The organism is Streptomyces sp. NPDC003943, from assembly GCF_053605265.1.
This window is the reverse complement of sequence record NZ_JBSGIW010000005.1, coordinates 57,672-152,780: the sequence shown is the minus strand read 5'-3', so window position 1 is coordinate 152,780 and position 95,109 is coordinate 57,672. Positions and strand designations below refer to the sequence as shown.

The window sequence follows — 95,109 nt, the reverse complement described above, 5'->3', positions numbered from 1 at the left end:
GGGGCCAGCCGAGGCCCCCCCCCCCCCCCCCCCCGGCCAACACCACCGCGCCCCCCCCCCCCGCTCCCCTTCTTGTCCTACCTCGACTCCAGGAGCCACAGAGTGTCGTCTCCCAGCGACTCCCCGGTCGTTCGTACCGTCCTCGAGCAATCGGATCGCGTGCTGCAGACCTACGCGGTCGACCCCGGCCTCGTTCCGGAGCATGCCAACAGCGAACGACGGATCACCCAAGGCGGATACGGCGACCGTCAGTTGTTCGAGCTCGTCCAGAACGCGGCCGACGAGATCGCCTCCGAACCGGGCGGCACCGTCCACGTCGTCCTCACCGCGACGCACCTCTACTGCGCCAACGAGGGCACACCGGTGACCCCCGAGGGCGCGGAGACGATCCTCCGGATGAGCATGTCGCGCAAGCGCGGCGGTCAGATCGGCCGCTTCGGCGTCGGCGTGAAGTCAGTCCTCGTGGTGACCGACACTCCGCAGTTCTTCAGCCGCAGCGGCTCCTTCGGATTCGATCGCGAGTGGGCGTCGCAGAGGATCCGTTCCGTGCCCGGAGTGACCGAACGGCTGGGCCCGACGTTCGCGGCGCCGGTGCTTCGCATGGCACGCCCCCTCGACATGGACGCCGAACGTGCGCACGATCCCGTACTCGACGAGCTGCTGGGGTGGGCCACCACGGTCGTGCGCCTCCCTCTGCTCGACGGTACCGTGGAGCGACTCGCCCAGGACATGCACGGCGGGCGGACGAGCGCCGGCTCCTCGCGCGAGGAGTTCCCCGTCGGTTTCCAACTCCTGTCCCCCCACGTGGCGAAGGTCGTGCTCGAGGACCGGCGGCCTCGTCCCGTCATTCGACGGGTGCTGACCACGGAGCAGTCCGGTGATCTCCACACCGTCGTCGAGGAGCGAACGGGCAGGCCGGCCGCGTCCGCCCGCTGGCGCGTCTTCTCCGTCACCCACGAACCCGGACCGGCGGCCCGGCGCGACGCGGGCGAACTGCACGACCGTCTGACCCTCGACCTCGCCTGGGCCGTGCCGGCTCTGGAGAAGGACGCGGAGAGCGGGCTGTACGTCTCCCCGAGGTCCCGCGGTCGAGGACGCTTCTGGTCGTTCTTCCCGACCAAGTACGAGATGTCCCTCAGCGGCATCCTCAACGGCGCCTGGAAGACGAACGAGGACCGACAGAACCTTCTCGACTCCTCTGCGTTCAACGAGGAGATGATCAAAGTCTCGGCAGCGCTGGTCGTCGACGCACTCCCCCTGCTGGCGTCCGACGAGGACCCTGCCGCGTACCTCCCGCTGCTGCCTGGCCGTGCGAAGGAGGCCATCAGCTGGGCGGACGAGTTCCTGACCCGGGAGATCTGGGCCCGGGCCGCGGTCCGACCGTCGTTGCCCGACCAGGACGGGGTGCTTCGCGTGCCCGCCGAACTCCGGATCCATCCCCGCCTCGACAAGGACCAGAAGCGCCTCACCGGATGGCTGCGCATGTGGCACGAGTGCCCCGGTCGCCCCACGGACTGGCTGCACCCCAACGCCGAAGCCGACCTGCTGCGTTCCGGCAAGGTGGAGCACATCCTCGCGGCGGCCGAGCACAAGCGTGCCGACGTCCGCACATGGCTGGAGGCACTCGTCCAGTGCGGCACGCCCGAGGCGTCGGCGGTGGCGATCCGCGTCCTCGCGGAGATGATCGAGATCCGCTCCCCGTATGTCGAGGAGGCCCGCGCGGCGCGGATCGTGCTCACCGAGGAGCACGGTCTCGTCGCCCCGATCCCCGGCCGGGTCTTCCGGCGCGCCGACGAGGGAGGGCTGCGGGAGTCCCTCGTGTACGTGGTCGGCGACCTCGCCCGGGATCCGTCGCTCGCTCACGCGCTCGATGTTCTCGGCATCCGGGAGGCAGACGCCGAGGGACGGTTCATCAGCGTCCTCGACCAGGGCTTCGGCGGGTACGGGGACAGCGAGTGGGAGCGATTCTGGGAGCTGTTCCGTCGGGCGGGCGGACGCCGACTGACCCACCGAGTGCTGGAACGAGTTCCGGACGCCCGCGAGACACTGCGCGTACGTACGGCCGACGGCAGGTTCCGGCCGGTGCGCGACTGCATGCTGCCGGGCCCGGTCGTCGACCCGCGGCGCGACCCGAGCATCGCCGTCGACATGGGGTTCCACTCGGACGACGCTCCCTTCTTCTCGGAGATCGGCCTGCGCGCGCTGCCCTCGACCTCGGTGCAGCCGGACGGCGAGGAATGGTTCGAGGAGTACCGGGCCGCGGTCCACTCGGCCTATCTCCGCACCCTGGACGACCACACCCCTCGCCCCTCTCTCGGCCGGACGAAGGTGGAGGGCTCCGCCGTCGGCGGCCCCCTGCACCTGTTCCGATCGCTCTCGGAGGAGTCACGCGCGGCCTTTCTGAAGGCACTGCCGGACGACGCCGTCGTGGACAACTGGACTCTGCAGATCGGCGCACAGACGAGCAGCCGCCAAGCCGTGGCCTCGCCGATTCGCTGGCTGCTCAGGAAGTACGGGACGGTCGCCACCTCCCAGGGGATCAAGGCGCTGAGGGAAGCGGTCGGACCGCAGCTGGCCGCGTACCGCGACGTGCTGCCGGTCGCCGAGATCTCGCCGGAAAAGGCCCGGAAGCTGCGCATGCCGACCACGGTCGAAGAAGTCCCGTCCACGCGCTGGGAGAACCTTCTCACCGAGGTGTCCCGGAGCGAGGACGACACCTTCGTGGGAGCAACCTATGTAATGCTGACCCGGTTCGGCGCGGACTTCCCCGAGGAATCGCTGACCCGTTGCCGCATCGGTGACACGTGGGGCAACCGTCCGGACGAGGAGATCACCGTCGCGGTCGGCTCGGCCGAGTACCGGGCGCTGCGCGCCGAACAGCTCCCCGCGCTGCTGGTGCCGAGTGCGGCGGACGCCGAACTGATGGTCGAGAAGTGGGGCATGCTCCGCTACGCCGACGTGATCAGCAAGGAGACCCGCGAGGTCCCGGACGGAGACCCGGTGGCCCTGGTCGAGCTGTACCCCGCCCTGCGCCAGCGGCTCAACAGCACGAACCGGAACAGTCTGGTACAGCGATGCACCGAGTTGGAGGAGGTGACTCGCACCCCCAACGGCACCAGGCCCCGCCAGCTGGACGCGGTGCGGCAGGGCGGCACGGTGAAGGTCCGCGTCCCGGCGGAAACCGAGCCGATGCTTCGGCTGATCGATCGGGAACTGGAGCTGGGGCTCGGTGCCGCCGGTTGCAAGGCGGTCCTGGAGCACCAGGAGCGCATGGCCCGTGACAGCGAGACGCAGGCGGCGCTCAGGGCCGTACGCGACGCCGAGGACGTGGTCTCCAAGATCGAGCTGCTGATCGGTGCGGAAGCCCTACGGTCAGGGCTGCCCGAAGGTCTGATGGAGACGGAGCTGCAGGAAGGTGGCAGTACGGAGCCGTCCCCGCACCGGATCGCGCAGATGGCCTTCAACGCGCACGGCGACGGAGTGCTCCAGCAGCACGCCCGGGACATTCAGGCCCGGTTCCCCAATGCCCCGGTTGCCTACGGAGGTTCGTCGGCGGCCGTCGCCTTCGTATCGGACCTGCGACTCCCGGTGGCCTTCGCCGGTTCCCGGACCCCTTCACCGCCCGCCTTCGAAACGGTCGACGGCCCCCGGGACTTCCCTCGACTCCACAGCTACCAGGAGGACCTGGTCCGGAACATCAGCACCCTGCTCGACCGACTGGCCCCGCAGCGCGCCATGCTGTCGTTGCCCACCGGCGCCGGCAAGACCCGGGTCACGGCGGAGGCCGTGATCCGGTGGGTCAAGCAGGTGGGGAATCTGCAAGGTCCGCTGTTGTGGATCGCGCAGACCGAGGAGCTGTGCGAGCAGGCCGTGCAGAGCTGGAAGTTCGTCTGGAGCAAGGTGGGTGCGGAACGGCCGCTCACCATCAGCCGGTTGTGGAGCACCAACGAGGTCGGGGACGTGCTCGACCATCCGCACCTCGTGGTCGCAACGGACGCCAAACTGGAACGCTGTCTGGACACCGAGGCGTACGACTGGCTGCGGCAGGCCGCTCTGGTGATCGTGGACGAGGCGCACACCGCCGTGTCCAAGCGCTACACGGGGATCCTGGGACAGTTGGGTCTCACCCAGTACGAAACGAAGCGCCATCTGCTGGGCCTGACCGCCACTCCGTTTCGCAACACGAACGAGGAGGAGACCCGCCGGCTGGTCAACCGCTTCGGCAACAGGCGCCTCGACGAGGGCGTCTTCCCGTCCGGCGACCCTTACCGGGACCTGCAGGAGTGGGGGATGCTCGCACAGGTCGAGCACCGCACTCTGGAAGGAGGCAGCATCGAGCTGACTCGCGAGGAGAGGGCACAGGCCGCCAAAATGGCGACCCTCGCGCGGGCCGCCGAACAGCGGCTCGCCGACGACCACGCCCGCAGCCGTCGTATCGTCGACGAGGTGGTCGCCCTCCCGGAGGACTGGCCGACCCTGCTCTTCGCCACCTCGGTCGACCACGCCAAGTATCTGGCCGCCGTGTTGAACGACCGCGGGGTACCGGCCGCCGCCGTGGATTCGACGACCAGTGCTCAGGATCGGCGCCGGCGCATCGAGGACTTCCGCGCGGGCCGCATTCGGGTCCTCACCAACTACGGTGTCCTCACCCAGGGCTTCGACGCGCCCGCGACCCGCGTCGTCGTGGTGGCCCGTCCCGTCTACAGCACAAACGTGTACCAGCAGATGATCGGGCGTGGCCTGCGCGGCCCCAGGAACGGCGGCAAGGACACCTGCCTGATCCTCAACGTCAGCGACAACATCGCGAACTTCGACACCCGGCTCGCCTTCACCCAGTTCGAGCACCTCTGGAGCCCCGCGTGACCGAGACCTACCTCGACAGCCCCCCGCTCACCGACGAGCAGCGGGCCGTGGTCGAGCAGCCCTGGGACGCCCGCGTTCTGGTAACCGCGGGGGCGGGAGCCGGTAAGACGCACACCCTGGTACGCCGGCTCGACGCGTTGTGCGGGCACGAGGACCCGGAGGAGGCGCTGGAGGCGGCCGAGATCCTGGTGCTCACCTTCTCCCGGGCCGCGGCGCGGGAGCTGCGCGAGCGGATCGCCCGGCACGGGGACCGGGCGCGTCGGGTCCGGGCGCAGACTTTCGACTCGTGGGCGTACGGATTGCTGACGCAGGCCCACCCGGACGGGGACTGGGGCACGGTCGGCTTCGAGGCACGGATCCTGGCCGCGGCGCAGGCGATCGAGAAGGGAGCGCTGGAGACCGGCGACGCCATACCGCCCGCCCACGTCGTGATCGACGAGGTGCAGGACTTGTTGGGCAGCCGCCGCGAGCTCGTGGAAACACTCCTCGACAGGTACCAGGGCAGCTGCGGCTTCACCGTCGTCGGCGACGCCGCCCAGACCGTCTACGGCTTCCAGATAGACGATCTGGCCGAGCGTACCGACGAGACGGGCCGGTTCTTCGACTGGCTGCGTGGCTCCTACCTCGACGACCTGGTGGAACTCCACCTGACGCGGAACTTCCGGGCCGTCACTCCCGAGGCCGGGGCAGCACTGGCCCAGGGCCCACGGCTTCAGCAGATCCCCGACCCGGAGCAGGCCGCGCGCCTGTACGAGGAACTGCGGGACCTGCTCCTTGAACCGGCGAACGGATTGGGCGAGCTCACCGATCCGCTCCCCCTGGACGGTCTACGGCGCCTCCCCGACACGTGCGCGATCCTCACTCGCGACAACCGGCAGGCCCTGGCGGTGTCCGAGCTGCTCCACGAGCACGGCATCCCACACCACCTGCGGCGCCCCCTCGAACAGCACCCTGTCCCTTACTGGGTGGCCGAGCTGTTGCGCCGCACCGAGGCGAACGCCCTCACCGAGGAACGGTTCCGCGGCCTGCTGGAGGAGATTCCCCTGCCGTACGAGGCGAACGCGACCACCTTGTGGACGGTGCTGCGACGCGTCGCCCGCGGGACCGGGCGCAACGTGCTGGATCTGGAGCGGCTGCGCCGCTCGGTCGCCGACGGCAGGTTCCCCGACGATGCCGCCGATCCGGAGACCGCCCGGATCGTCGTCTCCACCGTGCACCGGGCCAAGGGCCTCGAGTTCGACCGGGTGATCCTGCTGACCCCGCCCACCGTCGCCGAACTCCGCAAACTGCACAAGGACGAGTTGGACCTCCCTGCCGAGGCCCGCGCCCTCTACGTCGCAATGACCCGGGCTCGCCAGGATCTCTACCACGTGCGTTCCCCCGAGCTGCCGGTCCTGCGACGCGCGGGAGGCAGAAGGAACGGCCGCCGGTACGTGGCCGGATGGCGGTCGTACGACAGGTACGGCATCGTCGCCGAGGCGGGCGACGTCTGCCGGGACCACCCGCCGGGTCACGCGACCGACGCCGCCGCGACCCAGGCGTACCTGCTCGAACGGGTGGGCCCCGGGCAGGAGGTGGTGCTGCGCAAGCGCCACGACCTGCCGATGGGAGAACACCAGAGCCCCCCGTACGCCCTCGTGCACGAAGGGAAGGAGATCGGCGAGGCCTCGGAGCGGTTCCGCGAGGAGTTGTTCCAGGTGCAGAAGGTCAATCGAACCTGGGAACCCTGGTGGCCCGACGAGATCCACGGCATACGGGTCGACGTCCTGGAGACCGTGACGGGCAGCACCGCGGCCGGTGCCAACGCCGGCCTGGGTGACCGTGGTGTGTGGATCGCCCCCCGGATCACCGGCATCGGTCGGTACCGGCGGGCCGACGACAACGAGGAGCAGAGCGCATGACGCACGTGGAAGGCCGGCACTCCGAGCACTACCGGGTCCGGGACGAGGAGCTGCTGGTCGGGCTGCGCCGTGAACTCCTCGGTCCTTCCCTCGACGCCGCACCGGAAGACCGGGACGAGGTGCTCACCGAGGACGCTCCGATCGACCGCTACCTCGTCGGCGTCCTCTACCCGAGGTCCGCGGACGCGGCGTCGGAGAAGCGCATCCGCGAGAGCCAGGACGAGCAGGACGGAACCGACCGTGCACCGATTTCCCGTGAGGACGTCGAGGAGTCCGGCACCGCGGACGAGGTCGGCGCCGCCGGCTCGCGACGTCCGTCCTCGATGGGCCTCACCTTCGCAGTCGACCCGGCCATAAGCGACACGATCGTCGTCCGGGCTCGGGCCGCGGTCTACGACCCGACCGACGCGGAAGGACGCCCCGTCCCCGCTCGCCGTGCCGAGGCCCGAACCACTTCCGATCAGCGGGAGCAGTGGCGACGCAGGGTCCTTGAGCTGCGCGAGACCACGATCGACGTGACCCGTCCCGACCCTGCCCTGGAAAAGGCGCTCGGGGACGGTGTCGCGCTGCGGGCCAACGTCCGCCGCCTCGACGAGGCCTCCGGTACGGTCACGATCACGGTCACCCTGGTCAACACGGAGCGGGTCGGTGAGCACGACCTTCAGGACGCCTCCTCCCTCTTTCAGTGCGGGCTGACCGTGCAGGCGGTCAACGGCGCCAGCGCCTTCGTCGAGCGTCCTGCGCCGGCCGCGTCCCATGACGACGAGGTTGCGACCAGTCGCCTGCTCCACCGCCACGCACCCACCTTCGCCGTCGGTCACGGCTGCGCCGCCGAATGGGACTGGACACCGCCGCCCATAGGCATGACCGATTCCGTGCGCGCCGCAGTCACCGAGATCCGCAGCGAGTTCGTGCCCACCGTCGAGGTGCTGCTCACCGACTCCAACCCCGAGATCGACAGCTCCGCGCTGTCCATGCTCGGCCTCGCAGAGGCCTCGGACAGCGAGGTCCTGACCGCTCTGCGGGCCTTGGCCACCGGCTACGAGCACTGGATCGAGCGCAAGGAGTCGGAGGCCCGCGCGCTGGCGGGCACTCCCCACAGCGCATCGGCCTTCGAGCAGGTCGAAGCCTGCGGCGAGGCACTCCGCCGCATCCGCGCGGGCATCGACCTCCTCGCCGACGAGGACAAGCCGGAACTGATGCGGGCCTTCCGGCTCGCCAATCGGGCCATGGCAGATCAGCGGGCCCGGAGCGCCTGGGTCAAGGGGGGCCGGGTCGGCGGCCCCGACCCGGCCGCCGGCCGCTGGCGTCCGTTCCAGATCGCGTTCGTGCTGCTCTGCCTGGCCGGGATCGACGACCCGGAGCACGAGGACCGCGACATCGCGGACCTGCTGTGGTTCCCGACCGGTGGTGGCAAGACCGAGGCCTACCTCGGTCTGATCGCGTTCACCGCGTTCCTGCGCCGCATTCGGCGCGGCACGGAGGGCGGCGGCGTCACTGTGCTCATGCGCTACACGCTGCGGCTGCTCACCCTTCAGCAGTTCGAACGTGCCGCGATCCTCCTGTGCGCGATGGAGCAGATGCGTCGCGGCGAGCACGCTGTCGAGTTGGGCGACGAGGAGTTCTCCATCGGGATGTGGGTCGGCCGCTCGGCCACCCCCAACACCCTGGAGGAGGCCGCGGAGAAGCTCGCCGAACTCCGCAAGGACCTCGACAAGCGTCTGGCCACCAAGAACCCGGTCCAGCTGCATGCCTGCCCCTGGTGCGGCACGCGCCTCGATGCCCGCGACTACGAGGTCGAGCACGAGGCACGGCGGATGCACGTCCGCTGCCCCGGCACCGGCTGCGAGTTCGCCCATGGCCTGCCGGTCCATCTGATCGACGAGGCCGTCTACGCCGCCCGCCCGACCTTGGTGATCGCCACCGTCGACAAGTTCGCTTCCATGCCCTGGCGTCCGGCGACAGCCGCCCTGTTCAACCGCGACGACCCCACGGACGGCACGCCGCCCCCCGAGCTCGTCGTCCAGGACGAGCTCCACCTGATCTCCGGCCCGCTGGGGACGCTCACCGGTCTCTACGAGACGGCTGTCGACGCACTCGCCGACCGCCCCAAGGTGATCGCCTCCACGGCGACCATCCGGCGCGCCGGTCATCAAGGCCGCGCCCTGTTCGACCGTGACGTGCGTCAGTTCCCGCCCGCCGGCCTCGACTCCCGGGACTCCTGGTTCGCGGTGGAGACCCCGCGCGAGGACAAGGCGAGCCGGCGCTACGTCGGACTCCTGGCACCCGGCACCAGCCAGTCCACCCTTCTCATCCGTACCTACGCCACACTGATGCACCGCGCGAAGCAGGCGCGGACCACGGACGAGGTTCGCGACGCCTACTGGACCCTCGTGGGCTACTTCAACAGCCTCCGGCTGCTGTCCGCGGCCGAACTCCAGGTGCATGACGACGTCGTGGCCTATCTGGAGCTGCTCGCCGAACGGGACGGGGTGCAGGTCCGCTCCTCGGCCAACTACTCGGAGCTGACGAGCCGGGTCGACGCCAGCGACATCCCCACCCGCCTCAAGGGAATCGAGAAGCGGCTTCCCGACGAGGACGCCGTGGACGTGCTCCTCGCCACCAACATGATCGCGGTCGGCGTCGACGTGGACCGCCTCGGCCTCATGGCCGTGATGGGGCAGCCGCAGACCACCGCCGAATACATCCAGGCCACAAGCCGTGTCGGCCGCGCACATCCCGGTCTGGTCGCCGTGATGCTCAATGCCACCCGGTCCCGCGACCGTTCGCACTACGAGAACTTCCTGCACTTCCACTCCGCCCTGTACCGCGAGGTGGAGTCCACGTCCGTCACCCCCTTCTCCTCACGTGCCCGCGAGCGCGGCCTGCACGCGGTGATCGTCGCCCTTGCCCGCATCCTGATCCCCGAGGCCCACGACAACGACGCCGCCGGCCGTATCGAGTCCTACGAGCACCGGCTCCGCCAGGAAATCAAGGGCGTACTCCTCAAGCGGGTCGGCAGTGTCGTTCCGGAAGAGGCCGTCTTCAAGGAGATCGAGGCCGTCTCCCGCACCTTCGACGAGTTCGTCGACTGGTGGTGTGCCGAGGCCGACATGCACAACCGGCTGCTCTTCGAGCCGAAGCGGGGCGACCGCACGCCCTCTCTCCTGAAGTCGTACGACGACGAGTCCGAGGACGCCGAGGCGTGGCCCACGTTGTGGAGCCTGCGCGACGTCGACGCCGAGTCCGCCCTGTTCATGGAGGCATCCCGATGACCCCGCCCCCGGCACGTCGTCGCCGCACCGCTGCCGAAGGCCGTGTCCCCGCCCACAACCTGCTCCGCCGGGGCGCGGTCCGTCGTGCCCAGATGATCACCACGTACGGTGTCGGGTCCCTGATCGCGGTCGACCACGAGTCCTTCGTCGTGTCCGGCCTGGACGGTGCCGACACGCACTGGAGCCTCGACGAGTCCCCGAAGATTTACGAGCGGCGGCTCGCCCGCCTCCTGGGCGTGGAGCACTTCCGGCTGCCGCCCGCCTCCGACGAGAGCAGCAAGGACGGGGTCAGAGTCCGCCGCTTCCCCGTGATGCAGTCCTGCCCCGAATGCAATGACCTGCGTCGCTACCGCGACTTCAACCCGCCGCCCGGCAAGAGCGTGTGCGGCGGGTGCGAGGCCGATCTCGTTCCCTCCCGATTCGTGATCGCCTGCGAGGCCGGGCACCTCGACGAGTTCCCCTACTGGCACTGGGTCCACCGTGCGGCCGGTACCGGATCGACCACCGCGGGCCAGTGCGGGGGCACTCTCAAGCTGCGTTCCTCGGGGCGCAGTTCCTCTCTCCGTTCGATCATCGTCTCCTGCACCTGCGGGGTGCCCGAGGTCTCGATGGAGGGCTCCTTCCGCAGGAACGCCCTGAGGGACCTCGGGCTCCGCTGCCGCGGCACCCGCCCCTGGCTCGGTACGTCCGTCCCGGCGGAGTCCTGCAGCTTCGCCCCTCGCACGCTCCAGCGTGGTTCCTCCGCCGTGTGGCAGCCGGTGTTGAAGTCCGCGCTTTCCATCCCCCCATGGAGCGACGGGCGCGCCGACCCCCTCGCCGAGCACTGGGAGGAGTTGCGCAAGCTGTGCAGTCGCGAAGAAGTCGAGATGTGCCTCAAGTTCGTGTTCAAGGGCGAGAGCCCGGTACCCGTCGACGAGGTCATGGCCCTCCTGGATGCCGAGCGCGAGGAGGACCCCGCGGGTGAGGAGGCACCCACCTTCGACCACCGGTACCAGGCCCTGCGTCACAAGGAGTACGAACGGCTCCGCGCCGGCAACGACGAGCGCGAGCGCTCCCGCGAGGAGCAGTTCATCTGCGAGACCCCGGACGGCGATCAGGAGATCCTGGGGTCCCTCGGGGTCACCGGCCCCATGCTGGTGAAGAAGCTCCGGGAGGTCCGTGCCCTCAAGGCCTTCACCAGGCTCGCCGACCCCGACTCGACCACCGAGGGCAAGGAGGCCGACCTCGCCACGTCGGCACTCAACTGGCTGCCTGCGATGGAGGTGCGCGGCGAGGGCGTCTTCCTCCGGCTCGACGAGGCGCGACTCGATGCGTGGGAGTCCGCCGCGGTGGCGGCACGCGCCGAGCGGATGCGTACCGCGCACGAGAGGCTCATGAAACAGCGTGCCAACACCCCGGCCAAGGTGCCGCCCTCCCCGGCAGGTCCACGGTTGGTGCTGCTCCACACCTTGGCGCACGTCCTCATCAACGAATGGAGTCTCGACGCCGGCTACCCCGCCGCCGCGCTTCGCGAACGGCTCTACGCCGACGACGACATGGCGGGGATTCTTGTCTACACAGCAACGAGCGACTCCGCGGGCAGCCTGGGCGGGCTCGTGACCCAGGGCGAACCGGAGCGCCTCGCCCGTACGATCCGCGCCGCCGTGCGGCGCGCCGAGTGGTGCTCGTCCGACCCGCTCTGCGTCGAGGCCGAGGCGTCCGGCACCGGCGGCACCAATCTCGCCGCCTGCCACGCCTGCGTGATGCTTCCCGAGACGAGCTGTGAGCACAACAACATCCTGCTCGACCGGGCCCTGCTGGTGGGCACTCCGGACGATCCGGGGCTGGGGTTCTTCGCGCATCTGCTGGGCTGACGCGCGGGCACGGCGACGGGGGGCCGACACACGTCGGCCACCGTCGCCGTTGCCCTGCCTCCGGGGTACGACGTCGCCTCGGGCGGCGCCGTCGTTAGGCTCGGTCTCAGACCGTTGTCGTATGAAAGGACCGTTGCCATGCCCAGCACCCGCGACCTCTCCCCCGCCATCGCCGCCGCCGGCCTCGTCGGCGGTTACGCCGTCGCCCGCTGGACCAAGAAGCGGCCGCTGGGTGGGGTCGTGCTGGCCGTGGCCGGTGGGGTGGCGGCGCGGGAGTGGCAGCAGGCCGCGGGTGCGAAGGCGGCCGCCGGGCTGGCCGGGGCCTACGTGGCCGCGTTCGCCGGCTCGCACCCGCTCGCCAAGAAGATCGGGGCGTGGCCCGCGGTGTTCTCCGTGGCCGGGGCCATGGCCGGCGCCGCCTATGCGGTGACGCGCGCCGCACGCTGACCCGCGCCGCGTAGAGCCAGGGCATGGGGCGTCGCCCGTACGCCCCGCCCCGCGCCGCCCGCTGACCCGCACCGCGTAGGCCGCGGGCCCGGGGCCCATCGCGCGTACAGCCTGACCCGCGCCGCCTACGCGCCCCCACCCCCACCAAGCGTCACCCGCCCAGCACGTGGCTCACCGTGTAGATCAGCAGCCCCGCCAGCGCGCCCACCACCGTGCCGTTGATGCGGATGAACTGGAGGTCTCGGCCGATGTTGGCCTCGATCTTCTTCGAGGTCTGGGTGGCGTCCCAGCCGGCGACCGTGTCGGTGATCAGGGAGGTGATCTCGGTGCGGTAGGTGGTGACGACGTACGCCGCCGCGTCTTCCGACCAGCCTTCGACCTTGGCCTGGAGGCGGGCGTCGGTGGAGAGGCGGGTGCCGAGGGAGACGAGGGAGGCGCGGGCGCGGCGGCGGAGTTGGCTCTGGGTGTCGTCGGCGGCGGCGAGGAGGAGGTCGCGGACGGAGGACCAGGCGGAGGCGATGATGTCCTGGACTTCGGGGCGGGCCAGGATGTCGGACTTCAGGCGTTCGACCCGCGCGCGGGTGTCGGTGTCGGACTGGAGGTCGGCCGCGAAGTCCCTCAGGAAGCGGTCGATGGCGCCGCGGGCCGGGTGGGACGGCATGTCGCGCATCTCGGTGACGAAGCGGAGGAGCTCCTTGTAGACGCGCTCGCCTACCTTGCGGTCGACGAAGCGCGGGGTCCAGCCCGGTGCGCCGCCCTGGATCGCGTCCATCACCGAGTCGGCGTGGGTGATCAGCCAGTCGTGGGCGCGGACGCAGACGAGGTCGACCGCGCGGTGGTGGGCGCCCTCTGCGACCACGCGTTCCAGGGTCTTGCCGAGGCCGGGGGCGATCTCGGCCGCCTCCGCCCGCCGGGTGATCGCCTCGCCCACGACCGCCTGGACGTCGGAGTCGCGCAGGACCGTCAGGGCGCCGCGCAGCGCCGCCGCCAGTTCCGAGGTCACCCGGTCCGCGTGCTCCGGGTCCGCGAGCCAGGCGCCGAGGCGGCGGGCGATGGCGAAGCCGCGCAGCCTGCCGCGTACGACGTCGGCGGAGAGGAAGTTCTCGCCGACGAAGGCGCCGAGCGAGGCGCCCAGCTGGTCCTTCTTCGTCGGGATGATCGCGGTGTGCGGGATCGGCAGGCCGAGCGGGCGCCGGAACAGCGCCGTCACCGCGAACCAGTCGGCCAGCGCGCCGACCATCCCGGCCTCGGCCGCCGCCGCCACGTAGCCCGCCCATCCGCCGGCTCCGGACGACTTCGCCCAGGTCGCCAGGGCGTACACCGCCGCCACCAGCGCCAGCAGGCCCGTCGCCATCGCCTTCATCCGGCGGACGCCCCTGCTCTTCTCCTCGTCCGCCGCCGTGTACGTGAAGCTGACCATCACCTCACCTCCCTACATGACTGACTCCTCCGTCGCACGCGGAGTTCCCCCTGATACTTCCGTCTTGGAGGGATTTCCCGTGTCGCCACGACCGGTTTTCCCGCCCGATACATGCAAGATGGGGTGCTATGTCCCCTTCATCCGGTACAGGCTCATCCGGTACGAGCGCCGGTACGAGCGAGGTCCTGCCGCCCGAGCCCGCGGCCTGGGAGCCCCGGGACCCCACCGTCCCCGCCCCCCGCCCGCCCGAACGGCGCCCCCGCCGCCTCCTTCGGATCCTCAAGCGCCTCCTCGGCCTCGCCGTCCTCGGCGCCGTACTCCTCCTCGGCGGCCTCGTCGCCGGCTACCTCCTCGTGGACATCCCGGCCGCCAACGCCACCGCGGTCGCCCAGTCCAACCTGTTCCTCTACCGCGACGGCTCCCAGATCGCCCGCGCCGGCGAGGTCGACCGCGAGAACGTGAGCCTCGCGCGCGTCCCGCTGCCCGTGCAGCGTGCCGTGCTCGCCGCCGAGGACCGGGACTTCCACACCTCGCCGGCCGTCGACCCGCGCGCCATGCTCCGCGCCACCTGGAACACCCTCACCGGCAAGGGCCGCCAGTCCGGCTCCACCATCACCCAGCAGTACGTCAAGAACTACTACCTGGGCCAGGAACAGACCCTCACCCGCAAGGCCAAGGAGTTCTTCATCGCGCTCAAGCTGGGCCGCGAGAAGTCCAAGGCCGAGATCCTGGAGGGCTACCTGAACACCAGTTACTTCGGGCGCAACGCGTACGGCATCCAGGCCGCCGCCCGCGCCTACTACGGCAAGGACGCCAAGGACCTCGACACCGCCGAGGGCGCGTACCTCGCCTCCCTCCTCAACGCGCCCAACGCCTACGACGTCGCCAGCCACCCCGAGAACCGCGACCGGGCCCTCGCCCGCTGGCGCTACGTCCTCGACGGCATGGTCAAGGAGGGCTGGCTCAGCCGCGCGGACCGCGCCGCCGCCGTCTTCCCCACCCCGCATCCGATGCGCCCCTCCGCCGGACTCTCCGGGCAGCGCGGCTACCTCGTCCAGGCCGTCGAGCAGTACCTCACCGAGCACGGCATCGTCGACGACAAGACGCTGGCCGCCGGCGGCTTCCGCATCACCACCACCCTGGAGCCGGACAAGCAGCAGGCCCTCGTCAAGGCCGTCGAGGACCGCGTGACGTCGAAGCTCGACCCGGCGCGCCACCCCGCCGACCGGTGGGTACGGGTCGGGGGCGCCGCCATCGACCCGGCGAGCGGGCGGGTCGTCGCCCTCTACGGCGGCATCGACTACACCCGGCAGTACGTCAACAACGCCACCCGGCGCGACTACCAGGTCGGCTCCACCTTCAAGCCCTTCGTGCTCGCCGCCGCCCTCCAGCACGGCGCACAGACCCAGGAAGGCGAGCGGATCACCCCCAACACCCTCTACGACGGCGACAACCGCCGCCCCGTGCAGGGCTGGACCGGCGCCGCCTACGACCCGGCCAACGAGGACGACATCAACTACGGCGAGATCACCGTCCGCACCGCCACCGACCAGTCGGTGAACGCCGTGTACGCCCAGATGGCCGTCGACGTCGGCCCGGCCCGGGTCCGGCAGACCGCCGTCGCCCTCGGCCTGCCGCCCCGCACCCCCGACCTCACCGCCTCCCCGTCCATCGCGCTCGGCCCGGCCACCGCCAGCGTCCTGGACCTCACGCAGGCGTACGCGACGCTCGCGAACCACGGCCGGCACGACACGTACACGCTCGTCGAGAAGGTCTCCCGGGACGGCGCGGAGCTCGAACTCCCGTCCACGCAGGGCACTCAGGGCGTGCAGGCCGTCGACCGCGAGGCCGCCGACACCACCACCGCCGTGCTGCGCGGCGTCGTCGAGGGCGGCAGCGGCACCACCGCCCTCTCCGCCGGGCGGCCCACGGCGGGCAAGACCGGCACGGCGGAGGACGACAAGGCGGCCTGGTTCGCCGGCTACACCCCCGAGCTGGCCACCGTCGTCGCGATGATGGGCCAGGACCCGCAGACCGGCCGGCAGCTGCCGCTGTACGGGGCGCTCGGCCAGACCCGCGTCAACGGCGGCGGGGCGCCCGCCGAGATCTGGGCGCAGTTCACGCGAGACGCGCTGGCCGGGGTGCAGGCGAAGGACTTCGACCTGCGGCTGATGCCGGGTGCGGAGGAACCGCCCGCGCCGGACCTGCCGTACGGGCCGGGCGGCGGTTACGAAGGGCCGCAGCGCGCTCGCGGTGCGGGCGGGGCGGCGAGCGGGGCGGGCGGTACGGCGCCCAGAGCGGCGGTACGGGACGGGGAGCGGCCGCCGGCCCCCGACGCGCCCGCGCCCGCGCCCGTACCGCCTCCCGTACCGGCCCCCGCGCCCGCGCCCGTCAGTGGCCGGACGTCGCCTTGAGGCCGACCACCGCCACGAGCAGCAGACACACGAAGAAGATCCGGGCGGCGGTCGCCGGCTCGCCGAGCACCACCATGCCGAGCACCGCCGCACCGGCCGCGCCGATGCCCACCCACACGCCGTAGGCGGTGCCGATGGGCAGGGTCTTGGTGGCCTGGGCCAGGAGCGCCATCGAGGCGACGATCCCGGCGACGGTGAGGACGCTGGGCCACAGACGGGTGAAGCCCTCGGTGTACTTCATGCCGATGGACCAGCCGACTTCGAGCACACCGGCGAGGACGAGCAGAACCCAGGCCATGACGACGAACCTCCGCGAGACGGATCAGAGCGATCAACAGGGGTGCGTCGTCTTGTCGTGAACCCGGTACGGCGCGTCTCGTCGGGGTGTCTCCAGGCTAGCAAAGAACAGGCAAAAACAAAGGTGAAGGGCCTGGTGACCACCGTCACCAGGCCCTTCGTCGTCCTACTGCTACAGGTACAGCCCGGTCGAGTCGGAGGCGCCGAGGAAGCGGTCCGCGGCGACCGCGTGCAGATCGCGCTCGCGCATCAGGACGTACGCCGTGCCCCGCACCTCGACCTCGGCGCGGTCCTCGGGGTCGTACAGGACCCGGTCGCCGATCTCGACGGTGCGGACGTTCTGTCCGACCGCGACGACCTCGGCCCAGGCCAGCCGGCGGCCGACCGCGGCCGTCGCGGGGATCAGGATGCCGCCGCCGGAGCGCCGCTCGCCCTCCGGGGTGTCGGTCCGGACCAGGACGCGGTCGTGCAGCATCCGGATGGGCAGCTTGTCGTGGGTGTTGTCGCTCACGGTCCGAACCTACCTGTTCCGCCCTGGCCGCCCGTGTCAGCCCTTGCGCTTGCGGGAGGTCGCGATCAGCCCGATGACGGCGACGACGACGAGCGCCGCCGGCACCACGCGCTCCAGGCGCGGGGCGCCCTCCTCGTCGGTGAAGCGGGCCTTCACGTCCGAGACGACCCGGTTCACGGAGACGAAGGCGCGTCCCACGGTGTGGTCGACCTGGGCGGCGACCTTGGCCTTGGCGTCGCCGACGATCGTCTTCGGGTGCAGCCGAACGCCGATCTCGTCGAGCGTGACGGCGAGCTGCTCGCGCCGGCGGACGATGTCCGCCTCGATCTCCGCAGGGGTCCTGACGTCCGACACCGCGCTGCCTCCGTCGTAGTCGTGTGGTCCGGTGTTCCGGCTGTTCCGGAGACCCGGTCTTACGGTCTGCACTCCGGTCGTTTCCGGCCGCTGGTGAACAGTCTGTCAGCTCGGCCGCCCGCGGGTCGTCCCCGACCCCCGTTAGGCTCGGATCGCGTACGTGAACTTCCCGAGGAGAGCCAGCCATGAGCGAGCGACTGCAGCCCGGCGACACCGCCCCCGCCTTCACCCTGCCCGACGCGGACGGCAACGACGTCTCCCTCGCGGACCACAAGGGCCGCAAGGTCATCGTCTACTTCTACCCCGCCGCCCTCACCCCGGGCTGCACCAAGCAGGCGTGCGACTTCACCGACAACCTCGACCTGCTGGCCGGCGCGGGCTACGACGTCATCGGCGTCTCCCCCGACAAGCCGGAGAAGCTGGCGAAGTTCCGCGAGAAGGAGAGCCTCCGGGTCACCCTGGTCGGCGACCCGGAGAAGAAGGTCCTCGAGGCGTACGGCGCCTTCGGCGAGAAGAAGCTCTACGGCAAGGTCGTGACGGGCGTGATCCGCTCGACCGTCGTCGTCGACGAGGAGGGCAAGGTCGAGCGCGCCCTCTACAACGTGAAGGCGACCGGCCATGTCGCCAAGATCATCAAGGACCTGAAGATCGAGGGCTGAGCCCTCTGGGCCTGCGACTTCGACGGGCGGCCCGCACTGCTTCCGGCGGAAGCGGTGCGGGCCGCTCCGTATTTCGTACGCGATCCAGTGCGTACACGAAGGAGCGGCTTGAGGCGGCGGCGCGAGGGACGCGGAGGGATCCGAACCTGCGGCTGCTGTGTCCCAACTGCCACGCGATCACAGATACGTGGTGCCGAGGCAAACGCCGACGCGCCCCTCGGCCGAACGCCGGGTGACCGCTACGATGGCCGTGCGCGCGGCCGTTGCTGAATGGTATAAGCGGAGGTTTTAGGTGCCTCTGGGCGTTTCGCCCATGTGGGTTCGAATCCCATCGGCCGCACCGTAAAGAAGAGCCGCTCTCGGGCGGCTCTTCTTCATGGCAGCCTCAGCCCAGCAGTTCCTTCACCACCGGCACCAGCGCCCTGAACGCCTTCCCTCTGTGGCTGATCGCGTTCTTCTGCTCCGGGGTCAGCTGCGCGCACGTCACCTCGTACCCCTCCGGCTGCAGGATCGGGTCGTAGCCGAAGCCGTTCGTGCCGACCGGCTCGTGGCGGAGGGTGCCGAGGAGGCGGCCCTCGACGACCCGCTCCGTGCCGTCCGGGAGGGCGAGCGCCGCCGCGCAGGCGAAGTGGGCGCCGCGGTGCGCGTCGTCGATGTCGGCGAGCTGGGCCAGGAGCAGGTCGAGGTTGGCCTTGTCGTCGCCGTGGGTGCCGGACCAGCGGGCGGAGAAGATGCCGGGGGCGCCGTTCAGGACGTCGACGCAGAGGCCGGAGTCGTCGGCGACGGCGGGGAGGCCGGTGGCCCGGGCGAGGGCGTGGGCCTTGAGGAGGGCGTTCTCGGCGAAGGTGACGCCGGTTTCCTTGACGTCGGGGATCTCGGGGTACGCGTCCGCGCCGACGAGTTCGAGGTCGAGGCCGGCGTCGGCGAGGATCGCGTGGAGTTCGGTGATCTTGCCCGCGTTGCGGGTGGCGAGGATCAGACGGGTCATGCCAGCCAGTATCTACGGGGTGCAGACCTTGCCGATCTCGGTGGCCGCGGACGTGATCGGCGTGAGGTCGGGGGTGGTGTCGCCGTTCTTGACGGCGGTGCGGACGGAGTCGACGCCCTTGTTCAGGTCGTCGACGGCCTTGGAGAGGTCGGCGTTGTCCGTCGTGTTCTTGAGGTTGCCCAGCTCGGTGTCGATGCTGTTCAGGGCCTCTTCGATCTGGGTCGGGTCGTTGGAGGCGCTGTTGACGGCCTGCTGGAGGTTGCTGACCGAGGTGGCGATGGCGTCGGCGGTCTTGACGCAGTCCATGGCCTTGTCGAGGGCGCCGCAGCCGACGAGGGTGCTGAGTGCGGCTGCCGTGGAGACGGCGAGGGCTATGGTGCGGCGGCGCTTCATGTGAACAGGTCCCCCCAGGATGTGGACGGGCGCACGGTTCGGCCCGTGCGCCCGTATCAGTGCAGACGCGCCGCGGTGCTACAGAGTTCCTTCGAGCGCCTTGCGCTGGATCTCGGCGAGTTCGGCGCAGCCGCCGGACGCGAGGTCGAGGAGCGCGTTGAGCTCCTTGCGGTCGAAGGGCTCGGCCTCGGCGGTGCCCTGGACCTCGACGAAGCGGCCGTCGCCGGTGCAGACGACGTTCATGTCGGTGTCGGCGCGGACGTCCTCCTCGTAGCAGAGGTCGAGGAGCGGGGTGCCGTCGACGATGCCGACGGAGACGGCGGCGACGGTGCCGGTGAGGGGCTTGCGGCCGGCGCGGACGAGCTTCTTGTTCTGGGCCCAGGCGACGGCGTCGGCGAGGGCCACGTAGGCGCCGGTGATGGCGGCGGTGCGGGTGCCGCCGTCGGCCTGGAGGACGTCGCAGTCGAGGACGATGGTGTTCTCGCCGAGCGCCTTGTAGTCGATGACGGCGCGCAGCGAGCGGCCGATGAGTCGGGAGATCTCGTGGGTGCGGCCGCCGATCTTGCCGCGGACGGATTCGCGGTCGCCGCGGGTGTTGGTGGAGCGGGGGAGCATGGAGTACTCGCCGGTGACCCAGCCCTCCCCGCTGCCCTTGCGCCAGCGCGGCACGCCTTCGGTGACGGAGGCGGTGCAGAAGACCTTGGTGTCGCCGAAGGAGATGAGGACGGAGCCCTCGGCGTGCTTGCTCCAGCCGCGTTCGATGGTGACGGGGCGGAGCTGTTCGGGGGTACGGCCGTCGATGCGAGACATACGACGAGCGTAGCCCTATGAGCGAAGGGCCCGTTCCCCTGCCGGAACGGGCCCTTCCTCAGCTGGTGCCAGCTGCTCGGATCAGGTCTGATCAGGGTGTGTCACATCATGTCTTCGATGTCGGCGGCGATCGGGTCCGCGTCGGTGCCGATGACGACCTGGATGGCGGTGCCCATCTTCACGACGCCGTGGGCGCCGGCGGCCTTGAGCGCGGCGTCGTCGACCTTGGACGGGTCGATGACCTCGGTGCGGAGGCGGGTGATGCAGCCCTCGACCTCTTCGATGTTCTCGATGCCGCCGAGGCCGGCGACGATCTTCTCAGCCTTGCTGGCCATGTGCTTCTCCCTGTCCGTTCTGCGCACCGATGGTCCGCTTTGTCACGGTAACCCACGGTTGGCCCAACTACGCGAGCGCATACCGCCGTTCTGCCGAATGATGACGATCACCGGCGGCCTGCCCTCTGGCACCTCCGGAGCCTACCGCAACTGGTCTACACCAGTATGCAACCGCAGCGCCGAGGGAGGACGCCGATGGGTAGCGACAGCGCGCCGGCCGCGCGGCAGAGGAAGGTGTCGTGGGGCGGCTTCTTCCAGGGGCTGCAGAAGATGGGCCGCAGCCTCCAGCTGCCCATCGCGGTGCTCCCGGCGGCCGGCATCATCAGCCGGCTCGGCCAGCCGGACGTCTTCGGCGCCGACGGCCTGGGCTGGGACAGGCTCGCCAAGGTCATGGTCGGGGCCGGCGGCGCGCTGCTCGACGCGGACCTCGGGCTGCCCCTGCTCTTCTGCATCGGCGTCGCCATCGGCATGGCGAAGAAGGCGGACGGCTCGACGGCCCTCGCCGCGGTGGCCGGCTTCCTCGTCTACCGGGGCGTGCTGCACGCCTTCCCGAAGGCCTGCCCGGCGGGCACGAGGGACATCGGCGGCGGCTGCCTGGGCCCGAACGACACCTTCGCCGGGTACACGTACCAGAACCCCGGCGTCTTCGGCGGCATCATCATGGGCCTGCTCGCGGCCTACTTCTGGCAGCGCTACCACCGCGTGAAGCTGGTCGACTGGCTGGGCTTCTTCAACGGGCGCCGGCTCGTCCCGATCATCATGGCCTTCGTCGGCATCCTCTTCGCCGTGCTGTGCCTGTGGATCTGGCCGCCGATCGGTGACGGCCTGGAGAACTTCAGCGACTGGCTGGTCGGGCTCGGGGCCTGGGGCTCGGGCATCTTCGGCGTGGCGAACCGCGCGCTGCTCGTGATCGGCCTGCACCAGTTCCTGAACGTGCCGATCTGGTTCCAGTTCGGCACGTACACCAAGCCGGACGGCACGCAGGTGCACGGCGACATCCCGATGTTCCTGGCGGGCGACCCGAACGCCGGCCAGTTCCTCTCCGGCTTCTTCCCGATCATGATGTTCGCGCTGCCGGCCGCCGCCCTCGCCATCACCCACTGCGCCAAGCCGCACCGGCGCAAGGAGGTCGGCGGCCTGATGCTGTCGGTCGCCCTGACCTCGTTCGTCACCGGCATCACGGAGCCGATCGAGTACTCGTTCCTCTTCATCGCACCGGCGCTCTACGCGGTCCACGCGCTCCTGACCGGTGTGTCGATGGCGGTGACCTGGGGCCTCGGCGTGCACGACGGCTTCAGCTTCTCGGCCGGCCTGATCGACTACGTGATCAACTGGGGACTCGCGACCAAGCCGTGGCTGATCATCCCGATCGGCCTGTGTTTCGCCGTCGTCTATTACGTGATCTTCCGGATCGCGATCATCAAGTTCAACCTGCCGACGCCGGGCCGCGAGCCGGAGGAGCTGGCGGAGGAGATCGAGCGGGACGTCACCAAGGCGTAGGACAAGGCGTACGGCAGGGCGTACGACAAGGCGTACGCCCTGCTCGCGCAGGCCCTCGGACCTCCTGGTCCGGGGGCCTTTTGTCGTCCCGTGACCCGCTATGGCTCAGTGCACAGAATTCACAGGTTCCTTATCTAAGTCACACGTGCTACAACAGGTCTACACCAGTTAATGGTGTAGACCACGCGGTCCAGACCACCGCGTTCCACGAGACGCCGCCGTCACCCCCTTTTCACTGTCCTCTGGCGGCGCCTTGCCTACTGGAGGAAGTTGATGAGTACGGCCACCGCCCAGGCCGCCGCTCCCGCGAAGAAGCGCGGATCCGGCCTGTTCCAGGGCCTGCAGAAGGTCGGTCGCAGCCTGCAGCTGCCGATCGCCGTGCTGCCGGCCGCGGGTATCTTGCTCCGTCTCGGCCAGCCCGACGTGTTCGGTGCCGACGGCCTCGGCTGGGGCAAGGTCGCCTCCGTCTTCGCCACCGCCGGTGGCGCGGTCTTCGACAACCTGCCGCTGCTCTTCTGCATCGGCGTCGCCATCGGCTTCGCCAAGAAGTCCGACGGCTCCACCGCCCTCGCCGCGCTGGTCGGCTTCCTGGTCTACAGCAACGTGCTGAAGGCGTTCCCGGTCACCGAGGCCGTCGTCAACACGACCGCCAACAAGGGCGTCGACGTCGCCGCGACGTACAACAACCCGGGTGTCCTCGGCGGCATCGTCATGGGTCTGATCGCGGCCGTGCTGTGGCAGCGGTTCCACCGCACCAAGCTCGTCGACTGGCTCGGCTTCTTCAACGGCCGCCGGCTCGTCCCGATCATCATGGCCTTCGTCGGCACGGCCGTCGGTGTCTTCTTCGGCCTGGTCTGGGAGCCGATCGGCGAGGGCATCTCCAGCTTCGGCGAGTGGATGACCGGCCTGGGCGCCGGTGGCGCGGGCCTGTTCGGTCTGATCAACCGCGCGCTGATCCCGGTCGGCATGCACCAGTTCGTGAACACCGTCTCGTGGTTCCAGATCGGCGACTTCACCAACGCCGCCGGTGACGTCGTGCACGGCGACCTGAACCGCTTCTTCGCCGGTGACCCGAGCGCCGGACTCTTCATGTCGGGCTTCTTCCCGATCATGATGTTCGGCCTGCCGGCCGCCGCGCTCGCCATCGCGCACTCCGCCCGCCCGGAGCGCCGCAAGGCCGTCCTCGGCATGATGATCTCGCTCGCGCTGACCTCGTTCGTCACCGGTGTGACCGAGCCGATCGAGTTCTCGTTCATGTTCATCGCGCCGCTGCTGTACGCGATCCACGCGGTCCTCACCGCGCTCTCGATGGCCGTGACCTGGGCGCTCGGCGTCCACGCGGGCTTCACGTTCTCGGCCGGCCTCATCGACTACGGCCTGAACTGGAACCTCGCGACGAAGCCGTGGCTGATCATCCCGATCGGTCTGGTCTTCGGGGCGATCTACTACGTGGTGTTCCGCTTCGCGATCACCAAGTTCAACCTGCCGACGCCGGGCCGCGAGCCCGACGAGGAGGTCGAGGACCTCACCAAGGCGTGAGCCTCCGCCGTACGACCCCGTACGACCCCGTACGACGGGAAGTCCCCCGGAACCACCTGATTCCGGGGGACTTCCCTTTGTGTGTACGGCTCAGATCTCGTACGTCGCGCCCGTGTACGCCAGCTCCGCCGGCCCCGCGTACACCTCGCGCGCGTCCGCCAGGTTCCGCTCGCCGTCCGTCCACGGCGGGATGTGGGTGAGGACCAGGCGGCGCACCCCGGCGCGGGCGGCGTGCGCGCCGGCCTCGCGGCCGTTCAGGTGGAGGGCCGGGATGTCCTCCTTGCCGTGGGTGAAGGACGCCTCGCAGAGGAAGAGGTCCGCGCCCTCGGCCAGCTCGTGCAGCGCGTCGCAGACGCCGGTGTCGCCGGAGTACGTGAGCGCGCGGCCGCCGTGCTCGACGCGGATGCCGAACGCCTCGACCGGATGGCACACCTTCTCCGTGCGCACGGAGAAGGGGCCGATCTCGAACGAGCCCGACTTCAGCGTGTGGAAGTCGAAGACCTCGCGCATCGAGGTGGGCGACGGCGTGTCCGCGTACGCCGTGGTCAGCCGCTGCTCGGCGCCCTCGGGGGCGTAGACGGGGATCGCGTCGCAGCGGCCGCCCTCGTGGCGGTAGTAGCGGGCGACGAAATAGCCGCACATGTCGATGCAGTGGTCGGCGTGCAGGTGGCTGAGGAAGATCGCGTCGAGGTCGTACAGACCGATGTGGCGCTGCAGCTCGCCGAGGGCGCCGTTGCCCATGTCGAGGAGCAGCCGGAAGCCGTCGGCCTCGACGAGGTAGCTCGAGCAGGCCGATTCCGCGGACGGGAACGACCCTGAGCAGCCGACGACGGTGAGCTTCATGGAGCGTGAACCTCCGTGTACGGGAGCGGAAAGCGCGCTGAGAGGGGAGGTCGTGCGGTCTGTCGAGCGTACGGCGCGTGGCGGCCGGTCGCTCCTCCGTGGCGGCCCGTTGTGGGCGAACTCACGGGCTCTGTCACCGGTTCGGATGGATGGCGGGGCGGCGCGGCCGGGTGAGCGGCGCGCCGGTACCTTCTTGAGGTATGGACATGTCGTGGTGGCCGGCGCTCGTGGCGGCCGTGGTGGTCGCGCTCGTCGCGGTGCTCGCCTGGGGGTCCCCCCGGACGAGGTCCGGAGGGACGGGGCGGCGCCCGGCCGGGACCCGCCGGCCCGCGGGCCGCGGACGCCCGCCGGGCCGCCCGGCCCGCCCGGCCCCGCCCGCCGGGCGCGCGAAGGCGCCGGCGCGGCTGCCGCGCGCGGGTGAGATCTGGTGGGCGGAGGTCCCGTACGAGGACGGGCCCGGCGCCAAGGACCGCCCCTGTCTGGTCCTCGCCCTGCGCCACGACACCGCCCTGGTCGTCAAGATCACCAGCAAGTACCACGACGAGCGCCCGGGCGTCATCGCCCTGCCGCCGGGCTCGGTGGGTGACGCCCAGGGCCGCCCGAGCTTCCTGGAGACGGACGAGCTGCGCGACGTCCCGGTGTGGGGCTTCCGCCGGAGGGTGGGAACGGCGGACCCGGTGGTGTGGGACCAGGTGCGGCATCTGGCGCGGTGAGCGCGGGGACGGCAGCGCCGCCCGGGGCGGGCACGCGGGGCCGGACACCACGAAGCCCGGGGGCTCCGGCCTCCGGGCTTCGTACGCGTTCGGGCTGCTGGGGCTACGCCCAGAGCTGGTCCTGCACCGTCGCGATCGCCTCTTCGGTCGTCGCCGCGGTGTAGAGGCCCGTCGAGAGGTACTTCCAGCCGCCGTCGGCGACGACGAAGACGATGTCGGCGCTCTCGCCGGCCTTGACGGCCTTCTTGCCGACGCCGATGGCCGCGTGCAGGGCGGCGCCGGTGGAGACGCCGGCGAAGATGCCCTCCTGCTGGAGGAGTTCGCGGGTGCGGGTGACGGCGTCGGCGGAGCCGACGGAGAAGCGGGTGGTGAGGACGGAGGCGTCGTAGAGCTCGGGGACGAAGCCCTCGTCGAGGTTGCGCAGGCCGTAGACGAGGTCGTCGTAGCGCGGCTCGGCGGCGACGATCTTGACGTCGGGCTTGTGTTCGCGCAGGTAGCGGCCGACGCCCATGAGCGTGCCCGTGGTGCCGAGGCCCGCCACGAAGTGCGTGACGGACGGCAGGTCGGCGAGGATCTCGGGGCCGGTGGTGGCGTAGTGGGCGCCCGCGTTGTCCGGGTTGCCGTACTGGTAGAGCATGACCCAGTCGGGGTGCTCCGCCGCCAGCTCCTTGGCGACGCGGACTGCGGTGTTGGAGCCGCCCGCGGCCGGTGAGGAGATGATCTCGGCGCCCCACATGGCGAGCAGCTGGCGGCGCTCCTCGCTGGTGTTCTCCGGCATGACGCACACGATGCGGTAGCCCTTGAGCTTGGCCGCCATGGCGAGCGAGATGCCGGTGTTGCCGCTGGTGGGCTCCAGGATCGTGCAGCCGGGGGTGAGCCGGCCGTCCTTCTCCGCCTGCTCGATCATGTGGAGCGCGGGGCGGTCCTTGACCGAGCCGGTGGGGTTGCGGTCCTCCAGCTTGGCCCAGATGCGGACGTCGTCCGACGGGGAGAGCCGGGGCAGTCGGACCAGCGGCGTGTTGCCGACCGCCGCCAGCGGAGAGTCGTAACGCATCGGGATCAGACCGCTCAGACCATGCCGCCGGCGACGGCCGGCAGGATCGTCACGTTGTCGCCGTCGGCGAGCTTGGTCTCGATGCCGTCGAGGAAGCGGACGTCCTCGTCGTTCAGGTAGACGTTGACGAAGCGGCGCAGCTTGCCGTCGTCGACGATGCGGGCCTCGATCCCGGCGTGGCGGGACTCCAGGTCGGCGAAGAGCTCGGCGAGGGTGTCACCGCTGCCCTCGACGGCCTTGGCGCCGTCGGTGTAGGTGCGGAGGATGGTCGGGATGCGGACCTCGATGGCCATGTCGTGGGCTCCTGTCGGAAGGGGCGGTCGGGCGCGCGGCTCTGGCCCCCGCGCGGAGGGGTCGTACTCGGACGTACTCGGAGTTCGGGTGCGCTCGGGCCTGACGGCAGGTGGTTCAGAGCGCAGCGCGCGGCGGACACATCGCGCTGGCGAGGCGGCACAGGTCGACGTGCAGCCGCGCCACGAGCAGGGGCGTGCCCGGCGTCTCTTCGCTCACGTCGTGGAAAACCATGCGCTCATCGTATCGATTCCCGGTCCGGGTTCCGGAATGTGATCTCACATCACGGACAGTTCGCGTTCGTCTGACGGACGGGCCCGGCAGGGTCCGGGCCCGCGCTCAGCGCCGCGCGATCACTCGTACGCCTCGACGACCTTGACCTCTTCCTCCTCGACGACTCCGTCGACGATCGTGTACGAGCGGAACTGGAAGGGGCCCGCGCCGTCGGTGTCGGCGGTGGAGACGAGGACGTAGTGGGCGCCCGGCTCGTTGGCGTACGAGATGTCCGTACGGGACGGGTACGCCTCGGTCGCGGTGTGCGAGTGGTAGATGATCACGGGCTCCTCGTCCCGGTCGTCCATCTCGCGGTACAGCTTGAGCAGGTCGGCGGAGTCGAACTCGTAGAACGTGGGCGAGCGCGCCGCGTTCAGCATCGGGATGAAGCGCTCGGGGCGGCCCTCGCCGACCGGCCCCGCGACCACGCCGCATGCCTCGTCGGGGTGGTCCGCGCGGGAGTGTTCCACGATCTGGTCGTACAGGGCTCGGGTGATGGTCAGCATGCCGACAGGATAAGCAGACGGGCCGCCCCGTACCGAGGTTTGGTACGAGACGGCCCGAATACTGAGAAAGTGCTGGTCAGGACCGCTTGGCGAAGGCGGCACCCTCGGGGTTGCGGGCCTTCAGCGCCAGGTACGAGACCGCGAGGATCAGACCCCACACCGGCGCGCCGTACAGGGCCACGCGGTTGTCCTTGTCCATGCCCATGGTCACGATGACCATGCCGATGAAGGCGAGCGAGAAGACGCTGAACCAGATGCCGCCCGGTGCCTTGAAGGAGGACTGGGGCAGCTCGCCGCGGTCGGCCTTGAGGCGGTAGCGGATCTGGCAGACGAGGATGACGATCCAGGCCCACATGCCGGAGATGGTGGCGAAGGAGACGACGTAGTTGAACGCCTCGCCGGGCCACTGGTAGTTGATCCCGACGCCGACCAGCATCAGCGCGGCCGAGACGGTGGTGCCGACCAGCGGGGTGCCGGACTTCGTCAGCTTGGTGAAGGCCTTCGGGCCCTGACCGTTGAGCGCGAGGTCGCGCAGCATGCGGCCGGTGGAGTACATGCCCGAGTTGCAGGAGGAGAGCGCGGCCGTCAGGACGACGAAGTTGACGATCGCGGCGCCGACGCCGAGGCCCATCCGCTCGAAGGCCTCGACGAACGGGGAGACGCCCGGATGGAACGCGGTCCACGGGACGACCGACAGGATCATGATCAGCGCGCCGACGTAGAAGACGGCGATGCGCCACGGCACGGTGTTGATGGCCTTCGGCAGGACGGTCTTCGGGTCCTTGGACTCGCCCGCGGTGACGCCGACCAGCTCGACGGCGAGGAAGGCGAACATGACCATCTGCAGGGTCATCAGGGTCGAGAAGATGCCGTTCTTGCCGGCGAAGAAGCCGCCCAGGTCCCACAGGTGGGTGAGGGACGCGGTGTCACCGGCGTCGGAGAAGCCGAGGGTGAGGATGCCGGCGCAGATCAGGATCATGCCGACGATCGCGGTGACCTTGACCATCGAGAACCAGAACTCCAGCTCGCCGAAGAGCTTCACGGAGATCAGGTTGGCGCCGTAGAGGATGACGGTGAAGACGAGGGCGGACAGCCACTGCGGGATGTCCCACCAGTACGTCATGTAGGTGGCCGCGGCGGTGACCTCGGTGATGCCGGTGACGACCCAGAAGAGCCAGTAGGTCCAGCCGGTCACGAAGCCCGCGAAGGGGCCGATGAACTCGCGTGCGTACTCCGAGAAGGAGCCGGACACGGGGCGGTACATGAGGAGCTCGCCGAGCGCCCGCATGATGAAGAAGATGACGAGGCCCGCGACGGCGTACGCGAGGATCAGGCTCGGTCCCGCGATGGAGATGCCCTTGCCCGCGCCCAGGAAGAGACCGGTGCCGATGGCGCCGCCGATCGCGATCATCTGGATCTGACGGGCGCCGAGTGCCCGGTGGTAACCCTCGGCCGGAGCGGAGTCCGCCGCCTCATTGCCGTCGTGCTGCTGGTCGACCTGCACTGAGGTCATGGTGGTGCGCCCTTTCTCCATGTTGATCCGCGCACCGGCCGGCTCGGCCGTCTGTGCTGCGGATCAGGTCCTGATCCCCCCGGATGTGGAATGGAGTGCCACCGGCGATCAGCCGGTCGAAGCGCCCCCGGGGACAGGGGTGGCGTCCCCGGGTGGTCGTGAAGATTTATCACGCGCTTAACCGTGATCAGTGGGTATGGGCGTGACGCGCACCACAAAAAAATCCGGACAGACAGGACTCAAGACGGCAAGAAGGGCACTTGGATAACGTATTCGTTATCCGGATTTGAGCGTCCGCTGAGCGAACGCACGCTGAACAGTGTGATCCCGTACCGGAACGGCTGGATCCACTACGCCGTCGGCTACGGCATCAGCGTCTCGACGAGCGTCTCCTGCAGCCCGCCCAGCCACAGGTAGGCCATCACCATCGGCTTGCGCGGGTCCTCGTCCGGCAGCCGGTACAGCTGCTCGGTCTCGTCGTCCTCCGTGACCTCCAGCCGGGTGCCGATGGTCAGCCGCAGGTCGTTGAGCGCGCCGAGCCAGGCGCGGGACTCGTCGACGGTGAGCTTGAGGATCCCGCCGCCACCCTCGCCGGCCGCCGCCGAGTCGGAGGCGAGCGAGTCGAGGCTGCGGACCATGGTCAGGGCGTCGTCGCGCTTGCGGGCCCGCAGGTCGTTCTCGGTGAAGCGGCGGAAGTCCGCGGCGGCCTGGCGCAGCTCGTCCGTGTCGTCCCCGTACGCGTCGGGGAAGAGCCGGCGCAGGGCCGGGTCGGACGGCGGCTCGCTCGGGCCCTCGGCGAACAGTGCGGCCAGCGGGTCCTCGCCCGCGACCGGCTCGTCGCCCGGGCCGATCAGCTCCATGAGCTGGACCGCGAGCGAACGCAGGATGGAGACCTCGACCTCGTCGAGCGCGACGGCCGCACCGCCGCCGGGCAGCGCCTCGAAACGCCCCGCCATCAGCCGCGGTCCTGCGAGAGGGTCGCCCACAGGCCGTAGCCGTGCATCGCCTGCACGTCCCGTTCCATCTCCTCGCGGGTGCCGCTGGAGACCACCGCGCGGCCCTTGTTGTGCACGTCGAGCATCAGCTTGTGCGCCTTGTCCTTGGAGTAGCCGAAGTACGCCTGGAAGACGTAGGTGACATAGCTCATCAGGTTGACCGGGTCGTTGTGGACGAGGGTCACCCAGGGCACGTCGGGTTCGACGACGGCGGAGACCTCCTCGGCCGATTCGGTCCGTTCGATCTCGATAGGCGCAACGCTCACTTACCCCATGCTGCCACTTGAGAGGGGGTGCCGCACAAACCGACCCCCCACACAGACGCAACCTTCGCGCGCCGTTCGCGCAGTATTCGTCAATCTGACGAATACTGCGCTAGCATCATCACATGAACGCTGCGGACCTTGGGCTGCCGGTGGACGTGCCGTCGACCGCGCTCTTCACCGACCAGTACGAGCTGACCATGCTGCAGGCGGCCCTCAGGGCCGGCACCGCGGACCGCAGGTCCGTCTTCGAGGTCTTCACCCGCCGGCTGCCCGAGGGGCGGCGCTACGGCGTGGTGGCGGGCGTCGGCCGGGTCCTGGACGCCGTCGAGAACTTCCGCTTCGACGCGGGCGTGCTCGGCTTCCTGCGCGAGCGGAACATCGTCGACGAGCCGACCCTCGAATGGCTCTCCCGCTACCGCTTCTCCGGCGACATCTGGGGCTACCCCGAGGGCGAGGTGTACTTCCCCGGCTCGCCGCTCCTGCGCGTCGAGGGCACCTTCGCCGAGTGCGTGCTCCTGGAGACGGTGATCCTCTCGATCCTCAACCACGACTCCGCCATCGCGGCCGCCGCCTCGCGCATGTCGGTCGCCGCCGGCGGCCGGCGGCTCATCGAGATGGGCGCCCGCCGCACCCACGAGCTGGCCGCCGTGGCCTCCTCGCGCGCCGCCTACGTGGGCGGCTTCGACTCCACCTCCGACCTCGCCGCCGGCTTCCGCTACGGCATCCCGACGGTGGGCACCTCCGCGCACGCCTTCACCCTGCTGCACGACACCGAGCGCGACGCGTTCCGCGCCCAGATCGACTCGCTCGGCAGCGGTACGACCCTGCTCGTCGACACCTACGACGTCGCCGAGGCCGTCCGTACCGCCGTCGAGGTGGCCGGCACCGGGCTCGGCGCCGTCCGGATCGACTCCGGCGACCTGCTGCTCGTCGCGCACCGGGTGCGGGCGCAGCTGGACGAGCTGGGCGCGCGGGACACCAGGATCGTGGTCACCTCCGACCTCGACGAGTACGCCATCGCCTCGCTCGCGGCCGCGCCGGTCGACGCGTACGGGGTCGGCACCCAGCTCGTCACCGGCAGCGGCCACCCCACCTGCTCGATGGTCTACAAGCTGGTCGCCCGGGCCTCCTCGGCCGACCCGAAGGCCCCGCTGGTCCCGGTCGCGAAGAAGTCGCTGGGCGGCAAGGCCTCGGTCGGCGGCCGCAAGTGGGCCGCGCGCCGGGCGGACGCCGAGGGCGTCGCCGAGGCCGAGGTGATCGGCACCGGCCCGGTACCGCCGGAGCTCGTCGACCGGCAGCTCCTGGTCGAGCTGGTCAAGGGCGGCGACGTGGTGGCCCGCGAGCCGCTGGAGGCGGCCCGCGCCCGGCACATCGCGGCGCGGGCGGCGCTCCCGCTGTCGGCGATGCAGCTGTCGCGCGGCGAGCCGGTGCTGCCGACCGAGTACGCCTGAGCAAGGCACTCGTAATGCCTCAGAGCGCCCCCTCCCTAAGGGAGGGGGAAGTCTCTAGGCTCGACCCCATTCCCAGGACCACCCCGCCGACGCCTCGCTAAGGACACCCGCCATGCACCGCGCATTGATCGTTGTGGACGTTCAGAACGACTTCTGCGAGGGCGGCAGCCTCGCGGTGGCGGGCGGCGCGGACGTCGCCGCCGCCATCACCGAGCTGGTCGGCGAGACGGCGGGGGCCGCGTACCAGCACGTCGTCGCCACCCGCGACCACCACGTCGAGCCGGGCGCCCACTTCTCCGACGAGCCGGACTACCTCACCTCCTGGCCGCGGCACTGCGTGGCCGGCACCGAGGGCGTCGGCTTCCACCCGAACTTCGCACCCGCCGTCGCCAGCGGCGCGATCGCCGCGGTCTTCGACAAGGGCGCCTACGAGGCGGCGTACAGCGGCTTCGAGGGGCGCGACGAGAACGGCAGCACGCTGGCCGACTGGCTGCGCGCCCGCAAGGTCACCGAGGTCGACGTCGTCGGCATCGCCACCGACCACTGCGTGCGCGCCACGGCCCTGGACGCGGCCCGCGAGGGCTTCCACACCCGGGTGCTGCTCGACCTGACGGCCGCGGTGGCGCAGGAGACCACGGACCGGGCCATGGAGGAGCTGCGGCAGGCGGGCGTGGCGCTCACCGGCAATCCGGTCGTGGCCCGCTGACCTCCGGGGCCGGGCCGCGCGGGGGCCTCCGGCGCTAGGCGGCGGGGGCCTTCGGCAGCGACCGGACCGGGTGCCACAGCTCCTGGGCGTCGATCCGCCAGAGCAGGCCCTCCGGGTGGTGCAGCACGGCCGTTATCTCGTCCGGTGTGGGCGGCTCGGCGTTGCCGCGGAGGTAGACGGCGCGCAGGCCCAGGTTCCGCAGCCGGGTCAGGGCGCGGGCCCGGTTCGCGGCGTGCACCAGGAAGCGCACGGTGGCGCCGTCGCCGGCCGGGCTGGGCAGTCCGATGGCGACGACGACACTGCCTCCCGGCAGTCTGCAGAACCCTCCGTTGGGCATGCGGAACCACTCCCCCGTGGAACTACTGTCAATAAGGTCGGGCGGCCGAGGCCGTAAGACGCACCTAAACACGATCGGCCGCCGCCCGCTAGGGGGCGACGGCCGATCATGCTCTGACCTGCGGTGATGCAGGAGAATTCGCTGTTACTTCACCGACGGGCCGACCTGGACCGTGACCGTGGAGCCGTCCTTGGCCTCCTTGAGAACACGGATCTGGGTGTTGGTGTCAGTTACCTGGACACCGGCGAGCGGGGTCTCGGCGAACCAGTAGACACCCTTGTGGTCGTCGAAGACCGGGTTGCCGGCCTGGGACGGGACCCAGGTCGCCTGGTCCAGCTTGTGCAGCTGGAAGCCGTCCGTGCCGGAGATGCTGAACGGCGAGTCGTAGGCCTGGACGCGGTTGCGCATCAGGGTGCCGTCACGCCACTTCAGCGGGCTCGGGTGCGAGTCGATCGGGAGGACGAGGCCCTTGCCCGGGTGCTGGGAGGTGTTGTTGTCCTTCTGGGACAGGTCCCACTTCCAGATCAGCAGACCGTTCTGGTACGCGTAGTGCTCGACCCAGCTGGCCTTGTCACCGGTGAAGCCGAAGTTGTACGGGCCGGTCTTCAGGGTCTTGTCGTACGAGGTGTACTGGCGGTTCTCCGCGATGTAGTACTGCTCGTACTCCTTCGTGAAGCCCTTGCCGATGCGCGAGAAGCCCTTGGCGACCCAGCCGTTGTCACCGTTCTCGGCGTTGTCCGAGAAGACGGTGGCACCGTCGGCGGTCAGCGTGATGGCGTCGGCGGTGAAGCCCTTGCCGCCCGCGCCGCCGTCCGTCTGGTAGCGGAAGCGGAGCTTGACCTTCTTGCCCGCGTAGGCGTCCAGGTTGTACGAGAGCTTCTTGTACGCGCCGGAGGTACCCGTCAGCGCCGGGGCGCCGGAGGCGTCCTTCTGCAGGGCCACGCCGTCGGCGGTGCCGTCGAGGGCGGTCCAGTTGGTGCCGCCGTCGGTGGAGACCTCGGCGTACAGGAAGTCGTAGTCCTGCTCGATGTCGTACCAGCCCTGCAGGTCCAGCTGGGCCTTCGCCTTGCCGGTCAGGTCGACGTCACGGGTGAGGGTGTTCTTGAGGTCGTCACCCATGTTGCTCCACCACTGCGAGGCGCCCTCGGCGGGAGCCACGACGTCGGTGGAGACCTTGCTCTTCGGCAGCTCGACGAGGAGCGCCTGCGGGTTCTTGGTGTTGTACTCCGAGACACCCAGCTTGAACTTGGTCTTGGTGGCGCGCTGCCAGTCGTTGACCTTGGCGTAGTTCAGCCAGCCGAGCTGCAGCTTGTCCCAGGCGCTCATGTCGCCGGGCAGGTCGCCGATGGAGTCCTTGCCGGTGCCGAGCCAGGAACCGGAGGACATCAGGTCCCAGAAGCCGGTCGAGTTCTCGCCGCCGCCGGAGGTGTCGTAGTGGTCCGGCAGACCGAGGTCGTGGCCGTACTCGTGGGCGAAGACGCCGAGGCCGCCGTTCTCCGGCTGCATCGTGTAGTCGCCGACCCAGATGCCGGTGTCGCCGATCTGCGTACCGCCGGACTTGTTGTCCGCCGGGCCGGTCTTGCCGGCGTCGGTGCCGTAGGCGTACCAGCGGTGGGCCCACAGGGCGTTCTTGCCCTGGACGCCGCCGCCGGCCGACTCGTCCTCGCCCGCGTGGACGATCTGGAAGTGGTCGATGTAGCCGTCGGGCTCGTTGAAGTTGCCGTCGCCGTCGTGGTCGTAACGGTCCCACTGGTCGTACTTCGACAGGTCGGCCTTGATCTCGGCGTCGGTCTTGCCCTTGGCCTTCTGGTCGGCGACCCAGGCGTTGACGCCGTCACGGACGGTGTCCCACACGTTGGCGCAGTTGGTCTGGCCGCAGTAGTTGGAGCCGTAACGGGCCTCGTTGTACGGGACCTTGACCCAGTCCGAGACCTCGCCGTCGACCGAGTAACGGCCGGACGAGGTGCGCTCGTAGAAGGTCTTCATGGAGTGCTTCGGGTTGCCGGCCTTGTCCTTGCCGGTGCCGAAGTACAGGTCCTGGAAGTGCTGCTGGTTGTAGTCCGCCTGCCAGGCCGTCGAGTTGTCCGTCGCACGGTCGGGCTTCGCGATGGTGTTGTGCAGCGGGCCGGGCTCTCCGCCGTACTTCGGCTTGAGGTCCGTGGTGTCGTCGTCCTTGCGGTCGACCAGGGTGGTGTTGTCCACCTTGTCGCCGAACTCGACGAGGATCGTGAAGATCTTGTCGGTCTTCTCACGGCCGAGCTCGACGTACTTCTTGGTGTCGAGCTTGACGACCTGGGAGCCGTTGCGCTTCTCGACCTTGGTCTCGCCCTTGAGCACCTGCTCGAGGGCGGCCTTACGCGCCTGCTCCTGCTGCTTGCTGAACGGACCGTCGAGGTCGTGGTCGACCGCGGTCTTGTCGATCGCCTTGGCCCGGGCCGCGGCACTGGCCGCCGGCTCCGAGGTGTGCGAGTCGGCCCAGGCGGTGCCGAACGTCGAGGCGGTGGCAGCGGTGGCCGCGAGCACCACGACGACGGCGGACGCGCTGATCGCCCGTCGCTTGTTGGTCACTTGTTTCGTCCTCCCCAGGGCGCGCTCGACACCGGCGGATCTCATGGTGGGGTGTCCGCCCGGGCGGAAGCGCGCGTCACAAGTGACGACATTCGACCGGAGTTGAAGCAGAAAAGACAGATCTTGACTTGGACAGGCCAACTGCACTATGCAGGAGCGGATTTCCGATAGTCGAACATCGAACGAACTCGGGGTGAGTGCGGCCGAGGTCCGTACGGGGCGCGGGAGGGCGCACGCCCGGACCGGCGCTGGGCCGTGCGCCCTTGCGCCCCCTGTGCACCGGCTCCCGCGACCCGTGGGTTAGGTCACGCTTACTTACGGTTCCGCTCGGGCATCCACCGTCATAGAGTCGTCCGTTGCCACGCTCGCTCCGAGGGACGGTACCCGTCATGCGCCCGAACGCCGTGAACGTCGCCCAGTTCGCCTACGGTTCGGCCACCGTCGTGCTGTCGACGGCCGCCCTGCTGCTGCTCTCCGGCACGACCACGACGCTCGGCATCGCGGCGATCTGCGCCGCGGGGCTGATGCTGGGACTGCTGGTGGCGGTGACGATGCCGGTACGGGCGCGAGCCGTCAAGACTCCGGACGCGGCCGGGGCCCCGCACGAGGAGATCCGGGTGCCGGCCGCGTCCGTGGGCGCGGGGGCGGACACCCGGATCGGTTCGTAGTCCGGGACTACTGCGGCACGGACACGACGACCGTCTTGGCGGCCTTGTCGTGCAGACCCTGCTTGTACGGCTTGTCCACGAGGATCAGGATGAGCAGGAGCAGCGGCCACAGACAGGCGCAGCAGATCAGCGCGGGCAGCCAGAGCACGAGCGCGCGGACGAGCGAGGTGCTCATCGGCGGCGTCGACCCGTCGTTGAGCATCGCGACGCGCAGCTTCATCCACTTCTTGCCGAGGGTCTGGCCGCGCTGCGTCGCGATCATGACGGTGTCGTACGCGACGTACGCGACGATCGTGAGCAGCTGGAACGCCAACTGGCCGCCGCCGTTGAGGCTGTTGACGGTGGCGTCGAAGTTGTCGCTGTTGCCGGCGCGCTTGTAGACGTCGAACGGGATGCCGATGATCGCGAGCGGCACGGCGATGATCAGCCAGTCGATGACCCGGGCGAGGATCCGGCGCCCGGAGTCGGCGAGCGGGGGCATGCCGGACAGGGGGTCGGGCCCGCCGTAGCCGTAACCGCCGTTTCCGCCGTACGGGGGTGGGGGCGGCGGCACGTTGTCGTACGGGTTCCCGGGCGGGGGCGGGCCGCCAGGGGGCGGGCCGTCGGGTGGTGGGCCGGGCGGCGGACCTGGCGGCCCCGTGGGCCGCTTGCTGAACGGGTCGTCCTCGGGCGGCGGACCCGAGGGCGGAGGCGGCGGCTGATCGTTGCTCATGGGGGCAGTGCATCCCGCCCCCATGAGCCCCGCAAGGAATCGCCGCCCGTTCGGGGGACGGTGGGACGGTTCCCGGGTGGCGCCTACCGGGCCACGAAGGTCCGGGCCGCCTTGTCGTGCCAGCACTGCCGCCACGGCCTGTCGAACAGGCACCACAGCACGTTCAGCACCCCGACCCCGATCAGCCCGAGCACCCCGTACACCAGCCACCGCCGCAGCGCGGCCCCGAACGTGGGCGGCTCGTGCGCCTCGATGTCCCGCACCTGGATCCCGCACACCTTCTTGCCCAGCGTGCGCCCCCACTTCGCGGTCGGCACCACCTCGTAGACGACCCCGAGCACGAAGAACGCGGCCAGCACGATCCCGAACTGCACCGCCGTCGTGGAGTCCAGCAGCCACACCTGCACGGTGACCCCGGACTGCCGCGCCGCCTCGATCTTCTCCTCGATGTGCGCGAGCGCCGCGCTGACGAAGGGATACGCGACGGCCCCCACGGCCGCGCCGAAGACCACCCCGTCCACGATCCGCGCGAGCAGCCGCCGCCCCATCCCGGCGGGCCGCGCGGCCGCCTGCTCCCGGGCGGCGGAGAGGAAGGGGTCGTCGACGGGAGGCTTCCAGGGGACGACGGGAGGCGCGGAGTCGGACGCCGGGGCGGACGGCCCTTGCGGCGCCCAGGGGGCGGCGGGGTGAGGGGCGGCGGCGTGAGGGGCGGCGGCGTGAGGTGCCGCCGTCTGCGGGGCGGCGCCGTGCGGGGTTGCCGTCTGCGGGGTTGCCGTCTGCGGGGCAGCGGCCGGGTTTATGGGCATCCCGCCGAGCCGCGCGGACGCGGCGGCGGGGGCCGACGGCTGCGAGCCGGCCGTGGGCCAGGCGGGCGCCGCCGGGGCGGCGTTCGCGTCGGAGCGCGGCGAGGCAGCGCCGGACCAGGCCGCGGCCCCCGCGCCGTCGGCCACCGGGCGCCCCGGACCGGGGCCGTGGCCCGGCGCGGCAGCCGCGCCTTCGGCCGCGGAGCCTCCCGGCCTCACGGTCTGGGCGCCGCCGGGGCCTTGGGCGCCGTTGCCCGTTGCGGAGGCCGCACCGGGCCCCCGGCCGCCGTCGTCGGCGCCGGCGGAACCGCCCCGTACGGCCGAGTCGGCGTCAGCGGACCATTCGGGAGCCGTCGAACCGGTGGCGCTGCTCGATGCCTGTCCACGGGACGGAGTCGCGCCGCGCGCGCCGTCGGTGCCGGCTCCGGCCGCAGGCCAGGAGTGGGACCCGCCGCCGGACCCCTGGCCCGGCGCGGCGGATTCGGGGGCGGCGGCAGCGCCGCCGGGCGTACGGGCGCCGGAAGGCGTCCCCGCCTGAGCCGCGCCACTTCCGGCCGCCGGCCAAGCGGGGGCTCCAGCCGCCTGGCCCGACACAGCCGCGTCGGTGGCGGCGGCGCCAGGCGCACGGCCGCTGGACTGTGCGTCGGCCGCAGGCCAAGCCGAAGCGGCGTCGGCAGAAGCACCCGATCGGGTGTCAGGCTGCCCGTCGGCGGCGGGCCAGGCGGGCACAGCCCCGGCGGCACCGCCGGGCGTACGGCCTCCGGAAGGCGTCCCCGCCGTACCGGAACTCGGCTGGGCCACGGCGCCCTGCCTGGCGTCGGCAGCAGGCCACGCAGGCGCACCGGCCGCGGCGCCGTCGGAAGTCGCCCGCGCCGTACCGGCGTTCCCATGACCCGGCCCTGCGGCGTCCCGGGCGCCGGGCTGCCCGGCCGGCCCCGTCGTGCGCTGTCCGGCGCCCTCGGCGCCACCGCCGGCCGGAGGCCAGGCGGCTGCCGCGTCCGTACCGGCGCCCTGGGCCGTACCCGCGCCACGGCCTGCACCCGAACCGGCCGCGCCCGAGTCGGCGCCGCCGCCGGCCGCGGGCCACGCAGGCGCAGACCCGGCGGCAGCGCCACCGCCCGCCGGCCACGCGGCCTCGGTCCCGGCCGTCTGGCCCGGGACCGCCGGGCGGGGCGCGTCGGAGCCGTCAGGCGCGGCCGGCTGCCCGTGTTCGCCGCCGGCCGCAGGCCACCCCGTTCCCGCCGAGCGCGGGTCCGTCGCGTCCGGCCGTCCCCACGAGACCCGTTGGTCGCGGTCGCCGCCGAAGCCCGTCTGCTGGGAGGTGGAGGCCTGCCAGGCCGAGGCGGGCTCGCCCGCGGACGCGGCCGCGGGGGCCTCGTCCAGGAACATGGGGCCCGTTTCCTCGACCGAGGGGGCCGGCTGGGCGGCCGCGACGGAGCGGGGCGCGCCGGGGAGGGCCTCGCCCTCCTTGGGGGCCGGGCGGCTGGTGCCGGGGACCCACGCACTGCCGTTCCAGAAGCGGATGTACCCCGGAATGGACGGGTCCGGGTAGTAGCCCGCCTGCGGTACGTCTCCGCCGCCTCCTGGAGGAGTAGCCACTGCCCCGACTCCGTTCCGTCACAACGCCTTGATCCGCGCTGGGCCGCGCCCGCGGCCCAGGGAGGACAGTAACGAAGAACGACCCCGCTGGGACAAGGAGCCCACCAGAAAGCCCGCCTTCGAGGGACACCCTCGCGAAATCGTCACCCAGAGTGACCCTCGGGCCCTCGCCTACCCCCGTAGACCCACCCCGAAACCCGGCCCGGACCCGCCCCGACCCGCTCCCGACCCGCCCCGGACCCGCCCCGGAAAAATTTCCCAGAAACTTTTCCGGAGTCGCGTAATGGATCCGCCCGACCCCCCTCTCTCCCAGTGAAGGCCCACCCACGGGCCCCACCCAGAGAGGCCACACGCCATGCAGAACACCGACAACAACAACGTCGTCGAGCGCGAGCTCGAGCTCAAGCTCGTCCTCTCCCCCGAGCGTTCCGTCCCCGTCCCCGCCCGGCTCGCCTACCGCACCGACGACCCGTACGCCGTCCACATCACCTTCCACGTCGGCTCGGACCACCCGGTCAACTGGACGTTCGCGCGCGAGCTGCTCGTGGAGGGCGTGTTCCGGGCGTGCGGGCACGGGGACGTGCGGATCTGGCCGACGAAGGTCGACGGCCGGAACGTCATCCTGATGGCCCTGTCCTCCCCCGACGGCGACGCCCTCCTGGAGGCCCCGTCCGCGCAGGTGTCCGCGTGGCTGGAGCGGACCCTGCGCGTGGTGCCGCCGGGCACCGAGACCGAGCAGCTCGGCATCGACGACGGGCTCGCCGAACTGCTCGCGACCACCGTGCTGGCGGACGACCTCTGGCTGCGCGACCCGTGGCCGTCGGACGAGTCCGCGGACGGCGAGCTGTGAGTCCGGGTCCGGGTACGAACGCGTCAGAAGAGCTTGCCCGGGTTCAGCAGGCCCAGCGGGTCGAAGGTCTTCTTGATCCCGCGCTGCAACTCCACGCCCACCGGCCCGAGCTCCCGCGCCAGCCACTCCTTCTTCAGCACGCCCACCCCGTGCTCGCCGGTGATCGTGCCGCCGAGTTCGAGGCCGAGCGCCATGATCTCGTCGAAGGACTCCCGCGCCCGCCGCGACTCGTCCTCGTCGGCGTGGTCGAAGCAGACGACGGGATGGGTGTTGCCGTCGCCGGCGTGCGCGCAGACGCCGATGGTCAGCGCGTACTTCTCGGCGATCGCCGCCGTGCCCGTGAGCATCGCGGCGAGCCTGGTGCGCGGCACGCACACGTCGTCGATCATCGTCGCCGGCTTGATGGTCTCCAGGGCGGTGAGCGAGAGCCGCCGGGCCTGCAGCAGGAGCTCGGACTCGGCGACGGAGTCGGCCGGTACGACCTCCGTCGCGCCCGCGGCCCGGCACAGCTCCCCCACCGCGGCCAGGTCGGCGGCCGGGTCCGGGGTGTCGAAGGCGCACAGGAGCAGCGCCTCGGTGGTGTCGGGCAGGCCCATGTGGGCGAGCCTGTTGACGGCCCGGACGGTGGTGCCGTCCATCAGTTCGAGGAGCGACGGGGTGTGGCCGCGCTCCATGATCGTGCAGACGGCCGCGCAGGCCGCCTCCGCCGAGGGGAACTCGGCGGCGAGCGCGAGCTGGGCGGGCGGCTGCGGCCTGAGCGCGAGCACGGCCCCGACGACGATGCCGAGGCTGCCCTCGGAGCCGACGAAGAGCCGGGTCAGGTCGTATCCGGCGACGCCCTTCGCCGTACGCCGGCCGGTGCGCAGCAGGCGTCCGTCGGCGAGGACGACGTCGAGACCGAGCACGTACTCGGCGGTGACCCCGTACTTCACGCAGCACAGCCCGCCGGACGCCGTGCCGATGTTGCCGCCGATGGTGCACGTCTCCCAGCTGGAGGGGTCGGGCGGGTAGTAGAGGCCGTGTTCGGCGACGGCCCGCGAGAGCACGGCGTTGACGACGCCCGGTTCGACGACGGCGATCCGGTCGACCGGGTCGATCTCCAGGATGCGGTCCATCCTGACGAGCGAGAGCACGATGCAGCCGTCGGAGGCGTTGGCGGCGCCGGACAGGCCGGTGCGGGCGCCCTGCGGGACGACGGGGACGCGCAGCTCGGTCGCGGTGCGCATCACGTGCTGGACCTGTTCGACGGTGCGCGGGAGCACGACGGCCGCGGGGGTGCCGGCCGTGCAGAAGCTCGCCATGTCGTTGGCGTAGGAGGCGGTGACGTCGGGGTCGGTGAGCACGGCCTCGGCGGGGAGCCCGGCCAGGAGCAGTTCGTGGAGCCTCTCGTGAAGATCGTCCATGCGTCCAGCCTGGCACCCGGGGCCATCGGTGTGAACCCGCCGTCGCCGCTGGCTCGTGTGCTCTTCGTACAGCGGCGTACGGGCGCACAGTGTGCGCCATGAGACCCGAGAACGTGTCGCGGACGGTCCTCGCCTCCGGCGTGGGCGCGGTGCTCGCGGCGACGGCGCTGCTGTACGTGCCCGAGCTGGTCGGCCGGACCCCGGCGCGGCCGCCCGGTGCCGCCGAGCGCGCGAAACACGCGGCGAACGCGGGCGCGCAGGCGGCGCTGCCGGATCTGGTCGCGCTGATCGGCGACCGGGAGACGTGGCTGCGGACCCATCCGGATGACGCGGCGTCATGGGCTCTGCTCGGCACGGCCTACACGGAGCGGGGGCTGCGGCGCGCGGACCCGGCGGACCTGCCGCGGGCCGAGCGGGCCCTGGAGCGCTCCCTGAGGACACAGGGCGCCGGGAACCTGGACGCACAGGTGGGCATGGCGGCCCTCGCGAACGCGCGCGGCGACTGGAAGTCGGGCAAGGAGTGGGGCGAGCGGGCCCGGAACGCGGACCCGAAGCGCTGGGCCGCGTACCCGGTCCTGATCGACGCGTACGACGGTCTCGGCGACTACGCGGCGGCCCAGAAGGCGACCGAGACGCTGACCGAACTGCACTCGGGCTCGGCGGTCAGCGCGCGTTCGGCGCAGCTCTACCGCAACCTCGGCTGGCGCGAGGACGCGGGCGCGGCGGCCCTGGACGCGGTGGCGCTGGCGGAGACCGCCCCGGAGAAGGCGGCGGCGCTGTCCCGGGCCGGTGACCTGGCGTGGGAGCGGGGTGAGCCGAAGGAGGCCCTCGCGCAGTACGCGGCCGCGCTCGGTCTCGTACCGGACCACGGGCCGTCGCTCGCGGGCCGGGCACGGGCACAGGCGGCGCTCGGCCGCCCGCAGGAGGCGGTACGGGACTGGCGGGCGGCCCTGCAGCGGTTGCCGCTGCCGGAGTACGTCCTGGAGGCGGCCGAGCTGGACGAGTCGCTCGGCCTGGACGGGGACGCGCGGGCGCTGTACGAGCGGCTGCGGACGGAGAAGTGGCCCGGGGCGGAGGTCACGCTCGGCCTGCTGGACGCGGACCACGGCGACGCGGTGCGGACGGCGGATGCGGTGCGGCGGCTGCGCGCCGCGTGGGCGGCCGGGCACCGCTCCGTACAGGTGGCGGACGCCCTCGGCTGGGCGCTCTTCCGCTCGGGCGAGCCGAAGGAGGCGCTGGTGTACGCGAGGAAGGCCACCGACGAGGGGCTGCGCAGCGCGCTGTTCGCGTACCACCGCGGGGAGATCGAGCGGGCCCTGGAGGACTACGGCCCGGCCCGCCGCCATCTCGCGGAGGCGCTGCGGATCAACCCGTACTTCTCGCCGCTGCTCGCGCCCCGCGCGAAGGAGGCGCTCGCGGCGCTCGGCGACCCGCCGGACGAGCTGCCCAGGGACGTACGGCCGGAGAAGGACGCGCAACCGGAGAAGGACGCCCAGCCCGAGAAGGACGCACGGCCGGAGAAGGCCGCACGGCCCGAGAAGCCCGGGAGGCCTGACGTCCCGAAGAAGCCCGGCATGTAGCCGGCACGGGGGGCATGCGGGTGGCATGGGGGTGCCCCGGGCGGGCCCCCCGTACCCGCCCGGGGCGTGGCAGGGGCCCGGCCCGGTGCTGTCACCCGGGTCGGGCCCCTGATCCTCGGGGGAGGCGGCTACAGGTTGCCGCGCTTCTCCTGCTCGCGCTCGATCGCCTCGAACAGGGCCTTGAAGTTGCCCTTGCCGAAGCCCATGGAGCCGTGGCGCTCGATCATCTCGAAGAAGACGGTCGGGCGGTCCTGGACCGGCTTGGTGAAGATCTGCAGCAGGTAGCCGTCCTCGTCGCGGTCGGCGAGGATCTTCAGCTCGCGCAGGGTCTCGATCGGGACGCGGGTGTCACCGACCCACTCGCCGAGCGTGTCGTAGTACGAGTCCGGCGTGTCCAGGAACTGCACACCGGCGGCGCGCATCGCGCGCACCGAGGCGACGATGTCGTTGGTGGCGAGGGCGATGTGCTGGACGCCGGGGCCGCCGTAGAACTCCAGGTACTCGTCGATCTGCGACTTCTTCTTCGCGATCGCCGGCTCGTTGATCGGGAACTTCACCTTGAGGGTGCCGTCGGCGACGACCTTCGACATCAGCGCCGAGTACTCGGTCGCGATGTCGTCGCCCACGAACTCCTTCATGTTCGTGAAGCCCATGACCTTGTTGTAGAAGCCGACCCACTCGTTCATCTTGCCGAGCTCGACGTTGCCGACGCAGTGGTCGATGGCCTGGAAGACGCGCTTGGCCGGCGGCTCGACCATCGGCTGGGCGGCGACGTAACCGGGGAGGTAGGGGCCGTCGTAGCCGGAGCGGTCGACGAGGGTGTGGCGGGTCTTGCCGTAGGTGGCGATGGCGGCGAGGACGACGGTGCCGTGCTCGTCCTTGAGCTCGTACGGCTCGACGAGGCCGGTGGCGCCCTGCTCGACGGCATGGGCGTAGGCAGCGCGCGCGTCCGGCACCTCGATCGCCAGGTCGATCACGCCGTCGCCGTGCTCGGTGACGTGGTCGGCGATGAAGCGGCCCCACTCGGTGGTCGCCTTGATGACGGAGGTGAACACGAAACGGGCGGAGCCGTTGGTGAGGACGTAGTTGGCGGTCTCGCGGCTGCCGTTCTCCGGTCCGGAGTAGGCGACCAGCTTCATGCCGAAGGCCGTGGAGTAGTAGTGGGCGGCCTGCTTGGCATTGCCGACGGCGAAGACGACCGCGTCCATACCCTTCACCGGGAAGGGATCGGCCTCACGCGCGGTGGAAGTGGTGTGATCGATGGTCTCAGTCATGTGATGAGCGTCCCGCCGCTCGGCAGGCTGCGCAATAGTTTCTTATTCCACTGGTCAATCTGCTCAGCGACCGGCCAGTATGAGCGGGCGACTTGTACATGATGACCATCGGGAGGCCGTCGTGGCGATCGATCATCTGGACGGACGGCTCATCGTCCTCCTCGCGAAGGAGCCCCGGATCGGGGTCCTGGAGGCGTCACGACGGCTCGGCGTGGCGCGCGGCACGGTCCAGGCACGCCTCGACCGGCTTCAGTCGAACGGGGTCATCCGCGGCTTCGGTCCCCAGGTGGACCCGGCGGCCCTCGGCTATCCGGTCACGGCCTTCGCGACCCTGGAGATCAAGCAGGGCCAGGGCGCCGACGTGCGCGGACACCTGGCGACCGTGCCGGAGGTCCTGGAGCTGCACACGACGACCGGCCATGGGGACATGCTGTGCCGGCTGGTGGCCCGCTCCAACGCCGATCTCCAGCGGGTGATCGACCGCGTGGTCGGCTTCGAGGGCATCGTCCGGGCCTCCACGGCGATCGTCATGGAGAACCCGGTCCCCCTGCGGATCATCCCGCTGGTGGAACAGGCCGCGGAGGACCAGCCGCCGCGGTGAGGCCGAGAGGGCCCACACGAAGGTCCATAGAGTTGCAAAGAAGTCTCTGCAAAAAACCCTTGCAGAGGGTTCTTTGCAACTCTACTGTGGAGTCATGCCCGAGAAGCACGAACCCGAAGCAGACCGCGAAGCAGGCCGCGAAGGCGGCCCCGAAGCGGGTCCCGAGGCCGGCCCCCAAGCCGGACCCGCGGAGCAGCAGCCCGGCCCCCGGGTGCTCGACCCGCGCTCCCTGCGCGGACTCGCCCACCCGCTGCGCATCCAGCTGCTGCGCGCCCTGCGCCACCACGGCCCCGCCACCGCCTCCCAACTGGCCGAGCGGCTGGGCGAGTCGAGCGGCGCCACCAGCTATCACCTGCGCCAGCTCGCCGCCCACGGCTTCATCGAGGACGCCCCGGACCGCGGCAAGGGGCGGGAGCGCTGGTGGCAGGCGGTGGCGGGCGGCACGAGCTTCGACGAGGCGCTGTACAAGAACCCCGACCCCGAGGTCCAGGGCGCCATCGAGGTCTATCTCCACGAGATCGCGAACATCCACACGCAGGAGCTGAACACCTACCTCGGCACCCGCCACCAGTGGGCCGACATCTGGGTGGGCGCCTCGGACATGAGCGACTTCACGCTCCATCTGACCCCCGAGCGGCAGAGCGAGCTCAACGAGAAGATCCACGACCTGATCAACGAGTACAGCGCGGCGGCCGACGCGGACGCCGCCGACGCCCAGCGGGTCCGCATGCACCTGCACGCCTTCCCCCAGCACGGCACGAACTGACCGCCCGACCACCCCGACCGGAAGGCCACACCCATGCACGCCGACGTCCATCTCACGCTGCACCGTCTGACCGCCACGGAACTCCAGGAGTCCGCGGCCGCCGCCGCGCCGACCACGCCCTTACGCGTCCAGCTGGGCTGGAGGCTCGTCGAGTTCGGCCTGAAGCTCGCCCTGCCCGGGCCGCAGGGCATAACCGTCCGCGCCGCCTGACCGAGCCGAACGAACCGAACGAGCCGAACGAAACCGGGGGGATTCATGGTGCGCTCACGCACCCACTCACGCACACCACTGGCGAGCGTCCTGGCCGCCAACGCCATCTCCATCAGCGGCAATTCACTCACCCTCATCGGCGTGCCGTGGTTCGCCCTGGAGACCACGGGAAGCCCCGGCAAGGCCGGCCTCGTCGCCTTCTGCGCCGCCGTGCCCGTCGTGGTCTCCGCGATCGCCGGCGGGCCCGTGATCGACCGGATCGGCCGCCGCCGGGTCTCCGTCGCCTCCGACCTGGTCTGCGCGCTCGCGCTCGCCGCCATCCCGCTGCTCAACGGCGCCGGACTGCTGCGGTTCTGGATGCTGTGCGCGCTGATGGGCGTCACCGGCCTCTTCCACGCCCCCGGCGAGACCGCCCGCCATGTCCTCGTCCCCGACCTCGCCGAGCGCGCCGGCACCCCGCTGTCCCGCGCCGCCAGTCTCTACGACGCCGTGTCACGCGGCGCGAGGATGACCGGCGCCGCCGTCGGGGGCCTGCTCGTGGCGCTGATAGGCGCCGACACGGTGCTGTACGTGGACGGCGCCACCTTCCTGGTCTCCGCCCTGCTCGTCCTGGCGGGCCTGCGCGGCGTCCCGGCGGCCGAACCCCTGCGCGACGCACCGGCGTTGAACCTCGCCGCCTACCGCGCCGACCTGCGCGAGGGCTACTCCTTCCTGCTGCGCACGCGGCTGCTGCTCGCCGTCGACCTGATGGTGATGGTGACCAACGGGCTCGCCCTGAGCTGGAGCGCGGTGCTCCTGCCGATCCACGCCCGCGAGGAGCTGGGCGGCTCGGCCGCGCAGGGCCTGCTGGTCGCCGTCTTCGGCGGCAGCGCGCTCGCCGGCGCCCTGCTCTACGGCGCGCTGGGCCAGCGCTTCCCGCGCCGGCCGGTCTTCACCGCGGGTTTCCTGATATCCGGCGCGCCGATCCTCACGGCCGCGTTCACCGACACCATCCCGCCGATGGTGGTGGCGGCGGTGCTCGGCGGGCTCGGCGCCGGGGTGCTCAACCCGATCCTCACCACGGCCTTCTACGAGGTGGTGCCCGAGGAGCTGCGCAGCCGCGTGGGCGGTGCCAGCACGGCCGCCGTGCTGCTCACCACCCCGCTCGGCGGGCTGGCCGCGGGCTTCCTGGTCGAGAGCGTGGGCATCACGGGGGCGCTGCTGACGGTCGGCGGGGCGTTCGTCCTGGCGACCCTGTCGCCGCTGCTGTTCCCGGTCTGGCGCGAGCTGGACGCCCCCGCCTACGCCTCCGCCAAGGCCGCCACGAAGGCCGCCGCGAAGCCCGCCGGCCCTAGCAGCTCGGGACCTTCGACTCCTGGCCCTGCTCCAGAGCCCGCAGCGAGGACACCGCGTCGCTGAGCTCGGTGACCGGGACGAGCCGCAGCCCCTTCGGCAGCTCCGACTGCGCCTGGGAGCACTCGTCCTTCGGCACCAGGAAGACGGTGGCCCCGTCGCGCGCGGCGGCCTGCGTCTTCAGGGACACCCCGCCGACGGCGCCGACCTTCCCGTCCGGCTCGATCGTGCCCGTACCGGCCACGGTCCGGCCGCCGGTCAGATCACCGCCGTCACCGTCACCGTCGATCTTGTCGACGATGCCGAGGGAGAACAGCAGTCCGGCGCTGGGGCCGCCGACGTCGGCGAGGTGGAGGTTCACCTTCACCTTCTTCGGGTCCAGCTTCAGATAGCCGAGGGCGGCGAGGGTCGCCGCGTCCTGCGACTCCTTCATCTGGCCGAGGTTGTGCTGCTCGATCTCCTTGTCGGACTGCCCCGGCGGGTAGACGGAGGACTTCGGCAGCACGGCCCGGTCGGTGCGGAACCAGGCGTCGGTCACGTCCCCGAGGTCGATGGCGGCGGACGGCCCGGTGGCCAGGATGGTGGTCATCCGCAGCTGCCCGTCGGTCGGCCGGACCGGGGCGCCGGTGACCGTGATCACCTCGCGGCCCTGGTCCTTGCCGAGCACGTCGGCGGTCGTGCCGGGCTGCGCGATCGAGAACGGCAGCGGCGCGAGCCCGGCGACGGCGAGCAGCGCGACGACGGGCACGGCGCAGAACGCGAGGGCACGGTTGCGCGGGAGACCTGCGAGACGGGAGAGCACGCCCCCAATCTACTGGGCGCCCGCCCGGAGGCCCGCTAGGCCACCGGACCGGCCGTGGGGAAGCCGGTGGGCGAAGAAGGCGCCGACCCGCCGGCGCAGCGCCGCGACGGTCGCGGCCGGGTCGGCGGTGCCGACGAGCGCGGCCCGGGTGGCGGGGGTCACCAGGCCGGCGCTCTGGAGCTGGGGCACGAGGGCCGCGTAGTCGGTGAGCGCCCAGTGGTCGGCGTCCGTCAGCAGGGCGCGGCTGCCGGGGAGGCCGGCCCAGGAGCGTTCGATGCGGGCGGCGCCGTCGAAGCCGTCGGTGCGGAGGAGGAGCAGGGGCCGGTCGAAGGCGTGGAGGGCGCCCTGGGGGTCGAATGGGTCCAGGTCCAGATAGCCCTCCAGGTTGGCGACGGCGTGGACGCGGCGGTCGTGGAGGGCGGTGTAGACGGCGGCGGTGCCGCCGGCGGAGTGCCCGTAGATCCCGATGGCGGGGACCTCGGCGACGTGGCGCGGGAGGTGGTCGGGGAGGAGGTCGAGGAGGCGGTCGAGGACGAGACGGAGGTCGGCGACCCGGGTGTCGATCATGGTGCGGAAGGTCGCCGGGTCCGGTTCGCCGCGCAGCGCGGTGACCCGGATCCCGCTCGGCAGCTCCACCTGGCTGGCGTCGCCCGGGTGGTCGACGAGGACGACGATCCGGCCGTGGCTGGCCAGGTCCTCGGCGAGATGGGTGCCGAGGGTGCGGGAGTCGCCGCCGCCCGGGCTGTAGAGCAGCACGGGCCGGGGCCCCGGCAGCGGGGCCGCGTCCAGGTACCCGTGGGTGAGGACGGCGCCCCAGTCGACCGCGCCCGCCTCGGGAAGGCCGGGGTGGACGCGCGGCGCCAGTTCGGCGAAGACCTGGGCGGCGGCCGGGGTCAGCTGCGGGGCGCGCGGGCAGCCGCGGACGTCCCGGGCCGGGTAGAGGACGGTGAGCATCACCTCGCGCGGGCCGCCCTCCCAGGGGTCGGTGCGCGAGGGGTCGGTGAGGTGGACGGTGCGCAGGCCGACGGGGTGGGGGCCGGTCGGCTCGGGAAGCCGGAGCGCGGTGCGGGCCCGCGCGATCCCGGGCAGGAGGGCGGCGGCGGTGCCGAGCACGGCACCGGTGAGGACGGTGCGCCGAGATGTCGTGTAACCGGAAGTCGTCGGTCGGGAGTTCATGCGTCGAGAAGTCATGCGAGCATCGTCGGAGCGGAGGCCGTTGCGGCGCGAAGGTTCAGGGCCTGCCCGAAAGGCTGGCGGAAGACGGGGAGTTGTGCCGGTGCTGCGCATCCATTTCACGGCGGACGACTTCGCCCGGGTCCGCTTCGCGCCCCGTCCGGCACCGCTCCAGGAACTGCACGCGGCCCTGGCGACGGCCGTCGCGCCCCGCCCGGACCCGCTGTTCGGCCGCTGGCGCGGCCGGGTCCTGCGCACCCTGCCGGCCGCCGCCGACCCGCTCGCCGACCTGGTGCCGGCGGGCCGCCCGCCGTACTTCCTCGACGTCCTCGGCGACACCCTCGCCGACAGCTTCGACCGCATCCGCGCGACGGGCCCGGAGGTCGTCCGCGCCGAGCTGGCGCGGGTGTACGGGACGGGGCCCGGGTCGCTGCCCGCGCCGCGCTGGGTCCGGGGCCTGTACGCGGGCGAGGAGGCGTCCTGGCAGACCGTGCGGCGGGCCCAGCGGGCCGCGTACGAGACGGTCCTCGCCCCGGTCTGGCCGCTGATCCAGGACCTGCACCGGGAGGAGTTCGCCCGGCACGCCCTCACGGTCGCCGAGCACGGCCTGGCCGCCGCCCTGACGGCCCTCGCGCCGGGCGCCCGGCTGAACGGCGCCGTCTGGGAGTGGCCGGCCTCCCCCGGACTCCGTCCGGGGGGACCCCCACCGGCCCGCGACGTCCACCTGTCCGGCCGGGGCCTGGTCCTCCTCCCGACCTTCCACCATCCGGCGGGCCCGCTCCTCCAGGACCTCCCGGCCCGCCCCGTGGTCCTGACCTACCCGGCGGGCCCCGGCCTCCCGCCCGTACCGGAAGCCGAGGGCGACCCCGACGAGCCGCTGACGGCCGTCCTGGGCCGCACCCGGGCGAACCTCCTCCGCCTGCTCATCGAGCCCCACACCACGTCGGCGTTGGCGCGGGCACTCGGGGTGAGCAATGCGACGGCGTCGGCGCACGCGGGGGCGCTGCGGGGGGCGGGCCTGGTGACGACGACGAGGACGGGCAGGTCGGTGACCCACGAGCGGACGTCGCTCGGCGCCCTCGTCGCTGGCATGCGTTCCGCGGGGCGGGACCGCGGCGGGCACGACACCACGACGGCGGCGCGCTGAACCCGGACCCGCGCTGCCGGACCGTGACCCTGGCGGCCGCGCGCCCTAGCGCAGCGCGTCGGCGACCTCCCGGGCCGCGTCCACGACCCGCGGCCCCACCCGCTCCGGCACCGCGTCCGCGAGCATCACGACGCCGACGCTGCCCTCTATGCCGGTGACGCCGACGAGGGGCGCGGCGGCGCCGCTGGCGCCGGCTTCCAGCTCGCCGTGGGTGAGGGTGAAGCCGGGTTCGGTGAGTTCGCCGGCGCGGGCCGCGAGTATGGCGCGGCCGGCGGCGCCGCGGTCGAGCGGGTGCCGGAAGCCGGCCCGGTAGGCCACGTGGTAGTCGGTCCAGGTGGGTTCGACGACGGCGACGGCGAGCGCTTCGGCACCGTCGACGAGGGTGAGGTGGGCGGTCGCCCCGATGTCCTCGGCGAGGGAGCGCAGCGCGGGCAGCGCGGCCTCCCGCACGAGCGGGTGGACCTGCCGGCCGAGCCGCAGCACGCCGAGCCCGACCCTGGCGCGGCCGCCGAGGTCGCGGCGTACGAGGGCATGCTGTTCGAGCGTGGCGAGCAGACGGTAGACGACGGTCCGGTTCACACCGAGTCGGTTGGACAACTCGGTGACGGTCAGGCCGTGGTCGGTGTCGGCGAGCAGTTTGAGGACCTTAAGTCCCCGGTCGAGCGTCTGGGAGGTTTCCGCGGTCACGACGCCCTCTCCTTCGGAGTGAGTGACAGCGGACTCGTACGAAAGCTGCGGCACCGGTCCCATCGGCGACGCACGTCAGAGGCCGCCGGCAGGACGGGGCACACCGGCTGCGCTCCGCGGCGGCGCTGCCACGGGGCGTTTGCTTGAGCCGGGACAGTAGCGACCTGTCCCGCTCAGCGGAAGACCTCGTCCAGAATCCGGGCGCGTGCGACCGGATACGGGCGGTTCGGGACCTAAGTCGCCCGAACGCGGGACTTTGGCGGACAAGGGCGCCCGGTTCGTCCCCGTAGCGTGGGAGGTGTGCCCGGTTCCGACCGTGGGGGCCGGTCCCGGACACGACCGAGGCCCGTACGCCGCCTGCGTACGGGCCTCGATTCCGTTATGCGCCTTGTGTCCGGGGGCGGCTCACCTCATGCGGGTGGCCCACTCCTGGACCTTCTTGATCCGCTCGCGGATCTGCCCGGCGGTCGCCTCGGCGCTCGGCGGTCCGCCGCACACCCGGCGCAGCTCGGTGTGGATCACGCCGTGCGGCTTGCCGCTCTGGTGAACGTACGCACCGACCATCGTGTTGAGCTGTTTCCTCAGCTCAAGGAGCTCCTTGTGGGAAACGACGGGCCGCCGTTCCGCGGGAAGCTCCAACAGATCGGCCTCGGTGTCCGGCTTCTTGCGGCTGTGCGCGATCTGCCGGGCCTGCCGCTTCTGCAGGAGGAGCTGCACCTGGTCGGGTTCGAGGAGGCCGGGAATGCCCAGGTAGTCCTGCTCCTCCTCGCTGCCGGGGTGGGCCTGCATGCCGAACTCGGCGGCGTTGTAGAGGACGCGGTCGAAGACGGCGTCGGACTCCAGCGCCTCGAACGGCAGCATGTCCTGCTCGCCGGTGTCCTCGTCCTGCTGCTTCTCCGCCTCGGCCATCTCCTTCTCGGACTCGGCGTACGGGTCCTCCTCGCCCTCCTTCTTCGGCCGGTCGAGGACGTGGTCGCGCTCGACCTCCATCTCGCTGGCGAAGGAGAGAAGGGTGGGGATGGTGGGAAGGAACACGGACGCGGTCTCGCCGCGCCTGCGGGATCGCACGAAACGGCCGACGGCCTGCGCGAAGAAGAGCGGGGTCGAGATCGTCGTCGCGTACACGCCGACGGCGAGCCGCGGCACGTCGACGCCCTCGGACACCATGCGGACGGCGACCATCCAGCGGTCGGTGTTCTCGCTGAACTCGTCGATCCGGCCGGAGGCGCCGGCGTCGTCGGAGAGCACGACGGTCGCCTTGGTGCCGGTGATCTCGCGGATCAGCTTGGCGTACGCGCGGGCCGAGTCCTGGTCGGAGGCGATGACCAGGCCGCCGGCGTCCGGAATGGACTTCCGGACCTCGGTGAGCCGCTGGTCGGCGGCGCGCAGCACGTTCGGCATCCAGTCGCCGCGCGGATCGAGCGCGGTGCGCCACGCCTGCGAGATCGCGTCCTTGGTCATCGGCTCGCCGAGCCTGGCGGCGATCTCGTCGCCCGCCTTGGTGCGCCAGCGCATGTTGCCGCTGTAGGAGAGGAAGATGACCGGCCGGACGACGTTGTCGTTGAGGGCGTTGCCGTACCCGTAGGTGTAGTCGGCCGACGACCGGCGGATGCCGTCGTTCCCCTCCTCGTACGTGACGAAGGGGATCGGGTTGGTGTCGGAGCGGAAGGGCGTGCCGGTGAGCGCGAGCCGGCGGGTCGCCGGCTCGAACGCCTCCAGGCACGCCTCGCCCCAGGACTTGGAGTCTCCGGCGTGGTGGATCTCGTCGAGGATGACCAGGGTCTTGCGCTGCTCGCTGCGGTTGCGGTGGAGCATGGGCCGCACGCCGACACCGGCGTACGTGATCGCGATGCCGTGGTACTCCTTGCTGAGCGGCCCCGCGCTGTAGTCGGGGTCGAGCTTGATCCCTATCCGCGCCGCGGCGGCCGCCCACTGCTTCTTCAGGTGCTCGGTGGGTGCGACGACCGTGACCTGCTGCACCACGTGGTGGTGCAGCAGCCAGGACGCGAGGGTCAACGCGAAGGTGGTCTTGCCGGCGCCCGGCGTGGCGACCGCGAGGAAGTCACGGGGCTGCTCCTGGATGTACTTCTCCATCGCGCCCTGCTGCCAGGCTCGCAGCTTGTTGGCGGTGCCCCAGGGGGCACGGCCGGGGAAGGCGGGAGAGAGGTGATGGGAGGAGGTAGCGGTAGTAGTCACGATCTCCGGTTCGACGCTCGTCCAGATATGACAACCGGGCCACCTTACCGGTGCGACCGCCGCGAGCCGATACGGATGAGCCCGTGCCGCGGCACCTTGAGAGAGTCCTCACACCGCTTCCGAAACACCTCCCGGATCCGTGCTCACGGCGGCACGGCGGACTGACGGCGGGCTTCCCGAAACGCCTCCTGGACCGTTGTCACGGCGCCACGGCGGACTGACGGCGGGCTCTCCCGAAACGCCTCCTGGACCGTTGTCACGGCGCCACGGCGGACTGACGGCGGACTGACGGCGGGCTGTGGGGGCCGTTTCCCGGGCGGGCCCGATGCGGACTACTCCCCCGCCGCCCGGAGCCGGGTCGCGACCCACGCGCCGACCGCCGCCACGACCGCCATCGGCACGAAGACGGCGGCGAAGGCGGCGGGGTGCCCACCGCCCACCACGGCGCCGTCGGCGACGGCGTGCCCGACCGCTCCCCCGCCGAGCGCGGCGAAGGCGGCTCCGCCGGCCGCGAGCAGCAGGACGTTGGACAGGCCGTCGGAGATCTGGAGGGCGGCGGAGTTCACGCCGGCCTCCTCCGGCGGGGAGAGCTTCAGGAGCAGCACGCTCGTGGAGGCGATCGCGATGCCCATCCCGAAGCAGCCGAAGGCCCAGGCCACGGCCACCACCCACACCGGCACGGCGTCGATCAGGACACTCGGCGCGGCGAGGATGCTGAGCGCGACGAGCACCATGCTGCCCGCCACGAGGCGCTCACGGTACGGCTCGGTGCGCGGCCGGGACTGCACCCACGAACCGAGCGCCCAGGTCAGACCGCCGACGGCGAGCGAGAGCCCGGCGAGCGTGGGGCTGAGGCCACGCTGGGTGACGAGCATCAGGGGTACGAAGGACTCGGCCGCGATGAAGGACCCGGCGGCGACCCCGCGCAGCAGGATCACGGCCGGCAGCCCGCGGGCCGCGCGGTACGTGCCGCGCGGCAGCAGCCCCCGCACCGCCGGGACGAGCAGCGCCGCGCCGGCCGCGGCGGGCAGCAGCGACAGCCAGCGCAGCTCCTGCCCGGCGTACTGCAGCAGCGCCGCGCCCAGCGAGATCCCGAGCGCGAGCCGGATCCGCCGCGCGTCCCACCCGGGCACGGGCGCGTCGGGGTCGGCGGGCCCGGAGGCGGTCCGCCGTATCGCGGGCAGCGCGAGCGCCAGCGGGAACACGACCAGGACCGGGATGCCGACGAATACCCACCGCCACCCCAGCTGCTCGGTGATCGTCCCGGACGCCAGCGGCCCCACGACGGACGGCACGACCCACCCGGCGGCGAACGCCGCGATCATCGCGGGCCTCAGGTGCTCCTCGTACGCCCGGCTGATCACCACGTACAACGCCACGATCACCAGGCCGCCGCCGAACCCCTGCACGGCCCGCCCCAGGATGAACATCCACATCGCCCCGGCCGTCCCGGAGAGCAGCAGCCCCGCCGCGAAACAGCTCATCCCGACGGCGAGCGGCGCGAGCGGCCCGCCCCGGTCCGACCACTGCCCCGCCAGCACCATCCCGAACAGGCTCGTCGTGAAGTACGCCGAGAACGCGAACGCGTACAGCGACACCCCGTCCAGCTCCCGCGCCGCCACCGGCATCGCCGTCCCGACCGCCGTCGCCTCGAACGCGATCAACAGCACGACGGAGACGATCCCGATGCTGAGCGCCCGATGAGCCCGGTCGAGCACGGATCCGCCGCCGTGTGTGGGGGTCGGCGCGGCGGCGGGGGGCGGTGCGACATCGGTGTCGCGGGGTTCGAGGGCACTCATACGCCTCAGAGTAAGGGCCGTGCGCAGATTTGACCCCTGTCGATGGTCGCACCCGCGCTCCCTCCATGGTCGTAAGACCGACGCGCCGATCCGGTCCCCTGTGAACGCCGTATGGCAGTCGTATTGCGGCCCGGGCGAAACCGTTGAGCTGCCGGCCGCCCCCCGCCTAACGTCTTTCTCGTCACCACGACGACCGTGTGCCCGAATGGTCAGGGGCTCGCCTGCAAAGCGAGTTACGTCGGTTCGATTCCGATCACGGTCTCCAGCGCCTTGGCCAGGCAAACGGAGAGGGCGGCATCCCAGGAGGGGTGCCGCCCTGTTGTCCGTCCGTCTCAGTTCCCGTCTCGTAGTGGCCCTTCCCCGCCAGCAAGCTGACCCATGGGGCTTGCAGGAAATGACGATGCTCACCGGGGCACGGTGCCTGTTCCACCGGGCCCGGCCTGCCTGCCGGCGGCCGGCAGAAGCCGACCTGCCGACCCGAGATGCTGTCCGCCCACAGGCCGAGATCGAGATCGACAGCTGGTACTAGGTTCACCATCAGACCGGGTGCAGGCTCCATGGCACCGTCCTCCTGCGGTGCCCTAGCGTCGTGCCATGACCATTCCAGCTGGACTGAGACGCACGGTCCTCCGGGCGCGGCGGGACACCGGCTTTCTAGCCGCTGGTGTGCTGCCGCACCTGGCGCTGGTGCCCGTGTGGGCCTGGGCGGCGACGACCACCGCCAGGACGGGGAACTGGCTCCTCACGGTTTCCGTGTCGGCCGCCCTGGTCCTGCTCTGCACCCCGGTGCTGACGGTCGTTCAGCGGGCTCGCTACCGAGTGCTCATCGGTGTGGACGTCCCTCGGCTCACCCCCACCGCGCCGGAACGAAGGACGTGGGCCTCGACCGCCCGGTGGCTCGCGGCGACGCGGCCCTGGCGCAAGATCGGCTACCACCTCCTGCTGGGCCCGCTGCTCGCGCTGCTGGAGCTGCTGGTGCTCGTGCTGGCGGCGGCGGGCCTGGCGGGCGTCATCGTCTACGCCTGGTCATGGGCGCTGCCGACCGGAATCCGCCAGGACTGGTTCGGTTACCTGGCCCAGCTGCCGATCTACACAGCGGCTGGACTCCTCCTCCTGGGCGTCCTGCCCTGGACCGCGCGGGCAGTGGCCCGGGCCGAGGCGCGGCTGGCGTTGGGCCTGCTCGGGCCCAGCCGGGCGCAGCGGCTCCAGGAGCGGGTCGATCAGCTGGCCGTGAGCCGGACCGACTTGATCGAGGCCGTCGACGACGAGCGCCGCCGGATCGAGCGCGACCTGCACGACGGCACCCAGCAGCGGTTGGTGTCCCTCGCGGTCAACCTGGGTCTGGCCATTGCCAACCGCCCGGACCTGCCGAGTGATGCCCGCGAGGTGATCACGAGAGCGCACCTGGAGGCGAAGGAGGCGATCGCCGAACTCAATGACCTGGTGCGGGGGCTGCACCCGGCCGTGCTCGAGGACCGGGGTCTGGACGCGGCGTTGTCCGGGCTGGCTGCCCGCACGCCCCTGCCGGTGCGGCTGCGGGTCGATCTGGAGGAGCGGGTGGCGCCCAACGCGGAGTCGGTCGCGTACTTCGTGATCTCCGAGGCACTGACCAATGCGACGAAGCACGCCAACGCGACGCGTGCGGAGGTGACAGTCCGCCGGGTCGGCGAGGTGCTGCGAGTGCGCGTCAGCGACGACGGGCTGGGCGGTGCCGACGCCGCCGCCGGCACGGGGCTGGCCGGGCTGGCCAAGCGGGTCGGCTCCCTCGACGGGGCCTTCCACGTCAGCAGCCCCGTTGGCGGGCCCACCACCATCACCGCGGAGCTGCCGTGCGCGCGGTGATCGCCGAGGATTCGGTGCTGTTGCGCGTCGGCCTGGTCAACGTGCTGGAGACGGGCGGGTTCCAGGTCGCCGCGGAAGCCGGCGACGCGGAAGGGCTGTTGGCGGCAGTGGCGGAGCACCGGCCCGAACTCGCCCTGATCGATGTTCGGATGCCGCCCGGCTTCACCGACGAGGGGGTGCGGGCGGCGATGGAGATCCGTCGGCGCTGGCCCGGGACGGCGGTGGTGCTGCTTTCGCAGTACGTGGAGGAGCGGTACGCGGCTGACCTGCTGTCCGCGAACACCAGCGGTGTGGGCTACCTGCTCAAGCAGCGGGTTCCCGATGTCGCCGACTTCGTGGCGGCGGTCCGGCGGGTGGCGGACGGCGGCACGGCCCTGGACCCGCAGGTCGTCGCCCAGTTGTTGCTGCGGCGCGACAGCGACCCGCTCGCGCGGCTGACTCCCCGCGAACGGGAGGTGCTCGGCCTGATGGCCGAGGGGCGCTCCAATGCCGGCATCGCGCAGGCGCTGGTGGTCAGCGAGAGCGCCGTGGCCAAGCACATCAACAACATCTTCGCCAAGTTGGACCTGCCCGTGGTCGACGCGGACCACCGCCGCGTCCTGGCCGTGCTGCGGTTCCTCGGAGTGTCCCGGGCCTGAGCTTCCCATCCGTGATCACGATCTACGGCTGGAGTACTGCCGGGCAAACGCGCGGCTCTGCTGCGGGGAGCCGCCCCCGTTGTCTTTGCTGCCTGCGGTCTTGCTACTTGGGCGTGAGGAGGGGCTTGTCGAGGAGTCCGGCGTTGTTCCGGCAGCCGAGCTTCTTGACGACGGCGAGGGTGACGGAGTGGAGGATGGTGAGGTTGGCTTCGCGGACGGCGGGGGTGTCGGGCAGCTTGGATCGGTTGAAACGGAGCATCCCGATGATTCGGGCGTGTTCGTCCTCGGATCCCTTGAGCCGGGGGCTGGAACATTCGACGAACAGGTAGGCCGCCTTCGGTCCGGACTGCGCCTCCTTGCCCATGACGTAGGGATGCAGGTTGATGGCCTGGGTGTCGCCGAACAGCTCGTTGTCGCGATAGCGACCGAAGGAGATGTCGATCCGGTCCTGGTTGTCGGGAAGCTGAACATTGCACATCGCCCGACTCGGGGTCCGCCGCCATCCCTCGGCGTGATCCTCGGTGAGCTGCTGCACCACCCGGTCCAGGCCGCCTCTGGGATCATGGACAAACTTCGTGGTCTTCAGCACCGTCGCAAGGGCACGGGCCGCATCGGGTGAGAGCGTGTCGTCGCACTGCTGCATGGCTGTGACCCGCCGCTCCTCAGATTGGTCACCACCACCGCAGGCTGTGGCGAGGAGGCCCAGGGCCAGCACCGAGGCGATGCGCTTGGCCATTGGCCGTGCTGAAGTCCTCGCCGTGATCTCGTGATCAGCTCGTCTGCGGAGCATTGCCGACCTTCCCCGCGAAGGAATTGCCGTCCGAGTAGCCAATGCTCACGGACTCGATGAGATCCTGCTCGAGGTCACCGCTCACATGCGAACGGTGTTCTTCGATGAAGTGCGACATCGGCGAGTCGGCGCTGTACCTGCCGCCCAGGTAGACGGCCCTCTTGTCCTCGTGGATCTTGTCTTCCGAGGACTCCTTGTGGTCGTCTACGGACTTGTCGGACCAGTCTCCGATGACCTGTCCCGCCAGCGTTTCCATTGCGCTGGAGCCAGTGTCGACCGCGAGCGGGACGACGATCGCGGCTGCCCCCGCGGCAGCGGCTGTGGCCGGCAGGAAGGCCACACCGGCCGCGATGGCGGCCGTGGTGCCGAACTCCACCCAGGCAGCCTTCTTCTCCTGCTCCTTCTCGTAGTCCTCGAGGGCCTTCACGCCCTCGGCCTCGATCTGCTTCGCGCGAGAATCGTCCAGCAGCCCCTGGAGGTAGCCGCCGGTGCGCACGGACTCCCGGGCATGCGCTTCGTTGATCCGTCCGTCAGGTCCGACCTGGTCCTCCAGCACACTGGTGGTGTAAAGGCGCTCGGCCGTGGAGATCGTGGCGTAGGCGTCCGGGTGCTGCCCCAGGGCACTCAGGAAGTTGATCGCGCCCTGCTGTCCGAATTCCGGGTGAAGCGCCAAGTCCGCGTGTGGCGCATAAACGCTTGATGGCTTGTTGTCCGTCAGTGCCCAGTTGAGGTCGTCGACATAGCCAGCAGCCATGTTGCCGAGGCTGTCCGCCATCGAAGACTGGTGCTTCTTGAGGAGCCCTGCGTCGCCGCCGTACTTGTCGACGACGCTGGCCATGATCTGAGCCGTTGCCGCGTCCCTGTTGAGCTCGGGCCTCGGGTCGTCCCACGCGTGGCCGAGCGTCGCCGCTTCCAACGCGTGCCCGAGGGCGTCCGGCATGTAGTCCGCCGACTTCTTCATGGCGTCGGGGTCGTGGCCGTCGATGTCGGGGAAGAACTCGTACTTCTCGTTGGCGAAGAAGTCGAGGTAACCCTCGACGTCCTTGCCGTCCTTGTCCTTGCCGAGGCTGAGCGTGCCGCCGACGCTGCCGTCCCTCTCGTACGCCGTCGGCGCGGCCGAGAAGAACTCCTTCGCTGCCTCCGGGCTGTGCCCGAGCGCCTCCAGCATCGGGATCATCGGGTCGAAGCCCGAGCCGTTGACGCCGGACGGGTTGTACTGGTTCTGCAGCCCGCCGCCCATCATCGGCTTGCCGCCTGCGAAGAGGTACGGGTCCGTGGCGTGCAACTGAGTGACGTGCTCGGCGATCGGCACCAGGAACTTCGGGTCGTAGTTCCCGTACCGCATGATGCCGCCGAGCAGCTGGTAGCCGAACGCCGGGTTGTTGTCGTACTTGGCGAGCGGGATGCGCTCGGTGCCGAGCCTCCGCATCTCGGTGGACCAGTGCTCGGTCCACTTGTCGCCACCCTGGGTCGCCGTGGCGAGGTTGAGGCCCAGGTTCTTCTGCAGCGCCTGGACGTCTGCCAGGCGCTGCTTGTCCAGCTGACCGGTGTCGTCGTCGCACGTGTCGGTGGACAGCTGCCCGAAGAACTCCAGCGCGCCCTTCGCGCCCAGAGCGCCGTAGAACGCCCTGGAGAACTCCTTCGAGTTCTTGTTGTCGCCGAGCAGGTCGTTGAGGCGTGCCAACTCCTCATGCGAGAGGTCCCGGCCCTGCCGGGCCAGGTCGACCGCGCGCTGGGCCTCCTCGGCATCCAGGCTGGTGTACTTCGGCGCGCTGAAGTCGTGCTTGTTCCCGGTGATGTCGGCGCGGAGCGCGTTCGCGCAGGCCACGTCGGCGTCGTCGCAGTTCTCGAGGATGGCGTCGATGCGGTGGCGCAGCACCGCGATGTCGGCGCGCTGCTTGCGGATGGCTTCGGCATGGACCTCGTCGTAGTCCGCGACGACGTCCCGCTCCAGCGAGTACGCGGCTTCGACGGTTCCGTTGCCCCTCACCACCAGGCCCTGGTGCGGCGCCTCCGTCTCGACGATCTTCGTGAGGTCGTCCTTTGCTTTCCTGAAGGCCTGGTAGCCGTCCTGGAGGACCCTGTGGATGCCGTCGGCCGCCTTCGCCGCGTCCGTGAACTCCTTGGCGGTCTTGTCGATGAAGGGCTTCGTCACCTCGGCGTTGACGCCGCGCCAGTAGTCGTCCTTGGCTTTGGCGGCCATCGTCGTACGGGCGTCCTCGGCGAGGGTGTCCAGCTTGGCCTTCATCTCGGACCAGCGGTCGGCGGCGGCCTTCATCTTGTCGAGCGGCGCCTGGTACACGTTGTCAAAGGTCAGCACGGTGTGTCCCTCCCCGCCGGCTTACTTGAAGTACTCGCTGATCCTGGAGACGGCGAGGGCCGCTCTGATCTCCTCGTCGTCCTTCACATGGGCGGCCGCGCTGTAGTCCAGGTGGTTGGAGATGTGCGCGCACGCGTCGAGCAGCGTACAGAGCTGGGAGGACCAGATCTCCTGGACCTCCGCCATGGCCGAACCCGTCCGGAAACCGTGCTTCGACAGGCCGCCCGCGGCCTCCACCGTGTCGCTGCCCGCGTGCTTCCCGTCCTTCAGCAGCCGCCCGTGCAGCTCGTACGCGGCATGCCCGATCGCCCCCAGGTGGTCCTGTCGCACCTTGAGGTCGGACCCACCGCCTCCGCCGGGACCTGCGGGCGCCTGGTTCAGCCGCATGCTCACGCGGGCCGCCGCGGCGCTGCGCTCGGTGGCCCATTCCTCGTCGAACGACACGATTCCCCCCGGCGGTTACCCGCGTGGCTCGGTGGAGTCTTCCCTTCCGGAGGGCCGGAGTTTACTCATGCACACGGGTTCGGTGAGACGACGACGTCAAGAACGCGCCTCGTACGGAGGGCCGTTCACCAGGCCGTCTTCCGTACAGCCTCACTCTTGGAGCAGGTGAGATACGCCCCATGGTGGGCCTCAGTGGCGAAGGCGTGTACTCCGGACGTGTACGGGGGCGTCCTACCCCTATGTCAGCTCGCTGCGGCCGGTACGCCGTCCACCAGCTTGTCGTCCAGGCAGCCGAGCTCCTTGGAGATGTGCCGGCCAGCAGCATTGGCAAGGGTGATGAGCTCGGTGCGCCGCCGCAGGTTCGACTCGTCCAGACCGGCGGGTGCACGGACGTCCGTCTCAATGACGATGCCCTTCGCCGGCGGCTTGAGGTGGCAGGTGAAGTACACCTCGCCGTGGACGACGGTGGCGAAGGCCTGCACCCCGGAGTTGTACCAGGTGGTCATGTGCGCGAGCCGGGGATCGCGCCCAGGTGCCCTCGGCACTCCCTTGACCATGATGCGGAAGGTCGGCTTCTCAGGCCCTGTCGGCAGCAACCCGCAATACGTGTAGCCGTCCAGTCGGGTCGGGTCGTCCTGGCCCACTCGAATGGCGTCGCGGAGCCCTTCCAGAGCCTTGTCCGGGTCGGAGAAGTCGTCCTCAAACCGATCCGACTCCATCACCGCCTTCAGCGCCGCCGTAGCAGCGGGCTCCTTCGCGAACCCCCGGCACACATCGGTCGCCGCCGTGCGCTCCGGCTCACGCGGCTCGCCATCACCGTTCGAGCAGCCGGAGAGCAAGGTCGCCATCGCCGCCGCCATGGTTACGGCGGCTCGGCCGGGTCCCAGCACATTCCGCATGTCAGCCCTTCACCGCGGCCGGCACACCGTCGACCAGCTTCGTGTCCTGGCAGCCCAGCTTGACGGCCATGGTGCGAGCGGCCGCGTTAAGCACCGTGATCTGGTGGACGGCGATGTCCTGGTCGCTCAGGGAGATCTTGTTCATCCGCTCCAGATCGGCGCCGATGATCAGATCCCTCGCGGATGTGCTACGCCCCATCTCTTCCGTCGAGAGCTCGCCGTTCGCTTCCTTCAGCACCTTCAGCGCGGCCTCCGGCTCGGACCAGTCGCCCAAGAGAGCGTCATCGCCGATCAGCGCGGTGAGCGCGTTCTGCGTCGGGCCGCTCTTCGCGGACCCGCCGCACACCTCCGCTGCCGAGCGCCCCTTCGCAGTCGCCCCGTCGCCACTCCCGCCGGAGCAGGCAGTCGCCGACACCAGCACGAGCGGGGCATCGGCCATCAGCCGCCGCCGTCCCAGGAAGCGCGTCACGAACCCGGCACCGGCGCCGGCACCCCCTGCGCCAGCTTGTCGTCCACGCAGCCGAGCTCCTTGGAGATGTGCCGGGCGGCGGCATTGGCGAGCGTGACCAGCTGCGTGCGCCGCCGCGGGTCGGTGTCATCACGGCCCGCCGGCGCCCGGACCGCAGTCTCGATCACTTCTGGGTGATCCGTTGCCTTGAGCCGACATGCAAAGAACACCTTGCCGTGGGTCCCCGTGGCATAGGCCAGTTCCCCTGAGGTGAACCACGTGGCCCCTAGCCCGGGATCCCTGCCTGGCGCTTTCCCGGCCACGGCGCGCACATCGACGGCGAAGTCCTCATCCGTAATGCCCGGGCCGGCGGGCAGGAGCCAGCAGTACGTGTAGCCCTGGGGTCGACGGGCGTCCTCCAGTCCCGTTTGCACGAACTCTCGAAGGTACTTCAGCGCCTTCTCCGGCTGGGACAGGTCCTCAGTGAAGCGCTCGCTTCCCATCAGTGCCTTCAGCGCAGCCGTGGACCCCTTCGCGAATCCACCGCATACCTCGGCTGCGGCCGTCCCCTCCGGCTGCTCCGGATTGTCACTCCCGCCGTCAGAGCAGCCGGCGAGCATCGCAGCTACGGCCACGACTGTCCCGATCCTGGTCAGCACCGTCCGCAAGGTCAGTCCTTCTCGTAAGGGTCGGGCAGTACGTTGTCATGACCGTGAGTACGCGAATTCTTGACGACCTCGATCAAGTTCTCGTCGAGGTAGTTCCGTTGCGCCTCGCTCCAGCCAGGAGCCAGGCGGTAGGCAATGCCGGGCTTGAGCGAGTTCTGCTTGCCCTCGTTCAGCGCTTGCTCCTTCAGCTTGTCCGAGCTCTCCTTGAGGTCCTTGTCCTTCTCGTACCCCTCGGCGACGTCGTCGGCCTCCATGCCGAGGAACGTCACCACTGCGCCGCCCACCGTCTCGGTGGCTAGCGGGACGAGTGCGCCGCCCGCACCACCGGTCAGCGCCGCGACGCCGCCTGCGGCCACCGCGCCGACGCCGAACTTGACCCACTCGGTCGTCTTGCCGACGGCCTTCTTGTGCTCTTCGGAGTCATGCTCGTAGTCCTTGTCGATCTGCTCCATGCGGCACTCGTCCAGGATTCCCTGCGTCTCCGAGCCGATGCGCAGGGTCGTCTGTGCATCGGTGAGATTCATGCCGGTCAGCTGTGAGCCGGGCTTGGGGCCGACCTCGTCCAGGACGCTCGACGTGTAGAGCATCTCGGCCTGCGAGAGCGTGGTGTGTCCGGTCTCGCTCTGTGCCACGGTGCCCAGGAAGTTGATCGCGTCGCCCCGGTTCCAGAGGAGCTTGGTGTCGAACTCCTTGCCGAAGCGCGAGTGCCCGTCCTTGTCGTTGAAACCGAAGGGCGAGTTCTCCTTCTCCTGCATGTCCGTGTCGAAGTCCGTCTCCATCGACCGGTTGAACTCGTCGATGTAAGCCGCCCCCATCTTCCCCAGGCTGTCGTCGATCCCCGGCTGCTCGTGCATGTACTTCGGGTCGCTCCCGTACCGCTCCACGACCTTCTGCATGACCTCGGCGTTGTCCTTCGTCCGTACGTCCTTCAGGCCCTCCGGGTCCGCGTCGTACGGGTGCCCGGTCGTCGCCGATTCCAGGGCGTGGCCGAGGGCGTTGTAGCCCGGCTCCTTCGACATGTCGCCCTTGTCGGTGAGCTCGTCGGGCCACTTGCGGTCCTTGGAGAAGTAGTCGAAGGCGTTGAGCTTCTTGTCGTCGGACGTGTTGTCGGGCGTGAGGTCGATGTCGCTGTTGAAGAAGTCCGTCGACGCCTCGGGGTTGTGGCCGAGGGCCTCCATGAAGCCGATCATGGGGTCCTGGCCCATGTCGCCGCCCTGCCAGTTGACGTGGTTCATCATGCCGCCGGTGGTGGCCCAGGCGCGGTCGGCGGGGAGGCGGCCGTCGTAGGTCATCTTGCGTTCGGTGGCGACGAGGCTGTTGCCGTAGTCCTTGAGGAACTTGTCGTCGAAGTCGCCGACGCGCATCAGGCTGCTCATGACCTGGAAGCCGTACGGGTGGGTGCCGCGGGTCTGGATGGGCTCGGCGCCGGCCTTGATCAGGTCGGCCTTCCACTGTTCCATCTCCGGGCTGTGGGAGTTGGTCGCGGAGGCGAGCGTGAGGCTCCAGTTCTTCTGGAGTTCGGCCAGCTTGTCGCGGTGGTCGACGCCGAGGCGGGAGCCGTCGCTGGGGTCACCCATGTCGGCCCAGTACTGCATGCTGCCCTTCGGCCCGACCTCCAGGGCGAACCGCTCGGCGAAGTACGGGTCGTCCGCGTTCGCCTTGAAGAGGGCGTTGAGCTTGTCGATGTCCGCCGGCGAGGCGTCGTCGCCCTTCTTGTAGATCTCGTACGCGGTCTTGGCGTCCTCCGCGTCCTGGGCCTTCGACGCCGCCTTGAGCGAGTCGTAGCTGGTGTCGGAGAAGTTGTTCTTGTCGCTGCCGACGAGCCCGCGCAGGGCGCGCGAGGCGACGTCGTCGGCGTCGTTGGCCTTGTCGAGGGCGGACTTGATCTCCGCGCGCGTCGCGTCGAAGTCGGCCTCGGTGGGCTTGGGGCCGTCGTAGTCCTTGGAGCGCCTGTCGGGGTGGATGAGATAGCCGACGGTGCCGTTGGCGTCGATGCGGATGCCCTTGGCCGGCGCGCCCTCGACCACCTTCTCCAGCGCGCTCTTGGCTGCCTTGAACTCGCTGCTCGCGTCCCGCAGGACGTTGCGGATGCTGGTGGCCTCGGTGAGGGCGTCGCCGAACTCCTTGGCGGTCTTGCGTACGAACGCCTGCGTGACGCCCGCGTTCTCGCCCTTCCAGTTCGCCTTGTCGGCCTTCACCCGCAGGCCGTTCTCCGCCTTCTCCTTCGTCTTCTCCAGCTTGGTCACCGTCTCCGACCAGGCCGTGACGGCCTCGTCGAGACCGCCGAACGTGGCGTGCAGCAACTGATCGAACTTCAGCATCTGAATCCCTCACCAAGGGCCGGGCGGGCAGGCCGCGGCTTACTTGAAGTGGTCGTTGATCAAGGACACGGAGAAGTTGGTGACCAGCTGCTCCTCGTGGTTCACGTGCGTGATCACGGTGTCTTCGAGATGGTTGTGGATGTGCGCGCAAGCGCTCAGCAGCGTCTCCGCCTGCGTCCGCCACGTGTCCCACATGGTCCACATCGCCGCCCCCGTCAGGAACCCGTCCTTGTCCAGGGCCTTCGCCGCCGTGTCCGTCTGCGCGCCGGCGTGGAACGCGTCGGCCTCGAACCAGTGGAACAGCTCCTGCGCCTCGTTGCCGACCGCCTTCAGGTCGGGGGCCGTCACGACGTAGTCGTCGCCACCGCCGCTTCCGCCACCCGGGCCGTCCGGCACGCTGTTCAGCCGCATGGCCGCGGCCTCGCGCAACTGGCGCCACTCTTCGTCGAACGACATGCTTCCCCCGCGTGTGCTTCAGCTTCACATCAGCAAGCGTGTTGGGCTACGGAACGTGGCAATCCTAGTGCAGCAGGCCCCAAGTGGAAGCGCCTTCCCCTTCAACAGCCGATCACAACCAGTCCCGCTCGCAAATCCGGCAAGTGCCCACATACGGCGGGGAGGTGGGCCGGCCGGTGGTCGGCAGTCGGGTTCATCACGCCACGAACGCAGCACACACGCACGGATACAGCGTGAACTTCCCCTCGTCAGCCCTTGGATAGGCTCCTTCTGCTCGGGGCGCACTACAGGGGGATCGCACATGGAACAGCCGTATCGTCTCGTCACCCGCCTCGATCCGCCCCACACCGCCCCACCACCCCCCTGCCGACGCTTCGTCGCGCGATCGACGGATCGGGGCACGGACCGTACGGTGCTTCTCACCGTCTCCCTCCCCGGCACCGACCCGGCCCTGTTCCGCGCGGAGGCCGAGGCGGCGCAGCGTGTGTCCGCCCCATGGACTCTGCCGGTGACGGAGATCGGAGGCGCGAACCCGGTCGGAGGCGTCGCGGACGCCGTCGGAGACGCGTGGTACGCCACCCCCTACGTCCCCGCGCTTCCCCTCCCCGTCGCCCTGGCCGTGCACGGTGGCCCCTTGGCGGAGAGGACGGTCCGGGTCATCGGCGCGGCCCTCGCCGAGACGCTCGCCGCGCTGCACGCCCAGGGCGTCACGCACGCGGGAGTGTCCCCGGCGGCCGTGCTGCTCACGGCGGACGGCCCGCGGCTCACCTGTTTCGGCGCGGCGCGGACGACGGGCCGCGTCGAGTCAGCGGGCCGCGTCGAGGCGACAGACCGCGTCGAGACGACGGACCGCATCGATCGGGAAGCGCAGGCCCCGGAGCGGGCGACGGGCGGGCTGCCGCGGCCACCGGGCGACATCCACGGACTGGGGACGGTGCTCGCGTACGCCGCGACCGGCCACGCCGTCCCGGAGCGCGACGAACTGCCGCCCGCCCTGCGCCCCGTGATCAGCGCCTGCCTGACCCGCGACCCGGCACACCGGCCGGACGCCGCCGCGCTGCTCCCGGCGCTCGCGCCGCCGACCCCGCACGAGACGGTGCTCGGGTCGGCGTCATCGCTGCTCGCACCGGGCTGGCTGCCGGCCCGCGTCGTGGCGGCGCTGGCCCACCAGTCCGCGGCGCTGCTCTCGGCCGATCTGACGGAACCCCACCGGACCTCGGCCCGGAACTGACCTCGAACTCGACGCGGACCTCGACCCGGACCTCGCCCCGGAACTGACCCCGACCTCGACCCGGGCCTCGACCCCGAACTCGATACTCGACCCGGGCCTCGACCCCGAACTCGAACTCGAACCCGACCCGGAACTGACCCAGAACTGACGATGCTCTCGCCTCTCACGCACGACGACCCGTCGGCCATCGCCGCGTACCACCTGCTCGCCCGGCTCGGCTCGGGAGGCATGGGCACGGTCTATCTCGCCCGGTCGCCGGGCGGTCGTACGGTCGCCCTGAAGACCCTGCACGCCCGCCTGGCCGCCGACCCGGCGTCCCGCACCCGCTTTCGCCTGGAGACGGACGCGGCCCGCGTCATCGGCGACCGGCACGGCGCGGCCGTCTTCGACGCGGACCCGCTGGCCGAGACGCCGTGGCTGGCCACGGAGTACGTCCTCGGCCCGCCCCTCGACGAGGCGGTGGCCCTCGCGGGCCCGCTCCCCGAGCCGACGGTCCGCGCCGTGGGCGCCGCGCTCGCCGGGGCGCTGCGGCAGCTGCACTCCTCCGACGTGGTGCACCGCGACCTGAAGCCGTCCAACATCCTCGTCACGGCCCACGGCCCGAAGCTGATCGACTTCGGCATCGCCCGTGCGGCCGGCGACGACCGTCTCACCAGCACGGGCACGGCGGCCGGCACCCCCGCGTACATGTCCCCGGAGCAGGCCTCGGGCCAGGAACACACTCCGGCGGGGGACGTGTTCGCCCTGGCCGGTGTCCTGCTCTTCGCGGCGACCGGCCGCGCGCCCTTCGGTACGGGCGCCCCGGCGGACCTGCTCTACCGCGTTCGCTACGCCGACCCCGACCCCGAGGCCCTGGCCTCCCTCCCACCGTCCCTCCGCCCCCTCCTCACCGCCTGCCTGGCCAAGGATCCCGCGGCACGCCCGACCACCGATGTGCTCGTCGCCGAACTCCATGACGGCCACGGCGAGTTCGCCGACCATCTGCCGGCGCCCCTGCTCACCGCCATCGCCCGTCGCGCCACCGACGTGTGGCACCCCCTCCCGGCCCGGCTGCCGGCCCCGGCGGAGGATCCGTACGCGCGGACGGCGGCCGCGCCGGCGGTGCCGTCCGCGTCCCGCCCGGCGCGCCTCTCCCGCCCGGCGCGCCTCTCCCGCCGCGGCCTCCTCGCTCTGGGCGGGGGCGCGGTGCTCGCCGCCGCGGGCACCGGAGCGGGCGTCTGGGCCTGGCAGCGCGAGGAGCCCCGCCCCCAGCCCAAGCTGCCGACCGCTCCCCTGCTCGGCTCGGCCCCGGACTCGCTGTGGAGCTCGAACATGGCCACCCCGAGCGAGGACGAGCGAGGCTTCCCGATGGTCGTCGGCGACCAGGTCGCGCTGGTCGCCGGGGTGGGCGTCGTGTTCAACGACGTGGCGTCCGGCAAGGCCAACGGGGTCTGCTCGGTGGAGACGACGCCCTGGACCGCGGTCTCCGACGGCGACGCCGTCCTCGTCGTCCCCCGCAAGATGGAGGACGTCCACCACGACCTGGTGGTGCACACCGTCGACGCACAGCGGTACCAGCTGCGGCAGCCCGGCATCAGGGTCAGGGGCCTCAACGCCAACATGTACGCCACCCAACTGCTGTGCGCGGCCGACGGGGTGCTCTACCTGGCCGGCGCGACCGGCACCCGGACGGCCCTGGGCTCCCACCTCCTCCTGGCCGTCGACACCCGCACGGGCAAGGAGCTGTGGCGCACGGCGTTCGGCAGCCCCACGAAGGACGACCGCCGGATGGTCGCGGCCGCGGCGGCCCGCGGGAACCGGCTGATCACGTTCGAGGTGGACAACGAGTTCGGCGGCACGACCCGGCTCGCGGCCCGCGACACGCGGACCGGGGCGGTCCGCTGGCAGAAGGACCTTCAACTGCCCCACAAGGCGGCCGCATCCAACCTGCCCTGCCTGGACGAGACCCATGTCTACGTGGGCGGCGCCGACCTCTCGGCGTACCGGCTCGACGACGGCACCCGGACCTGGCAGCAGCGGATCGCCGGAACGGTCCCGTTCTCCGCGCCCGCGCTCCGGGACGGGACGGTGTACTCCGTTGCCGAGGGTGGTGCGTACGCCGTGGCGGCGGACTCCGGGACGAAGCTCTGGCAGGAGCGCGCCGCCAGGACCAACCCCGCCCTCAGCACCACCGATCAGTGCCTCGCGGTGGGCCCGGGGCAGCTGTTCTACCGGTCGGAACTCGGCCTCGCGGCAGTGGACCTGAAGAGCCGGCGCCGGTCCTGGGTCTATCAGACGGACGCCGACCACCTCGTGGAACTGCGTGACAAGGGACGGATGTTCGGCGTCGGGCAGGGCTTCCTGATCGCCCTGCCGCTGAAGTGACATCGCCCTGCCGCTGAAGTGACGATGACCATGACAGGACGTGACACCCCGTGAATCCCCTCGGCTTCGGCGACCCGCTCCGGCTCGGTCCGTACCGTCTCCTCGGCGTGCTGGGCGAGGGCGGCATGGGCAAGGTGTACCTCGCCGCCGGAGCGGACGGCCGCCCCGCCGCGGTCAAGGTCCTGCGCCCCGAACTCGCCCACGACCACCACCTGGCCCAGCGTTTCGTACGGGAGGCGCACACCGCCCAGGCGGTCACGAGCCCCGGCGTGGCGCGGGTCCTCGGCGCGGAGGTGGAGGGCGGGCGGCCCTGGATCGCCACCGAGTTCCTGGCCGGCCCCACCCTCGACCAGGCCGTCGACCGGCACGGTCCGCTCGACGAGCCGACCGTACGGGCGCTGGCCGCGGCGCTCGGCAGGACCTTGCGGGACATCCACGCGGCGGGACTGATCCACCGCGACATCAAACCGGCCAACATCGTGCTCACCTCGGACGGCCCCCGGGTGATCGACTTCGGCATCGCCCGCCCCGAACACGGCCTCACCCTCACCACCACCGGCCAGATCCCGGTCACCCCCGGGTACGGGGCCCCCGAGCAGGTGCTCGGCCGGCGGGTGACGGGGGCCGCGGACGTCTTCTCGCTGGGCGCGGTGCTCGCGTACGCCGCCACGGGCCGGCGGGCGTACGACGGACCGCACGTGGCGGCCGTGCAGTACGCGGTCGTGCACGAGCAGCCGGACCTCACGGGCCTGCCTCCCGCCCTGCACCAGCTGATCGCCCCCTGCTTCCAGCACGACCCGGCGCTGCGACCGACGCCCGCGCAGATCGTCCAGGCCTTCGCGCCGGACCGACCGGACGGACCGGACCGGAAGGCGCGCGAGGTGTGGCGTCGGGGACCGTTGCGGGAGGAGGTGAGGCGGCGGGAGGCCGAGATCCGCCGGCACACCGCGGCGGCCGCCGCGACCGCCGCGAGCGCGGTGGAGTCCGCCCCGAACCGGCGCCGATTCCTCACGGTCTGGGGTGCGGGCGGCGCCGCCCTCCTGGCCGGCGCCGGAGTCACCGCCTGGTGGCTGGGCGGCCGGGAGGAGTCCGCGCTGCCGCCGGCGTCCGACGCCCCGGACGCCCCCCTCCTGGAGCAGGCGAACGCGGGCATTCGCCCCACCCCCCTCTGGGGGCCGCTCGACGCCGCCGCCTCGGGCCCGCTCCCGACCCCGGTGGTCCTGCGGGACGTGGTGATCTTCGCGGCACGGGACGGTGGGCTCACGGCCCTGAAGGTGGTCGACGGCTCGACCAAGTGGACGCTGCCGGAGCTGTCCGCTCGCGCCCGCCAACTCGCCGTGAACGAGGACGACTTCGCCGCCGCTGACGCATCCGGCGGGCTTGTCGTCCGTAACGCCTCCACGAGCGCGGAGCGATGGTCGGTGCCGGACGCGGACGTCGCGTTCCTGCTCGCCGCCGCGCCCGAGGGCATCTACTTCCTCACCACCAAGGGGCAGCTGCGCGCCGTCGACACCGCCACGCGGCGGATCCGCTGGACGGTCGCCTCCGACGAGAGCGCCAAGGACACCACGGGCCCGCTCGCGGCTGTGGGCCGGAGCCGTCTCGCCCTCTCGGGGACGGGCGGCGACTTCACCGTTCTGGACACGGTGACCGGCCGCACGGCCTGGCAGTTGAAGGCCCAGTCGACGCAGCCCCTCCAGCCGGCCGTCGAGAACGACACGGTCTACCTCGGCGGCCGCACCCTCACCGCCCGCACCCTCACCACCGGCAAGCGGCTCTGGGCGCTGGACAGCCACGGCGAGTGGGGGCCGCCGGCCCTCGACCCGGACGGCCTGACGGCGACGAACGGAGGCCTCGCCTACCGCTACAAGAAGGACGGCACCCGCGACGAACTGTGGATCGCCACCCTGAACAGCCCCTACCCGTCCCAGCAGCCCCCGGTCTCCCAGGGCGACTGCATCTGGGTGATCGAGGGCGACTTCGAGACCGCCGGTGTCTCCGGCCTCTCCAGGTCCCGCAAGGACCGGGTCTGGACGTACGAACGCGAGAACTCCGGGCCCTGGGCGATGACGGCGGCCGGGAACCGCGTGTTCCTCATCAGCAAGGGCAAGGTGGTGGCGATGCCGACGTTCTGACGAACGTTCTCACGCACCTCAGGAAGCCGACGAGCCCGACGAGGGCGTCAGGCGCGACGCGAGCGGACGACGACCGCGACCACCGCTCCACCGACGAGAAGGGCAGCGCCGACACCCAGCGCGACCCACCATCCGGTGTCGCCGCCGGTGGAGGAGGCGGCGGACGGGGACCCGGAGGACGGCTTCGCGGACGGCGCGGACGGCACGGACGAGGCTGACGGCGACGAAGCGCCCGGAGAGGCCGACGCCGACGGCGCCTGCCCGGCCGCCAGATCCGGCAACGGGTAGACGTCGGCCGGGCCCGGGTCACCGGGGTCGGTCAGGGCGATCCGGGGCCGGATGGCGCCGTACCCGATGTAGTCGGTCCGCGCCTTCCCGTTCTCCGGCTTGCCCGCGGTGTTGAGCATGACCCGCAGCACCTGGTTGTTGGTCCAGTCGGGGTGCTCGGCCCAGATGAGGGCGGCGGAGGCGGAGGCGAGGGCGGTGGCGTTGCTCGTACCGCTGCCGGTGCACAGTTGCGTGCCCTTGGAGCATGCCCGTACGACGGTCTCGGCCGGTGCGGCGAGATCAACCTGTGGTCCGGTCTCCGACTTGGGCCACCAGGCGGCCTTCCTGTTGAGGCCGCCGACACCGACGGCCCCAGGGGTGGCAGCGGGATACAGGACCGGGTTTCCCTCGTCCGCGTTGTTGCCCACACCCGCGAAGACGAGCTTGTTCTTGGAAAGCGCGTACCGAACGGCGACGGCGAGCTCGGGTCCGGGCTTGTCGCTGTTGGCGACCGAGATGTTGATGATCTTGGCCTGGGAGTCGGCCGCGTAACGGATAGCGGTCGCCATGCCCTGCGAGAAGGTCTCGTTCACCCGGTCCTTTACCTGCCACCGTTCCTGGCTGTACGCGATGCGGATCGGCAGGATCTTGGCCTTCGGTGCGAGCCCGAAGGATCCTTGCTCCGGCCCCCGGGCCCCGGTACCGGCGATCAGGGCAGCCATGCCCGTGCCGTGATCGTCAAAGTCGTTGTTCTCGTCCCCGGACAGCTTCGAGTAGTCCTTCCCGGGGAGGACCTGGCCGCGAAGGTCGGGAATGGTGTCGTCCACGCCGGAGTCGATGACCGCGACGACGACACCCTCCCCCTTGCTGATCTGCCACATCTCATCGGCCTTCATGGCATCGAGATGCCACTGCATCTCGCGCACGGACTCGGCGTGGGCCGGGGTCGCACCGATGCCCAGCAGCGTCAGCGCCATCACGGCCGCTCCGAGGGAGCCGCGCCGCACGACCCGTTCGCTGCTGGTTCGCATCTGTGTCTCCGTGTCCTTCTGTTACGGGGTCAGTCGACGACCGGGGGAACGATGGGCCGCGTGCCCTTGCGCCAGGTCTCCTCGTCCTCGACAAGGTAGTCGGGACGCTCACCGGCGCGCTCGTCGCTACGGTCTTCACGGTCGTTGCGCACGAGTCCGGTGCCGCCGGGGGTGAATGGCCTGCTGCCGGCCCGGCCGGTCTGCTGCGCCCTGCCGCCGACCACGCCGCCCTGTTCCGTGGCCAGCCGTCGGCCGGCCGCCGAGCCGTTGCCGCCGCCAGGGCCGCCACCGGGGCCGTGGGGGCCCATGGCTCCGCCCATGCCGCCACGGCCGTACGGCTGCTGCCGCTCGTTGCCGACCACGGTGCCGCGCGGAAGGCCGGTCGCGGGACGGCCGCCGGTCGACGGCGGTACGGGGCGGCCGCCCACGATGCCCTGTTCGTTGGGCAGCCGTGGCATCAGTGGCCCCTTGGGGCCGAGCGGCCCGGGGCGCAAGGACGGCAGCTTCGCAGTGCCGCCGGTGATCGGCAGCTGCGGCGGGACGCTCACGGGGCCGTGGGTGAACGTGGGCGGGAGGAACGGGTTGCCGCCGGGGTTCGAAGGCCCTTCGGGCCTCACGGGGCCCGGGCCGGGCGGGGTGGTGGGTACGGTCGGGGCGTCGGGGAGCGTGGCCACCGAGTCGATGCCCAGGTCGGCGGGTACGTCGGCGGGTAGGCCGGGCAGAGCGCGGGCGGGATCAGGGCGCGCCGGGCCGGCCGGGTCAACCGAACCGACCGGCCGCTGGTCGGACTCGCGCACGTCACCGCCGTCACTCCTGCCGTCGGCACGGCCGCCGATGACGTCACCAGTGCGGCGAGCGCTGGTGGACGGAGTGCTGCTTGACCGGGACGAGGTCCCGGGCATCTGGATGTAAGAGGCATTCGGGTCGACCCAGTCCTTGCCCAGATACCCCGCCGGCGGCGGAAACACCGGCCTCTCCGCCCCGTTCACCCGCTGGCCCTCGAACGTGTATGTCTGCCCCAGCGAGCGCAGCTTCATCAGCGCCTCGATCCGCGCCTTCTCCCGCGCGTCCGCCGCCGCCTTCACGTCCGCCGCAGCCGAGGTGACCTCGGTCCTGCCGGCTCCGGGGTCGTGGCGGGCGGCGTTCAGCGCCTTCTGGGCGGTCGCGTAGTCCGTCTTCGCCGAGGCGCTGGTCGTGGCGATGTCGTCGACGCCGCTCCGCGCCACGGCCATGGCCTCGGCCGAACGGGAGAGGCATTCGCCGGCCAGCTTCGCGTAGGCGGCGAGGTGGAGCGTGGCGTTGGCGGTGGCGTTCTTCCACTCCAGGAACGCCTCCGCGCCCTCGCCCGACCAGGCGAGACCGGTGCCGCCGCGCGGCTTGAGGGCGTCGGCGATGTGCTCGATCCTGGTCCCGACGGCGGCCAGCTTCGCCGCCAGCGTCGTGGCCCGCTCGTGCTGGATGGGCTTGAGCATCGCGAGCAGTTCCTCGTTCGACAGGCCGTCGAGCGGGGTCGACTTCGGTTCGGGCGTCTTCGGTGTGCTCCCCATGCGACTCTTCCCCCTGTCGTCCTAGTAGCCCTGCGTGGACGTGCCGCCCGCGGCGGGCCGCTCCGCCGTGCCCTCGCCCTTCGCATGCGTGGCGTCGGGGTCGGGGACGGGGGCGGGGGCGGGGCCGTTCTGGTCCCGCTGCAGGTCGGTGATCTGTGTGTTGAGCGCACTCATCCGCGCGCGGACGTCGTCGTCGATGTCCTCGTATCCGGTCTGCGCGAGATCGATCGCGATCTTCATGCTCTCCATCTGAAGCCCCAGGACCTTGGAGAACGTGACCAGTTCCTGCCGCACGACGTCGTACGTGGAGAAGAGGAAGTCGGCCTCCTGGAAGCCCGGCCCCGCGAGGGCGGCCTGCTCCAGCCAGTCCTCGCCGATCCGGCCCGGGCCGGCCTCGGACCCGTTGAAGCCCTTGAGCAGCTCGTCGACGTCCTTCTTGAGCCGGGCCAGCTCGGTCACTTCGTACGCCATGGCCGCGGCCGCCGCGGCGGCCCCTGCGGCCCCGCCGATCAGCGGCATGACGGCCAGCGCCGCGCCGACCGTCTCGCTTCCGTCCCCCACCGGCTCCGCCACTGCCGCCTCCCCGTTGACACGTCAGATGTCAACTGTAGTCAGCACAACTGACCATGCGGACGGAAGAGTTGCGTCTCAGCCAGTCACCACCGCCGCCTGCGGCCTGATCGGCAGCCGGTTCACCGGCCGTCCCGTCGCCGCCCGTACCGCCGCGGCCACCGCGGCCGGCGAGGTCACCACCGGGACGGCGCTCGCCGGCTTCGCGCCGAACGGGGCCACGACGTCGCGCTCCTCCACCAGCTTCACGATGCGGATGTCGGGGGCGTCCAGGGCGGTCGGAAGGGCGTAGCCCGTCAGGTCGGGGTGGCGGACGAGGCCGCGGGAGGTGCGGAGGTTCTCGGTGAGGGCGGCGCCGACGCCCTGGGTGACGCCGGCCTCGATACGGGTGGCGAGCTGGGCGGGGTTGAGGATGCGGCCGACGTCCTGGGCGACGGCCATCTCGACGACGCGGACCGCGCCGAGCTCCACGTCGACGTCCACGACGGCGCGGATGGCGCAGAAGGCGAGGCCGACGAAGGCGTCGCCCTGGCCGGACTCGTCGAGCGGCTCGGTGGGGTGGGGGCGGCACTGGGCGGTGGCCCAGAGTTCCTTGCCGGCCATGGCCTCGGCGACCGTCGTGGACAGCACGCCGTCGTACGAGGTGATCTTGCCGTCGTTGATCTGGAGCAGCTCGGTCGACATGCCGAACTTGTGGGCCAGCGGCTGGAGAAGCTGCGTGCGGACCATCTTCGCGGCGCGTTCGACGGCGCCGCCCGAGACCCAGGTGTGCCGGCCGTGGGTCGACGGGCCGGCCGGGGGCTGGTCGGTGTCGACGGGGGCCACGTGGACCTCCTCGACGCCGAGGGTCTCCTGGACGATCTGGCGCGCGAGGGTGGAGAAGCCGGAGCCGGTGTCGACGGCCGCGCAGATCACGGTGGCGACGCCGTCGAGGACCCGCACGGTGGCCGTGGAGACCTCGTCGGTGCCCTCGGCACCCAGCATGTGCACCATGCCGACGGCGTAGCCGACGCCCCGCCGCACCGCGCCGGGCTCGCCCGCGCCGTCCGGGCCGCCGGGCAGCAGCCAGTCCTCCTCCGGGGAGTCCATCGGGAGGTCGGGGAGCGGGAAGTCGCGTACGGCGGCGAGGAGTTCGGCGACCGGGGCCGGGCAGGTGACGGTCTGGCCGGTCGGCAGGATGTCACCGGTGGCCAGTACGTTGCGCATGCGCAGTTCCGCCGGGTCCAGCCCGATCCGGGCCGCCAGCTTGTCCATCTGCGCCTCGTACGCCGCGCACACCTGCATCGCGCCCTCGCCCCGCACATGGCCGGACGGCGGGTTGTTGGTGCGCATCGCCCAGCCCTCGACGAAGGCGTGCGGGACGACGTACGGGCCGCAGGCGAAGGAGACGGCGGCGGCGAGCGACTCGGCCGAGGAGTCCGCGTACGCGCCGGCGTCGAGCAGGATCTGCGCCTCGACCTTCACCAACCGGCCCTCGGCGTCCGCGTGGTGGCGGTAGCGCAGCAGGGTGGGGTGGCGGTGGGCGTGGCCGAGGAAGGACTCCTCGCGGGTGGCGGTGAGCTTGACCGGGCAGCCGGTGCGGAGGGCGAGCAGGCCGAGCGGGATCTGGAAGCCCGGGTCCTCGCGGTCGCCGGTGGCGCCGGGGACGCCGGTCACGACGACCTTGACCTGCTCGGGCGGCAGGCCGAAGCAGGCGGCGGCCAGGTCGCGGTCGGTGTGCGGGTCGGTCGAGGCGGTGTAGAGCTCGACGCCGCCGTCGGGGCGCGGCACGGCGAGCGCGGCCTCGGCGCCGACGGGGGCGGTGTCCTGCCGGCCGATCCGGTACAGGCCCTCGACGACGACCTCGCCGGTCGCGTCGGGGTCGCCGAAGCGGAGCGGGATGTGCCGGATCAGGTTGCCGTCGGGGTGCAGCGGCGGCGCGGCGAACGCCTTCTCGGGGTCGGTGACCGGCTCCAGGATCTCGTACTCGACCGCGATGGCGGCGGCCGCGAGGCGCGCCGTGTCCGGGTGGTCGGCGGCGACGGCGGCGATGGCCTCGCCGTGGTGGCGGACCAGGTCGGCGGCGAAGACCGGGCGGTCGGCGACCTGGCGGCCGTACGTGGCGGCGCCGGGCAGGTCGGCGTGGGTGACCACGGCCCGTACCCCGGGCAGCTCGGCCGCTGCCGACGTGTCGATCGACAGGATCCGGGCGTGCGGGTGCGGGGAGCGAAGGATCGCGGCCCACAGGAGGCCCTCGGCCCACAGGTCGGCGGCGTACGGGTAGGTTCCCTCGGTCTTCGCGCGCGCGTCGGCCTGCGGGAGCGACACGCCGATGCCCAGACCGTCGAGGCCGGGAACCAGGCCGGGAACCTGGCCGGAATCCGCCGCTTCCGTCGTCGTCGGGTCGCTGGTCACGCGATGCCTCCGTCATGCGGGTGGGGGATCTGGTGCGGGATACGGGCGCCGGCATCGTCGCCGAACAGCGACAGCTCCGGCTCGTCGCCCTCGGCGGCCTCGGCCCCGCGCGCGGTGACGACCTCGCGGACGGCGTCGAGGACACCCCGGTAGCCGGAGCAGCGGCACAGGTTGCCGCACAGCGCCTGCCTGGTCTCCAGCTCGGTCGGGGCGTGGTTGCCTTCAAGGAGGTCGTGGACGGTCATGGCCATGCCGGGAATGCAGAAGCCGCACTGCACCCCGCACTTCGCCAGCGCCTTCTGCACGTCGGACGGCTCGCCGTCCACGGCCAGGCCCTCGACCGTCCGCACCTCGCTTCCGGCCGCGGTCGCCGCCGGCACCAGGCAGGAGGCCACGAGCCGGCCGTCGACCTGCACGTTGCACGCGCCGCACTCACCCTGCGAACAGCCGTCCTTGGCCCCGGCGAGGCCCAGCCGCTCGCGCAGCACGTAGAGCAGCGACTCGCCGATCCACGACTCGGTGACGGGGCGGTCGGCGCCGTTCACGCGCAGCACGTAGGAGATGTGCGGGTGCTCGTCGCTGTCGACCGTGCTGTCAGGAGCGAAGTCCTCCGGCGCGAAGGCGGACGCGGGAGCGGGCGCGGGCTCCCCCGCCGGGACGGGCTCCGGCTCCTGTGCCGGCTCGGGCACCGCCACGGGCTCCTGCTCCTGCTCCCGGACGGGTTCCGGCTCCACGGCTTCCTGCACGGGCACGGGCACGTGCTCAGGCGCGGGCTCGGATACGGGTACGGGCGCGGGCTCCGGCTCCTGCACCGCCCACGGCGCCGGCGCGCCCCCCGGCAGCGTGGCCGGGGCGTCGCCCGTGTACTGCGCGAGGCGCGAGGTCGTGTACTCGCCCGAGTCCTCCAGCGCCTCCGCGCCGTCCTCGATCGTCGGGATGGTCCAGGAGGCCGTCGGGGTCTCGACGGACGGCCCCGGCCAGGCGGGCCTCTCCTCCGGCGCCAGCGGCGTCAGCGGCGTGATGAGCGGCGGCACGTACCCGTGCCCGGGCGCCTCCAGCGGGACGCCGTCCAGCATGAAGTCGGGCGGCAGCTGCACGAAGGCCGTGGCGTCGCCGTCGTACCCCTCGCTCTGCGGGATCGGCTCCCAGCCGCCCGCCTGCCCCGTACGGTCCTCGTGTGCGTCGCTCACGACAGCGCCCTCCCCAGTGCCCGTCGGGCCAGCGCGGCGACCGTGCGCCGCAGGTGCAGTACGCCCGGGGGCAACGACTCGTCGCCCGGCGGGTCCGGAACGCAGGCGGCGCCCACGTACTCGCCGAACGCGGTCAGCGCCTCCGGGGCCAGGCCCCGCTCGCCGTCCCAGTCGACCAGGGAGGCGATCCACTGCTCGGCCTCCAGCGGCCGCAGCGGCATCGGCGCGATCGCGCCCACCGCGCAGCGCACCCCGCGGCGCGCCGGATCGAGGACGACGGCGACGGAGGCGGTGGCGCGGGCCGGGCCGGTGCGGCCGGTGGCCTTGAGGAAGACCTGCGGGGCGTGCAGCAGCGGCACCCGGACGAAGGCGACCAGCTCGCCGGGGGCGAGCATGTCCCGCCCGGCGAGCAGATGGCTCACGGGCAGCTCGCGGCTGCCGAGCGGACCGACGACGACCAGGTCGGCCTCCAGGGCGGCGAGCACGGGCAGGGAGTCGCCGGTGGGCGCGGCGGAGACGACGTTGCCGCCGAGGGTGCCGGCGTTGCGGATCTGCGGCGGGCCGGCGACGCGCGAGGCGGCGGCCAGGGCGGGGATGAGGGCCGCGAAGTCGGGGCGGCCCATCCGGGCGTGGGTGAGGCCGGCGCCGAGCAGCGCGTGGCCGTCCTGGTACTGCCAGCCGCGGATCTCGTTGATCCGGCCGAGGCCGACCAGGCCGGCGGGGCGCAGCTGGCCGCGGTTGACGGCGGCCATGAGGTCGGTGCCGCCGGCCACGGGAACGGCGGCCGGCATGGCCGTGAGCGCCGCCACGGCCTCGTCGAGCGAGGCCGGCAGCGTCACGGAAGGCGTCACGGACCGCGCCGCGTCTGGTGCCGTCTGTGGTGCGTGCGTGGTCAACCCGCTGCCCCTTCCCGGTGTCCCCGGAGATCCCCGACTGTCCCGGCTGTCACGCCTGTGTGGGCGTACCGTACGTGCTCACCGCCCGGACGTGGCAACTCTGGCACATCTTCCGAGCCGTACGTCGCGAGGGTCCGCGAAGGACGGTTCCGTCCGGGACGCGAGGGGAACTCCCGTGAGCGAAGGTAACTTCCCTTTTGCCGCGTGTGGGTGAACCAGGGGCGATAGGTACCTCACACGCGCGCCTCTTGCGCTTCCGCGCTCCCTCACACCTTCGGGGGCGCCCCGTCGAGCGGGCGGCCGAGGACGCCGGGCCGGCGCTGCCAGGGGTGGGGTCCGGCGGGCGGGCGGTAGTCGACGCCGAGGGCGTCCAGGCGCCGGTAGTGGGCGTCCATCCGGCGCTCGAATCCGGCCAGGTCGCGCGCCTCGGGCGCGGGCAGCCGGGACCAGGCGACCTCGGCGAAGGCGGCGAGCCGCGGATAGGTCTGGTAGTCGACGCGGGACCGGTTCTCCATCACCTCGGTCCACACGTTGGCCTGGGTGCCGATGACGTGGGCGGCGGCCTCGGGGGCGAGGCCGGGCGGCACGGGCTCGAAGCGGTAGACGTCGGCGAGGGTCCGTACGTATCCGATGGGCATCGGCTCGTCCTCGCCGGGCGCCTGACGGTGGTCCAGGTACACGTGCTGCTCGGGGCACATCACGACGTCGTGGCCCGCCTCGGCGGCGGTGACCCCGCCCGCGTACCCGCGCCAGGAGGACACCGTGGCGCCCTCCGCCAGGCCGCCCTCCAGGATCTCGTCCCAGCCGACGAGCCGGCGGCCGCGCGCCGCGAGCCAGCGGTCGAAGTGGCGGATGAACCACGACTGCAGGCCGTCCTCGTCGCCGACGCCGAGCTGCTTGATCCGGGCCTGGGCGGCCGGGGAGGCCCGCCACTGGTCCTTGGGGCACTCGTCGCCGCCGACGTGGACGAAGGTCGACGGGAAGAGGTCGAGCACCTCCTCGAAGACGCCCTCGAAGAAGCGGATCACGTTGTCAGTGGGGGCGAGTACGTTCGGATTGACCCCCCAGGTGTCCCAGACGGAGAGGGCGGTGGTGTCGATGACGTCGGTGTTGCCCAGTTCCGGGTACGCGGCGATGACGGCCTGCGCGTGTCCCGGCAGGTCGATCTCGGGGACGACAGAGATATGCCGGTCGGCGGCGTAGGCGACGATCTCGCGGATGTCGTCCTGCGTGTAGTAGCCGCCGTGCGGCGTGTCGTCCCACAGCGGTGACGCCCGGTGCCCCCACTTGCTGCGCGCCCGCCACGACCCGACCTCGGTGAGGCGCGGGTGGCGCTTGATCTCGACGCGCCAGCCCTGGTCGTCGGTCAGGTGGAGGTGCAGGACGTTCAGCTTGTGCGCGGCCATGAGGTCGAGCTGCCGGAGGACGTCGTCCTTGGGCATGAAGTGGCGGGCGACGTCGAGGAGGAGGCCGCGCCAGGCGAAGCGGGGTTCGTCCTCGATCGTCTGCGCCGTCAGGGCGGTGACGGGCCGCGTCCTGACGGGCGCCTTGCGGAAGGCGTCCGGACCGAGGAGTTGACGGAGCGTCTGCGCGCCCCAGAAGACCCCGGCCGGGCCGCCGCCGGTGATCTCGACGACCTGGTGGGCCAGGACGTCGAGCCGGTACGCCTCGGTGGCGAGGCTGTCGTCGACGCGCAGTCGGATGCTGTTCGTCGCGTTCTCGCCGGGCGCGTCGCGCAGTGGCAGCGCGAAGGCGGCGCCGAGCACCGCGCGCAGCCAGCGTTCGGTGGTCTCGGTCCCGGGCGCGGCGCTGAGCGTGGTCCGCCGGTCGAGGGCGAAGCCGCAGCGGTACGGGCCCTCGACGCGTAGGGGCGCGGGGATCAGGTCCGGTTCGGAAGGCACCCGCGTGAGGCTAGGGGCGGACCACCCCGCCCACAAGAGGTCTGGACCACCTGACGCGAAACGGCCCCCGCCCGGCGCGCCGAAGCACACCGGACGAGGGCCGTCCCCGGACCGCGGCGAGGCGGCCCGGGCAGCCGCCGGACTACTTGTCGCCCTTGCCGCCCTTGTCCTTGTCCCCGCCGGAGCCCATGGACTCGTAGATCTCCTTGCACATCGGGCACACGGGGTACTTCTTCGGGTCGCGGCCCGGTACCCAGACCTTGCCGCACAGTGCCACCACGGGAGTGCCGTCGAGGGCACTCGCCATGATCTTGTCCTTCTGGACGTAGTGGGCGTAGCGCTCGTGGTCGCCGTCACCACTGGAAACCTGCGGCGTCGGCTCGACGAGGGTTCCCGTACCTGCCCCGCGCTCGGGCTCGAGAGTGCTCATGAGGCCCAGGGTACTGAAAGCGCGGGGCCTCAGTTGAGCGACGGGTCGTCCGGGTACGTCGCGACCATCGCGAGCTCGCCGCGCTGGCGGCGCAGGACCTGGCGCCAGAGGGTGTCAGGGCGGGGCGAGGAGACGTCGCCGGGCTCGGACTCGACCACGTACCAGGCGCCGTCGCGCAGCTCGGTCTCCAGCTGGCCGGGGCCCCAGCCCGCGTAGCCGGCGAAGATGCGCAGGGCACCGATGGCGGGACCGAGCAGCTCGGGCGGGGTCTCCAGGTCGACCAGGCCGATCGCGCCGTGCACCCGCCGCCAGCCGAGGGGGCCCTCGTCGCCGGGGATGACGGCGATGCCGAGGGCGGCGTCGAGCGAGACGGGGCCGCCCTGGAAGACGACGCCGGGCTCGCCGGCGAGCGCGGCCCAGGGGGCGAGGATGTCGCCGACCGTGACGGGCGTCGGGCGGTTGAGGACCACGCCGAGGGAGCCCTCGTCGTCGTGGTCGAGCAGCAGCACCACCGTGCGGTCGAAGTTGGGATCCGCCAGGGCGGGCGTCGCGACGAGCAGCCGGCCTGTGAGCGAGGACACCTCGGTCATGCGACACATGATCCCGCATCTTCGGCGATCGCGGGGGTTGTCCGGCCGGGTCGGGGGTAGGCGTGCGCCGTCACGGCCCGGCCCGGCCCCCGGGGGCCGGCGGGGCACAAGTGGACGGTGACGCTCCGCAAGATCACGGAGACGGAGGGTGTTGTGCCGAATTCATTACGTTCACGGCGCCCCCTCGGCCACACAATCGGGGTCTGATCGCCCCTTACCCTTTTCTCTGGCCACCCGACCGACGACCCGGAACGCGAGATCCATGACCGGCACAGACGATGTCCTGCTTGTCCACGGCGGAACCCCGCTGGAGGGCGAGATCCGCGTTCGCGGCGCGAAGAACCTCGTGCCAAAGGCGATGGTCGCCGCCCTGCTCGGCAGCGAGCCGAGCCGACTGCGCAATGTGCCCGACATCCGTGACGTCCGGGTGGTCCGCGGACTGCTCCAGCTGCACGGCGTGACGGTCCGCCCGGGCGAGGAGCCGGGCGAGCTGATCATGGACCCGACGCACGTCGAGTCCGCCAACGTGGCCGACATCGACGCCCACGCCGGCTCCTCCCGGATCCCGATCCTCTTCTGCGGCCCGCTGCTGCACCGCCTCGGCCACGCCTTCATCCCGGGCCTGGGCGGCTGCGACATCGGCGGCCGGCCGATCGACTTCCACTTCGACGTGCTGCGCAAGTTCGGCGCGACGATCGAGAAGCGCGCGGACGGGCAGTACCTGGAGGCCCCGCAGCGGCTGCGCGGCACCAAGATCGCCCTCCCGTACCCCTCCGTCGGCGCCACCGAGCAGGTGCTGCTCACCGCCGTCCTCGCCGAGGGCGTCACCGAGCTGTCGAACGCGGCCGTGGAGCCGGAGATCGAGGACCTCATCTGCGTGCTGCAGAAGATGGGCGCGATCATCGCCATCGACACCGACCGGACCATCCGGATCACCGGTGTCGACAAGCTCGGCGGCTACAACCACCACGCCCTCTCCGACCGCCTGGAGGCGGCCTCCTGGGCGTCGGCGGCGCTCGCGACCGAGGGTGACATCTACGTCCGCGGCGCGCAGCAGCGCTCGATGATGACCTTCCTCAACACGTACCGGAAGGTCGGCGGCGCCTTCGAGATCGACGACGAGGGCATCCGCTTCTGGCACCCGGGCGGCTCGCTCAACGCGATCGCCCTGGAGACCGACGTGCACCCCGGCTTCCAGACCGACTGGCAGCAGCCGCTGGTGGTGGCGCTGACCCAGGCGTCCGGCCTGTCCATCGTGCACGAGACGGTGTACGAGTCGCGGCTCGGCTTCACCTCGGCGCTGAACCAGATGGGTGCCCACATCCAGCTGTACCGCGAGTGCCTGGGCGGTTCCGCCTGCCGCTTCGGCCAGCGCAACTTCCTGCACTCGGCGGTCGTCAGCGGCCCGACCAAGCTGCAGGGCGCCGACCTGGTCATCCCGGACCTGCGCGGCGGCTTCTCGTACCTGATCGCGGCCCTCGCCGCCCAGGGCACCAGCCGGGTGCACGGCATCGACCTGATCAACCGCGGCTACGAGAACTTCATGGAGAAGCTCGTCGAGCTGGGCGCCAAGGTCGAGCTGCCGGGCAGCGCGCTCGTCTAGGGCCTTTCCGACCCTCGTCCGCCGGACGGGCCCCAGGGCCCGCAGACGGACGAACGAAAGGGCGGCCACCCCCTGACAGGGTGGCCGCCCTTCTGCTTGCCTCAGGCCGCCTCTACGGCCTCGGCGCGCTGCCTACAGGCCTTACTTGCCCTTGGCGGCTTCCTTGAGCTTGGAGCCCGCGGAGACCTTCACGCTGTAGCCGGCCGGGATGTTGATCGGGTCGCCGGTCTGCGGGTTGCGCGCGGTGCGAGCGGCACGGTGGGTGCGCTCGAAGGTCAGGAAGCCGGGGATGGTGACCTTCTCGTCGCCCTTGGCGACGATCTCGCCGGCGATCTCGGCGAAGGCGGCCAGCACGGCGTCGGCGTCCTTGCGGGTCACCTCGGCGCGGTCGGCCAGGGCGGCCACCAGCTCACTGCGGTTCATTTCTTTACTCCCGTGTTTCTTCTTGCCTGTGAGGCGGGTTGCCTGTGAGGCGGGCCACGCGGCGGGGCCGCATGATGGGCACTGCGAAGCCGATGCTGCCAGGGCCCTCGGACACTCCCCGGACCCGGGTCTGGTGCCGGACCCTCGCGCCCAGACCGCATCCTGCCCCCACCAGCGGCGGGAACGCCAATCCGGCACCCTCCGGGGTCACACGAAAAGCGCCAGGGCCCCGCACTGGTGACGTTGCGTCGACTCCGCGCGGACGGTGCGGAGCCGAACTACCACCCTAAAGGCGGGTTTGGGGTGCGGCGACCCGCGACACGCTCGGCGGCACCGCACCCCGGGGAGACTCAGACTCCGTTGACGCCGTTGTTCGCGCCGGCGCCCGCCGCCTTGGCCGCGTTGCGGACCGCGCCGGCGACGGCGCCGGCGACCTTGTCGTTGAAGACCGACGGGATGATGTAGTTCGGGTTCAGCTCGTCCTCGGTGACGACGTCGGCGAGCGCGGTGGCCGCGGCCAGCATCATGTCGGTGTTCACCGTGCGGGACTGGGCGTCGAGCAGACCGCGGAAGACGCCCGGGAAGACCAGCACGTTGTTGATCTGGTTCGGGAAGTCCGAGCGGCCCGTGGCGACGACGGCGGCCGTCTGGCGGGCGATCGCCGGGTCCACCTCGGGGTCCGGGTTCGCGAGCGCGAACACGATCGCGCCGTCGGCCATCGCGGCCACGTCCTCGCCGCCGAGCACGTTCGGGGCGGAGACGCCGATGAAGACGTCGGCGCCGACGACGGCCTCCTTGAGGGTGCCGGTGACGCCCTCGGGGTTGGTGTTGTCGGCGATCCAGCGCAGCGGCGTGCCGGCCGCGGCGTCCACCAGGTCCTCGCGGCCCGCGTGCACGACGCCGTGGATGTCGGCGACGACGGCGTGCTTCACGCCGGCCGCGATGAGCAGCTTCAGGATGGCCGTACCGGCGGCGCCCGCACCGGACATGACGACCCGTACGTCCCCGATGCCCTTGCCGACCACGCGCAGCGCGTTGGTCAGCGCGGCGAGCACGACGATCGCGGTGCCGTGCTGGTCGTCGTGGAAGACCGGGATGTCGAGGGCCTCGCGCAGCCGGGCCTCGATCTCGAAGCAGCGGGGCGCGGAGATGTCCTCCAGGTTGATGCCCGCGAAGCCGGGGGCGATGGCCTTGACGATCTCGACGATGGCGTCGGTGTCCTGGGTGTCCAGGCAGATCGGCCAGGCGTCGATGCCGGCGAAGCGCTTGAAGAGGGCCGCCTTGCCCTCCATGACGGGCAGGGCGGCCTTGGGGCCGATGTTGCCGAGGCCGAGGACGGCGGAGCCGTCCGTCACGACTGCGACGGAGTTGCGCTTGATGGTGAGGCGGCGGGCGTCCTCGGGGTTCTCGGCGATGGCCATGCACACCCGGGCCACACCGGGGGTGTAGATCATGGACAGGTCGTCACGGTTGCGGATGGGGTGCTTGGACGCCATCTCGATCTTGCCGCCGAGGTGCATCAGGAACGTACGGTCCGAGACCTTGCCCAGGACGACGCCCTCGATGCCGCGCAGCTGCTCGACGATCTCCTCGGCGTGCGCGGTGGAGGTCGCGGCGATGGTGACGTCGATGCGCAGCTTCTCGTGACCGGAGGCGGTGACGTCGAGACCGGTGACGGAACCGCCGTGGGACTCGACCGCCGTGGTGAGCTGGGAGACCGCGGTGCCGCTCGCGGGCACCTCGAGCCGGACCGTCATCGAGTACGAGACGCTGGGCGCCGTTGCCATGGCCGTGTTCCTCTTTCCCTAGCTTCGTTGCTACGCCGGCCCGGCTGGTTGCCCGGCGGCGCCCTCCGATCGTCGCACCTACCTGCCGGTAGCAGGTAATACGGTCTTTTCGTTTTCGGAAAGTAGTTTCCACCATACGAGAGACGGCAGGGAAACAGAAGGGCCGCCCCGGTAAGCGACCCCCGGAAGCCGGGAAGCCGCCCGGGAAACGGAAGAGGTCCCCGCCACCCGAAGGCGACGAGGACCTCTGCAAGCAGATGACACCGACCCGCCATGCTCGCCTCGCGGCAAGTGGTCCCTCTAAGGGACGAAGGTTGGGCCCGGGGGCTTGGATCGAGCCGGTGTCACGACAAGGCTAACAAACCACCCGCGAACGCGATTCCTCCGGCGCGGGATGACTTGAAATCAGTCCCGCAGGAGGTCCGGCACACCGTCCGCGTCCGGCAGGTCCCGGGCGCCCGAGATGACCGTCAGCGCCTGCGTCGACCGGGTGAGGGCCACGTAGAGCACCCGCAGGCCGGCCGGCGACTCGTCCGCGATCTCCGCGGGCGAGACGACCACCGTGGCGTCGTACTCCAGGCCCTTCGCCTCCAGCGAGCCGAGCGCCACCACCCGGTCGCCGAGGCCGGCGAGCCAGCCGGCCGCCTCCCTGCGCCGGTCCATGGCGACGACCACGCCGACCGTGCCGTCGACCTCGCCGAGCAGCCGCTCCGCCTCCGACCGCACGGTTTCGGCCAGCTCGCCCTTCTCCGCCACGGGTACGAAGCGGGGCTCGACGCCCGTGGAGCGCACCGCCTTCGGCGCCTCCTTGCCGGGCATCGCGAGCGCGAGCACCCTGGCGGCGAGCTCGGCGATCTCGGCCGGGTTGCGGTAGTTCACGGTGAGCTCGAAGCGGCGGCGCGGCCGGGTGCCGAGGGCCTCGTCGCGCGAGGCCGCGGCCTCGTCCGGGTCGGACCAGGAGGACTGGGCCGGGTCGCCGACGACCGTCCAGGTGGCGTGCCGGCCGCGGCGGCCGACCATGCGCCACTGCATGGGCGTGAGGTCCTGGGCCTCGTCGACGATGACGTGGGCGTACTCGGTGCGCTCGGCCGCGAGCCGCTCGGCCCGCTCGCGCTGCGTCTCCTCCCGTACCGGCATCAGCTCCTCCAGGCCGGTGAGCTGGTCCAGCGGGTCGTACTCGCGCTTCTTGCGCGGCCGGGCCGGCGTGCCGAGGAGCGTGGCCAGCTCGTCGAGCAGCGCCACGTCGTGCACGGACAGGCCGGGGCGGCGCAGCGAGCGCGCGAGGCGGCGCACCTCGCCCGGGTTGAGCACCCGGCGCGCCCAGCGGCCGAGCCGCTTCTCGTCGGCCATGGCGTCGAGCACCCCTCGCGGGGTGAGCTCGGGCCACCAGGCGTCGAGGAAGCCGAGGAAGGAGTCCTCGGTGGACACGTCCTCGTCGAAGGAGGAGCGCAGCTCGGCGGCGAGCTCGGGGTCGCTGTGCCGGCCGGCGGCGCCGGACTTGGCGTACAGCGCGTCGAGGAGCAGCCGGCGGGCGCGCGGACGCAGCAGGTTGACGGGCGCGGTGCCGCCGAGCACGTTGTGCCGGATGCGCCTGAGCTCGTCGGCCTCCAGCTCCAGGCGGCGGCCGAAGGCGACGACGCGGAGCAGCGTGGGCGTGCCGGCCGGGGCCGGTGCCTCGGGGGCCTCGTCCTCGGCGTCCCCGAAGGCGAGCTGCCCGCCGTCGGAGGCCGGGGAGGCCGGCCGGGCCTTGGGCGCGGGCGTCTCCAGGGCGCCGCGGGCGGCCTTGCGCAGGACGGCGAGCATCCGCGACGAGCCCTTGATCCGGGCGACGGCGGGCTCGTCGTACGCGTCGGCCTCGGCGCCGTCGACCAGCGAGCCGAGCGCGCGGATGGCGACCTGGCCCTCCTCGCCGAGCGAGGGCAGCACGCCCTCGGTGTACGAGACGAGCAGCGGGGTCGGCGAGACGATCAGGATGCCGCCCGCGTAGCGGCGCCGGTCCTGGTAGAGCAGGTAGGCGGCGCGGTGCAGGGCGACGGCGGTCTTGCCGGTGCCCGGCCCGCCCTCGACGTACGTGACGGAGGCGGCGGGCGCCCGGATGACCAGGTCCTGCTCGGCCTGGATGCTGGAGACGATGTCCCGCATGGTGTGGCTGCGGGCCCGGCCGAGCGCGGCCATGAGGGCGCCGTCGCCGATGACCGGCAGGTCGCTCCCGTCGAGCGTGGCCTTCAGCTCGGGGCGCATCAGGTCGTCCTCGACGCCGAGGACCTTGCGGCCCTTGGAGCGGATGACCCGGCGCCGTACCACCCGGCCCGGGTCCACGGGCGTCGAGCGGTAGAAGGGGGCGGCGGCGGGGGCGCGCCAGTCGATGACGAGCGGGGCGTAGTCGGAGTCGAGGACGCCGAGGCGGCCGATGTGCAGGGTCTCGCCGATGTCGGCGGTGTTGTCGGGGCGCACGGCGTCGTCGGCGGGCTCGACGGAGGTGTAGGCGCCGTCGGGGCCCTTCTTGCCGTCCTTGCCGTGGAGCAGGTCGATCCGGCCGAAGAGGAAGTCCTCGAACTCGTTGTTGAGCCGGTTGAGGTGGATGCCGGCCCGGAAGACCTGGGCGTCGCGCTCGGCGAGGGCGCCGGGCGTGCCGACCTGGCCGCGCTTGGCGGCGTCGGTCATCAGGAACTCGGCCTCGTGGATCTTCTCCTCGAGGCGGCGGTAGACCTGATCCAGATGTTCCTGTTCGACACCGATCTCACGGTCTCTGACCGTGTCGACGGCTTCCTGCGCGGCCACCTCGGGCCCCCTTCTGACGTGCACTGGGCAGCCGTCGAGCGTACGCCACCCAGGGGCGATATGTCAGGGGCGGGCCCCTTCTCGGCGGGCCGCCCGCCGCGCGGGTCAGTCCCCGAGACGGGCGGCGCGGTGCCGGGCGACCCGGGCGCGGTTGCCGCACGCCTCGCTGGAGCACCAGCGGCGGCGCCTGCCGCGCGAGGTGTCGAGGTAGCAGCGGCGGCAGCCGGGGCCCTCGCAGCGGCGCAGCAGGGCCCGGGCGGCCGGGTCGGTGAGCAGGTCGACGGCGTCGCGGGCGACGGCGGCGAGCAGGGCGCGGCAGTCGGGTTCGCGGCTGAGGGTGCGGACGAGACGGCCGGAACGGGTGGGTACGGCGCGGGGCGCGGGCGGCGCGGCCGCGGCGGCGAGCGCGTTGAGCAGCTCCAGTGCGGCGGGCCGGACCGGGCGGCCCTCGACCTGGGCGGTGACCAGGTCGGCGACGCAGTCGCGCAGTTCGCGGAAGGCGCGCAGCCAGCGGTTGTCGAGGGCGCGCAGGCGGACGGCGGGCGGGACGAGGCCGGCGGTGCGCAGGAAGCGGGCGAGGGTCTCGGGCCGGTCGAGGGGTTCGGCGGCGAGGTCGAGGCAGACCCGTCCGGACACGAAACCCGCCGCCCGAGAAGCCATGCCCACGCCACCCCTCCCGCCTCGCCGGACCTGTCGCCGGACTCGTCGTCGGACCCGTCACCGGGCTCGTCGTCGGACTCGTCATCAGAGTGCTCCCGGGAGCCGGGAGTGACCAGGGGGCGTGCGCCCGGCCGTGGCCGAGGAGGGCCGGGAACGGCCGAAAATAAGTCGGCCCGGGCGTACGGGGGAGCCGCCCGGGCCGACTGGAAACCGAACGGCTCGGGGGGTTGCCGTCCGGTCGTCCGTGGGATCCTCGCAGGTCAGCGCGAGGCACCGCCAGCATGAACGTTGAACGGTTTAATATCTACGAGCCGTTTTTCCTACGAATTCGCACACGGGAAAATCAGGACAGGGCACAAAGCGCAACGTACACGCACAGGCACAGGGGGTGTGGTGAACAAGACGGCACTACGGGCCCTCCTCAAGGAGCGCCGCGAGCTGATCGCCCCCGAGGCGCACGGCCTCTCCCGGCCGACCGGCCGCGGCCGGCGCGCCCGCGGCCTCTCGCAGCAGCAGGTCGACGAGCTGACGCTGCGCGCGGTCGACACGTACAACCGCCTGGAGACCGGCCGCTACCCGAACCCGCCCGCCGACTACCTCCGCCAGGTCGCCCGCCTCTTCGGCCTGAACGAGCAGGAGTGGGTGTCGCTGTGCCGGTACGCGGGGATCGGCGACCCGCCCGGGCCGCTGCACGCCTCCTCCGGCCTGGAGGTGCCCGGGGTGTGGCAGGAGGCCGTGGACGGCATCTCCCACATGGCGTACGTCACCGACGCCTCCTGGAACCTCCTCGCGCACAACCGGCACTTCGCCGACATGTACCCGGGCGGCCGGGCCCCGGCGAACACCATGCGCTGGATGCTCCTCGACAAGGAGGCCCGCGACACCACCCTCATCGACTGGCGGCACGGCTGGGCCCCGCTGATCCTGCCCCAGCTGCACGCGGCGATCGCCGCGCGCCGCGACGACGAGACGCTGGCGCGGATCGAGCGGGAGGTCCGGGCCGACCCGGAGCTGGGCCCGCTGTGGGAGGCGGGCGGCGCGCACATCCACCCGGACGGCGACGAACGCCCCATCCACCACGCCCTCCTGGGCCGCGGCCACGTCACGATCTGCGCCGCCCAGCCGCTCACCGCACCGGGCGCCCGGCTGATCATCATGATCTTCCGCCCGGGCCTCCAGAAGGCCCACGCCCGCGCCCCGATGCTGCGCGCCCGCGCGTCCGGCGCCTAGGACGGGCCCTGAGGCCCGTCCGGCGCCCGGCGAGCCGTCACCAGGCCCGTCTCGTACGCGGCGATGACCGCCTGGGCGCGGTCGCGGACGGAGAGCTTGGCGAAGAGGCCGGTGATGTGGTTCTTCACCGTGGAGGCGCTGACGCCGAGCCGGCCGGCGATCTCCGTGTTGTCCAGGCCGGTGGCGATCAGCCGCCACACCTCCCGCTCGCGCGGTGTGAGTCCGTCGGTGCCGGAGGGCGCCGGGGGTGTTGCGTGGTGCTCGGCGGCGGTGACGTGCCTGGAGATGAGACGGGTGAGGAGCCTGGGCGCGAGGATCGCCTCACCGTCGCGGACCACCCGCAGGGCGGCGACGAGTTCCTCGGGCGAGATGTCCTTGGGCAGGAAGCCGCAGGCCCCGGCGCGCAGGGCGGCGACGACGTGCTCGTCCATGTCGAAGGTGCTCAGGGCGAGGACGCGGCAGCCGGGCTGTTCCGCGGCGAGGCGCGCGGTGGCGGCGATGCCGTCGAGGACGGGCATGCGGATGTCCATGATGACCACGTCGGGCCGGTGCTCGTGGGCCAGGCGTACCGCCTCGGCGCCGTCCGCGGCTTCGGCGACGACCTGGAAGTCCGGTTCCGGGGCGAGCATCAGGGCGAGGCCGTGGCGGACGAGGGCCTGGTCGTCGGCGATGAGGATCCTGACGGGTGGGGTCACGTGTACGCCTGCTGGTCGTGATCGTGGTCGGGCAGGGGCAGGCTGGCGCGGACGGTGAAACCGCCGTCCCCGGGGCCGGCGTGCAGGGTGCCGCCGTGCAGGGCGACCCGTTCGCGCATGCCCAGGAGGCCGTAGCCGGGGGCGCGTGCGGCGTGGCGGTGGTCGGGCACCGGGCCGTCGTCGGCGACGCTGACGCGCACCTCGTCGGGAGCGCAGGTGAGGCGGACGGCCACCTTCGTGCCCCGGCCCGCGTGCTTGCGCGCGTTGGTGAGGGCTTCCTGGACGATGCGGAAGACGGCGAGGGAGACGCTGGACGGCAGGGTCCGCGGGTCGCCGTCGGTGGTGAGGGTGGTCGGCAGACCCGCGCGGCGGCTGTCCTCGACGATGCGGTCGAGGTCGTCGATGCCGGGTTGCGGCGCGGTGGCCTCGCGCTCGTCGTCGTTCTCGTCGCCGGCACGCAGCACGTCGAGCAGGTGGCGCATTTCGCGCAGGGCGGTGCGGCCGGAGCCTTCCAGGGTGACGAGGGCGTCGCGGGCGGTCTCCGGTGACCGGTCGAGGTTGGCGCGGGCGCCGCCGGCCAGCAGCTGCATGGTGGTGAGGTGATGGGCGACGATGTCGTGCAGTTCGCGGGCGATGCGGCGCCGTTCGTCGGCGACGGCCCGGTCGGCGAGGAGCCGCCGGTGGTTCTCCGCGTTCCGCTGCCAGCGGTCGACGGCGACGGCGGCACCGGACACGAACAGCGCGGACGAGGCGTTGGCGGCGAGTTCGAGCAGCGAGGGCGCGGGCAGTGCCGGGTGTACGAACTGGAGCACCGCGACGCAGCCCGCGACGGCGGCGGCCGCGACGGCCGCCCGGCGCCGGCGTACGACGGTGAAGAGCGCGACGACGGTGGCGGCGCCGTAGTGCTGGCCGACGGCGCTGAACCAGTTGAGCGACAGGTTCGTCGCCAGGACTCCGGCCAGGGCGCACAACGGTGCGCGGCGGCGGACGAGCAGCAGCAGGGAGGAGGCGACCACGACGAGACAGCCGGCCACCGGGACGTGGCCCTGGTTCATCTGGCTGGTGACGGTGAATCCGACGAGGTCGACGGCGGCGGCGCCGGCGGCGACGAGCCCGTCGTGCCGGCTCCACGGTCCGGAGCCCCGGCGGCGCGGGCCCGCGCCGCCGCCGGTCCCGCGGACCTGCTCGCGGTCGTCCGCGTGCACCTTCATGTCCCCCGTGCCCTTCCCCGTGGATCGCCGCGGCGGCCTGCTGAGCTGCGGCTTGTCCGTCGTGGCCGTCATTGTGTCAGCGCGGTGGGCGCCTCGGGGTCGGGAGCAGGGGTGAGCGGGGACTGGGAGCAGGCTCCCAGGGGAGGGGCGGCCGGGGCCGTGGTCCCAGGCGGTTTCTCGTTCCGGGCGCCGAGGTGCGGGCCGGTCGCCGCTGATGTCCTGGACGGACACCGGGAACCGCCCGGTGCGCGGCGCCGCCCGGACCGGTGGCGCCGCGCCCGCCTTCTCGCAGGCGTCTCCCTCGCACTCGCACTCGCACTCGCACTCGTACCGGAGGACTTCCGTGATCCGCGCCCTGACCGGATTCTCGACCCGCAGACCCTGGCGGGTGATCGCCTCGTGGGCGGTGATCGGCATCTTCGTGGCCGTCATGGGCCAGGTGCTCGTCTTCCGTGTGACGCAGACCGACAGCGCCGGTTTCCTGCCCGCGGAATACGACGCGGCCGCGGCGCTGCGGGTCGCCGAAGAGGAGTTCGGCGCGAAGCCGGACGCCGCCGCGGTGACCGTGCTGGTGGCCCGGCGCGACGGCGGGCCGCTGGCCGGCGCGGACCGGCACCGGGTGGCCGAGGTCGCGCGCGAACTGAGCGCCCGGCGCGTGGAGATGCCGCGGTACGACGAGCAGATACCGGGGCTGTCCAAGGACTACTCCCAGGTCCCGCGGGTGGCGCCGGCCATGACCGCGCCGGACGGCTCGTTCGCGCTGCTGGACGCGCGGCTGCGGGGCAATGTGACCGACCCGGGGATGCACGCGCTGTACCGGGCCTTCCACGACCGCGTCGAGGAGGAGTTCGGCGAGGCCGGGCTGCGCACCGGGTTCACCGGCGGCGTGGCGGACGTGGTGGACCGCGCGGACGCGGAGAGAAGCACGCAGACGGTGGTGGGGCTGGTGATGGTCGGGCTGATCGTGCTGATCAACGTGCTGGTGTTCCGCAGTGTCCTGGCGGCGTTCGTCCCGCTGTTCGCGGTGTCCGTGGTGGGCGGCGCGGCGGCCGGCACGGTCGTGGCGGCCGCCCTGCTGACCGGCTTCGACCTCGACCCGGGCACTCCGAGCCTGATCGGGACGGTGCTGGTCGGCATCGGCATCGACTACTTCCTGTTCCTGCTGTTCCGCTTCCGCGAGGAGCTGCGGCGGCACCCGGAGGCGGACCACCGGGTGGTGGCCGCGCAGGTGGCCGGCCGGGTGGGCACCGCGGTGACGTCGGCCGCGCTGACGATCGTGGCCGCGTTCGCCACGCTGGGCACGGCGACGTTCGGCCAGTTCCGCGTGCTCGGACCGTCGGTGGCGGTCTCGGTGCTGGTGATGCTGGTCGCGAGCCTGACTCTGATGCCGGCTCTGCTCGCGGTGGCGGGGCGGCGGATGTTCTGGCCGTCGCGAAGCCTGACGAGGGCCGAGCGGCCCGGATGGGCCGCCCGTACCGGGGAGCTGGTGGCCCGCCGCCCGCTGCTGGTGCTCGGGGCCTCGGTCGTCCTCCTGGGCGTGCTCGCGGCCGGTGCGACGGGCGTCCGCATGGACTTCGGCACCGGCGGTGGCCCGAACCGGACGGCGGCCGCGGCGACGGCGCAGGAGATCGCCCGCGCGCTGCCGCGAGGCGTGTCCGACCCGACGACGGTGTACGTCACCGCCGCGGACGGCCGCGCACTCGACACGGCCGCGCTGGGCGGCCTGCCGAGGGCGCTGGCCGGAGTGGCGGGCGTGGGCAAGGTGGCCTCCCCCGTGTTCAACGCCGACCGGAGCGCCGCACGCCTGGACGCCTATCTGACGGCGGACGCGCAGAGCCGGGACGCTCGCGACCTGGTGGCGGGCCCGGTGCGCGAAGCCGTACGGAAGGCGACGCCCGCCGGCCTGACCGCTCATGTGGGTGGCACGGCGGCCGTGTTCGCCGACGTGGCCGCGGCGGTCGACGAGGACCTGCGGAGGATCTTCCCGGTGGCGGCGGCACTGATCGCGCTGATCCTGCTGGTGCTGCTCCGGAGCGTGCCGGCCCCCGTCGTGCTCATGCTCGCGGTCGGGCTGTGCTTCGCGGCGACGCTCGGCGCCTCGACCCTGGTCTTCCAGCACCTGGGCGGCCGGCCCGGGGTGGACTTCGTCCTGCCGCTGGTGCTGTTCCTGTTCGTGGTGGCCCTCGGCACCGACTACAACATCCTCATCAGCGACCGGCTGCGCGAGGAGATGGACCGGCCGGGTACGGCTCGCGCCGCCGTGGCCCGCGCGGTACGGCACACGGCGCCGGCGATCGCCTCGGCGGGCGTGGTCCTCGCCGCCTCCTTCGGCAGCCTCACCGTGAACGCGGAGCCCTCCACCCGCCAGATCGGCTTCGCCACGACGCTGGGCATCCTGCTTTCGGCCTTCGTCGTGTCCCTTCTGCTGGTGCCGTCGGCCGCGGCGCTGTTGGGGCGCGGGATGTGGTGGCCGGTGCGGCGCGGGCACGGTGCCGGGCAGAGAGCGGACGGGGCGAACGGGGCGGCCGCCGAGCGGGAGTGGCCCGGGACCGGGGCCGCGGCGGGAACAGGGGCGGGGCACCGGGGCGGGCACGGCGGATCAGGGCCGGGTCTCGTGCCGGAAGCACCCGCGGGCGAAGCCCTGGGGAAGTCGCGCGCCCGGCCGTGAAC

78 protein-coding genes, 2 tRNA genes, 1 pseudogene and 1 riboswitch are annotated in these 95,109 nt (G+C 71.7%); of the genes and pseudogenes, 31 read left to right on the top strand and 50 right to left on the bottom strand.

The window, feature by feature from the left end:
- Window positions 1-102: 102 nt before the first annotated feature.
- The 5 genes from ACWEV0_RS03940 (at window position 103) to ACWEV0_RS03920 (ending at window position 12,339) form a co-directional block, all read left to right on the top strand.
- Window positions 103-4,863 (top strand): DEAD/DEAH box helicase, encoded by a 4,761-nt coding sequence (locus ACWEV0_RS03940; protein WP_453146203.1) that lies wholly within the window; start codon window positions 103-105, stop codon window positions 4,861-4,863.
- Complete coding sequence (locus tag ACWEV0_RS03935) at window positions 4,860-6,764, top strand: UvrD-helicase domain-containing protein (RefSeq protein ID WP_453146201.1); 1,905 nt, start codon at window positions 4,860-4,862, stop codon at window positions 6,762-6,764. The genes ACWEV0_RS03940 and ACWEV0_RS03935 overlap by 4 nt, the downstream gene beginning before the upstream one ends.
- Window positions 6,761-10,039 (top strand): helicase-related protein, encoded by a 3,279-nt coding sequence (locus ACWEV0_RS03930; protein ID WP_453146199.1) that lies wholly within the window; start codon window positions 6,761-6,763, stop codon window positions 10,037-10,039. The genes ACWEV0_RS03935 and ACWEV0_RS03930 overlap by 4 nt, the downstream gene beginning before the upstream one ends.
- Window positions 10,036-11,892, top strand: a complete 1,857-nt coding sequence (gene drmB / locus ACWEV0_RS03925; RefSeq protein ID WP_453146197.1) for a DrmB family protein — start codon at window positions 10,036-10,038, stop codon at window positions 11,890-11,892. Before ACWEV0_RS03930 ends, drmB begins: the two co-directional genes overlap by 4 nt.
- A 138-nt stretch (window positions 11,893-12,030) precedes the next feature.
- On the top strand, window positions 12,031-12,339 hold the full coding sequence (locus tag ACWEV0_RS03920) for a hypothetical protein (RefSeq protein WP_453146196.1): 309 nt from the start codon (window positions 12,031-12,033) through the stop codon (window positions 12,337-12,339).
- Between the two features lie 151 nt (window positions 12,340-12,490).
- Here ACWEV0_RS03920 and ACWEV0_RS03915 read toward each other — a convergent pair whose 3' ends face one another.
- Window positions 12,491-13,759, bottom strand: coding sequence for a DUF445 domain-containing protein (locus tag ACWEV0_RS03915; protein ID WP_453146194.1), 1,269 nt, complete (start codon window positions 13,757-13,759; stop codon window positions 12,491-12,493).
- Between the two features lie 128 nt (window positions 13,760-13,887).
- Here ACWEV0_RS03915 and ACWEV0_RS03910 point away from each other — a divergent pair, with 128 nt between their 5' ends.
- The gene (locus ACWEV0_RS03910; protein WP_453146192.1) at window positions 13,888-16,173 is read left to right on the top strand and encodes a transglycosylase domain-containing protein; all 2,286 of its coding nucleotides are present in this window, start codon (window positions 13,888-13,890) and stop codon (window positions 16,171-16,173) included.
- Here the strand turns inward: ACWEV0_RS03910 and ACWEV0_RS03905 are convergent.
- From ACWEV0_RS03905 to ACWEV0_RS03895, 3 genes are all read right to left on the bottom strand, one after another.
- Entirely contained in the window at window positions 16,151-16,471 is a 321-nt protein-coding gene (locus ACWEV0_RS03905) for a DMT family transporter (protein ID WP_453146190.1), read from the bottom strand. The genes ACWEV0_RS03910 and ACWEV0_RS03905 overlap by 23 nt on opposite strands.
- Window positions 16,472-16,512: 41 nt before the next feature.
- Window positions 16,513-16,574, bottom strand: a riboswitch (guanidine-III (ykkC-III) riboswitch).
- 68 nt (window positions 16,575-16,642) lie between these two features.
- A complete protein-coding gene (locus ACWEV0_RS03900) occupies window positions 16,643-16,981 on the bottom strand; it encodes a GroES family chaperonin (RefSeq protein ID WP_403800903.1) in 339 nt (112 codons plus the stop codon).
- A 36-nt stretch (window positions 16,982-17,017) separates the two neighbouring features.
- Window positions 17,018-17,335, bottom strand: coding sequence for a DUF3618 domain-containing protein (locus ACWEV0_RS03895; RefSeq protein ID WP_453146188.1), 318 nt, complete (start codon window positions 17,333-17,335; stop codon window positions 17,018-17,020).
- 185 nt (window positions 17,336-17,520) lie between these two features.
- Between ACWEV0_RS03895 and bcp the strand changes: the two genes are divergently transcribed.
- The 3 genes and pseudogenes from bcp (at window position 17,521) to ACWEV0_RS03880 (ending at window position 18,334) form a co-directional block, all read left to right on the top strand.
- The gene (gene bcp, locus ACWEV0_RS03890; protein ID WP_453146186.1) at window positions 17,521-17,994 is read left to right on the top strand and encodes a thioredoxin-dependent thiol peroxidase; all 474 of its coding nucleotides are present in this window, start codon (window positions 17,521-17,523) and stop codon (window positions 17,992-17,994) included.
- A 134-nt stretch (window positions 17,995-18,128) separates the two neighbouring features.
- Window positions 18,129-18,230, top strand: a pseudogene (locus ACWEV0_RS03885) (HNH endonuclease); the annotation flags it as partial.
- A 20-nt stretch (window positions 18,231-18,250) separates the two neighbouring features.
- Window positions 18,251-18,334: transfer RNA gene (locus ACWEV0_RS03880), tRNA-Leu, on the top strand.
- Window positions 18,335-18,379: 45 nt separating this feature from the next.
- On the opposite strand, the gene rdgB is transcribed toward ACWEV0_RS03880, so the two are convergent.
- From rdgB to ACWEV0_RS03860, 4 genes are all read right to left on the bottom strand, one after another.
- Window positions 18,380-18,982, bottom strand: a complete 603-nt coding sequence (rdgB, locus tag ACWEV0_RS03875; protein ID WP_453146184.1) for an RdgB/HAM1 family non-canonical purine NTP pyrophosphatase — start codon at window positions 18,980-18,982, stop codon at window positions 18,380-18,382.
- Between the two features lie 12 nt (window positions 18,983-18,994).
- On the bottom strand, window positions 18,995-19,375 hold the full coding sequence (locus tag ACWEV0_RS03870; RefSeq protein ID WP_453146183.1) for a hypothetical protein: 381 nt from the start codon (window positions 19,373-19,375) through the stop codon (window positions 18,995-18,997).
- 78 nt (window positions 19,376-19,453) lie between these two features.
- Window positions 19,454-20,185, bottom strand: coding sequence for a ribonuclease PH (rph, locus tag ACWEV0_RS03865; RefSeq protein WP_403800889.1), 732 nt, complete (start codon window positions 20,183-20,185; stop codon window positions 19,454-19,456).
- A gap of 101 nt (window positions 20,186-20,286) precedes the next feature.
- Window positions 20,287-20,520, bottom strand: a complete 234-nt coding sequence (locus tag ACWEV0_RS03860; RefSeq protein ID WP_389206627.1) for a glucose PTS transporter subunit EIIB — start codon at window positions 20,518-20,520, stop codon at window positions 20,287-20,289.
- Window positions 20,521-20,715: 195 nt separating this feature from the next.
- Here ACWEV0_RS03860 and ACWEV0_RS03855 point away from each other — a divergent pair, with 195 nt between their 5' ends.
- Both ACWEV0_RS03855 and ACWEV0_RS03850 read left to right on the top strand, forming a co-directional pair.
- On the top strand, window positions 20,716-22,020 hold the full coding sequence (locus ACWEV0_RS03855; RefSeq protein WP_453146180.1) for a PTS transporter subunit EIIC: 1,305 nt from the start codon (window positions 20,716-20,718) through the stop codon (window positions 22,018-22,020).
- A 273-nt stretch (window positions 22,021-22,293) separates the two neighbouring features.
- On the top strand, window positions 22,294-23,559 hold the full coding sequence (locus tag ACWEV0_RS03850) for a PTS transporter subunit EIIC (RefSeq protein WP_453146178.1): 1,266 nt from the start codon (window positions 22,294-22,296) through the stop codon (window positions 23,557-23,559).
- A gap of 90 nt (window positions 23,560-23,649) precedes the next feature.
- Here ACWEV0_RS03850 and ACWEV0_RS03845 read toward each other — a convergent pair whose 3' ends face one another.
- Entirely contained in the window at window positions 23,650-24,402 is a 753-nt protein-coding gene (locus tag ACWEV0_RS03845) for an MBL fold metallo-hydrolase (RefSeq protein WP_451611929.1), read from the bottom strand.
- 200 nt (window positions 24,403-24,602) lie between these two features.
- On the opposite strand from ACWEV0_RS03845, the gene ACWEV0_RS03840 reads away from it, so the two are divergent.
- Window positions 24,603-25,115: a type II toxin-antitoxin system PemK/MazF family toxin gene (locus ACWEV0_RS03840; protein WP_453146176.1), complete on the top strand. Its 513-nt coding sequence runs from the start codon at window positions 24,603-24,605 to the stop codon at window positions 25,113-25,115.
- Window positions 25,116-25,218: 103 nt separating this feature from the next.
- On the opposite strand, the gene ACWEV0_RS03835 is transcribed toward ACWEV0_RS03840, so the two are convergent.
- The 7 genes from ACWEV0_RS03835 to clpS form a co-directional block, all read right to left on the bottom strand.
- On the bottom strand, window positions 25,219-26,169 hold the full coding sequence (locus tag ACWEV0_RS03835; protein ID WP_453146174.1) for a PLP-dependent cysteine synthase family protein: 951 nt from the start codon (window positions 26,167-26,169) through the stop codon (window positions 25,219-25,221).
- A 14-nt stretch (window positions 26,170-26,183) separates the two neighbouring features.
- A complete protein-coding gene (locus ACWEV0_RS03830) occupies window positions 26,184-26,462 on the bottom strand; it encodes a MoaD/ThiS family protein (protein WP_453146173.1) in 279 nt (92 codons plus the stop codon).
- 115 nt (window positions 26,463-26,577) lie between these two features.
- Window positions 26,578-26,694 carry a putative leader peptide gene (locus ACWEV0_RS03825; protein ID WP_453146171.1) on the bottom strand — a complete coding sequence of 39 codons (117 nt, stop codon included), beginning with the start codon at window positions 26,692-26,694 and terminating at the stop codon, window positions 26,578-26,580.
- A gap of 119 nt (window positions 26,695-26,813) precedes the next feature.
- Complete coding sequence (locus ACWEV0_RS03820) at window positions 26,814-27,239, bottom strand: Mov34/MPN/PAD-1 family protein (protein WP_403800867.1); 426 nt, start codon at window positions 27,237-27,239, stop codon at window positions 26,814-26,816.
- A 76-nt stretch (window positions 27,240-27,315) separates the two neighbouring features.
- The gene (locus ACWEV0_RS03815; protein WP_453146169.1) at window positions 27,316-28,752 is read right to left on the bottom strand and encodes an amino acid permease; all 1,437 of its coding nucleotides are present in this window, start codon (window positions 28,750-28,752) and stop codon (window positions 27,316-27,318) included.
- Between the two features lie 362 nt (window positions 28,753-29,114).
- Entirely contained in the window at window positions 29,115-29,708 is a 594-nt protein-coding gene (locus ACWEV0_RS03810) for a DUF2017 domain-containing protein (RefSeq protein WP_453146167.1), read from the bottom strand.
- Window positions 29,708-30,013, bottom strand: a complete 306-nt coding sequence (clpS, locus tag ACWEV0_RS03805) for an ATP-dependent Clp protease adapter ClpS (RefSeq protein ID WP_352080754.1) — start codon at window positions 30,011-30,013, stop codon at window positions 29,708-29,710. Before clpS ends, ACWEV0_RS03810 begins: the two co-directional genes overlap by 1 nt.
- A 122-nt stretch (window positions 30,014-30,135) precedes the next feature.
- Between clpS and ACWEV0_RS03800 the strand changes: the two genes are divergently transcribed.
- Window positions 30,136-31,464, top strand: coding sequence for a nicotinate phosphoribosyltransferase (locus ACWEV0_RS03800; RefSeq protein WP_453146164.1), 1,329 nt, complete (start codon window positions 30,136-30,138; stop codon window positions 31,462-31,464).
- A gap of 112 nt (window positions 31,465-31,576) precedes the next feature.
- The gene (locus tag ACWEV0_RS03795) at window positions 31,577-32,170 is read left to right on the top strand and encodes an isochorismatase family protein (RefSeq protein ID WP_453146163.1); all 594 of its coding nucleotides are present in this window, start codon (window positions 31,577-31,579) and stop codon (window positions 32,168-32,170) included.
- A 34-nt stretch (window positions 32,171-32,204) separates the two neighbouring features.
- On the opposite strand, the gene ACWEV0_RS03790 is transcribed toward ACWEV0_RS03795, so the two are convergent.
- Both ACWEV0_RS03790 and ACWEV0_RS03785 read right to left on the bottom strand, forming a co-directional pair.
- The gene (locus ACWEV0_RS03790; protein WP_453146162.1) at window positions 32,205-32,507 is read right to left on the bottom strand and encodes a hypothetical protein; all 303 of its coding nucleotides are present in this window, start codon (window positions 32,505-32,507) and stop codon (window positions 32,205-32,207) included.
- A 144-nt stretch (window positions 32,508-32,651) separates the two neighbouring features.
- Window positions 32,652-35,075 carry an immune inhibitor A domain-containing protein gene (locus ACWEV0_RS03785; protein ID WP_453146160.1) on the bottom strand — a complete coding sequence of 808 codons (2,424 nt, stop codon included), beginning with the start codon at window positions 35,073-35,075 and terminating at the stop codon, window positions 32,652-32,654.
- 389 nt (window positions 35,076-35,464) lie between these two features.
- Here ACWEV0_RS03785 and ACWEV0_RS03780 point away from each other — a divergent pair, with 389 nt between their 5' ends.
- A complete protein-coding gene (locus tag ACWEV0_RS03780; RefSeq protein WP_453146158.1) occupies window positions 35,465-35,743 on the top strand; it encodes a hypothetical protein in 279 nt (92 codons plus the stop codon).
- A 7-nt stretch (window positions 35,744-35,750) separates the two neighbouring features.
- Here the strand turns inward: ACWEV0_RS03780 and ACWEV0_RS03775 are convergent, their stop codons facing one another.
- Together ACWEV0_RS03775 and ACWEV0_RS03770 are read right to left on the bottom strand one after the other, a co-directional pair.
- Window positions 35,751-36,455: an RDD family protein gene (locus tag ACWEV0_RS03775; RefSeq protein ID WP_453146156.1), complete on the bottom strand. Its 705-nt coding sequence runs from the start codon at window positions 36,453-36,455 to the stop codon at window positions 35,751-35,753.
- A gap of 83 nt (window positions 36,456-36,538) precedes the next feature.
- Window positions 36,539-37,405, bottom strand: a complete 867-nt coding sequence (locus tag ACWEV0_RS03770) for an RDD family protein (protein ID WP_453146154.1) — start codon at window positions 37,403-37,405, stop codon at window positions 36,539-36,541.
- Between the two features lie 1,807 nt (window positions 37,406-39,212).
- On the opposite strand from ACWEV0_RS03770, the gene ACWEV0_RS03765 reads away from it, so the two are divergent.
- Window positions 39,213-39,707: an SsgA family sporulation/cell division regulator gene (locus ACWEV0_RS03765; RefSeq protein WP_453146152.1), complete on the top strand. Its 495-nt coding sequence runs from the start codon at window positions 39,213-39,215 to the stop codon at window positions 39,705-39,707.
- Window positions 39,708-39,730: 23 nt separating this feature from the next.
- Here ACWEV0_RS03765 and ACWEV0_RS03760 read toward each other — a convergent pair whose 3' ends face one another.
- Window positions 39,731-41,110, bottom strand: coding sequence for an FAD-binding oxidoreductase (locus ACWEV0_RS03760; RefSeq protein WP_453146151.1), 1,380 nt, complete (start codon window positions 41,108-41,110; stop codon window positions 39,731-39,733).
- Between the two features lie 98 nt (window positions 41,111-41,208).
- Here ACWEV0_RS03760 and ACWEV0_RS03755 point away from each other — a divergent pair, with 98 nt between their 5' ends.
- Entirely contained in the window at window positions 41,209-42,690 is a 1,482-nt protein-coding gene (locus ACWEV0_RS03755) for a tetratricopeptide repeat protein (RefSeq protein WP_453146150.1), read from the top strand.
- A 128-nt stretch (window positions 42,691-42,818) separates the two neighbouring features.
- Here ACWEV0_RS03755 and hppD read toward each other — a convergent pair whose 3' ends face one another.
- Window positions 42,819-43,964, bottom strand: a complete 1,146-nt coding sequence (gene hppD / locus ACWEV0_RS03750; protein ID WP_453146148.1) for a 4-hydroxyphenylpyruvate dioxygenase — start codon at window positions 43,962-43,964, stop codon at window positions 42,819-42,821.
- Between the two features lie 121 nt (window positions 43,965-44,085).
- Here hppD and ACWEV0_RS03745 point away from each other — a divergent pair, with 121 nt between their 5' ends.
- The 4 genes from ACWEV0_RS03745 to ACWEV0_RS03730 all read left to right on the top strand — a co-directional run bounded on the left by ACWEV0_RS03745 (window position 44,086) and on the right by ACWEV0_RS03730 (window position 46,939).
- Window positions 44,086-44,565, top strand: coding sequence for an Lrp/AsnC family transcriptional regulator (locus ACWEV0_RS03745; protein ID WP_403800834.1), 480 nt, complete (start codon window positions 44,086-44,088; stop codon window positions 44,563-44,565).
- 94 nt (window positions 44,566-44,659) lie between these two features.
- Window positions 44,660-45,331 (top strand): ArsR/SmtB family transcription factor, encoded by a 672-nt coding sequence (locus ACWEV0_RS03740; RefSeq protein ID WP_453146145.1) that lies wholly within the window; start codon window positions 44,660-44,662, stop codon window positions 45,329-45,331.
- Between the two features lie 33 nt (window positions 45,332-45,364).
- On the top strand, window positions 45,365-45,541 hold the full coding sequence (locus ACWEV0_RS03735) for a hypothetical protein (protein ID WP_453146144.1): 177 nt from the start codon (window positions 45,365-45,367) through the stop codon (window positions 45,539-45,541).
- A gap of 45 nt (window positions 45,542-45,586) precedes the next feature.
- Window positions 45,587-46,939, top strand: a complete 1,353-nt coding sequence (locus ACWEV0_RS03730) for an MFS transporter (RefSeq protein ID WP_453146142.1) — start codon at window positions 45,587-45,589, stop codon at window positions 46,937-46,939.
- On the opposite strand, the gene ACWEV0_RS03725 is transcribed toward ACWEV0_RS03730, so the two are convergent.
- Complete coding sequence (locus tag ACWEV0_RS03725; protein WP_453146141.1) at window positions 46,872-47,675, bottom strand: S16 family serine protease; 804 nt, start codon at window positions 47,673-47,675, stop codon at window positions 46,872-46,874. The two genes, ACWEV0_RS03730 and ACWEV0_RS03725, sit on opposite strands and share 68 nt — an antisense overlap.
- A gap of 9 nt (window positions 47,676-47,684) precedes the next feature.
- Window positions 47,685-48,866, bottom strand: a complete 1,182-nt coding sequence (locus ACWEV0_RS03720; RefSeq protein WP_453146140.1) for an acetylhydrolase — start codon at window positions 48,864-48,866, stop codon at window positions 47,685-47,687.
- Window positions 48,867-48,951: 85 nt separating this feature from the next.
- Here ACWEV0_RS03720 and ACWEV0_RS03715 point away from each other — a divergent pair, with 85 nt between their 5' ends.
- On the top strand, window positions 48,952-49,995 hold the full coding sequence (locus tag ACWEV0_RS03715; protein WP_453146139.1) for an ArsR/SmtB family transcription factor: 1,044 nt from the start codon (window positions 48,952-48,954) through the stop codon (window positions 49,993-49,995).
- Between the two features lie 45 nt (window positions 49,996-50,040).
- Here ACWEV0_RS03715 and ACWEV0_RS03710 read toward each other — a convergent pair whose 3' ends face one another.
- The 3 genes from ACWEV0_RS03710 to ACWEV0_RS03700 form a co-directional block, all read right to left on the bottom strand.
- Entirely contained in the window at window positions 50,041-50,682 is a 642-nt protein-coding gene (locus tag ACWEV0_RS03710; RefSeq protein ID WP_453146137.1) for an IclR family transcriptional regulator, read from the bottom strand.
- Window positions 50,683-51,087: 405 nt separating this feature from the next.
- Window positions 51,088-52,878 (bottom strand): DEAD/DEAH box helicase, encoded by a 1,791-nt coding sequence (locus tag ACWEV0_RS03705; protein ID WP_453146135.1) that lies wholly within the window; start codon window positions 52,876-52,878, stop codon window positions 51,088-51,090.
- Between the two features lie 332 nt (window positions 52,879-53,210).
- The gene (locus ACWEV0_RS03700; protein WP_453146134.1) at window positions 53,211-54,677 is read right to left on the bottom strand and encodes an MFS transporter; all 1,467 of its coding nucleotides are present in this window, start codon (window positions 54,675-54,677) and stop codon (window positions 53,211-53,213) included.
- Between the two features lie 191 nt (window positions 54,678-54,868).
- Between ACWEV0_RS03700 and ACWEV0_RS03695 the strand changes: the two genes are divergently transcribed.
- From ACWEV0_RS03695 to ACWEV0_RS03685, 3 genes are all read left to right on the top strand, one after another.
- Window positions 54,869-54,942 (top strand) — tRNA-Cys (locus ACWEV0_RS03695).
- A gap of 329 nt (window positions 54,943-55,271) precedes the next feature.
- Entirely contained in the window at window positions 55,272-56,519 is a 1,248-nt protein-coding gene (locus ACWEV0_RS03690; protein ID WP_453146132.1) for a sensor histidine kinase, read from the top strand.
- Complete coding sequence (locus ACWEV0_RS03685) at window positions 56,507-57,157, top strand: response regulator (protein ID WP_453146131.1); 651 nt, start codon at window positions 56,507-56,509, stop codon at window positions 57,155-57,157. The genes ACWEV0_RS03690 and ACWEV0_RS03685 overlap by 13 nt, the downstream gene beginning before the upstream one ends.
- 103 nt (window positions 57,158-57,260) lie before the next feature.
- On the opposite strand, the gene ACWEV0_RS03680 is transcribed toward ACWEV0_RS03685, so the two are convergent.
- The 8 genes from ACWEV0_RS03680 to ACWEV0_RS03645 form a co-directional block, all read right to left on the bottom strand.
- Complete coding sequence (locus ACWEV0_RS03680) at window positions 57,261-57,893, bottom strand: hypothetical protein (protein WP_453146130.1); 633 nt, start codon at window positions 57,891-57,893, stop codon at window positions 57,261-57,263.
- A 34-nt stretch (window positions 57,894-57,927) separates the two neighbouring features.
- Window positions 57,928-60,267 (bottom strand): hypothetical protein, encoded by a 2,340-nt coding sequence (locus tag ACWEV0_RS03675; RefSeq protein ID WP_453146129.1) that lies wholly within the window; start codon window positions 60,265-60,267, stop codon window positions 57,928-57,930.
- Window positions 60,268-60,288: 21 nt separating this feature from the next.
- Window positions 60,289-60,711 (bottom strand): hypothetical protein, encoded by a 423-nt coding sequence (locus ACWEV0_RS03670; protein WP_453146127.1) that lies wholly within the window; start codon window positions 60,709-60,711, stop codon window positions 60,289-60,291.
- Window positions 60,712-60,953: 242 nt separating this feature from the next.
- Window positions 60,954-61,559 (bottom strand): hypothetical protein, encoded by a 606-nt coding sequence (locus ACWEV0_RS03665; protein WP_453146126.1) that lies wholly within the window; start codon window positions 61,557-61,559, stop codon window positions 60,954-60,956.
- Window positions 61,560-61,611: 52 nt separating this feature from the next.
- Window positions 61,612-62,079: a hypothetical protein gene (locus ACWEV0_RS03660; protein ID WP_453146125.1), complete on the bottom strand. Its 468-nt coding sequence runs from the start codon at window positions 62,077-62,079 to the stop codon at window positions 61,612-61,614.
- A complete protein-coding gene (locus ACWEV0_RS03655) occupies window positions 62,076-62,717 on the bottom strand; it encodes a hypothetical protein (protein WP_453146123.1) in 642 nt (213 codons plus the stop codon). The genes ACWEV0_RS03660 and ACWEV0_RS03655 overlap by 4 nt, the downstream gene beginning before the upstream one ends.
- Window positions 62,718-62,728: 11 nt before the next feature.
- Window positions 62,729-65,047, bottom strand: coding sequence for a hypothetical protein (locus ACWEV0_RS03650; RefSeq protein WP_453146122.1), 2,319 nt, complete (start codon window positions 65,045-65,047; stop codon window positions 62,729-62,731).
- Between the two features lie 39 nt (window positions 65,048-65,086).
- Window positions 65,087-65,503 carry a hypothetical protein gene (locus tag ACWEV0_RS03645; RefSeq protein ID WP_453146120.1) on the bottom strand — a complete coding sequence of 139 codons (417 nt, stop codon included), beginning with the start codon at window positions 65,501-65,503 and terminating at the stop codon, window positions 65,087-65,089.
- A gap of 301 nt (window positions 65,504-65,804) precedes the next feature.
- On the opposite strand from ACWEV0_RS03645, the gene ACWEV0_RS03640 reads away from it, so the two are divergent.
- From ACWEV0_RS03640 to ACWEV0_RS03630, 3 genes are all read left to right on the top strand, one after another.
- Window positions 65,805-66,734, top strand: a complete 930-nt coding sequence (locus ACWEV0_RS03640; protein ID WP_453146118.1) for a serine/threonine protein kinase — start codon at window positions 65,805-65,807, stop codon at window positions 66,732-66,734.
- Between the two features lie 150 nt (window positions 66,735-66,884).
- On the top strand, window positions 66,885-69,098 hold the full coding sequence (locus ACWEV0_RS03635; RefSeq protein WP_453146116.1) for a protein kinase domain-containing protein: 2,214 nt from the start codon (window positions 66,885-66,887) through the stop codon (window positions 69,096-69,098).
- A gap of 50 nt (window positions 69,099-69,148) precedes the next feature.
- Window positions 69,149-71,233 carry a protein kinase domain-containing protein gene (locus tag ACWEV0_RS03630; RefSeq protein ID WP_453146114.1) on the top strand — a complete coding sequence of 695 codons (2,085 nt, stop codon included), beginning with the start codon at window positions 69,149-69,151 and terminating at the stop codon, window positions 71,231-71,233.
- Window positions 71,234-71,280: 47 nt separating this feature from the next.
- Here the strand turns inward: ACWEV0_RS03630 and mycP are convergent, their stop codons facing one another.
- The 9 genes from mycP to ACWEV0_RS03585 all read right to left on the bottom strand — a co-directional run bounded on the left by mycP (window position 71,281) and on the right by ACWEV0_RS03585 (window position 82,049).
- Window positions 71,281-72,531, bottom strand: a complete 1,251-nt coding sequence (gene mycP, locus ACWEV0_RS03625; protein ID WP_453146112.1) for a type VII secretion-associated serine protease mycosin — start codon at window positions 72,529-72,531, stop codon at window positions 71,281-71,283.
- A 29-nt stretch (window positions 72,532-72,560) separates the two neighbouring features.
- Window positions 72,561-74,078: a hypothetical protein gene (locus tag ACWEV0_RS03620; protein WP_453146110.1), complete on the bottom strand. Its 1,518-nt coding sequence runs from the start codon at window positions 74,076-74,078 to the stop codon at window positions 72,561-72,563.
- Between the two features lie 21 nt (window positions 74,079-74,099).
- Window positions 74,100-74,651 carry a hypothetical protein gene (locus tag ACWEV0_RS03615; RefSeq protein WP_453146108.1) on the bottom strand — a complete coding sequence of 184 codons (552 nt, stop codon included), beginning with the start codon at window positions 74,649-74,651 and terminating at the stop codon, window positions 74,100-74,102.
- A gap of 75 nt (window positions 74,652-74,726) precedes the next feature.
- Window positions 74,727-77,042 carry a xanthine dehydrogenase family protein molybdopterin-binding subunit gene (locus ACWEV0_RS03610; protein ID WP_453146106.1) on the bottom strand — a complete coding sequence of 772 codons (2,316 nt, stop codon included), beginning with the start codon at window positions 77,040-77,042 and terminating at the stop codon, window positions 74,727-74,729.
- Window positions 77,039-78,181, bottom strand: a complete 1,143-nt coding sequence (locus tag ACWEV0_RS03605; RefSeq protein ID WP_453146211.1) for a 2Fe-2S iron-sulfur cluster-binding protein — start codon at window positions 78,179-78,181, stop codon at window positions 77,039-77,041. Before ACWEV0_RS03605 ends, ACWEV0_RS03610 begins: the two co-directional genes overlap by 4 nt.
- Window positions 78,182-78,228: 47 nt before the next feature.
- A complete protein-coding gene (locus tag ACWEV0_RS03600) occupies window positions 78,229-79,128 on the bottom strand; it encodes an FAD binding domain-containing protein (RefSeq protein WP_453146105.1) in 900 nt (299 codons plus the stop codon).
- A 266-nt stretch (window positions 79,129-79,394) separates the two neighbouring features.
- Window positions 79,395-81,029 carry a beta-N-acetylhexosaminidase gene (locus ACWEV0_RS03595; protein ID WP_453146104.1) on the bottom strand — a complete coding sequence of 545 codons (1,635 nt, stop codon included), beginning with the start codon at window positions 81,027-81,029 and terminating at the stop codon, window positions 79,395-79,397.
- Between the two features lie 142 nt (window positions 81,030-81,171).
- Window positions 81,172-81,459, bottom strand: coding sequence for a DUF3039 domain-containing protein (locus ACWEV0_RS03590; protein WP_451608529.1), 288 nt, complete (start codon window positions 81,457-81,459; stop codon window positions 81,172-81,174).
- A 29-nt stretch (window positions 81,460-81,488) separates the two neighbouring features.
- Window positions 81,489-82,049, bottom strand: a complete 561-nt coding sequence (locus tag ACWEV0_RS03585; RefSeq protein ID WP_389218799.1) for a YqgE/AlgH family protein — start codon at window positions 82,047-82,049, stop codon at window positions 81,489-81,491.
- A gap of 262 nt (window positions 82,050-82,311) precedes the next feature.
- Between ACWEV0_RS03585 and murA the strand changes: the two genes are divergently transcribed.
- Window positions 82,312-83,652 carry a UDP-N-acetylglucosamine 1-carboxyvinyltransferase gene (gene murA / locus ACWEV0_RS03580; RefSeq protein ID WP_403800769.1) on the top strand — a complete coding sequence of 447 codons (1,341 nt, stop codon included), beginning with the start codon at window positions 82,312-82,314 and terminating at the stop codon, window positions 83,650-83,652.
- A 141-nt stretch (window positions 83,653-83,793) separates the two neighbouring features.
- Here the strand turns inward: murA and ACWEV0_RS03575 are convergent, their stop codons facing one another.
- The 4 genes from ACWEV0_RS03575 to ACWEV0_RS03560 all read right to left on the bottom strand — a co-directional run bounded on the left by ACWEV0_RS03575 (window position 83,794) and on the right by ACWEV0_RS03560 (window position 89,303).
- The gene (locus ACWEV0_RS03575; protein ID WP_389218793.1) at window positions 83,794-84,075 is read right to left on the bottom strand and encodes an HU family DNA-binding protein; all 282 of its coding nucleotides are present in this window, start codon (window positions 84,073-84,075) and stop codon (window positions 83,794-83,796) included.
- Between the two features lie 350 nt (window positions 84,076-84,425).
- On the bottom strand, window positions 84,426-85,862 hold the full coding sequence (locus ACWEV0_RS03570) for a malic enzyme-like NAD(P)-binding protein (protein WP_453146101.1): 1,437 nt from the start codon (window positions 85,860-85,862) through the stop codon (window positions 84,426-84,428).
- Between the two features lie 405 nt (window positions 85,863-86,267).
- The gene (locus ACWEV0_RS03565; protein ID WP_453146099.1) at window positions 86,268-88,643 is read right to left on the bottom strand and encodes a HelD family protein; all 2,376 of its coding nucleotides are present in this window, start codon (window positions 88,641-88,643) and stop codon (window positions 86,268-86,270) included.
- Between the two features lie 105 nt (window positions 88,644-88,748).
- Complete coding sequence (locus ACWEV0_RS03560) at window positions 88,749-89,303, bottom strand: ABATE domain-containing protein (protein WP_453146097.1); 555 nt, start codon at window positions 89,301-89,303, stop codon at window positions 88,749-88,751.
- Window positions 89,304-89,696: 393 nt separating this feature from the next.
- Here ACWEV0_RS03560 and ACWEV0_RS03555 point away from each other — a divergent pair, with 393 nt between their 5' ends.
- The gene (locus ACWEV0_RS03555) at window positions 89,697-90,533 is read left to right on the top strand and encodes an MmyB family transcriptional regulator (RefSeq protein WP_453146095.1); all 837 of its coding nucleotides are present in this window, start codon (window positions 89,697-89,699) and stop codon (window positions 90,531-90,533) included.
- Here the strand turns inward: ACWEV0_RS03555 and ACWEV0_RS03550 are convergent.
- Both ACWEV0_RS03550 and ACWEV0_RS03545 read right to left on the bottom strand, forming a co-directional pair.
- The gene (locus ACWEV0_RS03550) at window positions 90,530-91,228 is read right to left on the bottom strand and encodes a response regulator (protein ID WP_453146093.1); all 699 of its coding nucleotides are present in this window, start codon (window positions 91,226-91,228) and stop codon (window positions 90,530-90,532) included. The genes ACWEV0_RS03555 and ACWEV0_RS03550 overlap by 4 nt on opposite strands.
- Entirely contained in the window at window positions 91,225-92,511 is a 1,287-nt protein-coding gene (locus ACWEV0_RS03545; RefSeq protein WP_453146091.1) for a sensor histidine kinase, read from the bottom strand. Before ACWEV0_RS03545 ends, ACWEV0_RS03550 begins: the two co-directional genes overlap by 4 nt.
- Window positions 92,512-92,653: 142 nt before the next feature.
- Between ACWEV0_RS03545 and ACWEV0_RS03540 the strand changes: the two genes are divergently transcribed.
- On the top strand, window positions 92,654-95,107 hold the full coding sequence (locus ACWEV0_RS03540) for an MMPL family transporter (RefSeq protein WP_453146089.1): 2,454 nt from the start codon (window positions 92,654-92,656) through the stop codon (window positions 95,105-95,107).
- The last annotated feature ends 2 nt before the right edge of the window (window positions 95,108-95,109 follow it).

Coding starts and splice junctions, on each gene's coding strand:
- ACWEV0_RS03730 (WP_453146142.1), top strand. CDS start 45,587: ATGGTGCGCTCACGCACCCACTCACGCACACCACTGGCGAGCGTCCTG.
- ACWEV0_RS03640 (WP_453146118.1), top strand. CDS start 65,805: ATGGAACAGCCGTATCGTCTCGTCACCCGCCTCGATCCGCCCCACACC.
- mycP (WP_453146112.1), bottom strand. CDS start 72,531: ATGCGAACCAGCAGCGAACGGGTCGTGCGGCGCGGCTCCCTCGGAGCG.
- ACWEV0_RS03910 (WP_453146192.1), top strand. CDS start 13,888: ATGTCCCCTTCATCCGGTACAGGCTCATCCGGTACGAGCGCCGGTACG.
- ACWEV0_RS03665 (WP_453146126.1), bottom strand. CDS start 61,559: ATGGCGACCTTGCTCTCCGGCTGCTCGAACGGTGATGGCGAGCCGCGT.
- ACWEV0_RS03575 (WP_389218793.1), bottom strand. CDS start 84,075: ATGAACCGCAGTGAGCTGGTGGCCGCCCTGGCCGACCGCGCCGAGGTG.
- ACWEV0_RS03755 (WP_453146150.1), top strand. CDS start 41,209: ATGAGACCCGAGAACGTGTCGCGGACGGTCCTCGCCTCCGGCGTGGGC.
- ACWEV0_RS03870 (WP_453146183.1), bottom strand. CDS start 19,375: ATGAAGCGCCGCCGCACCATAGCCCTCGCCGTCTCCACGGCAGCCGCA.
- ACWEV0_RS03720 (WP_453146140.1), bottom strand. CDS start 48,866: ATGACTTCTCGACGCATGAACTCCCGACCGACGACTTCCGGTTACACG.
- rph (WP_403800889.1), bottom strand. CDS start 20,185: ATGTCTCGCATCGACGGCCGTACCCCCGAACAGCTCCGCCCCGTCACC.
- ACWEV0_RS03820 (WP_403800867.1), bottom strand. CDS start 27,239: ATGCTGACCATCACCCGAGCCCTGTACGACCAGATCGTGGAACACTCC.
- ACWEV0_RS03645 (WP_453146120.1), bottom strand. CDS start 65,503: ATGTCGTTCGACGAAGAGTGGCGCCAGTTGCGCGAGGCCGCGGCCATG.
- ACWEV0_RS03920 (WP_453146196.1), top strand. CDS start 12,031: ATGCCCAGCACCCGCGACCTCTCCCCCGCCATCGCCGCCGCCGGCCTC.
- ACWEV0_RS03795 (WP_453146163.1), top strand. CDS start 31,577: ATGCACCGCGCATTGATCGTTGTGGACGTTCAGAACGACTTCTGCGAG.
- ACWEV0_RS03590 (WP_451608529.1), bottom strand. CDS start 81,459: ATGAGCACTCTCGAGCCCGAGCGCGGGGCAGGTACGGGAACCCTCGTC.
- ACWEV0_RS03620 (WP_453146110.1), bottom strand. CDS start 74,078: ATGGGGAGCACACCGAAGACGCCCGAACCGAAGTCGACCCCGCTCGAC.
- ACWEV0_RS03930 (WP_453146199.1), top strand. CDS start 6,761: ATGACGCACGTGGAAGGCCGGCACTCCGAGCACTACCGGGTCCGGGAC.
- ACWEV0_RS03690 (WP_453146132.1), top strand. CDS start 55,272: ATGACCATTCCAGCTGGACTGAGACGCACGGTCCTCCGGGCGCGGCGG.
- rdgB (WP_453146184.1), bottom strand. CDS start 18,982: ATGACCCGTCTGATCCTCGCCACCCGCAACGCGGGCAAGATCACCGAA.
- ACWEV0_RS03790 (WP_453146162.1), bottom strand. CDS start 32,507: ATGCCCAACGGAGGGTTCTGCAGACTGCCGGGAGGCAGTGTCGTCGTC.
- ACWEV0_RS03775 (WP_453146156.1), bottom strand. CDS start 36,455: ATGAGCAACGATCAGCCGCCGCCTCCGCCCTCGGGTCCGCCGCCCGAG.
- ACWEV0_RS03570 (WP_453146101.1), bottom strand. CDS start 85,862: ATGGCAACGGCGCCCAGCGTCTCGTACTCGATGACGGTCCGGCTCGAG.
- ACWEV0_RS03905 (WP_453146190.1), bottom strand. CDS start 16,471: ATGGCCTGGGTTCTGCTCGTCCTCGCCGGTGTGCTCGAAGTCGGCTGG.
- ACWEV0_RS03860 (WP_389206627.1), bottom strand. CDS start 20,520: ATGGCCAGCAAGGCTGAGAAGATCGTCGCCGGCCTCGGCGGCATCGAG.
- ACWEV0_RS03845 (WP_451611929.1), bottom strand. CDS start 24,402: ATGAAGCTCACCGTCGTCGGCTGCTCAGGGTCGTTCCCGTCCGCGGAA.
- ACWEV0_RS03830 (WP_453146173.1), bottom strand. CDS start 26,462: ATGGCCATCGAGGTCCGCATCCCGACCATCCTCCGCACCTACACCGAC.
- ACWEV0_RS03635 (WP_453146116.1), top strand. CDS start 66,885: ATGCTCTCGCCTCTCACGCACGACGACCCGTCGGCCATCGCCGCGTAC.
- ACWEV0_RS03735 (WP_453146144.1), top strand. CDS start 45,365: ATGCACGCCGACGTCCATCTCACGCTGCACCGTCTGACCGCCACGGAA.
- hppD (WP_453146148.1), bottom strand. CDS start 43,964: ATGACTGAGACCATCGATCACACCACTTCCACCGCGCGTGAGGCCGAT.
- bcp (WP_453146186.1), top strand. CDS start 17,521: ATGAGCGAGCGACTGCAGCCCGGCGACACCGCCCCCGCCTTCACCCTG.
- ACWEV0_RS03765 (WP_453146152.1), top strand. CDS start 39,213: ATGCAGAACACCGACAACAACAACGTCGTCGAGCGCGAGCTCGAGCTC.
- ACWEV0_RS03560 (WP_453146097.1), bottom strand. CDS start 89,303: ATGGCTTCTCGGGCGGCGGGTTTCGTGTCCGGACGGGTCTGCCTCGAC.
- ACWEV0_RS03680 (WP_453146130.1), bottom strand. CDS start 57,893: ATGGCCAAGCGCATCGCCTCGGTGCTGGCCCTGGGCCTCCTCGCCACA.
- ACWEV0_RS03700 (WP_453146134.1), bottom strand. CDS start 54,677: ATGAGTGCCCTCGAACCCCGCGACACCGATGTCGCACCGCCCCCCGCC.
- ACWEV0_RS03545 (WP_453146091.1), bottom strand. CDS start 92,511: ATGACGGCCACGACGGACAAGCCGCAGCTCAGCAGGCCGCCGCGGCGA.
- ACWEV0_RS03825 (WP_453146171.1), bottom strand. CDS start 26,694: ATGGTTTTCCACGACGTGAGCGAAGAGACGCCGGGCACGCCCCTGCTC.
- ACWEV0_RS03855 (WP_453146180.1), top strand. CDS start 20,716: ATGGGTAGCGACAGCGCGCCGGCCGCGCGGCAGAGGAAGGTGTCGTGG.
- ACWEV0_RS03840 (WP_453146176.1), top strand. CDS start 24,603: ATGGACATGTCGTGGTGGCCGGCGCTCGTGGCGGCCGTGGTGGTCGCG.
- ACWEV0_RS03815 (WP_453146169.1), bottom strand. CDS start 28,752: ATGACCTCAGTGCAGGTCGACCAGCAGCACGACGGCAATGAGGCGGCG.
- ACWEV0_RS03585 (WP_389218799.1), bottom strand. CDS start 82,049: ATGACCGAGGTGTCCTCGCTCACAGGCCGGCTGCTCGTCGCGACGCCC.
- ACWEV0_RS03915 (WP_453146194.1), bottom strand. CDS start 13,759: ATGGTCAGCTTCACGTACACGGCGGCGGACGAGGAGAAGAGCAGGGGC.
- drmB (WP_453146197.1), top strand. CDS start 10,036: ATGACCCCGCCCCCGGCACGTCGTCGCCGCACCGCTGCCGAAGGCCGT.
- ACWEV0_RS03800 (WP_453146164.1), top strand. CDS start 30,136: ATGAACGCTGCGGACCTTGGGCTGCCGGTGGACGTGCCGTCGACCGCG.
- ACWEV0_RS03810 (WP_453146167.1), bottom strand. CDS start 29,708: ATGGCGGGGCGTTTCGAGGCGCTGCCCGGCGGCGGTGCGGCCGTCGCG.
- ACWEV0_RS03540 (WP_453146089.1), top strand. CDS start 92,654: ATGTCCTGGACGGACACCGGGAACCGCCCGGTGCGCGGCGCCGCCCGG.
- ACWEV0_RS03760 (WP_453146151.1), bottom strand. CDS start 41,110: ATGGACGATCTTCACGAGAGGCTCCACGAACTGCTCCTGGCCGGGCTC.
- ACWEV0_RS03850 (WP_453146178.1), top strand. CDS start 22,294: ATGAGTACGGCCACCGCCCAGGCCGCCGCTCCCGCGAAGAAGCGCGGA.
- ACWEV0_RS03835 (WP_453146174.1), bottom strand. CDS start 26,169: ATGCGTTACGACTCTCCGCTGGCGGCGGTCGGCAACACGCCGCTGGTC.
- ACWEV0_RS03780 (WP_453146158.1), top strand. CDS start 35,465: ATGCGCCCGAACGCCGTGAACGTCGCCCAGTTCGCCTACGGTTCGGCC.
- ACWEV0_RS03650 (WP_453146122.1), bottom strand. CDS start 65,047: ATGCTGAAGTTCGATCAGTTGCTGCACGCCACGTTCGGCGGTCTCGAC.
- murA (WP_403800769.1), top strand. CDS start 82,312: ATGACCGGCACAGACGATGTCCTGCTTGTCCACGGCGGAACCCCGCTG.
- ACWEV0_RS03740 (WP_453146145.1), top strand. CDS start 44,660: ATGCCCGAGAAGCACGAACCCGAAGCAGACCGCGAAGCAGGCCGCGAA.